Annotated in this window: 106 protein-coding genes and 3 pseudogenes (1 of these 109 running past the window's edge); 56 read left to right on the top strand and 53 right to left on the bottom strand. The window is 74.8% G+C overall.

Annotated features, from left to right (window positions below; all coding sequences use genetic code 11):
• From D5H75_RS00530 to D5H75_RS00520, 3 genes are all read right to left on the bottom strand, one after another.
• A protein-coding gene (locus D5H75_RS00530) for a VWA domain-containing protein (RefSeq protein ID WP_119924320.1) crosses the window boundary here: on the bottom strand, positions 1-716 show its 5' portion. The gene continues 232 nt to the left of window position 1, outside the view; 716 of the gene's 948 nt are visible here — the first part of the coding sequence; the start codon lies at positions 714-716; the stop codon falls past the left edge of the window.
• 253 nt (positions 717-969) lie between these two features.
• Positions 970-1,953 carry a DUF58 domain-containing protein gene (locus D5H75_RS00525; RefSeq protein WP_119924319.1) on the bottom strand — a complete coding sequence of 328 codons (984 nt, stop codon included), beginning with the start codon at positions 1,951-1,953 and terminating at the stop codon, positions 970-972.
• Positions 1,950-2,957, bottom strand: coding sequence for an AAA family ATPase (locus D5H75_RS00520; protein WP_119924318.1), 1,008 nt, complete (start codon positions 2,955-2,957; stop codon positions 1,950-1,952). The genes D5H75_RS00525 and D5H75_RS00520 overlap by 4 nt, the downstream gene beginning before the upstream one ends.
• 60 nt (positions 2,958-3,017) lie before the next feature.
• Between D5H75_RS00520 and D5H75_RS00515 the strand changes: the two genes are divergently transcribed.
• The 4 genes from D5H75_RS00515 (at position 3,018) to D5H75_RS00500 (ending at position 6,758) form a co-directional block, all read left to right on the top strand.
• Positions 3,018-3,830 (top strand): hypothetical protein, encoded by an 813-nt coding sequence (locus tag D5H75_RS00515; RefSeq protein WP_202637691.1) that lies wholly within the window; start codon positions 3,018-3,020, stop codon positions 3,828-3,830.
• A gap of 75 nt (positions 3,831-3,905) precedes the next feature.
• Positions 3,906-4,544: a LysE family translocator gene (locus D5H75_RS00510; RefSeq protein ID WP_119924317.1), complete on the top strand. Its 639-nt coding sequence runs from the start codon at positions 3,906-3,908 to the stop codon at positions 4,542-4,544.
• A 102-nt stretch (positions 4,545-4,646) separates the two neighbouring features.
• Complete coding sequence (locus D5H75_RS00505) at positions 4,647-5,984, top strand: MFS transporter (RefSeq protein ID WP_422673237.1); 1,338 nt, start codon at positions 4,647-4,649, stop codon at positions 5,982-5,984.
• Between the two features lie 147 nt (positions 5,985-6,131).
• Positions 6,132-6,758, top strand: coding sequence for a LysE family translocator (locus tag D5H75_RS00500; RefSeq protein ID WP_119924315.1), 627 nt, complete (start codon positions 6,132-6,134; stop codon positions 6,756-6,758).
• 99 nt (positions 6,759-6,857) lie between these two features.
• On the opposite strand, the gene D5H75_RS00495 is transcribed toward D5H75_RS00500, so the two are convergent.
• A complete protein-coding gene (locus tag D5H75_RS00495) occupies positions 6,858-7,841 on the bottom strand; it encodes a Gfo/Idh/MocA family protein (protein ID WP_119924314.1) in 984 nt (327 codons plus the stop codon).
• A gap of 113 nt (positions 7,842-7,954) precedes the next feature.
• On the opposite strand from D5H75_RS00495, the gene D5H75_RS00490 reads away from it, so the two are divergent.
• Together D5H75_RS00490 and D5H75_RS00485 are read left to right on the top strand one after the other, a co-directional pair.
• Positions 7,955-8,203, top strand: a complete 249-nt coding sequence (locus D5H75_RS00490; protein ID WP_202637690.1) for a hypothetical protein — start codon at positions 7,955-7,957, stop codon at positions 8,201-8,203.
• Between the two features lie 13 nt (positions 8,204-8,216).
• A complete protein-coding gene (locus D5H75_RS00485; RefSeq protein WP_119924312.1) occupies positions 8,217-8,627 on the top strand; it encodes a serine hydrolase in 411 nt (136 codons plus the stop codon).
• Between the two features lie 36 nt (positions 8,628-8,663).
• Here the strand turns inward: D5H75_RS00485 and D5H75_RS00480 are convergent, their stop codons facing one another.
• On the bottom strand, positions 8,664-9,482 hold the full coding sequence (locus D5H75_RS00480) for an NAD(P)H-binding protein (RefSeq protein WP_119924311.1): 819 nt from the start codon (positions 9,480-9,482) through the stop codon (positions 8,664-8,666).
• A 78-nt stretch (positions 9,483-9,560) separates the two neighbouring features.
• Here D5H75_RS00480 and D5H75_RS00475 point away from each other — a divergent pair, with 78 nt between their 5' ends.
• Complete coding sequence (locus D5H75_RS00475) at positions 9,561-10,073, top strand: TetR/AcrR family transcriptional regulator (RefSeq protein ID WP_119924310.1); 513 nt, start codon at positions 9,561-9,563, stop codon at positions 10,071-10,073.
• 89 nt (positions 10,074-10,162) lie between these two features.
• Here the strand turns inward: D5H75_RS00475 and D5H75_RS00470 are convergent, their stop codons facing one another.
• Complete coding sequence (locus D5H75_RS00470; protein WP_119924309.1) at positions 10,163-11,344, bottom strand: YbfB/YjiJ family MFS transporter; 1,182 nt, start codon at positions 11,342-11,344, stop codon at positions 10,163-10,165.
• 179 nt (positions 11,345-11,523) lie between these two features.
• On the opposite strand from D5H75_RS00470, the gene D5H75_RS43920 reads away from it, so the two are divergent.
• Complete coding sequence (locus D5H75_RS43920; RefSeq protein ID WP_119925136.1) at positions 11,524-12,120, top strand: TetR/AcrR family transcriptional regulator; 597 nt, start codon at positions 11,524-11,526, stop codon at positions 12,118-12,120.
• 184 nt (positions 12,121-12,304) lie between these two features.
• Here the strand turns inward: D5H75_RS43920 and D5H75_RS00460 are convergent, their stop codons facing one another.
• Positions 12,305-12,742 (bottom strand): hypothetical protein, encoded by a 438-nt coding sequence (locus tag D5H75_RS00460; protein WP_119924308.1) that lies wholly within the window; start codon positions 12,740-12,742, stop codon positions 12,305-12,307.
• Positions 12,743-12,893: 151 nt separating this feature from the next.
• Between D5H75_RS00460 and D5H75_RS00455 the strand changes: the two genes are divergently transcribed.
• The 5 genes from D5H75_RS00455 to D5H75_RS00435 all read left to right on the top strand — a co-directional run bounded on the left by D5H75_RS00455 (position 12,894) and on the right by D5H75_RS00435 (position 17,773).
• Positions 12,894-14,153, top strand: coding sequence for a sensor histidine kinase (locus D5H75_RS00455; protein ID WP_119924307.1), 1,260 nt, complete (start codon positions 12,894-12,896; stop codon positions 14,151-14,153).
• Positions 14,138-14,785 (top strand): response regulator transcription factor, encoded by a 648-nt coding sequence (locus D5H75_RS00450; RefSeq protein ID WP_119924306.1) that lies wholly within the window; start codon positions 14,138-14,140, stop codon positions 14,783-14,785. Before D5H75_RS00455 ends, D5H75_RS00450 begins: the two co-directional genes overlap by 16 nt.
• 112 nt (positions 14,786-14,897) lie before the next feature.
• Positions 14,898-15,737, top strand: coding sequence for an oxidoreductase (locus D5H75_RS00445; protein WP_119924305.1), 840 nt, complete (start codon positions 14,898-14,900; stop codon positions 15,735-15,737).
• Positions 15,727-16,341 (top strand): TetR/AcrR family transcriptional regulator, encoded by a 615-nt coding sequence (locus tag D5H75_RS00440; protein ID WP_119924304.1) that lies wholly within the window; start codon positions 15,727-15,729, stop codon positions 16,339-16,341. The genes D5H75_RS00445 and D5H75_RS00440 overlap by 11 nt, the downstream gene beginning before the upstream one ends.
• A 193-nt stretch (positions 16,342-16,534) precedes the next feature.
• Positions 16,535-17,773: a C39 family peptidase gene (locus tag D5H75_RS00435; protein ID WP_119924303.1), complete on the top strand. Its 1,239-nt coding sequence runs from the start codon at positions 16,535-16,537 to the stop codon at positions 17,771-17,773.
• A gap of 199 nt (positions 17,774-17,972) precedes the next feature.
• On the opposite strand, the gene D5H75_RS00430 is transcribed toward D5H75_RS00435, so the two are convergent.
• Complete coding sequence (locus tag D5H75_RS00430) at positions 17,973-18,869, bottom strand: MBL fold metallo-hydrolase (protein ID WP_119924302.1); 897 nt, start codon at positions 18,867-18,869, stop codon at positions 17,973-17,975.
• A 47-nt stretch (positions 18,870-18,916) separates the two neighbouring features.
• Between D5H75_RS00430 and D5H75_RS00425 the strand changes: the two genes are divergently transcribed.
• Positions 18,917-19,315 (top strand): winged helix-turn-helix transcriptional regulator, encoded by a 399-nt coding sequence (locus D5H75_RS00425; RefSeq protein ID WP_119924301.1) that lies wholly within the window; start codon positions 18,917-18,919, stop codon positions 19,313-19,315.
• A 317-nt stretch (positions 19,316-19,632) separates the two neighbouring features.
• Here D5H75_RS00425 and D5H75_RS00420 read toward each other — a convergent pair whose 3' ends face one another.
• The 4 genes from D5H75_RS00420 to D5H75_RS00405 are packed head-to-tail and all read right to left on the bottom strand — an operon-like array spanning position 19,633 to position 25,364.
• Complete coding sequence (locus D5H75_RS00420; RefSeq protein ID WP_119924300.1) at positions 19,633-21,636, bottom strand: ABC transporter ATP-binding protein; 2,004 nt, start codon at positions 21,634-21,636, stop codon at positions 19,633-19,635.
• Positions 21,637-21,652: 16 nt separating this feature from the next.
• The gene (locus D5H75_RS00415; protein WP_242453915.1) at positions 21,653-22,672 is read right to left on the bottom strand and encodes an ABC transporter permease; all 1,020 of its coding nucleotides are present in this window, start codon (positions 22,670-22,672) and stop codon (positions 21,653-21,655) included.
• Positions 22,669-23,628: an ABC transporter permease gene (locus D5H75_RS00410; protein ID WP_119924299.1), complete on the bottom strand. Its 960-nt coding sequence runs from the start codon at positions 23,626-23,628 to the stop codon at positions 22,669-22,671. The genes D5H75_RS00415 and D5H75_RS00410 overlap by 4 nt, the downstream gene beginning before the upstream one ends.
• Positions 23,629-23,630: 2 nt before the next feature.
• A complete protein-coding gene (locus tag D5H75_RS00405; RefSeq protein ID WP_119924298.1) occupies positions 23,631-25,364 on the bottom strand; it encodes a peptide ABC transporter substrate-binding protein in 1,734 nt (577 codons plus the stop codon).
• Between the two features lie 205 nt (positions 25,365-25,569).
• On the opposite strand from D5H75_RS00405, the gene D5H75_RS00400 reads away from it, so the two are divergent.
• On the top strand, positions 25,570-26,706 hold the full coding sequence (locus tag D5H75_RS00400; RefSeq protein WP_119924297.1) for an ROK family transcriptional regulator: 1,137 nt from the start codon (positions 25,570-25,572) through the stop codon (positions 26,704-26,706).
• Between the two features lie 39 nt (positions 26,707-26,745).
• Positions 26,746-28,197 (top strand): M81 family metallopeptidase, encoded by a 1,452-nt coding sequence (locus D5H75_RS00395; protein ID WP_119924296.1) that lies wholly within the window; start codon positions 26,746-26,748, stop codon positions 28,195-28,197.
• Here the strand turns inward: D5H75_RS00395 and D5H75_RS00390 are convergent.
• Complete coding sequence (locus D5H75_RS00390) at positions 28,187-28,900, bottom strand: TetR/AcrR family transcriptional regulator (RefSeq protein ID WP_119924295.1); 714 nt, start codon at positions 28,898-28,900, stop codon at positions 28,187-28,189. The genes D5H75_RS00395 and D5H75_RS00390 overlap by 11 nt on opposite strands.
• 80 nt (positions 28,901-28,980) lie before the next feature.
• On the opposite strand from D5H75_RS00390, the gene D5H75_RS00385 reads away from it, so the two are divergent.
• Complete coding sequence (locus tag D5H75_RS00385) at positions 28,981-29,874, top strand: alpha/beta hydrolase (protein WP_119924294.1); 894 nt, start codon at positions 28,981-28,983, stop codon at positions 29,872-29,874.
• 82 nt (positions 29,875-29,956) lie between these two features.
• Here D5H75_RS00385 and D5H75_RS00380 read toward each other — a convergent pair whose 3' ends face one another.
• From D5H75_RS00380 to D5H75_RS00365, 5 genes are all read right to left on the bottom strand, one after another.
• Positions 29,957-30,550: a TIGR03086 family metal-binding protein gene (locus D5H75_RS00380; protein ID WP_119924293.1), complete on the bottom strand. Its 594-nt coding sequence runs from the start codon at positions 30,548-30,550 to the stop codon at positions 29,957-29,959.
• Between the two features lie 28 nt (positions 30,551-30,578).
• On the bottom strand, positions 30,579-31,040 hold the full coding sequence (locus D5H75_RS00375; protein ID WP_119924292.1) for an SRPBCC family protein: 462 nt from the start codon (positions 31,038-31,040) through the stop codon (positions 30,579-30,581).
• Positions 31,037-31,372: an ArsR/SmtB family transcription factor gene (locus tag D5H75_RS00370; protein WP_202637688.1), complete on the bottom strand. Its 336-nt coding sequence runs from the start codon at positions 31,370-31,372 to the stop codon at positions 31,037-31,039. The genes D5H75_RS00375 and D5H75_RS00370 overlap by 4 nt, the downstream gene beginning before the upstream one ends.
• Positions 31,373-31,386: 14 nt before the next feature.
• A complete protein-coding gene (locus D5H75_RS41145; RefSeq protein WP_202637687.1) occupies positions 31,387-31,530 on the bottom strand; it encodes a hypothetical protein in 144 nt (47 codons plus the stop codon).
• Between the two features lie 338 nt (positions 31,531-31,868).
• Complete coding sequence (locus tag D5H75_RS00365) at positions 31,869-32,636, bottom strand: TSUP family transporter (RefSeq protein WP_119924290.1); 768 nt, start codon at positions 32,634-32,636, stop codon at positions 31,869-31,871.
• Between the two features lie 98 nt (positions 32,637-32,734).
• On the opposite strand from D5H75_RS00365, the gene D5H75_RS41140 reads away from it, so the two are divergent.
• The gene (locus D5H75_RS41140; RefSeq protein ID WP_242453984.1) at positions 32,735-34,009 is read left to right on the top strand and encodes a sensor histidine kinase; all 1,275 of its coding nucleotides are present in this window, start codon (positions 32,735-32,737) and stop codon (positions 34,007-34,009) included.
• A gap of 32 nt (positions 34,010-34,041) precedes the next feature.
• The gene (locus D5H75_RS41135; RefSeq protein WP_202637817.1) at positions 34,042-34,716 is read left to right on the top strand and encodes a response regulator transcription factor; all 675 of its coding nucleotides are present in this window, start codon (positions 34,042-34,044) and stop codon (positions 34,714-34,716) included.
• Here the strand turns inward: D5H75_RS41135 and D5H75_RS00355 are convergent.
• Entirely contained in the window at positions 34,683-35,675 is a 993-nt protein-coding gene (locus tag D5H75_RS00355; protein WP_202637686.1) for a LysR family transcriptional regulator, read from the bottom strand. The genes D5H75_RS41135 and D5H75_RS00355 overlap by 34 nt on opposite strands.
• Before the next feature lie 125 nt (positions 35,676-35,800).
• On the opposite strand from D5H75_RS00355, the gene D5H75_RS00350 reads away from it, so the two are divergent.
• The 3 genes from D5H75_RS00350 to D5H75_RS00340 all read left to right on the top strand — a co-directional run bounded on the left by D5H75_RS00350 (position 35,801) and on the right by D5H75_RS00340 (position 38,291).
• The gene (locus tag D5H75_RS00350) at positions 35,801-36,247 is read left to right on the top strand and encodes a carboxymuconolactone decarboxylase family protein (protein ID WP_119924289.1); all 447 of its coding nucleotides are present in this window, start codon (positions 35,801-35,803) and stop codon (positions 36,245-36,247) included.
• A gap of 75 nt (positions 36,248-36,322) precedes the next feature.
• Positions 36,323-37,795, top strand: coding sequence for an MFS transporter (locus D5H75_RS00345; RefSeq protein WP_206781942.1), 1,473 nt, complete (start codon positions 36,323-36,325; stop codon positions 37,793-37,795).
• A gap of 49 nt (positions 37,796-37,844) precedes the next feature.
• On the top strand, positions 37,845-38,291 hold the full coding sequence (locus tag D5H75_RS00340) for a universal stress protein (protein WP_119924288.1): 447 nt from the start codon (positions 37,845-37,847) through the stop codon (positions 38,289-38,291).
• A gap of 189 nt (positions 38,292-38,480) precedes the next feature.
• Here D5H75_RS00340 and D5H75_RS00335 read toward each other — a convergent pair whose 3' ends face one another.
• Positions 38,481-39,560 carry a Gfo/Idh/MocA family protein gene (locus D5H75_RS00335; protein WP_119924287.1) on the bottom strand — a complete coding sequence of 360 codons (1,080 nt, stop codon included), beginning with the start codon at positions 39,558-39,560 and terminating at the stop codon, positions 38,481-38,483.
• 90 nt (positions 39,561-39,650) lie between these two features.
• On the opposite strand from D5H75_RS00335, the gene D5H75_RS00330 reads away from it, so the two are divergent.
• Positions 39,651-40,250 (top strand): TetR/AcrR family transcriptional regulator, encoded by a 600-nt coding sequence (locus tag D5H75_RS00330; protein ID WP_202637684.1) that lies wholly within the window; start codon positions 39,651-39,653, stop codon positions 40,248-40,250.
• A gap of 197 nt (positions 40,251-40,447) precedes the next feature.
• On the opposite strand, the gene D5H75_RS00325 is transcribed toward D5H75_RS00330, so the two are convergent.
• Positions 40,448-40,753 carry a DUF1330 domain-containing protein gene (locus tag D5H75_RS00325; protein WP_119924286.1) on the bottom strand — a complete coding sequence of 102 codons (306 nt, stop codon included), beginning with the start codon at positions 40,751-40,753 and terminating at the stop codon, positions 40,448-40,450.
• Positions 40,754-40,976: 223 nt separating this feature from the next.
• On the opposite strand from D5H75_RS00325, the gene D5H75_RS00320 reads away from it, so the two are divergent.
• Both D5H75_RS00320 and D5H75_RS00315 read left to right on the top strand, forming a co-directional pair.
• Complete coding sequence (locus D5H75_RS00320; protein ID WP_119924285.1) at positions 40,977-41,879, top strand: LysR family transcriptional regulator; 903 nt, start codon at positions 40,977-40,979, stop codon at positions 41,877-41,879.
• A 464-nt stretch (positions 41,880-42,343) separates the two neighbouring features.
• The gene (locus tag D5H75_RS00315; protein WP_119924284.1) at positions 42,344-44,290 is read left to right on the top strand and encodes a hypothetical protein; all 1,947 of its coding nucleotides are present in this window, start codon (positions 42,344-42,346) and stop codon (positions 44,288-44,290) included.
• A 138-nt stretch (positions 44,291-44,428) separates the two neighbouring features.
• Here D5H75_RS00315 and D5H75_RS00310 read toward each other — a convergent pair whose 3' ends face one another.
• Positions 44,429-45,412 (bottom strand): SDR family NAD(P)-dependent oxidoreductase, encoded by a 984-nt coding sequence (locus D5H75_RS00310; RefSeq protein WP_119924283.1) that lies wholly within the window; start codon positions 45,410-45,412, stop codon positions 44,429-44,431.
• Positions 45,413-45,703: 291 nt separating this feature from the next.
• Here D5H75_RS00310 and D5H75_RS00305 point away from each other — a divergent pair, with 291 nt between their 5' ends.
• Positions 45,704-46,387: a lysophospholipid acyltransferase family protein gene (locus D5H75_RS00305; protein WP_119924282.1), complete on the top strand. Its 684-nt coding sequence runs from the start codon at positions 45,704-45,706 to the stop codon at positions 46,385-46,387.
• A 79-nt stretch (positions 46,388-46,466) separates the two neighbouring features.
• Here D5H75_RS00305 and D5H75_RS00300 read toward each other — a convergent pair whose 3' ends face one another.
• Positions 46,467-46,838: a VOC family protein gene (locus D5H75_RS00300; protein WP_202637683.1), complete on the bottom strand. Its 372-nt coding sequence runs from the start codon at positions 46,836-46,838 to the stop codon at positions 46,467-46,469.
• Positions 46,839-47,091: 253 nt separating this feature from the next.
• Between D5H75_RS00300 and D5H75_RS00295 the strand changes: the two genes are divergently transcribed.
• The 3 genes from D5H75_RS00295 to D5H75_RS00285 all read left to right on the top strand — a co-directional run bounded on the left by D5H75_RS00295 (position 47,092) and on the right by D5H75_RS00285 (position 49,725).
• The gene (locus D5H75_RS00295; RefSeq protein WP_202637682.1) at positions 47,092-48,165 is read left to right on the top strand and encodes a DUF4037 domain-containing protein; all 1,074 of its coding nucleotides are present in this window, start codon (positions 47,092-47,094) and stop codon (positions 48,163-48,165) included.
• 178 nt (positions 48,166-48,343) lie between these two features.
• Positions 48,344-49,117: a MerR family transcriptional regulator gene (locus D5H75_RS00290; RefSeq protein WP_119924281.1), complete on the top strand. Its 774-nt coding sequence runs from the start codon at positions 48,344-48,346 to the stop codon at positions 49,115-49,117.
• A complete protein-coding gene (locus D5H75_RS00285; protein ID WP_119924280.1) occupies positions 49,114-49,725 on the top strand; it encodes a GyrI-like domain-containing protein in 612 nt (203 codons plus the stop codon). The genes D5H75_RS00290 and D5H75_RS00285 overlap by 4 nt, the downstream gene beginning before the upstream one ends.
• Positions 49,726-49,777: 52 nt before the next feature.
• Here D5H75_RS00285 and D5H75_RS00280 read toward each other — a convergent pair whose 3' ends face one another.
• A complete protein-coding gene (locus D5H75_RS00280) occupies positions 49,778-50,188 on the bottom strand; it encodes an ASCH domain-containing protein (RefSeq protein ID WP_119924279.1) in 411 nt (136 codons plus the stop codon).
• A 67-nt stretch (positions 50,189-50,255) separates the two neighbouring features.
• On the opposite strand from D5H75_RS00280, the gene D5H75_RS00275 reads away from it, so the two are divergent.
• The 4 genes from D5H75_RS00275 (at position 50,256) to D5H75_RS00260 (ending at position 53,735) form a co-directional block, all read left to right on the top strand.
• The gene (locus D5H75_RS00275; protein ID WP_119924278.1) at positions 50,256-50,993 is read left to right on the top strand and encodes a GNAT family N-acetyltransferase; all 738 of its coding nucleotides are present in this window, start codon (positions 50,256-50,258) and stop codon (positions 50,991-50,993) included.
• A 119-nt stretch (positions 50,994-51,112) separates the two neighbouring features.
• Positions 51,113-51,928, top strand: a complete 816-nt coding sequence (locus D5H75_RS00270; RefSeq protein WP_202637681.1) for a hypothetical protein — start codon at positions 51,113-51,115, stop codon at positions 51,926-51,928.
• A gap of 29 nt (positions 51,929-51,957) precedes the next feature.
• The gene (locus D5H75_RS00265; protein WP_242453914.1) at positions 51,958-53,073 is read left to right on the top strand and encodes a sensor histidine kinase; all 1,116 of its coding nucleotides are present in this window, start codon (positions 51,958-51,960) and stop codon (positions 53,071-53,073) included.
• Positions 53,070-53,735: a response regulator gene (locus D5H75_RS00260; protein ID WP_119924276.1), complete on the top strand. Its 666-nt coding sequence runs from the start codon at positions 53,070-53,072 to the stop codon at positions 53,733-53,735. Before D5H75_RS00265 ends, D5H75_RS00260 begins: the two co-directional genes overlap by 4 nt.
• 227 nt (positions 53,736-53,962) lie before the next feature.
• Here the strand turns inward: D5H75_RS00260 and D5H75_RS00255 are convergent, their stop codons facing one another.
• Positions 53,963-55,033 carry a tyrosine-type recombinase/integrase gene (locus D5H75_RS00255; RefSeq protein ID WP_119924275.1) on the bottom strand — a complete coding sequence of 357 codons (1,071 nt, stop codon included), beginning with the start codon at positions 55,031-55,033 and terminating at the stop codon, positions 53,963-53,965.
• A gap of 330 nt (positions 55,034-55,363) precedes the next feature.
• Between D5H75_RS00255 and D5H75_RS00250 the strand changes: the two genes are divergently transcribed.
• Together D5H75_RS00250 and D5H75_RS00245 are read left to right on the top strand one after the other, a co-directional pair.
• On the top strand, positions 55,364-56,311 hold the full coding sequence (locus tag D5H75_RS00250; RefSeq protein ID WP_119924274.1) for an ABC transporter ATP-binding protein: 948 nt from the start codon (positions 55,364-55,366) through the stop codon (positions 56,309-56,311).
• 68 nt (positions 56,312-56,379) lie between these two features.
• Positions 56,380-57,177 (top strand): ABC-2 transporter permease, encoded by a 798-nt coding sequence (locus D5H75_RS00245; RefSeq protein ID WP_202637680.1) that lies wholly within the window; start codon positions 56,380-56,382, stop codon positions 57,175-57,177.
• Positions 57,178-57,213: 36 nt separating this feature from the next.
• On the opposite strand, the gene D5H75_RS00240 is transcribed toward D5H75_RS00245, so the two are convergent.
• From D5H75_RS00240 to D5H75_RS43910, 3 genes are all read right to left on the bottom strand, one after another.
• Positions 57,214-57,873, bottom strand: coding sequence for a response regulator (locus tag D5H75_RS00240; protein ID WP_119924272.1), 660 nt, complete (start codon positions 57,871-57,873; stop codon positions 57,214-57,216).
• Between the two features lie 22 nt (positions 57,874-57,895).
• Positions 57,896-59,494, bottom strand: coding sequence for a sensor histidine kinase (locus D5H75_RS43915; protein WP_202637679.1), 1,599 nt, complete (start codon positions 59,492-59,494; stop codon positions 57,896-57,898).
• Between the two features lie 103 nt (positions 59,495-59,597).
• Positions 59,598-60,239, bottom strand: a complete 642-nt coding sequence (locus D5H75_RS43910; RefSeq protein ID WP_119924270.1) for a PadR family transcriptional regulator — start codon at positions 60,237-60,239, stop codon at positions 59,598-59,600.
• A gap of 77 nt (positions 60,240-60,316) precedes the next feature.
• Between D5H75_RS43910 and D5H75_RS00225 the strand changes: the two genes are divergently transcribed.
• Complete coding sequence (locus D5H75_RS00225) at positions 60,317-61,078, top strand: alpha/beta fold hydrolase (RefSeq protein WP_119924269.1); 762 nt, start codon at positions 60,317-60,319, stop codon at positions 61,076-61,078.
• An 89-nt stretch (positions 61,079-61,167) separates the two neighbouring features.
• Here the strand turns inward: D5H75_RS00225 and D5H75_RS00220 are convergent, their stop codons facing one another.
• Positions 61,168-62,178 carry a MerR family transcriptional regulator gene (locus tag D5H75_RS00220; protein WP_119924268.1) on the bottom strand — a complete coding sequence of 337 codons (1,011 nt, stop codon included), beginning with the start codon at positions 62,176-62,178 and terminating at the stop codon, positions 61,168-61,170.
• A gap of 93 nt (positions 62,179-62,271) precedes the next feature.
• Positions 62,272-62,904 carry a HEAT repeat domain-containing protein gene (locus D5H75_RS00215; RefSeq protein ID WP_242453913.1) on the bottom strand — a complete coding sequence of 211 codons (633 nt, stop codon included), beginning with the start codon at positions 62,902-62,904 and terminating at the stop codon, positions 62,272-62,274.
• Positions 62,905-63,126: 222 nt separating this feature from the next.
• Here D5H75_RS00215 and argG point away from each other — a divergent pair, with 222 nt between their 5' ends.
• Complete coding sequence (gene argG, locus D5H75_RS00210) at positions 63,127-64,569, top strand: argininosuccinate synthase (RefSeq protein ID WP_119924266.1); 1,443 nt, start codon at positions 63,127-63,129, stop codon at positions 64,567-64,569.
• 123 nt (positions 64,570-64,692) lie between these two features.
• Here argG and D5H75_RS00205 read toward each other — a convergent pair whose 3' ends face one another.
• Both D5H75_RS00205 and D5H75_RS00195 read right to left on the bottom strand, forming a co-directional pair.
• Complete coding sequence (locus tag D5H75_RS00205; protein ID WP_119924265.1) at positions 64,693-64,920, bottom strand: hypothetical protein; 228 nt, start codon at positions 64,918-64,920, stop codon at positions 64,693-64,695.
• A gap of 380 nt (positions 64,921-65,300) precedes the next feature.
• Positions 65,301-65,660, bottom strand: coding sequence for a hypothetical protein (locus tag D5H75_RS00195; RefSeq protein ID WP_147425022.1), 360 nt, complete (start codon positions 65,658-65,660; stop codon positions 65,301-65,303).
• A 237-nt stretch (positions 65,661-65,897) separates the two neighbouring features.
• On the opposite strand from D5H75_RS00195, the gene D5H75_RS00190 reads away from it, so the two are divergent.
• On the top strand, positions 65,898-66,671 hold the full coding sequence (locus tag D5H75_RS00190) for a TSUP family transporter (protein WP_340137741.1): 774 nt from the start codon (positions 65,898-65,900) through the stop codon (positions 66,669-66,671).
• A gap of 250 nt (positions 66,672-66,921) precedes the next feature.
• Here D5H75_RS00190 and D5H75_RS00185 read toward each other — a convergent pair.
• Positions 66,922-67,893, bottom strand: a pseudogene (locus D5H75_RS00185) (helix-turn-helix transcriptional regulator).
• Here D5H75_RS00185 and D5H75_RS00180 point away from each other — a divergent pair.
• Together D5H75_RS00180 and D5H75_RS00175 are read left to right on the top strand one after the other, a co-directional pair.
• Positions 67,864-68,811 carry an MDR family NADP-dependent oxidoreductase gene (locus D5H75_RS00180; protein WP_242453912.1) on the top strand — a complete coding sequence of 316 codons (948 nt, stop codon included), beginning with the start codon at positions 67,864-67,866 and terminating at the stop codon, positions 68,809-68,811. The pseudogene D5H75_RS00185 and the gene D5H75_RS00180 overlap by 30 nt on opposite strands.
• Positions 68,808-69,860: a winged helix DNA-binding domain-containing protein gene (locus tag D5H75_RS00175; protein WP_119924261.1), complete on the top strand. Its 1,053-nt coding sequence runs from the start codon at positions 68,808-68,810 to the stop codon at positions 69,858-69,860. Before D5H75_RS00180 ends, D5H75_RS00175 begins: the two co-directional genes overlap by 4 nt.
• 184 nt (positions 69,861-70,044) lie before the next feature.
• Here D5H75_RS00175 and D5H75_RS00170 read toward each other — a convergent pair whose 3' ends face one another.
• Together D5H75_RS00170 and D5H75_RS00165 are read right to left on the bottom strand one after the other, a co-directional pair.
• Positions 70,045-71,223, bottom strand: coding sequence for a serine hydrolase domain-containing protein (locus D5H75_RS00170; RefSeq protein WP_119924260.1), 1,179 nt, complete (start codon positions 71,221-71,223; stop codon positions 70,045-70,047).
• Between the two features lie 38 nt (positions 71,224-71,261).
• Positions 71,262-72,407 carry a serine hydrolase domain-containing protein gene (locus tag D5H75_RS00165; RefSeq protein ID WP_119924259.1) on the bottom strand — a complete coding sequence of 382 codons (1,146 nt, stop codon included), beginning with the start codon at positions 72,405-72,407 and terminating at the stop codon, positions 71,262-71,264.
• 151 nt (positions 72,408-72,558) lie between these two features.
• On the opposite strand from D5H75_RS00165, the gene D5H75_RS00160 reads away from it, so the two are divergent.
• Positions 72,559-75,711: an ATP-binding protein gene (locus tag D5H75_RS00160; RefSeq protein ID WP_119925128.1), complete on the top strand. Its 3,153-nt coding sequence runs from the start codon at positions 72,559-72,561 to the stop codon at positions 75,709-75,711.
• Positions 75,712-75,718: 7 nt separating this feature from the next.
• Here the strand turns inward: D5H75_RS00160 and D5H75_RS00155 are convergent, their stop codons facing one another.
• From D5H75_RS00155 to D5H75_RS00145, 3 genes are all read right to left on the bottom strand, one after another.
• Positions 75,719-77,182, bottom strand: coding sequence for an MFS transporter (locus tag D5H75_RS00155; RefSeq protein ID WP_119924258.1), 1,464 nt, complete (start codon positions 77,180-77,182; stop codon positions 75,719-75,721).
• 91 nt (positions 77,183-77,273) lie between these two features.
• On the bottom strand, positions 77,274-77,717 hold the full coding sequence (locus tag D5H75_RS00150; protein WP_202637677.1) for an Rrf2 family transcriptional regulator: 444 nt from the start codon (positions 77,715-77,717) through the stop codon (positions 77,274-77,276).
• Positions 77,718-77,902: 185 nt separating this feature from the next.
• A complete protein-coding gene (locus D5H75_RS00145) occupies positions 77,903-78,184 on the bottom strand; it encodes an alpha/beta fold hydrolase (RefSeq protein ID WP_202637676.1) in 282 nt (93 codons plus the stop codon).
• A 146-nt stretch (positions 78,185-78,330) separates the two neighbouring features.
• Between D5H75_RS00145 and D5H75_RS00140 the strand changes: the two genes are divergently transcribed.
• Entirely contained in the window at positions 78,331-78,540 is a 210-nt protein-coding gene (locus D5H75_RS00140) for a hypothetical protein (RefSeq protein ID WP_202637675.1), read from the top strand.
• A gap of 241 nt (positions 78,541-78,781) precedes the next feature.
• Positions 78,782-79,354 (top strand): hypothetical protein, encoded by a 573-nt coding sequence (locus D5H75_RS00135; protein WP_202637674.1) that lies wholly within the window; start codon positions 78,782-78,784, stop codon positions 79,352-79,354.
• 113 nt (positions 79,355-79,467) lie between these two features.
• Here D5H75_RS00135 and D5H75_RS00130 read toward each other — a convergent pair whose 3' ends face one another.
• On the bottom strand, positions 79,468-80,061 hold the full coding sequence (locus D5H75_RS00130) for a TetR/AcrR family transcriptional regulator (protein WP_119925126.1): 594 nt from the start codon (positions 80,059-80,061) through the stop codon (positions 79,468-79,470).
• A gap of 105 nt (positions 80,062-80,166) precedes the next feature.
• Between D5H75_RS00130 and D5H75_RS00125 the strand changes: the two genes are divergently transcribed.
• On the top strand, positions 80,167-81,690 hold the full coding sequence (locus tag D5H75_RS00125; protein ID WP_119924256.1) for an MFS transporter: 1,524 nt from the start codon (positions 80,167-80,169) through the stop codon (positions 81,688-81,690).
• 226 nt (positions 81,691-81,916) lie between these two features.
• Here the strand turns inward: D5H75_RS00125 and D5H75_RS00120 are convergent, their stop codons facing one another.
• On the bottom strand, positions 81,917-82,531 hold the full coding sequence (locus D5H75_RS00120; protein ID WP_242453911.1) for a TetR/AcrR family transcriptional regulator: 615 nt from the start codon (positions 82,529-82,531) through the stop codon (positions 81,917-81,919).
• A gap of 26 nt (positions 82,532-82,557) precedes the next feature.
• Between D5H75_RS00120 and D5H75_RS00115 the strand changes: the two genes are divergently transcribed.
• Positions 82,558-83,874 (top strand): M14 family zinc carboxypeptidase, encoded by a 1,317-nt coding sequence (locus D5H75_RS00115; RefSeq protein ID WP_202637673.1) that lies wholly within the window; start codon positions 82,558-82,560, stop codon positions 83,872-83,874.
• Positions 83,875-84,017: 143 nt separating this feature from the next.
• Here D5H75_RS00115 and D5H75_RS00110 read toward each other — a convergent pair whose 3' ends face one another.
• Positions 84,018-84,830, bottom strand: a complete 813-nt coding sequence (locus D5H75_RS00110; RefSeq protein WP_119924253.1) for a helix-turn-helix transcriptional regulator — start codon at positions 84,828-84,830, stop codon at positions 84,018-84,020.
• 82 nt (positions 84,831-84,912) lie between these two features.
• Between D5H75_RS00110 and ilvD the strand changes: the two genes are divergently transcribed.
• Positions 84,913-86,760, top strand: coding sequence for a dihydroxy-acid dehydratase (ilvD, locus tag D5H75_RS00105; RefSeq protein WP_119924252.1), 1,848 nt, complete (start codon positions 84,913-84,915; stop codon positions 86,758-86,760).
• A 61-nt stretch (positions 86,761-86,821) separates the two neighbouring features.
• Here ilvD and D5H75_RS00100 read toward each other — a convergent pair whose 3' ends face one another.
• From D5H75_RS00100 to D5H75_RS00090, 3 genes are all read right to left on the bottom strand, one after another.
• Positions 86,822-87,619, bottom strand: coding sequence for an endonuclease/exonuclease/phosphatase family protein (locus tag D5H75_RS00100; RefSeq protein WP_119924251.1), 798 nt, complete (start codon positions 87,617-87,619; stop codon positions 86,822-86,824).
• 219 nt (positions 87,620-87,838) lie between these two features.
• A complete protein-coding gene (locus D5H75_RS00095; RefSeq protein WP_242453910.1) occupies positions 87,839-89,680 on the bottom strand; it encodes an ABC transporter permease in 1,842 nt (613 codons plus the stop codon).
• Positions 89,681-89,685: 5 nt separating this feature from the next.
• Positions 89,686-90,423 (bottom strand): ABC transporter ATP-binding protein, encoded by a 738-nt coding sequence (locus tag D5H75_RS00090; RefSeq protein ID WP_202637672.1) that lies wholly within the window; start codon positions 90,421-90,423, stop codon positions 89,686-89,688.
• Positions 90,424-90,686: 263 nt separating this feature from the next.
• Here D5H75_RS00090 and D5H75_RS00085 point away from each other — a divergent pair, with 263 nt between their 5' ends.
• The 3 genes and pseudogenes from D5H75_RS00085 to D5H75_RS44490 all read left to right on the top strand — a co-directional run bounded on the left by D5H75_RS00085 (position 90,687) and on the right by D5H75_RS44490 (position 92,430).
• The gene (locus D5H75_RS00085) at positions 90,687-91,340 is read left to right on the top strand and encodes a response regulator transcription factor (protein ID WP_119924249.1); all 654 of its coding nucleotides are present in this window, start codon (positions 90,687-90,689) and stop codon (positions 91,338-91,340) included.
• Positions 91,301-92,179 (top strand): annotated as a pseudogene (locus tag D5H75_RS00080) (histidine kinase dimerization/phospho-acceptor domain-containing protein); the annotation flags it as partial. The gene D5H75_RS00085 and the pseudogene D5H75_RS00080, both read left to right, overlap by 40 nt.
• 92 nt (positions 92,180-92,271) lie before the next feature.
• The gene (locus D5H75_RS44490; RefSeq protein WP_340137748.1) at positions 92,272-92,430 is read left to right on the top strand and encodes an ATP-binding protein; all 159 of its coding nucleotides are present in this window, start codon (positions 92,272-92,274) and stop codon (positions 92,428-92,430) included.
• A 103-nt stretch (positions 92,431-92,533) separates the two neighbouring features.
• On the opposite strand, the gene D5H75_RS00075 is transcribed toward D5H75_RS44490, so the two are convergent.
• From D5H75_RS00075 to D5H75_RS00070, 3 genes are read right to left on the bottom strand one after another with little or no spacing between them, the layout of a single operon-like run.
• A complete protein-coding gene (locus D5H75_RS00075) occupies positions 92,534-95,092 on the bottom strand; it encodes a class III lanthionine synthetase LanKC N-terminal domain-containing protein (RefSeq protein WP_119924248.1) in 2,559 nt (852 codons plus the stop codon).
• 40 nt (positions 95,093-95,132) lie between these two features.
• Entirely contained in the window at positions 95,133-95,300 is a 168-nt protein-coding gene (locus D5H75_RS41130) for a hypothetical protein (RefSeq protein ID WP_202637671.1), read from the bottom strand.
• Positions 95,285-96,214 (bottom strand): helix-turn-helix domain-containing protein, encoded by a 930-nt coding sequence (locus D5H75_RS00070; RefSeq protein ID WP_119924247.1) that lies wholly within the window; start codon positions 96,212-96,214, stop codon positions 95,285-95,287. The genes D5H75_RS41130 and D5H75_RS00070 overlap by 16 nt, the downstream gene beginning before the upstream one ends.
• A gap of 176 nt (positions 96,215-96,390) precedes the next feature.
• Here D5H75_RS00070 and D5H75_RS00065 point away from each other — a divergent pair, with 176 nt between their 5' ends.
• The 3 genes from D5H75_RS00065 (at position 96,391) to D5H75_RS00055 (ending at position 103,491) form a co-directional block, all read left to right on the top strand.
• Positions 96,391-98,253: an ATP-binding cassette domain-containing protein gene (locus D5H75_RS00065; RefSeq protein WP_119924246.1), complete on the top strand. Its 1,863-nt coding sequence runs from the start codon at positions 96,391-96,393 to the stop codon at positions 98,251-98,253.
• Between the two features lie 183 nt (positions 98,254-98,436).
• Positions 98,437-98,961 carry a hypothetical protein gene (locus tag D5H75_RS00060; protein ID WP_147425021.1) on the top strand — a complete coding sequence of 175 codons (525 nt, stop codon included), beginning with the start codon at positions 98,437-98,439 and terminating at the stop codon, positions 98,959-98,961.
• A 96-nt stretch (positions 98,962-99,057) separates the two neighbouring features.
• Positions 99,058-103,491, top strand: a complete 4,434-nt coding sequence (locus D5H75_RS00055) for a P-loop NTPase family protein (protein ID WP_119924244.1) — start codon at positions 99,058-99,060, stop codon at positions 103,489-103,491.
• 67 nt (positions 103,492-103,558) lie between these two features.
• Here D5H75_RS00055 and D5H75_RS00050 read toward each other — a convergent pair whose 3' ends face one another.
• Complete coding sequence (locus tag D5H75_RS00050; RefSeq protein WP_119924243.1) at positions 103,559-104,101, bottom strand: TetR/AcrR family transcriptional regulator; 543 nt, start codon at positions 104,099-104,101, stop codon at positions 103,559-103,561.
• 231 nt (positions 104,102-104,332) lie between these two features.
• Here D5H75_RS00050 and D5H75_RS00045 point away from each other — a divergent pair, with 231 nt between their 5' ends.
• Entirely contained in the window at positions 104,333-105,217 is an 885-nt protein-coding gene (locus D5H75_RS00045; RefSeq protein WP_119924242.1) for an NmrA/HSCARG family protein, read from the top strand.
• A gap of 138 nt (positions 105,218-105,355) precedes the next feature.
• On the opposite strand, the gene D5H75_RS00040 is transcribed toward D5H75_RS00045, so the two are convergent.
• Together D5H75_RS00040 and D5H75_RS00035 are read right to left on the bottom strand one after the other, a co-directional pair.
• Positions 105,356-105,889: a hypothetical protein gene (locus tag D5H75_RS00040; protein ID WP_119924241.1), complete on the bottom strand. Its 534-nt coding sequence runs from the start codon at positions 105,887-105,889 to the stop codon at positions 105,356-105,358.
• 234 nt (positions 105,890-106,123) lie between these two features.
• Positions 106,124-106,681 carry a TetR/AcrR family transcriptional regulator gene (locus tag D5H75_RS00035; RefSeq protein WP_119924240.1) on the bottom strand — a complete coding sequence of 186 codons (558 nt, stop codon included), beginning with the start codon at positions 106,679-106,681 and terminating at the stop codon, positions 106,124-106,126.
• Positions 106,682-106,773: 92 nt separating this feature from the next.
• On the opposite strand from D5H75_RS00035, the gene D5H75_RS00030 reads away from it, so the two are divergent.
• Together D5H75_RS00030 and D5H75_RS00025 are read left to right on the top strand one after the other, a co-directional pair.
• Positions 106,774-108,021 (top strand): MFS transporter, encoded by a 1,248-nt coding sequence (locus tag D5H75_RS00030; protein WP_202637670.1) that lies wholly within the window; start codon positions 106,774-106,776, stop codon positions 108,019-108,021.
• Between the two features lie 46 nt (positions 108,022-108,067).
• The gene (locus tag D5H75_RS00025) at positions 108,068-108,457 is read left to right on the top strand and encodes a nuclear transport factor 2 family protein (RefSeq protein ID WP_119924238.1); all 390 of its coding nucleotides are present in this window, start codon (positions 108,068-108,070) and stop codon (positions 108,455-108,457) included.
• Between the two features lie 278 nt (positions 108,458-108,735).
• Here D5H75_RS00025 and D5H75_RS00020 read toward each other — a convergent pair whose 3' ends face one another.
• The 3 genes and pseudogenes from D5H75_RS00020 to D5H75_RS00010 all read right to left on the bottom strand — a co-directional run bounded on the left by D5H75_RS00020 (position 108,736) and on the right by D5H75_RS00010 (position 110,734).
• Positions 108,736-109,155, bottom strand: a complete 420-nt coding sequence (locus D5H75_RS00020) for a nuclear transport factor 2 family protein (RefSeq protein WP_119924237.1) — start codon at positions 109,153-109,155, stop codon at positions 108,736-108,738.
• 138 nt (positions 109,156-109,293) lie between these two features.
• Complete coding sequence (locus D5H75_RS00015; protein WP_119924236.1) at positions 109,294-110,013, bottom strand: hypothetical protein; 720 nt, start codon at positions 110,011-110,013, stop codon at positions 109,294-109,296.
• A 111-nt stretch (positions 110,014-110,124) separates the two neighbouring features.
• Positions 110,125-110,734 (bottom strand): annotated as a pseudogene (locus D5H75_RS00010) (GlxA family transcriptional regulator).
• A gap of 72 nt (positions 110,735-110,806) precedes the next feature.
• Here D5H75_RS00010 and D5H75_RS00005 point away from each other — a divergent pair.
• Entirely contained in the window at positions 110,807-111,088 is a 282-nt protein-coding gene (locus D5H75_RS00005; protein WP_242453907.1) for an alpha/beta fold hydrolase, read from the top strand.
• Positions 111,089-111,143: the final 55 nt, after the last annotated feature.

Here is a 111,143-nt window from a genome sequence, read left to right as displayed (position 1 = left end):
ACCCGCTGCCCGTTGACCAGGACCCAGCCGTCGGGGGTGCCGTAGGCGATGGTGGAGACCGGGACCTTGGAGCCGCGGGCGCTCTCGGAGGCCTCCTCCAGGCTGCGGCCGGAGGTGTTGTCGCCGTCGGACAGCAGCACGATCGCCGCCGGCGGGGGGTTGCTGGCGGCCTGCTGGTCGAAGGAGCGGATGGCGTCCAGGGAGGAGAAGACCGCCTCGCCGATCGCGGTGCCGGGCCGGGCCTGGAGGTTCTCGATGGCGTTGATCACGGCGAGGTGATCGGTGGTGGGCGAGGCCACCACGGCGGTCTGCCGGGCGAAGGACACCAGTCCCACGTTGAAGCGCTCGGGCAGGTCGCGCACGAACTTCTTGGCCGCCTGCTTGGCCGCCGTCATGCGGTTGGGGGTGACGTCCTGCGCCTCCATGGACAGCGAGATGTCCACCGCCACCATGATCGTCGCGCGGTCGCGGGGCACCTTGACGGCGTTCGCCGGCCGGGCGGCGGCGATCACCAGCAGCCCCATCATGATCAGGAACAGCGCGGCCGCGATGTGCCGCCGCCATCCCGGCCGCCGCGGCGCGACCAGGTTCAGCAGCGCCAGGTTCGTGAACCGCACGGCGTAGGACCGCCGCGCGAACTGGAGCACCACGTAGACCGCCGCCAGCAGCACCAGCAGCGCGAACAGCCACAACCATCCCGGCGCCAGGAACGTCATCGCGCCACCCCCCTCACAACCCGTCCCCGCCCGGCCGCTCCCGCACGCGCCCCGTCCCGTACGGCCGGAGCCCGCCTCCCGGCCGTTCCGCGCGGGCCGGTGGTTCCCGGTGTTCCCGGTGCCGCCGGGACCCCGCGCCAGTCCGGTACGGCGCGGCGCGGGCGCGCCCGCCGTACGGGCGCGGCCGACCCGGCACGCGCCGCGGGGTGCGCCGGGCCGCCGGGCCGGGGCCGCACGCCGGCGGCGGGGCGGGTCATCGGCGGGCTCCGCGGGCGGGGTGGAAGTGCAGGGCGCGGGCGGAGCGGCGCTGGGCCAGGACGAAGCGGGCGATGTCGAAGACCCAGTCGCGGTCGGTCCGCAGGACCAGGTGGGGGACGCCGATGCGGCGCAGGGCCGCCTCGGTGCCGGCTCGCTGGGCGGCGGCCGCCTCGCGGTAGGCCGCGCGGACGCGTCGGGACAGGTAGACCTCCCGGGTGCCGCCGGTCTCGGGGTCGGTGAGCGTGACCAAGCCTACGTCGGGGAGTTCGAGTTCGCGCGGGTCGAGGACCTCGACGGCCAGGACGTGGTGGCGGGCGGCCAGGCGGCGCAGGGGCGGTGCCCAGGCGGCGCCCTCGGGGCTGGACGGGTCGAGGAAGTCAGAGATGATCACGCGCATGCCGCGTTTGCGGTGGGATCGGGCCAGGCGGGTCAGCGCCTCGGGCAGGTCGATCGCGTCGGGAGGGGCGGGCGGTGAGGCGGGCGCGTCGATGATGGAGTGCAGCAGGCCGTGGAGGGCGACGCGGCCCGGCCTGGCGGGCCAGCGGTGCAGTTCGCCGCCGTGCAGGACGTAGGCGCCCAGGCGGTCGCCGACGCGGCCGGACAGGAAGCCGACGGCGGCCAGCCCGGCGACGGCCAGGTCGCGCTTCTCCATGGTGGTGGTGCCGAAGTCCATGCTGGCCGACAGGTCGACCAGGGCCCAGGTCTCCAGTTCGCGGTCGGCGATCTGGTCGCGGACGTGGGGGACGGTGGTGCGGGCGGTGACGTACCAGTCCATGCGGCGGACCTCGTCCTCGCCGGGGACGTAGACGCGGGTCTCGCCGGGTTCGCTGCCGGGGCCGGGCAGCAGGCCCTGGTGGGCGCCGTGCAGGATGCCGTCCAGGCGCCGGGTGACGGTCAGCTCCAGGCGGCGCAGGGCCTGCTCGGGGGAGAGCCGCGCCGCCGGGGGCGGCGCGGGCTCGGGCGCGCGTCGCCGTCTCACCGGCCGGGCCGTCCCTGGTTCCAGACGACCAGCGGGGGCGGCACCGTGGCGACGATGCGGTCGACGACGTCCTCGGGGTTCACCCCGTCGGCGATGGCGTCGAAGGTGAGCATGAGGCGGTGGGCCATGACGTCGCGGGCGACGTCGCGCACGTCGTCGGGGAGCAGGTAGTCGCGGCCGCGCAGCAGTGCCAGGCCGCGGCCCGCGGCGGCCAGGCCCAGGGTGGCGCGGGGGCTGGCGCCGATCTCGATGACGTCCTCCAGGTCGGCCAGGCCGTACTGGCGGGGCTCGCGGGTGGCCACGACGAGGCGGACGATGTAGTCGGCGACGAGCTGGTGCACCGAGACGGCCAGGGCGGCCTCCTGCAGCGCCAGGAGCTTGCCGGGGTCGAGCACCTGGGAGGGGACGGGCGGGCTGACGCTCATGCGCTGGAGGATCTCCAGCTCCTCGTGGGCCGAGGGGTGCGAGACCTTGATCTTCATGAGGAAGCGGTCGCGCTGGACCTCGGGCAGCGGGTAGACGCCCTCGGACTCGATCGGGTTCTGAGTGGCCAGGACGATGAACGGCCTGGGCAGCGGGTGGGTCTTGCCGGCCAGGGAGACCTGGCGCTCGGCCATGACCTCCAGCAGCGCGGACTGGACCTTGGCGGGGGCGCGGTTGATCTCGTCGGCGAGGACGAAGTTGACGAACACCGGGCCGAGCTCGACGTCGAACCGCTCGGTGGAGGGATGGTAGACGCGGGTGCCGACGATGTCGCTGGGGACCAGGTCGGGGGTGAACTGGATGCGGGCGAACGATCCGCCCACCACCTGGGCCAGCGTCGACACGGCCAGGGTCTTGGCGACGCCGGGCACGCCTTCGAGCAGGCAGTGCCCGCGGGCCAGCAGCGCCACGAGGGCGCGCTCGACCATGTGCTCCTGCCCGACGATGACACGCCGGACCTCCGACAGCGTCTGCTGAAGCAACTGGGCGTCGCCTGGGGACTGCTCTTCTGCGACCGTCACCCCTGCATTCCATCAAACCGGAGGGCGGTGACGCACTCTCCGTGTGCTTACATGATTTTCATGTCCACTCCGCTTCAGTACGGGGACCCGCCGGCGCTGGGGCCGTTCCGCGTGCAGGGGCGGCTGTGGGCGGGCGAGGCAGGCGTGGTCTACGCCGGGCGCGCGGCCGACGGCGCGCCGGTGAGCCTGGCGCTGCTGACGCACGGCGCGGCGCGTGATCCGGCCGCGCACGAGCGGTTCGTGGCCGCGATCACCTCGGGGGCGGGCCTGGAGCAGGCGCCGCCGGTGGTGGCGGCCGACGTGGAGGGACCGGCCCCGTGGGTGGCGGCCCCGCCGTACGCCGACGGGCGGCCGGCCGCGGCGGTGTTCCTGGACCCGGTGATGGTGCGGGGGGCGTTGCGGGGGCGGCTGACGGGGCCGGACATGCGTCCGTACTGGATCGGGGACCGCGCCCCGGCGCTCCCGCCGCCGCCGCTGCCGCGCAGGCTGCGGCCGCTGACCCAGACGCGCCGGGCGGTGATCGTGGCGGCGGTCGTGACGGCGCTGGTGTTCCTGCTGGTGATGGTGTTGTTCTGGCTGCTGTTCACGCGCGATGACGAGACGGAGATCCCGCCGCGCCCGGCGCCGCAGACGCAGTTCACGCCGACGGAGCCGCCGCGGCCCAGTCCTCCTCCGCCGACGACGTCCTCGCCGAGCCCGCGCCCGTCGGAGACGCAGAGCGCCAGCCCCGACCCGAGTGAGAGCGGTGAGGGCACGGGCGATCCGATCCGGCACCGGCCCGAGCCGTCCGCCGCGCCCCCGGCGGGCCCGGTCGAGGGGGCGCCTGAGGGCGCGTCCGCGGGGGTACGGCCGGCGGCCGGCGTCGCGCCGTGACGGGGTCCGGCGTGGACCGGGGTTGACCGGGGTCAAGGCGTTGCCATGGATGATCGCGGCGGGCAGGGTGGAAGGATGCATTTCCTCGCCTTCGCCGGTGCCGCGTTCCTGATCGCGATGACCCCCGGCGTCAGTTCCGTCGTCATCGTCAGGGAGACGCTGCGGGGCGGTCGCCGCGCGGGTCTGGCCGCCACGCTGGGCAACGAGACGGGGGTGCTGGCCTGGGCGCTGGCGGCCGCGTTCGGCCTGACGGCGCTGCTGGCCGCCTCCCAGCTCGCCTACGACGTCCTGCGGGTGGGCGGGGCGCTGGTCCTGCTCGCGATGGGCGCCCAGGCGCTGTGGCAGGCCCGCCGTCCCGGTGTCGCGCCGCTGGGAGCGGCGGGCGCGGCGGAGGGGCCGCCGGAGGGGCGGGTCCGGGCGGGCCGCGCCTATCTGCACGGGCTGGCCACGATCGCGGCCAACCCCAAGGCGGCGGTGTTCGCGCTGTCGTTCCTGCCGCAGTTCGTCCCGGCGGGCGCGGACGTCCCGCTCACGCTGGCGGCGTTCGCCCTGATCTGGGTGGCCGTGGACACGCTCTGGTACGGCGCGGTCGTGTGGTTCGCCGGCGGCGCGCGGCACCTGCTGTCCCGCCCGTCGGTCAAGCGCCGCCTGGAGCAGGTCTCCGGCGCCGTCCTGGTCGCCTTCGGCGTGCGCCTCATCACCGAGACCCGCTGACCCGTCGCGGGCGGCGGTGCCGGGCGACGGCGGGTCGCGGGCGGCGGTGCCGTACCGGGACCGCGGCGTACCGGGACCGCGGCAGGCTGGAGGCGCGGCGTACTGGGAACGGAGTCCATCGTGGGGAGTGAACCGCGCGGCATGACGGGGGAGGACCGCAAGGTCCTCGCCGGCACCCTGGCCGGGACCACCATCGAGTGGTACGACTTCTTCATCTACGCCCAGGCCGCCGGGCTGGTGTTCGGCCCGCTCTTCCTGGCCCCGCTGAACGAGCGGGCCCCCGGCCTGGCGACGCTGGTCTCGCTGGCCACGATCGGTGTCAGCTTCCTGTTCCGCCCGCTCGGCGCGGTCCTGGCCGGCCGGTTCGGGGATCGGCTGGGCCGCAAGCGCATGCTGGTGCTGACCCTGGTCCTCATGGGGGCGGCCACCACCGCGATCGGCCTGCTGCCCACGTACGGATCGATCGGGGTGGCCGCCCCGATCGCCCTCGTCCTGCTGCGCGTGGCGCAGGGCTTCTCGGCCGGCGGGGAGTGGGGCGGCGCGGCCCTGCTGGCGGTGGAGCACGCGCCCCGCGACCGGCGCGGCTGGTGGGGCGCCTTCCCCCAGATCGGCGTGCCGATCGGCCTCATCCTGGCGACCGGGGTCCTGTGGGTGATGAGCACGGTGACCACGCCGGAGGGGTTCCGGGCGTGGGGCTGGCGGGTGCCGTTCCTGCTCTCCCTGGTCCTGATCGTCATCGGCTACCTGGTGCGGCGGGCCGTCGAGGAGAGCCCGGTGTTCGAGGAGCTGCGGCGGCGCGCCAGGACGTCCTCGGCGCCGCTGCGCGACCTGTTCCGGCACCACAGCCGGAACGTGCTGCTCACCGCGCTGATCTTCGTGGCCAACAACGCCGCGGGGTATCTGCTCATCGCCTACTTCATCGGGTACGGCACCACGACGCTGGGCCTGCCCAGGTCGTCGGTCCTGCTCGCCACGGTCGCCGGGTCGGCGGGCTGGCTGGTCTTCACCCTGTACGGCGGGGCGCTGTCGGACCGGATCGGCCGGGTCCGCACCTTCCAGCTCGGCTACGCGCTGGTGTTCGTCTGGATGATCCCGCTCTTCCTGCTGATGGAGACCCGCGACATCCGGCTCTTCACGGTGGCGGTCGTGGTCCTGTCCGTCGGCCTGGGCCTGTCGTACGGGCCCATGTCGGCCCTGTACGCCGAGATGTTCCCCGGGCCGGTCCGCTATTCGGGTGCGGCCATCGGCTACGCGCTCGGGGCGATCCTGGGCGGCGCCTTCGCCCCCACGATCGCCCAGGCCCTGGTGCAGGGCACGGGGTCGGCCCTGTCCGTCGGCGCCTACATCATGGCGCTCTGCGTGATCTCCCTGGCGGCCGTCACGGCCGTCAAGGAGCCGAAGGGCGCCGACCTGGGCCTCCCCGGGCCCCCGCGGGCCTGACCACCCCCCTCCCCGCGCGCGGTCGCCGCGCCGGCCGTACCGCCCCCGCCGCCTGGACGGTCCTCGCCCGGAAGGCCCGGAGGCCGGGCGCGCCGGGGCGGGCCGTGGCTGTTGCCGCGCCGGTCGCGGGACGCCCATGATGGACGGGTGCTGGAGACCCTGCCCTTGTTCATCGGGGCCACCGTCCTGATCTCGATGGCGCCCGGGCCGAGCACGGTCGTGATCATGCGGCAGTCGATGAGGTCGGGCCGCCGGGCCGGGGTGGCGGCGGTGCTGGGCAATGAGGCGGGATGGCTGTCGTGGTCGGTGGCCGCGGCGCTGGGGCTGTCCGCGTTGCTGGCGGTGTCGCAACTGGCCTATGACGTGCTGCGGCTCGCCGGCGCGGCCTTCCTCATCTGGCTCGGAGTGAGGGCGCTGTGGTCGGCTCGCCGGGGCGGGCCGGGGCCGGCCGAGGCGGCGGAGCGGGCGCCGGATTCGTGGGGGCGAAACTTCCGGCTGGGACTGCTCACCAATCTGGCCAACCCGAAGGCGGGCCTGTTCGCGATGTCGTTCCTGCCGCAGTTCGTGCCGCCGGGGGCGCCGGTGCTCGGCACGCTCCTGCTGCTCGCCGTGGTGTCGGCGGTGATCGACCTGGCCTGGTATCTGGGGATCGTGTGGCTGGTCGGGGCGGCGCGTCGGTTCTTCGGGCGGCCGCGGGTCTGGCGGCGGCTGGAGCGGGTGTCCGGGGTCGTGCTGGTCGCCTTGGGCATCCGTCTGGCGGTGGAGGCGCGCTGACCGGCCGGGCCCGGAGGCCGGGCTCGCCGCCCTGCCCTGGCGGGAGCCGTACGGCGGGGCGCGGCGGGGCGGAGGGCGCCGGGGTGGAGGGCGCCGGGGTCAGCGGGGCCAGGCGATGAGGTAGGCGGCGTCGACGAGTTCGGCGGCGGCCACCAGGCGGGCGGCGGCGTCGCCGGTCTCGCCGTCGTGGGGGGCGTCGAGGAAGGCGTGGAGGGCGAGGGCGGGCGTGGGGGGCGGGCCGTCGTGCTCGACGCGGGCGGGGCCGTCGGCGGGGGAGAGAGTGAGGCGTCCGCCGTCCAGGACGGCGGTGCCGGTGGCGCCGGTGACGGTCAGGCGCAGCCCGGCGGGGGCGGTGGCCCAGCCGGCGCTGACGGTGACGGGCAGGCCGGCGTCGGTGGTCAGCAGGGCGGTGCCGTGGTCGTCGGTCTCGGGGACGGCGTTCGAGCCGATGGCCGCGCCCAGGGTGGTCAGGCGGGCGGCGCCGGGGATGAGCCAGGGCAGCAGGTCCATCAGGTGGATGCCGTCGTCGCCGAACCCGCCGGGGCCCGCCTGGGCGCGGTCGAGCATCCAGGACTGCTCGCCGGTGAACCAGCCGCGCACGGCCCCGTCGTGGGCGTAGCGGGCGTGGACGCCGCTGAGGGCGCCCAGCGCGCCGCCGGCCAGGAGGGCGCGCAGGCGCCGTACGCCGGGGTGCAGGCGCAGGAAGAACCCGGTGGCCAGGGGGTGCCCGGCCAGGCGGGCGGCCAGGGCGCGGGTCTCGGGGGCGTCGCGGCCCAGGGGCTTCTCGACGTACAGCGGCAGGCCGGTGGGGCGGGCCGCCTCGATGAGCCCGGCGTGGTCGGCGGTGCGGGAGCAGATCAGGACCAGGTCGGCGCCGTCGAGCGCGTCGCCGGGGTCGGCGGCGGCGCGGGCACCGGTGTCGTAGGCCAGGCGGCGGGCGCGGCCGTCGTCGGGATCGTAGACGGCGGACAGGTGGGCGTCCGGGCGTTCGCGCAGGACGCCGAGGTAGTCGCGGATGTGGATGTGGGCCGCCCCGAGCAGGGCGACCCGGCGGCCGTTCCCCGTGGGTCCTTCGTTCCCCATGGGTCCTTTCGTGCCCGTCCGCCGCCCGGCCACGCACCGGTCAACCAAGGTTGACGCGCGGGCGGGCGGTGATCTAAATTGACTCCCGGAGCGGGTCAACCTACGTTGACCCCATGACGGATGACATGACCGGGGGAGATCTGATGTCGCTGGTGGCGACGGCGGAGGGCGACGACCCGCTGCGCGCGCTGCGGGCCTCGGCGGAACTGCGCCGGGGCGTCGAACGCCTGGAGGCGGTCCAGGTGCGGCGGGCCCGGGCGCGCGGCATGTCCTGGGTGCTGATCGCCGAGGCGCTCGGGGTCACCAAGCAGGCGGTGCACAAGAAGTACGGCGGCCGCCGCCTGTTCGGCGGCGAGCGGTGACCGGCGGCGAGCGGTGACCGGCGCGGGCGCCGGCGCCGGCGCCCGCGCGGCGGGGCTCGCCGCCCGGCTGGCGCGCGGCGGGACCGGCGCGGTGGTCGCGGTCGTGACCGGCGGCCCGGACGACGGCGCGGTGGAGATCGCCGGCGCGGGCCGTATCGCGGGGCCGGGCTCGCCGGAGCCGGGGCCGGGCACGCTGTTCGAGATCGGGTCGGTGACCAAGGTGTTCACGGGCCCGGCGCTGGCGGCGGCGGTCGTGCGCGGGGAGGCGTCGCTGGAGGAGCCGGTGCGCGACCTGCTGCCCGCCGGGACGCCCCTGCCGTCCTTCCGGGGCCGGGAGATCGCCCTCGGGCGGCTCGACCGCGCCCGCTCCCCGGGCCGCGCGATGCCGGCCTTCCTCGCGGACCTGGCCGCGGCCCGCGCCTGAGCGCCAGGACGGCCTCCGGCGCCTGCGGGCCGGGGGCTATCCGGCGACCGCGCCGGTCCGCGCGAGGAACTCCCGCAGCGAGCGCGGCGGGCGGCCCAGGATGCCGGCCACGGTCGTCGTCGTGTCCGCCCAGCGCCCGTCCCCGATCTGGGCCATGAGCGCGGCCAGGTCGCGCGCCGTGCCGGCGGGCATGCCGCGCCTCTCCAGGTGCGCGGCGGCTTCCGCGACCGGCAGGTCCACATACCGCACCGGCCGGCCGAGCGCCCGGGTGAGCTCGGCGGCGACCTCGTCGTGGGTGGGCGCCTGCGGCCCGGTGAGCTCGTAGGTGGCGTCGGCCCCGACGGGGCGCGTGAGCAGCGCGGCCGCCACCGCCGCGACGTCACGCGCGTCGATGTAGCCGACCCGGCCCTTGCCGTACGAGCCGAACATCCGCCCCTCCTCGTCGACCTCGCCGGCGAAATTCTGCATGTAGCCGACCGGCGCCAGGATCGACCACGGCACCCCGGACGCCTTGAGATGGGCGTCGGCCCGCGCGTGCATGTCGAACCCGAGCAGGCCGCCCGGCGTCGCGCCGCGCACGGAGACGGTCACCACCTGCGCCACGCCGGCGGCCGCCGCCCGGTCGATGACCGCCTGGTGCGCGCGCACGAAACCCGGCCACAGCCCGCGGTTGAGGAAGAGCCGGTCACCCGGCCCGACCGGGATGCTCTCCGGCCGCTCCAGATCGCCGACCACATAGTCGCATCCCAGCTCCTCGCCCTGTTCCGCGCGCCGGACCACGGCCCGGGCCGCGCCGCCCAGCTCCTCGATCAGCGCGCGCCCGATCGAGCCCGTCGCACCCGTCACGATGATCATCACGCCACCTCCTAAGCGGAATATCGGCTTCCGGTTCTATACTAAGCGGAAGATCGTTGTCCACTTGAGGGGAGTCCGATGCGTGCCGATGCCCGCCGCAACCGGGACAGGATTCTGGAGGCGGCGCGTGACGCGGTGGCCGAGCGCGGCACGGACGCGCCGATGGAGCTGATCGCCCGCCGGGCCGGCGTCGGCGTCGGCACGCTCTACCGGCGCTTCCCCGACCGCGGCGTGCTGCTGGCCGCCCTGGCGGAGCAGTACGTCCACGAGCTCATCGACGCGCTCGACCACGCCGTGGCGGACGAGCCCGACGCGTGGGCGGCCATCCGCGCCTTCGTCGTCCACACCGTGCGCAAGAGCCGCGGCACCGTCGCGGCCGCGCTGGCCGGGACCTCCGTGCCGGAGGCGAGGCAGACGCTGGCGCGGCGGCTCGACGAGCTGGTACGGCAGGCGCAGGCGGACGGCGCGATGCGCCCGGACGTCGGCACCGGCGACCTCATGGACCTGCTCAACGTGTTCGCCTGCCACCCCGGCGTCATCCCCGAGCGCTTCCTCCCCCTCATGCTCGACGGCCTGGACCGGCGGCGTTAGCCCCCGGCGCGGCGGGCGATCGGGACGAGGACACCGCCCGTCAGGCGCGCCGCCATCGGCGTCGCCGCGGCCCGCCCGGCTCCTCCCGCTCACCCATGGCCACCACGGCGACGGCCTGTGTCACAGGCCCGGTCGCGCGTGCCCGGCCGGCGGCGGGCGGCGGTGGCGGCGATCGCCGCGGCGGCGGCGCACAGGATCGCGGTCCAGGCCAGCGTGGCGTCGGTCGAGGTGTGATCGGCCAGGACGCCGGCGATCCACGGGCCGGCGGTCTGGCCCACCGCGAACACGGTGGTGAAGGCCGCCAGCGTGGCCGTCCAGCCGGCGGGCGGGGTGCCGGCCCTGACCAGCGCGGTGACGGCGGCGGGCACGCCCATGAACGTCGCGCCGTAGACGATCGCCGACGCCAGGACCACGGGCGGGGCCGGGGACGCCAGGGCCAGCGCCGCCCCGCCGGCGAGCAGGGCCAGCAGCGCGGCGAGCGCGCGGCCGCCGCGCCAGCGGGTGATGGGGCGGCTCCACAGCGCCGGCGCCGCCACGACCGCCGCGCCCAGGGCCGTCCAGGTGAGCGTCACCTGGGCGAGCGGGGCGTGGCGCTCGGCGAGGTAGGCGGACAGGAACGTGATGTAGGTGATGTATCCGGCCGCGAACAGCAGGTAGGCCAGGACCACCCGCCACAGGGGGAGCAGCCGCGCCCGTCCGGTGGCGGCGGCCGGTTCCTCCCCGCCGGGGCCCGCGGCCGTCCAGCTCACCAGGGTCGCCAGGCCGGCGGCGAGCCCCAGGCCCAGCCAGGCGGCGCGCCAGTGCGCGCCCAGCGCCGGGACGGCCGCGCCGCTGAGGACGATGCCCAGCCCGGTGCCGGCGAAGTAGACGACGATGGGGGCGCCGGAGGAGGCGCGGGCGGAGATCCGGGACGCGATCACGCCGCCGGTGATGAAGACCACCGCCCCCGTCACGCCCGCCGCCGCCCTGGCCGCCAGCAGCGCCGGGTAGTGGCCGCTGACCGCGGTCGCCGCCAGCGCCACCGCGGTCAGCGCCATGCCCCAGCGGAAGGCCGCCGCGCCGCCCACCCGCCGGACCAGGGCGGCGGTCACCAGCGCGCCGGCCAGGTAGCCGAGCCCGTTGGCGGCGCTCATCACCCCGGCCTGGGTCAGGCTCCAATGCAGGTCCTCGCGCATCGCGGGCAGGAGCAGGCCGAAGGCGAAGCGGGCCAGGCCCAGCGCCGAGGCGGTCCCCGCGGCCAGCCGTACGGCCTGCCACAGCGGCGGTCTCATCGTCCCCGCGCCGGCGCCGCCGGGACCCGGCCACCCCCGGGCCGGCGCGCGGCGGCGGCCCTCCCGCGGCGATCGCGTGCGCGACCAAGGATCATGGTGACCTCACCCCATGGGATCGAACCGATCGGTACGGCCTGCGACCGTAGCAGTTGATCGAACCGATCGGTACCATCTGGGGTGTGCCCGTGACCAAGGGAACGACGATCGACCCCGAACGCACCCGCGCCGCCATCCTCCAGGCGGCCACCCCGCTGCTGTACCAGCGCGGGCTCGACGGCATCGGCGTCGCCGAGCTGTGCGCGCGGATCGGCGTGTCCAAGGAGACGCTCTACCGGCACTTCGGCACCAAGGACGGCCTCGTCGCGGCCATGCTGGAGGCGCGCGGCCGCCGGGTGCGCGACCGGCTCGCCGCGGCCGTGGCGGCGGCCGGGGAAGACCCCGCCGACCAGTTGGCCGCGATCTTCGACGCCCTGCGCGAATGGCACGAGGAGCCGGCGTTCCGCGGCTGCGCCGTGGTGAACGCGGCCACCCAGCACCACGACCCCGCCGTGCGCGACATCGCCGCGCGGCACCTGGACCGCTACCTCCGCCTGCTCACCGGCATCGCCGCCCGCGCCGGAGCCGCCGACCCCGCCGTCCTCGCCCGCCAGTTGCTCATCCTGGTCGAGGGCGCCACCGTCGTCGCCGCCCACCACCCCGCGCCCGGCGCCGCAGGCCAGGCCCGCGACGCCGCCCTCACCCTGCTGGCCGCCGCCACCGCCCCACCCGCCCCCTGACATCACCCACCACCCCACCACCCCACCACCCCACCACCCCACCACCCCGCCGCCCCGCCCCAGCCCCACCACCCCGCCGCCCCGCCCCAGCCCCGCCGCCCCGCCGGCGTACGGCGGGCGGCTCCGGCGCGGCCCGGGACGAGGCCGGGGTGGCGGAACGGGCGCCGCCGTACCCAGCCCGGATTCAGCGGCGCTTGGGGAAGGCGGCGCGCAGCGCGGGGCCACGGGTGAGGAACGCGACCCGGATGATGGGCAGCATGCAGACGACCTGCGTCACGGCGTACCACGGCGGGCAGATCCCCGGGATCAGGTCGACGCCGATGATCGCGATGGGCATGATCACGGCGAGGGCGTTCACGCGCTCGAAGGCCCGCCGGGATCCCCGGGAGGCGGAGACCGTCAGCCGATACAGCAGCACGGCCACCAGGGGCAGCAGGACCGCCCGGACCCACATGAACGTGTTCACCAGATGACCGGCGCTCGCCACCACGATGACCGCCAGGAGGGCGAGGGAGCTGAGCGCCCCGTAGATCTTGACGCTGTTCTTCGCCGTGCCGAAGGCCCGCTGGAGGCGGGGGCCGCCGAGGCGCGCCCCGGGCGTGGTGTGCTCGTTGGATTCCATGCTCAGCGACGCTACGGAGCCGCGCCCCTGGCCGGTATCGGTCCAGGCCCACGGCTGGGTGGGGCCAGACCCACTCCTCGGCGGCCGGGGCGGTTTCACGTTCCCGCGCGGTGCACAGTGGAAGCACCGAACCGAGGACAGAGGACGAAACATGCGGTGGTTGGGGGTCTGGGCGGGGCGCGTCGGCGCGGCGTTCGCGCGGTCGTGCGTGGTGGCGCTCGTCACCATGCCGGTCCCGGCCGTGTGGGCCGTGGCCGTGGCGTGGGCGGTCTGGTGGGGCGCGGGGAACCCGTGGTCGTGGGCGGGGCCGTTCGTGCTGGTGTGCGTGGGCACCCTCGGGCTGTCCCGGCCGGTCTGCCGGCTGGTCCGTTCGCTGGTGGCGAGGTGGACGGGCACCCTCATCCCGGACGGGTACCGGGAGGCCGGGCCGGTGGTGCGGATGTCCACGGGGTACTGGTGGAACGGCTTCTCCTACGAGCGCAGCCGCCGCGACGCCGTCCTGGACCAGAGACTGCGGATTCGGTGGAAGGACCCCGCCGTCTGGCGTGATGTGCGGTTCAGCGTGATCGTGCCGTTCGCCGCCGGTGTGGCGGCGGCCGTCCCCCCGGCCGGGCTGGCCGCGGCGGTCCTCGGCCTGGCCCAGGGGACGCTCGCCGGGCGCCTGGCCGGCGTGCTCGGCCTGGTCGTGGCCATCGTCACGGCCCCGTACGCCTGGCGGCCGCTCGTGCCCGTGGCCGTCCGCTTCCTGCGCCCCTCGCGCGCGATGGCGATGACCCGGCGGGTGGAGGAGCTGACCGCCCAGCGCGCGGACGCGACGATCGCGCAGGCCGCCGAGATCCGCCGGATCGAACGGGACCTGCACGACGGGGCCCAGGCCCGCCTGGTCGCGCTCGGGCTCGCGCTGGCGACCGCCGAGAGACTGATGGAGACCGACCCCGCCCAGGCGAAGGCGCTGATGCGCGAGGCGCGGGGCGGCGCCGCCGCCTCACTGGCCGAGCTTCGCGAACTGGTCAAGGGGATCAGCCCCCCGGTGCTGAACGAGCGGGGGCTCGTCGACGCCGTCCGCGCCCTGGCCCTGGACGTTCCCCTCGACGTGGCCGTCAGCGCCGATGACGGCCTGCGCCTGGACCCGCCGATCGAGGCCGCCGTCTACTTCGGCGTCGCCGAGCTGCTGACCAACGCGGTCAGACACGCCCGGGCGTCCCGGGCGCGCGTCTCCCTGTCCAGGGACGGCGCCGCTCTCGTCGTCGAGGTCGAGGACGACGGGCGGGGCGGCGCCACGGTGCGCGGCGACGGCGGACTCGCCGGCCTGCGCCGGCGCCTGGCGGTCTTCGACGGCACCCTGCGGATCAGCAGCCCGCCGGGCGGCCCGACCCGTTTCAGAATGGCACTGCCATGCGACTCGTTGTAGCCGAAGACCTCTACCTCCTGCGCGACGGGATGGTCCGCCTGATCGAGGCGTACGGGCACCAGGTGGTGGCCACGGCCGCCACCGGCCCCGAGACGCTGGAGGCGCTGCGCAGATGGCGCCCGGACGTGTCGGTCATCGACGTCCGCATGCCGCCCGGCCAGTCCGACGAGGGCCTGCGCGCGGCTCTCGCCGCCCGTGCCGAGATGCCCGGCCTGCCGGTCCTCATCCTCTCCCAGCACGTGGAGCAGTTGTACGCCCGGGAGCTCCTGGCCGACGGCTACGGCGGCGTCGGCTACCTGCTGAAGGACAGCGTGTTCGACGCCGACCAGTTCATCGGCGCCCTGGAGCGCGTCGCGGCCGGCGGGACCGCCATGGACCCGGCCGTCATCGCCAAGCTGCTGTCCGGCGGATCCCCGGGCCGCGGGCTCGAGCGGCTCACCGAGCGCGAGCACGCCGTGCTGGCCCTCATGGCCGAGGGGCTGTCCAACCAGGCCATCGCCCGCCGCCTCTTCCTCAGCGACGGCGCCATCAGCAAGTACACCACCTCCCTGTTCGGCAAGCTCGGCATCGTCGACGACCAGGACACCAACCGCCGTGTCCGCGCCGTCCTGGCCTATCTGAACAGGTCCTAGCCGGATCGGCGCCACCACCTCACAAGGAGAGGCCGGCTTCGGCCGGGGCCGCGTGAGGGAAGCCTTCCACCGCGAGTAAACTGAACGTACAGTTCACTTGATGGGAGGGTCCATGAGGGTCTGGTTCATCACGGGTGCGTCGCGCGGGTTCGGTCTGGAGATCGCCCGCAAGGCTCTGGCCGAGGGAGACGCGGTGATCGCCACCGCGCGCGACGCCGCACAGGTCAGGGCGCGGCTCGCCGGCGCCGGCGACCGGTTGCTGGCCGTGGACCTGGACGTCACGGACGAGGCCGCCGCCCGGCGGGCCGTGGCCGCCGGGGTGGAGGCGTTCGGCCGGATCGACGTGCTGGTCAACAACGCCGGCCGGGGACTGCTGGGAGCGGTGGAGGAGGCCTCCGACGCCGAGGTCCGCGCGGTCTACGACGTCAACGTGTTCGGCCTGCTCGCCGTGACGCGCGCCGTACTGCCGGTGATGCGCCGCCAGCGGTCCGGGCGGGTCCTGAACATCACCTCGGTGGGCGGGTTCACCACCGGCCAGGGGTGGGGGGTCTACGGTTCGACGAAGTTCGCGGTGGAGGGACTGAGCGAGGCGATGCGCGCCGAGCTCGCCCCGCTCGGCATCGACGTGATCATCATCGAGCCCGGCGTCTTCCGCACCGACTTCCTCGACGACTCCTCCCTGCACACGACCGCGCAGGTGATCGAGGACTACGCGCGGACCGCCGGTCAGACCCGGGTCTGGCGGGCCGAGAACAACCACGCCCAGGCCGGAGACCCGGTGAAGGCCGCCGCCGCGATCGTCTCCATCGCCGGGGCCGGCGATCCGCCGCTCCGGCTCCAGCTCGGCGCCGACTGCGTCGCCCGCGTCGAGGACAAACTCCGGCAGGTCAAGACCGAGCTCGACCAGTGGCGCGAGGTGGCTCTGGCGACGGCCTACGACGATGCCGGCTGACCAGGACCTCACCCCCCGCAGCCGCCGGGTGCGCGAGGCGGTGCTGCGCGCCGCCACCGAGCTGCTGGCCGAGGGCGGGCTGCCGGCGGCGACGGTCGACGCCGTCAGCGCCCGCTCCGGCGTGAGCAAGGCGACCATCTACAAGCACTGGTCCAACCGCATCTGCGTCGCCATCGACGCGTTCGCCCTGCACATGGCCGAGGCGACCCCGGTGCCCGACACCGGCTCGGCGCGCGAGGACCTGACCCTGCAGGTGCACAACGTCGCCGCGTTCTACGGCGGTCCGGTCGGCCGGGTCTACGCCCAGCTACTGGCGGCCACCGTCACCGATCCCGAGGCCGCCGAACTCCTGCGGCGGCGCTTCCTGGAGGGCCGGCGCGAGCTGATCCGCCAGATGTGGCGGCGCGGAGTGGAACGCGGCGAGCTGCGCACCGACATCGACGTGGAGGTCGCCCAGGACGTCCTGTTCGGGGCCATCATCTTCCGCCTCGTCAGCGGCCACGCCCCCCTCACCCCCGCCGAGGCGGAGGCCATGGCCGAGGCCGCCCTCACCGGCCTGCTCGCGCGGCCGGCCGGCGAGCCGGAAGGCCCCGCCCGGCGGTAGCCGCCGGGCTGGGCCCCGGGGGACGGATCGGCCGCGGCCCAGCGTGAAGATCGGCGCGAGGCGTCCCAGCCGCTGCCGACGTTGAGGTTGAACGGGTTCCCTTGATCCCCGGGGCCGAGGGAATACGTAATGTCGCCGATGCGCGGGCGCCGTACCCGGGATAGGGTCCGGGCGACGAAGCCGAGGTGATCTCATGCGCATGCTCACCGTTCTGCTGTCCGCGCTGGCCGTGGCCGTGGCTCCGGCGGTCGCCGCCGCGGAGGTGGCCGAGCCGCCACCAGCCCAGTCCCACGTCGTCTACCAGCGGGCCGCCTTCCGGGCGGGCACGGCCGAGGGCGTCGCGGCGGGGCGCGCGCTGTCGTTCAGGTCGCCCGCGGGCACGATGGAGTACACCGACGCGCTGGGGACGAAGACCTGGGAGTACGCCCGGTGGACCGGGCCGGAGCAGGCCGTCGGGTTCCCGGCCACGGAGCTCATCGCCTCCTGGACCGCGGACACCCCGCCCGGCACCTGGATCCAGGTGGAGATGCGCGGGACCAGCCCCGACACCAAGTGGTACGTCCTGGGCCGCTGGGCGTACGGCGACGCCGACATCCGCCGCACCTCCGTCTCAGGCCAGCGCGACGCCGACGGCACGGTGTCGGTGGACACCTTCGTCGCGGCCGGCGGCAGGCCCATCGACTCCTACCGCCTGCGCGTGACCCTCCACCGGCTGCCGGGGACCGCGCGCGGGCCGGTCGTGCGCAGCCTCGGCGCGATGGCGTCGGCCGTGCCCGACCGCGCGGACGTGCCGGCGAGCCCGGCGGGCGGGGCCTGGGGCATCGAGCTTCCGGTGCCGCGCCGCTCGCAGAACGTGCACGAGGGGCACTACCCGGAGTGGGACGGCGGCGGCGAGGCCTGGTGCAGCCCGACCTCGACGACCATGGTCATGGGCCGCTGGCATCGCCTGCCCACCAGGAAGGACACCGCCTGGGTCGATCCCGCCGACCCCGATCCGGAGGTGGACCACGCCGCCCGGCACACCTACGACTACGACTACGAGGGCGCGGGCAACTGGCCGTTCAACACCGCCTACGCCGGTCACCACGGGCTGGACGGCTTCGTGACAAGGCTCCGCTCGCTCACCGAGCTGGAACGCATGATCAGGTACGGCATCCCGGTCATCACCTCCCAGTCGTTCAAGGCCGAGGAACTCCCCGGGGCCGGATACAGCACCAACGGCCACCTCATGGTGATCATCGGCTTCACCCGCACCGGTGACGTGATCGCCAACGACCCCGCGTCGAAGGACAACGAGGCCGTCCGCCGCGTCTACCCGCGCGCCGCGTTCGAGCGCGTCTGGCAGCGCAGCACCGGCGGTATCTCCTACATCATCCGGCCGCCCCACCACCCACTCCCGCCCTCCGCGCCCGGCCTGCCCGCCAACTGGTGAACTCGCGTACGGCTCCCGCCGCCTCCCGGGCACGCGCTCGCGGCCCGGGCACCGGCCGGCGGTCGGCGGGAGCCGTACCGGATGAGGGCCGATGAGGGGGACGAGCCCCGCCCGGCGCGGCCGGGCTCCGTCCCCGGCTGCCCGCGGGACGCGGGCCTGCCACGGGCCCGGCCGGTCCTGGGCGGATCGGCCCCAAGGCTCAGGGAGCAGGCGCGGTGTCGGAGAAGCCGGCCCAGCGGCGCGGCGCGAAGGCGGAGCCGTTCCGTTCGACCTCCAGGGCGCGGGCGCCGCCGAAGTGCGCGGGGATCACGAGCGCGGTGTGGTCGGCCGCCCATTCCAGGACCTGGCGGCGTGTCCGTGCCGCCCCGGCGGGGTCGTGGCAGAAGCAACTGGACACCTCGGGCGCCAGCAACTGCACGGGCGCGTGCAGCAGGTCGCCGACGAAGACCGCGCGGTCGCCGCCCGAGGTGAGGGTCAGGACGCCGTGTCCGGGCGTGTGTCCCGGGGCGAGGGTGAGCTCCAGGTTCTCGTCGATGACGTGGCGCTCGTCCCAGATGAGCGCCTGCCCGGCGCGCAGGATCGGCTCGATCGACTCGGCGTAGACGGTGGCGCTGCGCCCGGGCTCCTCGGTGAGGGTGCCGGGGTGGAAGAAGTCCAGGTCGGGACGGGAGAACAGGTACCGGGCGTTGGGGAAGGCCGGGACCCGCCCGCCTCCCGCGTCCCGGCGCGTGTTGCCTCCCACGTGGTCGGCGTGCAGGTGAGTGCAGATGACCAGGTCCACGTCGGTCGGTGCCACGCCGGCGGCCGACAGCGCCGCCGGGAGGGAGGCGCCGGGCGGCGCGCCGGGGCGGCCGGCGCCGGCGGCCAGGCCGGTGTCGATGATGATGGTGCGGCCGCCGCTGCGCAGCAGCCACGATTGCACGGCCGCCCGCACGCGGCCCGCGTCGGCGTCCCAGTGCGCCGGGCTGAGCCAGGACCTGTTCGCCTCCCACAGGCCCGGGTCGCCCCCGGGGAAGTACCGGGCGGGGGACAGGGACCAGTCGTCCAGGTGGGGGACCATCGTCACCGCGACGTCGCCCAACTCGATCGTGTGCATATCCTGATCCTCGACCGCGCTGCCGGCCGCAGGAAGAAGGCACATTCTTGTCCACTGATCCCGCCGCGCCCCGCGCCGGCCCGGTCGTCACGGTCGAGGCGTACGAGAACTGCCCGGTCACCGGGCTGCTGCGCCGGATCGGCGACAAGTGGAGCCCGGCGGTCATCCGGCTGCTCGCCGTACGCGGCCACGGCTTCAACGAACTGGACCGGGCGATCGAAGGCATCAGCCGGCGGATGCTGACCCGCACCCTGCGCGGCCTGGAAGAGGCGGGCCTCGTCGCCCGCGCCACATCAGGTCCCCCCTGGGCGGGCACGGAGTACTCACTGACCGAGGCGGGGCGCTCCCTCCGGGAACAGCTTCTCGCGCTCGGGCTCTGGGCGGACGCGCACCGGTCCAGCCTGGTACGGCCGGCCGGGCCACGCGGGCCGCGCGGCTCCGCCTGACGGTCCCCGCAGAGGCCGCCATGACCTGGCTGGACCTCGGGGATCGGACCCTGACGGCGCGGCCGCCCGCATCGACCAGGCGACGAAGACCGGCCGGGCCTCGACGACGGAGTAGCAGACAGCGTCGGCTCCGGAGGAGCGCGCGGCGGACCGCCGCCGGATGCGGCCTCGGACTGCGCCCGTACGGCGGCGCTTCCGCGAGGAACGCGGAGACCAAGACGGCCGCGGGCGCCACGACGTCTGGGATCATCTATTGATCTACATTGTAAAGGCAGGGGTTTGTTTCTGGAAATCTCTCACCTAACAAACCTCCACGACTAAGCGACAGCGGGTCGCTCCTGGCGGAGGGGGAAGTGACAGGCGACCTGGTGGGTGTCGCCCTGGAGGGTGGGTTCGGTGGCGCAGATGTCCTGGGCCAGGGGGCAGCGGGTGCGGAAGCGGCAGCCGGTGGGCGGGTCGAGGGCGCTGGGGAGTTCGCCCTCGATGGCCGTGCCGCGGGTGGGCGTGTGGCCGGGGTCGGGTGTGGGGACGGCGTCGAGGAGGGCCCGGGTGTAAGGGTGGCGCGGGGTGCGGACCACCTCGTGGGCCGGTCCGGTCTCCACGAGCTTGCCCAGGTACATCACGCCGACGCGGTCGGCCATGTAGTCCACGACGGACAGGTCGTGGCTGATGAACACGTACGACAGGCCCAGGTCGCGCTGCAGGTCGCGCATGAGGTTGAGGACCTGGGCCTGGACGGAGACGTCCAGCGCGCTGACGGGTTCGTCGGCCACGATCAGCCGGGGCCGCAGGGCCAGCGCGCGGGCCAGGCCGATGCGCTGGAGCTGGCCGCCGGAGAACTCGTGGGGGTAGCGCTCCAGGGCGCGCCGCGGCAGCCCGACCTGGTCCAGCAGTTCGGCGGCGCGGGCCCGGCGGGCGGCGGCGTCGCCGACGCGCTGGATCTCCAGGGGTTCGGTGAGGATGGCGTCGACGCGCATGCGGGGGTTCATGGCGGCGTAGCTGTCCTGGAACATGAGCTGCACCTGGCGGTGCATGCGGCGGCGGGCGCGCGGGTCCAGGGCGGCGGTGTCGGCGCCGTCCAGGACGATCCGGCCGGCGGTGGGGGTTTCGAGGCCGGCGACCAGGCGGCCGACGGTGGACTTGCCGCAGCCGGACTCGCCCACGATGCCCAGGGTCTCGCCGGGGCCGACGTCGAAGGACACCCCCGCCACGGCGCTGACGCGGGCGGCGGTCTTGCCCAGGCCCCCGGTGTCGTACTCCTTGACCAGGTCGCGTACGGCCAGCACGGGTTCGGCGGGGTCGCGCGCGAGGCGTGGGCGGCCGGCGGCGGCGGTGAGGGGGACGGGTTCGGCGACCGGGTGCAGGCACGCGTGCTCGTGGCCGGGCCCTGCGGGGGTGAGGGTGACGTCGGTGGTGCGGCAGTCGTCGGCGGCGAAGGCGCAGCGGGGGGCGAAGCGGCAGCCGGTGAGGGGGCGGGACAGGTCCGGGGGCATGCCGGGGATGCTGTAGAGGCGGCCGTCGGCGGCCGATTCGGGCAGGGCGCGCATGAGCGCCTCGGTGTAGCGGTGGCGGGGGGAGGCGAACAGATCGGCGGTGGTGGCGGTCTCCACGACGCGGCCGCCGTACATGACGGCGACGCGGTCGGCGCGGCCGGCGATGACGCCGAGGTCGTGGGTGACCAGGATGACGGCCATCTTGAACTCTTCACGCAGGTCGTCGATGAGGTCGAGGATCTGGCGCTGGGTGGTGACGTCCAGGGCGGTGGTGGGCTCGTCGGCGATGAGCAGGCGCGGGGAGCGGATGAGGGCCATGGCGATGACCACGCGCTGGCGCATGCCACCGGAGAGCTGGTGGGGGTAGTCGTCCACGATCTTGTCGGGGCGGGGCATGCCGACGCGGCGCAGGATCTCCACGGCGCGTTCGCGGGCCTCGGCCCTGCCGGCGCCCTGGTGGACGCGCAGGGGCTCGGCGACCTGGGCGCCGATGCGCATGGTGGGGTTGAGGGAGGTGAGGGGGTCCTGGAAGACCATGCCCATCTCGGCGCCGCGGACGCGGCGTAGCCGCTTGGGGTCCAGGTCGCGCAGGTCGCGGCCGTCGAAGAGGATCTGGCCGCCGACGACCTGGCCGCCGGCGGGGAGCAGTCCCATGACCGACAGGACGGTCATGGTCTTGCCGCTGCCGGACTCGCCGACGATGCCGAGGGTCTCGCCCTGGTCGACGTGCAGGTCGACACGGTCGAGGGCGTGGACGGCGTCGCGTCGCAGGCGGATGTCGGTGCTGAGACCGCGCAGCCGCAGCAGCGGCTCGTGGGTTGTGCTCATGGTGCGTTCGCTCCTGCTAGCGCCGCCGGAGGCGGACCTCGAAGACGTCTCGCAGTCCGTCGCCGATGAAGTTGAAGGCGAGGACGATGAGGATGATGGCGATGCCCGGTGGATAGAGCAGCCACCAGTGGCCGCTGAAGGCGTCGGACAGGCCGTCGGAGAGCATGCCGCCCCAGTTGGCGGCGGGCGGGGGGACTCCCAGGCCGAGGAAGGACAGGTAGGCCACGTACAGGATCGCGTCGGCGACCTGGAAGGTGGCGTTGACGATGACGGTGCCGATGGCGTTGGGGATGATGTGGGTGCGTACGGCGCGGCCGCCGGTGCCGCCCATGCCGCGCATGGCCAGGACGTATTCGCGGGTGCGCAGGCTGAGGGCTTCGCCGCGGACCAGGCGGGCGGGGCCGAGCCAGGCGAAGGCGCCGATGATGATGATCAGCATGGGCACGGTGGGGGTGACGATCGAGGCCATGAGCATGAACAGGAACAGGGCCGGGATCGACATCATGGCGTCGACCAGGCGCATCATGACCGCGTCGGCCCAGCGGCCGGCGAATCCGGCGACGGCGCCCCAGACGGTGCCGACGACGGTGGCGAGGAGGCCGGCGGCGAGGCCGACGACGATGGAGGTCTGGCCGCCGAGCATGAGGCGGCCGAGCTGGTCGTAGCCGACGCCGTCGGTGCCCAGGGGGTGGCCGGGGGTGCCGGGGGGCAGGTGGACCTTGGTGAGGTCGGTGTGGACCTGGTCGGTGTGGTAGAGGAGCGGGCCGAGGAAGCTGAAGGCGGCCAGGAGGACGAAGAGGGCGACGCCGGCCAGGGCGAGGCGGTTCTCGCAGAAGACCTCGAGTCCGTTGCGCCACATGCCGCGGACGGGTGCCTCGTCCGGTACGGCGGCGCCGGGCGCGGAAGGGCCCGGGGTGGGGGTGCCGGGCGTGACGGGGTCGTGGCCGGGGCCGGGGTCGTGGCCGGGCGGGCTGGGGGCGGGGGTGTCCGGGATGGGATCGCCGGAGGTGGGGGTGCCGGGTGGGGGGATGGTCATGAGCGGCCCGCCTTGAGTCGGACGCGCGGGTCGGCCGCGGCGTAGAGCACGTCGGCGATCAGCGCGCCGGCCACGGTGGCGACCGAGATCAGCAGGGTGACGCCGAGGAGGATCGGGTAGTCGCGCTTGAGCGCGGCCTGCCAGAAGAGCAGGCCCATGCCGGGGTAGTTGAACAGTCGTTCGACGACCAGGGCGCCGCTGAACAGCGCGGGCAGGTACATGCCGAGCAGGGTGATGACGGGGAACAGGCCGTTGCGCAGGGTGTGCCCGATGATGACGCGGGTTTCGGACAGGCCCTTGCTGCGGGCGGTTCGGACGTAGTTCTCGTTGAGGTTGTCGACCATCGAGGAGCGGATGTACCGGGAGTAGACGGCGACGGTGAGGATCGTCAGGGACAGGATGGGCAGGACCAGGCCGGCGGGGTCGGCGAGCACGTCGGCGAGGGTGAAGCCCTGGGGGGCTTCGGGGGGCAGGACCGGCCACACCTGGGAGAACAGGATGATCATGAGGAGGCCGAGGAAGAAGATGGGGGTGGCGTAGGCGAGCAGGGCCAGGGCGTTGATGGTGTAGTCGGGCCAGCGGTTGCGCCGTACGGCCTGGACGACGCCGAGGGGGACGGCGATCAGGACGGCCAGCAGGGTGGAGGCCAGGGACAGCAGCATGGTCTTGGGCAGGCGCTGGAGGATGGCCTCGCCGACGGACTGGTTGAGCTGGAAGGAGTAGCCGAGGTCGCCCTGGGCCAGCCGCCGCAGGTACAGCGCGTACTGTTCCCACAGCGGCCGGTCGTAGCCCATCTCGTGGTTGAAGGCGGCGATCTGCTGGAGGGTGGCCTCCTTGCCGAGGATGGCGCGGGCGGCGCCGCCGGGGAGCAGGTGCAGGATCACGAAGGTGATCAGTGTCACCAGGATGACGATGACCAGGGCCTGGCCCAGGCGGGTGAGGAGGTAGCGGGTCACCGTCAGCTCTTCCAGGACCAGTCTTGGAAGTACATCAGGTTCATGGGGTCCTGGGGCTCGACGCCCTGCAGGCCGGACTTGTAGGCCGAGATCTGGTAGACGGGGTTGGGCATCCACAGGACCGGCAGGTCCTTGGCGAGGAAGTCGTTGTACTCGCGCAGGGCGTCGGCGTCGGCGGAGAACTGGGCCTTGTCGATGAGCTGGTCGGCCTGGGGGTTGCTGTAGCTGCCGAGGTTGACGGGGGCGTCGGTCTGGAAGAGGCGCTCGCCGGAGGCGAAGGCGGGGTAGTACCAGCTTCCCTGGGAGCCGAAGAAGGACATGTCCCAGTCGCACTTGGACTCATCCGGCTTGCAGGCGGGGGTGACGGCGACGGAGTCGGGGACTTCCTTGATGGTGAGCTGGATGCCGAGCTTGGCCATCTGGGACTTGATCTCGGCGAACATCCTGGTGGTGGCGCTGAAGCCGGACTGGCTGGTGACGGTGAACTTCAGCGGGGTGCCCTGGGGGATGCCGGGGCCGCATTTGGCGGGGTCCTGGCAGGTGGTCTGGCCGTCGGGGGTGACCTTCCAGCCGTGGGATTCCAGGAGCTGGCGGGCCTTGGCGGGGTCGAAGGGGTAGGCGCAGCCCTGGCCGCCGGGGGTGCCGGGCTTGGCGGGGACGGGGCCGCAGGTGGGGGAGGCCATGCCGGCCCAGATGACCTTGCTGATGGTGGGCTGGTCGATGAGCATCTGCAGGGTCTGGCGCAGGTAGGGCTGCTTGAACAGGGGCCCGGTGGCGGGGTTGTTGAAGTTGAGCTGCAGGTAGGTGATGGACCATCCGTGCCAGGGGGCGATGGTGTAGCCCTTGGACTGCAGGTAGCCCTTCTGGGACAGGTTGGCGGGGGGCACGTAGCCGTAGTCGATCTGGCCGGCGCGCAGCACGTTGAACTCGGCGTCGTCGCCGGTGAACGGCCGGAGCACGATCTTGTTCAGGTTGGGCTTGTCGGTGCCGGAGTAGGTGGGCTGCTTGGTGAGGACGACCTCGCCGCCGGGGGCGTAGCTGTGGAGTTTCCAGGGGCCGCTGCCGGTCTTCCACAGCGGGTTGGTGGCGTAGGTCTTGGGGTCCTTGGCGGCGGTGAAGAGGGTGTCGAAGGTGGTCTTGGGGTCGCCCTTGTCCCAGGCGTGCTGGGGGAGGGGGACGACGCGGTTGAGCTGGTTCCCGACGAACCAGGCGGTGTTGTAGGCCTTCTTGGTGGTGAGGGAGAAGGTCTTGGGGTCCTTGACGGTGAAGGTCTCGATGTTGTCGGGGAAGCCGCCGGGCTTGTAGGAGGCCCACTTGTCCTTGTTGGCGGTGACCAGGTCCCACCAGAACTTGATGTCCTTGGTGGTGATGGGGGTGCCGTCGGACCAGGTGTTGTCCTTGAGGGTGATGGTCAGGGTGCGGCCGCCGTCGCTGACGGCGGGGGGCTGGGCCAGGGAGCGGTCGGTGTCGATGTTGTCGGGGCGTGAGCCGTCGAGCTTGTAGGCGTAGAGCTTGCGGTACAGGGCGGTGGTGAAGATCTCGTTCTCGCCCTGGGTGAAGCCGGGGGCCGAGATCGGCAGGATCCAGGTGGGCGTGCGGAAGGCGACGGTGGCGGTGTCCTTGCCCTGGGCGCCGCCCGTGCCGCCGCCGCCGTTGCCTCCGCTGCCGCCGCCGCAGGCGGTCAGGCCGAGCCCGAGGGCCACCGCGACGCTCACGATGCGCGTTCTCGTCCCCATGGTTCTCCTCGTCAAGACGTGGGTGTGCCCTCCGGGGGCCGTTCAGTTCGGAGAACGTATAGAGGGAGCAAGTGCGAAGTCAATGCGAGAAACTACCTTTTTTCGGAGTACTTATTTCGGCTAGGGTCCCGGCTGGAGACTTCCTCCGGTGCTGTCGTCGTGCTCGATGATGGGTACCTGCCGTGTTCATCTAGTGAGGAGAGGCATGTCCGAGCCCGCCAATCTGCGCGAGCAGACGCTGAGCCTGCTGGCCAGCGGCAAGGCGACCTCCCGCGCGGATCTGGTGGAGGCCCTGCAGGTCGCGCCCTCGACCGTCTCCAGCGTGGTGCGCCGCCTGCTGGAGGAGGGCGTCATCCTGGAGGAGGGCGTGGGCGCCTCCACCGGCGGCCGCCGCCCCAAGATCCTGCGCCCCCGGGAGGCCGGCGGCGTGCTCGCGGTGGCCGAGCTGGGCGGGCGCCACCTGCGCGCCGGCCTGGTCTGGCCCTCGGGCCATCTCCTGGCCGCCGGCGAGGCCCCCATCGACATCGCCGCCGGCCCCGGCCCCGTCTTCGACGAGCTCGGCGCCGCCGTCGACCGGCTGCGCGCCGCCCACGCGCCCGGGCAGCGGCTGCTGGCCGTCGGCGTGGCCCTGCCCGGGCCGGTGGAGTACCCCCACGGCCGCCTCGTCGGCCCGGCCCGCATGCCCGGCTGGAGCGGCCACGACGCCCAGAGTGACCTGCGCGAGCGCTTCGGGGTGCCGGCGGTGGTCGACAACGACGCCAAGGCCGCCGCCGTCGGCGAGTACGCCACGCGCGGCGGGACCGGCGACATGATCTACGTCAAGGCCGGCACCGGCATCGGGGGCTGCCTGGTCAGCGGCGGGCAGGTCCACCGCGGCGGGCGCGGCCTGAGCGGCGACCTGACCCACGTGCGGGTGGCCGACAGCGGCGAGCGCGCCTGTAGCTGCGGCAGCCGCGGGTGCCTGGAGACGGTCGCCAGCGGCGCCGCGCTCGCCCGCGAGCTGGCCGAGCACGGGCTGCCCGTGACCCGCACCCGCGACGTCATCGCCGCCACCGTCGACGCCGACCCGGCCGCGGTGGCCCTGGTCCGCCAGGCGGGCCGCTCGCTCGGGGTGGCGCTGTCGAGCCTGGTCAACTTCCTCAACCCCGACGCCGTCGTCCTCGGCGGCGCCCTGTCGAGCCTGGACGTCTACGTGGCGGCGGTCAAGAGCATGCTGTACGAGCGCTGCCTGCCGCCCCTGACCCAGGCCCTGTCCATCGAGGCGAGCCTCGCCGGCGCGGACGCGGCCCTGACCGGGCTGGCCCGCCTGCTGCGCGAGACCGTCGACCTGCGCCCCTCCTAGCCGAACCTGCGCCCCTCCTAGCCGAAAGCGTCCACGCCTGTGTCCCGTCCCCTGCGCGTCGCCATCGGCGGCGTCCACATCGAGTCCAGCACCTTCTCCCCCCACCGCAGCGGCGCCGCCGACTTCGAGGTCACCCGCGGCCAGGCCCTGCTCGACCGGTACGGCTGGCGCGGCGAGCCGTGGGCGGCCGGCGTGGAGTGGGTGCCCCTCGTGCACGCCCGCGCCCTGCCCGGCGGGGCCGTCGAGCCCGCCGCCTACGAGGCGTGGAAGGAGGAGATCGTGCGCGGCCTGGCCGAGGCCCCCGTGGACGGGATGCTGCTGGACATCCACGGCGCCATGAGCGTGGCCGGCCGCCAGGACGCCGAGGGCGACCTGATCGCCGCCATCCGCGCCGTCATCGGCTCCGGCCCGCTCGTGTCGGCCGCGATGGACCTGCACGGCAACGTCTCCCCGGCCCTGTTCGACGGCTGCGACCTGCTCACCTGCTACCGCACCGCGCCGCACGTGGACGTGTGGGAGACCCGCGAGCGCGCCGCCCGCAACCTGGTGGAGGCGTTGCGCCGGGGAGGGCGGCCGCACAAGGCGCTGGTGCACGTGCCGATCCTGCTGCCCGGGGAGATGACCAGCACCCGGGTCGAGCCCGCCCGGGGCCTGTACGCGCGGATCCCGGAGGTGGAGGCCCGGCCGGGCGTGATCGACGCGGCGATCTGGATCGGGTTCGCCTGGGCGGACGAGCCGCGCTGCCGGGGCGCCGTGGTGGTGACCGGGACCGACGCCCGGGCGGCCGAGGAGGGCGCGCGGGAGCTGGGGCGGGCGTTCTGGGACGCGCGGGACGAGTTCGCCTTCGTCGCTCCGGCCGGGACGATGGACGAGTGCCTGGACGCGGCGCTGAAGGACGACGCGGCCCGGCCGTACTTCATCAGCGACTCGGGGGACAACCCGGGGGCGGGCGGGGCCGACGACGTCACCTACGCGCTGGAGCGCATGCTGGCCCGGCCCGAGATCCGCGACGGGCGGGTCCGCGCGGTCTACGCCTCCCTGTTCGATCCCGAGGCCGTGGCCGGTCTGGAGGGGCTGGCGGTGGGGGCGCCGGTGCGGGTCCGCGCCGGGGGCCGGCTGGACGCGCGCCCGCCGGGCCCGCTCCTGCTGGAGGGGACGCTGGAGGCGCTGGCCGACGACCCCGACGGCGGCCGGGTGGCGAGCGTGCGCGTGGGCGGGCTGAGCGTGTTCCTGACCTCGCGCCGCATGCAGTACCGCCTGCTGGAGTCCTACCGGCGCCTGGGCGTGGACGTGGCCGGCGCGGGGATCGTCACCGTCAAGATCGGCTATCTGGAGCCGGAGCTGTTCGACGCCGCGGCCGGCTGGATGCTGGCGCTCACCCCCGGCGGGGTCGACCAGGACCTGCACCGCCTGCCGTACCGCCACCTGGAGCGCCCGATCTTCCCCCTGGACCCCGGCGCGGACTTCGACCCCCGCCCCCTCACCGGCTGACCCCCGCCCCCGGCCGGCCGTGATCTTGTGATCCCGTCCCGGCGCCGGCTCCTTCCGTTGCCCGGCGGGGGGTCAGGCGCGGATCATCACAGCGAGACGGGACGGCGGCGGCCGTGTGTTCGAGGTAGGTGGTCAGCATCGTGCGGAGTTCGGTGTGGAAGGCGGGATAGTCGGGTTCGGGGTGGTCGCCGATATAGCGGTGCGTGAGTGACTCGATGGTGGTGATGACGAACCATGCGGTCAGCCTCGGGATGTCCAGCATTGCCGCGAGATGGCCGACCGCGGTGTCGTGGAGGGCGTGGAGTTCGGCCAGGAGCGCCGGTGGGCGGGGTGACTCTTCGAAGATGACGCGGTGGAGCCTGGGGTCGCCGCGGTGGGCGTCGATCGCGGCGGCGATGAAGAGGTCGAGTTTCGCCTCGAGCGTGTCGGGGAGCGGGCGTTCGAGGATCTTCCCGATCGCGGCGGTTCCGTCGTCGATGTGCCTGCGGACGAGCTGGATCAAGATGGCGTCCTTGTTCGGGAAGTACTGGTAGAGCGAGCCGATCGACAGGTTCGCGGCCTCGGCGATGCGGTTGGTGGTGCCGGCGGCGTACCCGTGCTCGACGAAGACGCGAGCAGCCGCCTGCAGGATTCGCTCGACGGTGTCGGCTGACCGCTGCTGACGTGGGGTTTTACGCGGCCGCAGCCGTTTGGGGTCGGCCATCGGAGGGGCTCCAAAAGCGAGTAGAAACGCGAGTAATCACTCATTATCGTCGGGCGTACTCGTCTTCCCAAGGAGCAGACATGAGCGAGTATCTGCGCTTCTTCCCCGAGTTGCCGCCCGCGCGGGGCCGGCACACCGAGGAGTGGTGGTCCTGGCGCGGGATGGAGATCCATATCGAGCGGGTGACCGCGCCGGAGGCGAGCGCGAAGCTGATCGCGCTGCACGGCGCCGGCGGCTATGGCGGCATGCTGCTGCCCTACACCCACCTGATCGGCGCCACGGACGCGGTGGAGGTCGTCGCCCCGGATCTGCCCGGCTACGGGACGACCCGGCTCAACGGGCAGCGCGTAGGCTACGACGACTGGGTCGATTGCGCCGCGGACCTCATCGTCAAGGAGCGGGACGGTCGGCCGATCTTCCTGATCGGAGCGAGCATGGGCGGCCTGCTCGCCTACAGCGCCGCGGCCCGCTCCGGCGCGGACGGCCTGATCGTGACGTGCCTGCTCGACATCCGCCGCCCGCGGGTGCGTACCGCCACGGCCCGGCTCCCGCTGCTCGGCAGACTGCCATTCCAGCTGCTCAGGCCCCTGGACGGCCTGCACCTCCCGATCAGATGGGTGGCGAGGATGTCAGCCATGTCCAACACCCCCGAGCTCAACCGGGTCGTCGCGGCCGACCGGCGCGGTGGCGGCAATCACGTCTCCCTGCGCTTCTTGCGTACGTTCATGACCTCCAGGCCGGAGGTGGAGCCCGAGGATTTCACCGCCTGCCCCGTCCTGATGGTCCATCCCGGCGCCGACCGCTGGACCCCGATCGAGCTCAGCCTGCCGTTCTACGAGCGGTTGTCCGTTCCCAAGCGGCTGGTCCGCCTGGAGAACGCGGGCCACATGCCGATCGAACAGCCCGGCCTCACCCAGATGGTCACCGCGATCCAAGAATTCGTCGCCAACGTGACAGAGCGCGTCACGAGCTGACGACGGGCGGGGGCCGGCGGTCTGCGCCCGGACGCGTTCTTGATGGGCCACGTCCGGTGGCGGCGGGGCCGAGGCGGGTGGGTCAGGGGTGGCGGCCGATGAAGCACAGGAAGGCGGTCTGCGCGTCGGCGCCTTCGGGCAGGGGGGTGCTCGGGGCGAACGCGCCTGTGGCCAGGAGGGCCGCGTGGTGCTGGATCAGCGCCCGGTGGGTGCGGGCGACGGCGGCGGGGTCCAGTGCCTCGTCGCCGCCGGTGGCGCGCGCCAGGTCCCAGGTGTGTCCCAGCAGTTCCAGGGAGCCGATCACGTCGGCGGCCTGCTCCACCGGGACCGGCCCGAGCGGGCCGCCGGGCAGTCGCCGGGAGGCCGTCGCCGGGTCGCGGAGTACGGCCAGCATGTCGTCACGCCAGGCGGTGAACGCCGTGGCCAGGTCGGCGCCGGGTGCCACGGCCGGGGCGTCGGCCATGGGGGAGACCGCGACGCCGTGTGCGGGGCGGGGCGGGGTCCGGTGGACCATGGCCAGGATGCCGCGGTGGCCGTTGATGACGTGCGCGACCACGTCACGGGCCGTCCAGCCCGGGCAGGGGCTCGGGGCGTCCCACAGGGGGGCGGGGGTGGCCCTGATCCGGGCCAGGAAGCCCTCGGCGAGGTGGGCGTAGCGATCTGCGATATCGGACATGTTGGACTCCCGGTGTTCGGAGTGGGGGTCATCGGGGTTCGAGGTCCCGGAGGACCTCGCCGAGGCGGCGCGTGAGGATGGAGCGCCAGCCGCCGCCCATGATCGTGCGGGCGCGCCGCTGGAGAGGGTTGTCGGGGTCGAGGCCCTCGTGGGTGAGGAAGAGCCGGGTGCCGCGGCCCTCGGGGCGCAGGGTCCAGGTGATGGTCCAGTCGGCGCCGCAGGGCTGGTCGGAATCGGCGTCGCGCCAGCCGATGCGGAGCATGCGTTCGGGCTCGAAGGCCAGCACCTCGGCCTGGACGGTGCCGGAGAAGCCGGTGCCCGGCATGGCGGTGGCCCGCATCGTGTAGCGGTGGCCGACCTCCAGGCGGAAGTCCGCGGGCATCAGCCAGCGGGCGATCAGCTCGGGCTCGGTCAGCGCGCGCCACACCCTGGCCGGCGGGTGTGGCAGGAACTGGTCGACGCGGACGGTGGTCAGATCGTCTCCGGTCACGACTCGTCCTCGTCCAGCGAATCGAGGAGCTCGCGCAGCCCGGTGAGCTTCTCGCGCCAGAACCGTTCGAAGGGGTTCAGCCACTCCTGCACCTCGTACAGGGCGGCGCCCTCCAGCCGGTAGAGCCGCTGCCGTCCGGCCCGGGTCTCGCTGACCAGCCCGGCCTCCCGCAGCACCCGCAGGTGCTCGGAGAAGCTCGGGCGGGCCATGGCGAAGTGTGCGGCGAGTTCGTTGACCGGTTGCGGCCCGGCGTCCCGCAGCAGCCGCAGAACCTCCCGGCGCACCGGGCTGGCCAGCGCCGCGAACACCCGCTCCGCAGAGCTCGTCTCCATGGCTGCCATGGGGGTCAGAAGCCCGCGGGGCCGCTGCCGTACGGCCTGGTGCGGGCGCCCGGGCGGCCCCAGGGCGAGAGCGCGGCGGCGCGGAGGTGCTCCGCCCGGTCGTGGCCGGGAACGGGCGCCGTGAAGGTCTGGGCGTGCGTGAGGTTCACACGCCCACTATAGGTAGGAAATTCCCTACCTGTCACGCCCTCCCGCCGCCGCCCCTTTCAAGGGTGCCGGTGATCAGCGGGCGGCGCCTTGCGCGAGCCGCGTGGACACGTAGCAGCCGATCCCTGGCTGCTCGGCGTGGCGCACTTCGCGTGCGGGAACTCGCGGAAGCCGGGCTTCTCGTACGGCGGCAGGGCCGCGGTCGAGATCGGGCGGCGGCACCGGCCGTCGCCGTCAGTCCTCTCCTACGGCGCCCGCTCCTCCGGCGCGGGGGCCCGCACCGCGCGCGGTCCCGCCGTACGGCGGCGCGCGCGGGGCGCGGGCCTTGCGGGGACGCGGGTCAGGCGAACTGGTCGACGCCGAGCTTGACGACGAGGGCGGCCACGACGCAGAGCAGGACGGCGCGGACGAATCCGGCGCCGCGGCGCAGCGCCATGCGGGCGCCGAGCTGGGCGCCGGCGACGCTGCAGGCGGCCATGGCCAGGCCGATGCCCCACAGGACGTGGCCCTGGACGGCGAAGACGGCCAGGGCGCCGAGGTTGGTGCTGGTGTTGAGGACCTTGGCCATGGCCGAGCCGTGCACGAAGTCCATGCCGAGCAGGGTGGTGAACGCGATGACCAGGAACAGGCCGGTGCCGGGCCCCAGGATGCCGTCGTAGAAGGCGACGGCGCCGCCGGTGACGGCGATGGCGGCCAGGACGCGGCCGCGGGTGCGCAGCCCGGGGCGGGCGGCGGTGCCGAGGGCGGGCCGGGCCACGACCAGGACGGCGACGATGAGCAGGGCGGCCATGACGACCGGGCGCAGCACGGCGGAGGAGACGGCGGCGGCCGAGGCCGCGCCCAGCCCGGCGCACAGGAGGGCGAGCGCGGCGGCGGGCAGGGCCACCGGCAGGTCCAGGCGGGTGCGGCGGGCGTAGGCGACGGCGGCGCTGGAGGTGCCGGCGACGGAGGCGACCTTGTTGGTGGCCAGCGCGGCGGCCACCGGCATGTCGGGGGCGGCCAGCAGCAGCGCGGGCAGTTGCACCAGGCCCCCGCCGCCGACGACCGCGTCCACCCATCCGGCCGCTGCGGCGGCGATGAGCAGCAGCACGACCTCCTCGGCCCCCACGATGGCCGCACCCCCGAACCCGTCCCCGACAATTCCGGATGGGAAGGATATAGCCGCCCAAACAGCGCCGGTGGGCGGGGGTTACGGTGGCGGGCGTGATGGTGCTGTTGCGGCGGTGGGCGTTCCTGATCCTGGGCGGGGCGCTGCTGATGCCGTACATGATGGCCGGGGCGGTCGCCGGCCAGCTCGCGGGGATCGCCGGGCCGGTGGGCGACCCGCTGCTGGCGGCCCAGCCGCTGGTGTTCGTGGCCGTCCTGCCGGTGGTGGCGCTGACCGGGCTGGTGCTGCCGGTGCGCGTGATCGAGCTGACCGCCGCGCGGGTGCTGCTCGGCGTGGCCGTGCCGGCCCCGGCGCGCGAGGCGCGGTCGTGGACCGAGCGGGTGAGCGTGGCGACCTGGTTCACGCTGCACCTGGGGCTGGGCGGGGTGGTCGCCGGGATCACCCTGGCGCTGCCGCCGTTCGCGGTGTGGCTGATGCTGCTGCCGGTGATGGGCGCGCGGTGGCGGCTGGACTGGGTTCCCGACTGGATGGAGTCCTGGGGTCCGCTGGTGGGGCCGCTGGTGCTGGCGCTGACGGTGCTGGCCGCGGCCGGGGCGGGCGCGGCGCTGGCGCGGCTGGCGCCGCCGCTGCTGGGCCCCTCCCCGGCCGAGCGGCTGGCCGAGCTGGAACGGCGGGCCGAACGGCTCGCCGAGCGCAACCGGCTGGCGCGCGAGCTGCACGACTCGGTCGGGCACGCGCTGAGCGTGGTGACGCTCCAGGCGGGGGCGGCCGGGCGGGTGCTGGACGCCGACCCCGCCTTCGCCCGCCGCGCGCTGGGCGCCATCGAGGACAGCGCCCGCGCGGCGCTGGAGGACCTGGACCACGTGCTGGGCCTGCTCCGCGAGGACGCCCCCGCCGGCCCCGCCGCCCGGGCCGACCGGGCCGGGGGCGCGGCGGACGGCGCGGACGGGGCGGACGGGGCGGGGGAGGGGCGGGAGCCGCGCGGGACGCTGGCCGACCTGGAGGGACTGCTGGAGCGGACGCGGCTGGCCGGGGTGCCGGTGGAGGCGGACGTGCGGGGGGACCTGGCGGCGCTGCCGGCGGCGATCTCGCGCGAGGCGTACCGGATCGTGCAGGAGGGGCTGACCAACGCGCTGCGGCACGCCGGGGCGGTGCCCGTTACGCTGCGGCTTGCGGCCGGGCCGGACCGGCTGGAGGTCGAGCTGGCCAACGAGGTCGGGCCGCGGGCGCGCGCCGCGCGGGCCGGCCGGGGCGGAAGGGGGTTGCGCGGGATGCGCGAGCGGGTGGCGGTGTTCCGGGGCGAGATGAGCGCCGGGGAGCGGGACGGGCGGTGGCGCGTGCGCGTGTGCCTGCCGTACGGCGGCGCCCGGTGAGCGCGGCGCCGGGCGGGCCGGTGGACGGGCCGGTGGACGGGCCGGCGGGCGGCGGGGCGCCGGTGCGGGTGCTGATCGCCGACGATGAGGACCTGGTGCGGGCGGGGCTGCGCGCGATCGTGGACGCCGAGCCGGACCTGTGCGTGGTCGCCGAGGCCGCCGACGGGGCCGAGGCGGTCTCGCAGGTCAACCGGCACCGCCCGGACGTGGTGCTGATGGACGTGCGCATGCCCGCCGTGGACGGGATCGCCGCCACGCGCCGCATCCTGGCCGCCGCGCCGCCGGGGGCCGCGCCCAAGATCGTGGTCGTGACGACGTTCGAGAACGACGACTACGTCTATGAGGCGCTGCGGGCGGGCGCGGCGGGGTTCCTGCTCAAGCGGGCGCGGCCGGAGGAGTTCGTGCAGGCGGTGCGGCTGGTGGCGCGGGGCGACTCGCTGCTGTACCCGGCGGCGATCCGCGACCTGGCCGCCGCGCGGGGCGCGGCCCCGGGGGCGCGGCTGCCGGAGCTGACCGCGCGCGAGGCCGAGGTGCTGCGGCTGATGGCGGGCGGGCTGTCCAACGCCGAGATCGCCGGGGAGCTGCACCTGGGGGTGGAGACGGTCAAGACGCATGTGGGCAACCTGCTGGCCAAGCTGTCGGCCCGGGACCGCACCCAGGCCGTGATCGCCGCCTACGAGTCCGGGTTCGTCACCCCCGGCGGCTGACCCGTCCCGGTCCCGCTCGCCGCCGGGCGGCCGGGCTGCCCCGGGGGCGTGCCGGTGGGGTCGGGACCGCCCGGCGGCGGGTCGCACGTGCGCACGGCCGTGCCGATGAAGGACCGGGCCCGGGGGGAGACGCCCGCCGTGCGCCAGACCAGGGCGTACTCGAACGGCGCGACGTCGTGGAAGGGGACGTAGACCAGGTTGGGGCGGGGGTAGTAGCGGGCGCCCTGGGCGGCGGAGATGGTGACGCCCTCGCCGGCCGCGACCAGGGCGAGCAGTTCCTGCCAGTACCGGGTCGTGGTCGAGTGGGGGATGGGCCGCCCGGACGGGGTGCGGCCGGGCATGTGATGCGCCCGGAAGTAGCCGGGCATGTCGCCGGTGACCAGCAGGTTCTCGCCCGCCAGATCCTCGATCGACACCGACGCGCGGCCGGCCAGGCGGTGGGAGGCGGAGACGGCGAGCACGGTCGCGTCGCGCAGGAGCACCGGTCCCACGGTCAGGTCGGGCTCCTCGACGGGCAGTTCGACGACCTGCAGGTCGAGCTCGCCCCGGCGCAGCGGGCCGTACCGGTCGGACAGGTGGACCTCGCGGATCCGCACCTGGCAGCGGGGGTGGGAGGCGCGGAACGCCTCGACCACGCCCATGACCCGCTCGCTGGCCGCGGGGCTGGAGAAGCCCACGCGCAGCACGCCGCCGCCCCCCTGCGCGCTGTCGGCGGCGGTGGCCAGGGCGTCCAGGACGCCCAGGTAGTGGGGCCGCAGGTCCTCGCGCAGCCGGCCGCCGAGCGGGGTCAGCGCCACCTTGCGGCTGGTGCGCTCGAACAGCGGGCCGCCGACCCGGCGTTCCAGGGCCTGGGTCATCTGGCTGACCCGGGCGCGCGAGACGTGCAGCCGGTCGGCCGCGCGGCCGAAATGCAGTTCCTCGGCCAGCGTCAGAAACGTCTCCAGTTCCTGCCAGTTCACCGGCGCCTCCCATCGGTAAGGGCACCTTACCCAACGGTGAGAACTTCGCCATTGTTCGTGGCGATCTGTCGGATTCACACTGTCTCCGGCGGACGACTACCGGCGGCGAGGGGCGGAACGACACGATGACCAGGCAGCGCATCGAACTGGCGGCGGTGTCGCCCCGGGCCGTTGACCTGCTCATCGAGTTGGAGGACGTGCTGCGGCGCGAGGGGCTGAGCGACGACCGGCTGCGCGAACTGGCGCGCATCCGGGTCGCCCAGCTCAACGGCTGCGCGTACTTCCTGGCCCGGCGCTCAGCGGAGGCGATCCGCCTGGGTGAGGGCCAGGACCGGCTCAACGAGCTCGCCGGCTGGCGCGACTCGCGCCGGTTCACCGAGACCGAACGGGCCGCCCTGGCCCTCACCGAGGTGATGACCCGGCTCCCCGCCGACGGCGTGCCCGACGAGGTGTACGGCGCGGCGGAGAACCTGCTCGGTCCTTACAACCTCGCGAACCTGATCATGGCCGTGTCCGTCGCGAACGCGCTCGACCGCATGTGCCTGACCGCGAGGATCTCCCCTCCCCAGTAGGCCTCCCCAGGCCCTACCCCCCTCCACGGGGCGGCTTCGCGCTGCCCCGATATCGACACAAGAGGAAACATCATGATGTCCCGTGAACCTCGGGAAGAAGCCTCCGACCCACGCCGATGGCTGGCGCTCACCCTCCTGGTGGCGGCCTTCTTCATGGTCATCGTCGACTCCCAGATCGTCATGCTCGCCCTGCCCTCCATCGAGAGCGAGCTCGGGTTCTCCCCGGGCGGCGTCCAGTGGGTGATGAGCGTCTACCTGCTGACCTTCGGCGGGCTGCTGATGTTCGGCGGCCGCACCGCCGACCTGCTCGGCGGGCGCCGGATGTTCCTGTTCGGCACCGCGCTGTTCGGCGTCGCCTCGGTGCTGTGCGGCCTGGCCTGGAGCGATGAGGTGCTCATCGCCGCCCGCGCCGTGCAGGGCGCCGCCGCCGCGATCATGACCCCCACCGCGATGGCCGTGCTCATGCACACCTTCCCCGAGGGGCCCGAACGCAACAAGGCGCTGGGCATCTGGACCGGCATCGGCGCCTTCGGCGCCACCGCCGCCCTGCTCATCGGCGGGCCGATCACCGACGGCCTCGGCTGGCAGTGGATCTTCTACATCAACGTCCCGGTGGTCGCCGCCGTCCTGCTGTTCGGCCCGCGCCTGCTGAAGCGGACGCCCGTCCAGCCGGGCCGCCGCCGCTTCGACCCCGCCGGCGCGCTGACCATCACCGCCGCCATCGCGCTGCTGGTCTACGCGGTCTCCGAGGCCCCGCTCGCCGGCTGGGGCAGCGGCCAGACCATCGGCATGCTGATCGCCGCCGCCGTCCTGCTCGTGATCTTCACGGTGATCGAGAACAGGTCCGCGGCGCCGCTGGTCCCGCTGCGGATCTTCCGCTCGCCCACCGTGGTCGGCGGCAACATCCTGATGATCATCGTCGCCATGGCCGTGTACGGCGGGGCGCTCATCACCTCGCTCTACGCCCAGCAGGTGCTCGGCTACAGCGCGGTCAAGTTCGGCCTCAGCACGGCCGTCTACGCGGTCATGTCGATCATCGGCGCGAACGTCAGCGCCCGCCTGGCCGCCCGGGTCGGCTACAAGCCCATCGCCATCGTCGGCATGGCGCTGCTGTCCGGCGGACTGCTGCTGCTGACCCAGATCGACCCCGACGGCGGCTACTGGAGCGACCTGTTCTTCGGCCTGGTCATCTTCGGCTCCGGCATCGGCAGCACCAACGTGGCCGCCTCCATCGCCTCGCTGACCGGCGCCCGGCCCGAAGAGTCCGGCCTGGCCTCCGGCATCAACAACGCCGTCTTCCAGATCGGCGCCGCGCTCGGCATCGCCATCGCCTCCTCGGTCGCCTTCGCCTACACCACCGGCACCGGCGCCGCCGGCCTCAACGACGGCTTCCAGGCCGGCTTCTGGGCCACCGCGATCTTCGCGCTGACCGGCCTGGCCACCGCGCTGCTCCTGCTGCTGCACCGCAAGCCCGCCACCCCGGCCGGGCCCACCGGCACGGCGGCCGACGCGCCCGCCGGCAAGCAGCGGGTGGCCGTGCACCACTGACCGGCCGCCCCGGCATCCCCCTCACCCCTCCGCGAACAGGAGAACACCCATGACCATCCTCATCGCCTACGACGGATCGCCCGACGCCAAGAGCGCGATCGAGTTCGCCGCCCGCCACCTGGCGGCCGGGCCCGCCGTCGTGGTCACCGTGTGGGAGCCCCTGCTGGTGCAGCTCACCCGGCACACGCTCGCCGGCTTCACGCCCATCCCCGACCAGGGCCAGGAGTGGAGGGAACTGGCCGAGCGGCAGGCCGCGGAGGGCGCCGGCCTGGCCCGCGCGGCGGGCCTGCGGGAGGTGACCCACCGGGCCGTCGCCGACCACGACTCCATCTGGCGCACCCTCGTGGACGTGGCCGACGAACTCGACGCCTCGCTGATCGTGACCGGGTCGCGCGGCCTGGCCGAGGTGCGCTCGGTGCTGCTGGGCAGCGTGTCCAACCACGTGCTGCACCACGCCCACCGCCCCGTGCTGATCGTCCCCCCGCCCAAGAGCTAGGCCCTCGCTCCCGGTGGCGGGCCGGCCCCCGGCCCGCCACCGCGCGGCGCCCGCGGGAAGACCGGACGGGCGCCTCGCCCTTCCCGGCGGGGCGGGACGCGGGTCACGCCCCGTCACCGGGCCCGGTGTGAAGACCCCGGCGCCGCAGGGCCGGGGTCTTGGCGCGGCGGCCGCCGGCGCCGGGGCCGGTCACGAGACCTTGTGGGCGATCCCCTCGGCCGCGGACCGTTCGATGGCGGCCAGGAGCCGGTGGTGGCGCAGGGCGGTCTCGAAACTGGGGTGTGGCTGCCGGCCTTCGGCGATGGCCCGGGCGACCTCCTGGTAGAGGGCCGCGATGTTGGCCGGCGGGCCGGACCGGACGCCGGCGGGGACGGCGTGATAGGTGCCGGGCACGGCCAGGACCTCGTCCCCGATCCTGATGTCCCACTCGCCCCAGTGGATGAACGTCCCGCGCTGGGCCGGGGTGGCGGTCAAGGTCGCCTCGCTGCCGACCAGCTTGAGCAGGAACCCGTCCCGCAGGGGCCCGTCGCCGCCGTGCACGGTCACGGACGCGGTGGCGCCCCCGGCCAGCAGCCCGTGCAGCAGCACGTGGCTGGGGGTGGCGTTGGGCACCGTGCGCTCCGTCCCGGCGACCAGCACGCGCTCGTGCGCGCGGGGCAGCCGGGCGGAGACCTCGACCAGCGGGCCCGCGACCCGTTCCAGCGCGGCCAGGAAGTGACCGGCCATGATGGTCAGGATGTTGGTCCCCTCCGCGGGGTCGAGCCCGAACACCAGGTCCGGCCGGATCCGGCTGCCGCCCCAGGGCGCGCCCTCCGCCACGAGCGCGACCGATTCGAGCGTGCCGATCCGCCCCGCGGCCAGGAGGTCGGCGGCGAAGCGGGCGCTCGGCGCGTGGTGCCCCTGGAGGACGACCGCGTGGGCGACGCCCGCGGCGGTGGCGGCCTCGGTCAGCTCGCGCGCCTGGCCGGCGTCGACACCCAGCGGCCACTCGGACACCACGTGCTTGCCGGCCTCGAGCGCGGCCCTGATCACAGCGGCATGCCCGGACGCCTTCACCGAGACGACGACCAGGTCGACCTCGGGGTGCGCCGCGAGCTCGGCCGCGTCGGCGAAGGCGTGCCGTACGCCATGGGCGGCGGCCACGCGGTCCGCGCTGGCTTGGCTGGTGGTCGCGACCGCGCTCACCTCGAACTCCTCCAGCGCGGCGAGCGCGGGCAGGTGCGAGCCGTCCGCCCAGCCGCTGGCCCCGACAACTCCGACTCGGATCATGCGTCACCCCTTAGTTATGTACCTTGCGGTATGAAATTAGGGCGGCGCGGCGCTCCCGCGCAAGAGGTAACGTACCGATAGGTAAAAAACTTGGAGAGCCCGGAGGACGGCATGCCCGGCGGACGCCCGCGCTCGTTCGACGCAGACACCGCGCTCGACCGCGCCCTGGAGGTGTTCTGGCGTCACGGCTACGAGGGGACCTCGCTGACCGACCTGACCGCCGCGATGGGCATCAACAAGCCCAGCCTCTACGCCGCCTTCGGCAACAAGGAGGAACTGTTCGCCAAGGTCCTGGCCCGCTACCTCGACGGCCCCGGCGCCTACAGCGCCGAGGCCCTGGACGCGCCCACCTGCCGTGAGGTCCTCGAGCGGCTGGTCCACGGAGCCGTGGACCTGACCGCGGGCCAGAACACCCCCCACGGCTGCCTGTGCGTCACCAGCGTGCACGCCCGCGGACCCGACGCGCACGCCGTACGCCAGGACGCGGTCGCGGCGCGCAAGGCCGGTGAGGCGGCGCTGCGCAGGCGGCTGGAGCAGGCCGCCGACCTGCCCTCCCGCTACGAACCGGCCGCCCTGGCCGCACTCGTCCACACGATCTGCGACGGCATCGCCGTCCAGGCGGCGGCAGGCCGCGGCCACGACGAGCTGCGCCAGATCGGCGACCTGGCCCTGCGCGCCCTGCTGGACTGAAAGCCCGCGGTCCACCGCCGCGGCGCGGTCCCGGGCCCCGGGCCCCGGCGTTCCGGCCGGGCCGGCCGGGCCGTCGCGCCGGCCGCGGGCATGGGACGGAGGCGGGGCGGGCCAGGCGGGGCCGGTCCACAGGGTCAGGGCGTCCGGGCCGAGGGAGTCGCGCGGTCACCCGTTCGGCGATGGCCGGGCCCTGCCGGTCAGCCGAGGCCTTCGATGATGCGGAAGTCGCGCCGGAAGCCGTCGGGGAGGGCCGCCAGCGCCTTCTGGTACGCCTCGCTCTCGTATGCCGCGACGGCCTGTTCAAAGCTGTCGAACTCGATCAGGACGACGCGCTCCGGGATTCCGGCCTCGTGGGCGACGACTCGACCGCCGTCGGAGGGGAGGAGGGACAGGCTGCGCCCGCCCGCGGCCTGGACGGCCAGCCGGGCCAGCCCGTCGTAGACGGCCAGCCTCTCAGGGTCGGAGATGACGGGGTAGACGCTGACCCAGTAACCCTTGGCCATGGAAACCTCCTGTGTTCGGCCGGACACGTCCGACGTCGCATGGACACTCGAATCGATCGATCCCGGCGACCGGCACTGCGACCGGCACTGCGACCGGCGCCGTGGCCGGCACTTCGGCCGGTCGATCGCCATATCCGCAGGTTAGGGCCCGATGTCCGGCCGGGGGAAAGACCAATACGGGCTAGACTCAGAACGGATCGTTATCAATCGGCCGGGAGGGCACGTGGCGCCGGACACGGTGAGCCTGCGGTACTTCCTGGTGCTGGCGCAGGAGTTGAACTTCACCCGCGCCGCCGCCCGGATCGGTATCGCGCAGCCCGCGCTCAGCGCCCGGATGCGCCGGCTGGAGGCGGAACTCGGCACGGCCCTGCTGGTCCGCGACACGCGGAGCGTCGTCTTGACCCCGGCCGGGGCGGCTTTGGCGGAGTCCGCCCCGCCCGCGCTGGCGGCGCTGGACCGGGCCTGGGCCGCCGCCCGGAGCGCGGCGGCCGGTGAGCTCGGCACGCTGCGCCTCGGATACAGCCTCAGCGCCGGGGCCGAGACGGCGCCGGCCCTGGTGGACAGGCTGACGCGCGGCACCAGCGGACTCGAGGTCGGCGCGGTCCCGATGGCGACCCCGGAGATCACCCCCGCGGTCGCCGACGGCCGCATCGATGCCGGGATCACCCGCGGTGAACAGCCGGGCCGCGGCGTGCGCCGGTTCCCGCTGCGGCGTGAGCGCGTCGGGGTCCAGCTGGCGCAGCACCATCCGCTGGCCGGACACGCCGAGATCGAGATCGCCGACGCGGCCGCGTATCCGCTGCGGCTCCCGGACCGTGCGGCCAACCCCGTGATCCACGATCAGCTTTCCGCGCTGTTCCGGGACACCCGGCCCCACCCCCGATTCCGCACGCCCGCGGTCTCTTTCGACCTGTCTCAGCGCGACCTGCGCGACGGGGTCACCCTCGCCCCGGCCGGGGAGACCGCGGTCTCGGCGTCACCGGCCGGCATCACCTGGCGGCCGCTGCGGGACGCGCCCAGCCTGACGTTCCACCTGGTCCTCCCACGCGAGCCGTCGCCACTGCACCGCCGCGTCCGCGCCGTCGCCGCAACCCTGGCGCACGAGCTGCGCTGGCTGCCGGACTGACGCCCGAGGCGGCCACGAGACGGCCACGAGCCGGCCGAGCACGCCTCCGTCTGACCGGGGGCCCGGGCGAGGCCGGCGTCCTGTGCCCCTCGGCCCGCCACACGCCTGCGCGTGCGGCCGCCGTACGGCCCGGCTCCGGGACGGGCGTTCACAGACGTGCCGCGACGCGGATCAGGCCGGCGACCGCGCGAGGGCGGCTGTGCGCGGGCCCGGCCGCCGACGACGGGGTCGTGCCGTGGCGACCTGGCATTCCTCGCCGGAGCGATGGCCGTCTCATTCCCTTCGGCTTACCCATCAGCGCGCTGCCCGGCAGTACGATTTTGCCTGGTGGCGGCGGGTTTCGCGGAGCATGGCCGGTCCATGTCCCGCATGCCGGACCGAGCTGCCGGCCGACGGCGGAGGCGTTCGTGCCGCCAGGGGCCGGGAGTCCTTCGCATGATGGGAACGGTTCAGGAGGCAGTCCCGTGGCCGAGCCGCCGGAGCTGGTGTACAGCTGGGTCGTCGACGTCAGCGACGACCCCAGGGTGAAGTCGATGGACCGGCCCGGGCTGGCGTGGTTCCGCGACGTCGTGTACCTGTTCTACCGGCAGGCGGGATCGGATGAGCTGCGCTACTGCACCTCGGCCGACGGCATGCTCTGGTCGGCGTCGCAGTCGCTGACCGCCAAGACCGGCCTGACGGGCATCGACACCCCTGTGCCCGTGGTCGTGGGCGATCGGCTCGCCGTGATCGTCCGGGGCACGCCCAGGCAGGAGACGCACTCGATGTGGCTGTCCTCCACCCTGGACGGGGACACCTGGACCGAGGGGTCCCGGGTTCCGGCTCTGACGTCCCACCAGCCGGCGCCCGTGGTGTTCCTGGAGGAGCTGTACCTGTTCTATCGGGGTGCCTCCGCCGCCGGCACCGTGTACGTCCTCGTCGGTGACGGTGAGCGATGGCTGCGTCCCGAGCAGAACCTCACCGCCCTCGACGAGCGCTGCCGCACCAAGACGACCCCGTTTCCGGTGGTCTTCGAGGATCGCCTGCACGTGCTGGCCCACCGTCCGTCCGACGACCGCCCCTGGCACCTCAGCGCGGGGAACGGGTGGGACTGGTCGGACTTCGGGCTGCTCGGTGAGGGGCCCTCCCTGATGCCGCCGACCGCGGCGGTGCACGGCTCCGCGCTGTACGCGTTCGTGACGGACGGCCAGGGGGAGGGCCGCGAGCGGCTGGCGGTCGCCGTGCGCAGGCGGCCGGACGGCCCCTGGTCGGCTCCGGTCAGGTTGCCGCAACCACTGACCGGGCCCGCCGTCCCGATGGTGCTGCCCGACCGCCTGGCGGTGGTGGCCCACAGTCTCAGCCAGCAGGCCTACATGATCGTCGGGACGACCGACGGGACCACCTGGCGGTACGAGATCGGCCCGAGCGTCGTCTCCGACGCCGCGTCGCCACCGGCCGTCCTGCCCCGCGGGTACCATGCGACGCTGGCCCACCAGGACGCGGGCCATGCGATCCATACCAGGGACGTGCTCGCCCCCGACCCCTGGGGCTTCCCGGCCCGGGACGTGCCGGGTGCGCTGGGCCGGATCCGGGAGACGGGGGAATACCGGGTCACCCTGTTCGACAACTTCGTCAGCAGCCTGCCGAACCACCTGCAGTCGATGGTGCGCTACCGCGATCGTTACGTCCTGTCACGGTCCGCCTCCGCCGGGGAGCCCGGCTGGGTGCACCTCACCCCGTTGGACCTGGAAGGTCCGCTGCCCTACTCCTTCCCGCTGCCGGAGAACGACCTCGACCACCCCGGCGGCTGTCAGGTGCTCGGCGACTACCTGGTCCTGGCCGCAGAGAACGCCGACCGGGGCGTCGTGCTCTGCTACGACCTGCGGCCGACCGCCTCGGGCGCCCTGCCGATCCAGGTGGGCGCACCGATCAGGGCCCCGAAGCGGGCCGGGGCCGCCGGGCTGACCACGATCGGGACGGGCGCGGACCGGCGCTATCTGCTCGGCGTCTACGACGACGGCGAGGTCACGTTCCTGGAGTCCACCCGCGCGCCGCTGTGGTCTCCCGACTGCCGGTTCACCGAGCGGTTCCGGGCACGCACCGGCTCACCCGGCCCGGACAGCATGGCACTGCTGACCGACACCTCCGGAGCGGTCCACCTGCTGTCGCTCACCTCGACCGGGAGCGTGGGGAGTTACGCCGACGTCCTCTACCGCTACGACGTCGACCTGGACGCCCGTACCCTCACCAAGAAGCAGGAGTACCCCAAGACGACCGTCAGCGGCGGCACCACCGCCTGGCTGCACTTCCGCTTCGGGGCCGGCGTCTACCTGGCGGCCCCCGACCGGATCGAACTGCTCTGCTCCCAGCGCAACCCCTCGCACTTCTACCGGCACGACCAGCTCAGCTTCAACGTGTTCCCCCCGAAGTGAGCGTCCGGCACCGAACGACCCTAAGCCGCGCTCCCGGGCGAGGGGCGGGCCCGGACCGCGGGTCCGCGGCGGACGCCGGCGGGACCGAGCCCAGGTCCTGCGCCGAGCGCCGCGTCGCGGGAGGCGCCGGCGTGCGGGTCACTCCTCGCGGCGGGGCAGGTCGGGGAACACGGCCGCCAGGGTCGGGCTGCCGGGCCGGTACAGGTCCAGCGGGTCGGCGCGCATCGCCGCGTCGAGCGCGCGGGCGTCCTCGCCGACCAGGATGCGCCACGTGCCGGCGCGCACGCCATCGAGGATGACGGCCGCGGCGTCGGCGGCCGACAGCGGCGCGCTGTCGCGAAACCACTCACCCATGCTCTTGACCGCGTCCCGGACCTGCTCATCGCTCAGCCGTTCGGCGGGAACGCCCGCGGCGGCGGCGGCGAGCACGCGGGCCTGCGCGAGCTCCTCGGCGGTCATGTCCTCAGGATCGGAGTAGCCGTGGATCCGGCGGGAGTTGATCACGATCTCCGTGCCGACGTGCCCCGGCATCACCAGCGCGACCCGTACGTGCGGCGCGTTGATCCGCAGGTCCGTCAGCATCGCCTCGGAGAAGCCCTTCACGGCGAACTTGGCCGCGCTGTAGGCGCTCATCGGCACCCCGGGGCCGGCCGCCCAGAACCCGTGGACGCTGCTGGTGTTGACCAGGCACCCCTCGTCACTGGCGATCAGGAGCGGCATGAACGCGCGCGTGCAGTGGTACACCCCGCCCCAGCAGACGCCGAACGTGCGCTCCCACTCGGCTCGCGGGCTGGTGACGAAGCTGCCGCCGCCGCCGATGCCGGCGTTGTTGAACAGCAGGTTGATGTGGCCGGTCCGGTGCCGCTCGACCACCTCGTCGCGGAACCTCGTCACCTGGGCCTCGTCCGCCACGTCGCAGCGGTGGACGGTGACCCGCACGTCGGCGCCGGAGGCGGCGCGGGTGGCCCGGGCGGCGCGCTCGGCGGTGACGGCCAGCCCGGCCTCGTCGAGGTCGCACGCGGCGACCGAACAGCCTTCGGCGGCCAGCCGGACGACCAGTTCGCGTCCCATCCCGGCGCCGCCTCCGGTGACGACGGCCAGCCTTCCCGTGAACGATCTCATCGCTCGACCCCTCTGCCGCTGACCACCCTCGCACGTTCCGGGGCGGCCATCAACGCCCGGCCCGCCTGACGGCCCCCGCCGCGTCGCCGCCCCGCGCCGGCCGCCCGGCGGTCCGGGCGGCGGTCCGGGTGGCCCCCGCCCCGGGGGTACGGCGGGCGGGAGCCGTACGGCTCGCGGGGCTTTGTCCGGGAGGCACAAGATTGCGGGGGTGATGTTGTGGCGTCCGGCGGGACCGGGCGGGGCGCGGGGAGGGCAGGGTGGGGAGGTCTCTTTCCTGAAAGGAACCCCCGGGTGTTGTTCTGGCTGCTCAAGCACGTCCTGCTCGGCCCCGTGCTGCGGGTGCTGTACCGGCCGCGGGTGGTGGGCCGCGAGAACGTGCCGGCGACCGGCCCGGTGATCGTGGCGCCGAACCATCCGGCGTTCGCCGACTCCTTCTTCGTGCCGCTGACCACGCCGCGGCCGATCGTGTTCCTGGGCAAGAACGAGTACTTCACCACGCCGGGGCTGCGCGGGCGGCTGATGAACGCGTTCTTCCGGGGCGTGGGGACGATCCCGGTGGACCGCACCGGCGGGCGGGCGGCGGCGGCCGCGCTGGACACGGCCGCGCGGGTGCTGGGGGAGGGGCGGGTCTTCGGGATCTACCCCGAGGGCACCCGCTCGCCGGACGGGCGGATCTACCGGGGCAGGACGGGGGTGGCGCGGCTGGCGCTGCGCACCGGGGCGCCCGTGGTGCCGTGCGCGGTGCGCGGCACCGACCGGGTGAGCTGGCGGGGCGGGCTGCCGCGTTTCCCCCGGGTCGAGATCACCTTCGGCAAGCCGATGACGTTCACGGGTGAGCAGGACCACCAGACGCTGCGCGCGGTGACCGACGAGATCATGGCCGAGCTGACCCGCCTGTCGGGCCTGCCGTACGTCGACTCCTACAGTCCCGGCCCGGCCCGCCGCCAGGGGAAGGGGGAGGCGGGCGCGGACTGAGTCGGGGGACGGCTGAGCGCCCCGGGCACGGCCCGGGGCGCTCAGCCGCGGAGGCCGGCCCCAGCGGGCCGGCCCCGGGTCAGCTCTTGAGGCAGATGTCGAACGGGTGGCCGGCGGGGTCGAGCAGGACGCGCCACCGGTCGCCGCCGGGCTGGAACTCCGCCACGCTCGCGCCGAGCTCGACGCAGCGCTCCTGGGCCTTGTCCAGGTCGTCGACGTAGAAGTCGAGGTGGAAGCGCTTGGGGGAGGAGGGGTCGGGCCAGCGGGGCGGCTGGTAGTCCTCGACGCGGCCGAAGCCGAGGCTGACGCCGTCCGGGCTGGTGATCATGGCGTACTCGTCCTGGCTGTGGGTCACCTCCCAGCCCAGGACCTGGGCGTAGAAGCGGGCGAGCGCGGCGGGATCGCCGCAGTCCAGGGACACCATGGCGAGCGTGGCGACACCGTTGGTCATGGGAGGCCTTTCCTTGTATCGCGGAATCGGGGCCCCGCGGATCGGGGCGCTGAGAGCGATCCTGGCAGCCATACCTGACACCTCACGTCAGGTATATGTCCGATTTAACCTGATCTACGTTGTAAAGGTCGAGCTTGAGGGAGTTAACCCTCACTGACCCTCAAAACCACAAGCACCTGCGGAAAAGCCCGGGCCAGGGCCCCGCCGGAAAACCGGCTGAAACGGACACAACACGTAAGGCACAGTGGCCAGCATGATGACTGGGTTCATGCCGGGCCTCGAACTGTCACGCCGCTTCTACGCCGAGGCCGTACGGCCCGCCCTCGACACCGCCTACCCGGGCCTGCCCCACGCGGCCGCGCTGGTCGGGGCCGGGTCGGAGGTCCTGGGGTTCGACACCCCCCGGTCCGCCGACCGCGAGTGGGGCCCCCGCCTGCACCTGTTCCTGACCCCCGCCGACCGGGTACGGCTCGCGCCGCGCCTGACCGCCGCGCTGACCGGCCTGCTGCCCGCCGACTTCCGCGGCTACCCGACCCGCGTCGCCCGCGCCGGCGACGCGGCGCCCCGCCTTCAGGTGGTGGTCACCGACGTGGGGCGCTGGTTCGGCGCGGAGCTGGGGTTCGACCCGCGCCGCGAGCCCGGCCTGCTGGACTGGCTGGCCACCCCGTGGCAGCGGCTGGCCGGATGCGTCGGCGGCGAGGTGTTCCACGACGACCTGGGGGAGCTGACCGCGGTCCGCGAGCGGCTGGCCTGGTACCCCCGCGAGCTGTGGTCCTATGTGCTGGCCTGCCAGTGGCAGCGGGTCGCGCGGGAGGAGGGGTTCATGGCCCGCAGCGGCGAGGCCGGGGACGAGCTCGGCTCGGCGGTGGTGGCCGGGCGGCTCGCCCGCGACCTGATGCGGTTGTGCCTGCTGGCCCGCCGCCGCTACCCGCCGTACGCCAAATGGCTGGGCAGCGCGTTCCGCCGGGTGCCGGGCACGGCCGAGATCGGCCAGGGGCTGGCGCGGGTGCTGGCCGCCCCGTCCTGGCGGGAGCGGGAGGAGCACCTGTGCGCGGTGTACCGGCGGGTGGCCGGGCTGCACAACCGGCTCGGGCTGACCGAGCCGCTGGATCCCGAGCCGCGCGCGCTCGCCGGCCGGCCGTTCCGCGTGCTGGGCGCCGAGCGGTTCAGCCAGGCCCTGCTGTCCCGGGTCACCGACGCGCGGATCCGGGGGCTGCCGCCGGTGGGGTGCGTGGACCAGTTCGCCGACAGCGCCGACGTGCTGGAGCATCCGGCCCGTGCCCGCGCCGCCGCGCGCGCCCTGCTCGGCCTCCCCTCCGCCGCCTGAGCCGCGCCGCCCCTGCCCGCCGTGCCCGCCGTACGGCTCGCGCCGGGGGCGCGGCCTGGCCGGGGCCGCGGGGGAGCGGCGGGCACGGGCGCGGCCGGGGGCCTGGACCGCGGGTTGGACCGGGGGTTGGGATGGGGGCTGGGCCGGGGGGTTGGACTCTCCCATGGTGGGAGCGTCCATGCTTGAGCGCGTGGATGAGGAACTCGTGTCGATCGGGCGGTTCGCCCGGTTGTGCCGGTTGAGCGTCAAGCAGTTGCGGCACTACGACGAGCTGGGGCTGCTGCCGCCGGCCCGGGTGGACCCCGACAGCGGCTACCGGTACTACCGGCGCGGGCAGGCCCGCGAGGCGCTGGCGATCGGGCTGCTGCGGTCGCTGGAGGTGCCGCTGGCGGCGATCGGCGAGGTGCTGGCGGGCCGGCCCGGCGAGCTGGAGAAGGTCCGCGCGCGCATGGAGGAGGACCTGGCCCGCCGCCGCCGCTCCCTGGCGGCGCTGGACCGGGTGCTGGCCGAGGGGCTGCCCGCCCCGGAGGTGCGGCTGGTGCGGGAGACGGCGCTGCGGGCGCTGGTCGAGCGGGACGCCGTGCCGCCGGCGCGGATCGGGGCCGGGGCCGCCGCCTGCGCGGGCCGGCTGGCGGCGCGGATGGCCGGGACGGCGCCGCTGGTCGGGGTGTTCCCGCTGGATCTGGGGGACCTGGTGCCGGTCATGCTGGCGGCCCCGGCCGGGGATCTGCCGGCCGAGGAGGTGCTGCCGGGCGGGCTGTTCGCCACGGCGGTGCACAGCGGGCCGTACGACCAGGTGCCGCTGACCGCGCACGCGGTGCTGGCCTGGTGCGGCGACCACGGGCTGACCCCGCGCGGGCAGATGCGCGAGGTGTACGTGTCCGATCCGGCGACGACCCCGGCCGAGCGGCTCACCACGCACGTGATGATCCAAGTGGAGGAGGAGACATGAGCGAGGCGGCCATGGCCAGCGGGCCGACGCCGGGCCCGGCGGCCGGGGCGGGGGACTGGTATCGCGCGGCGGACGTCCCGGAGGTGGTGGAGTTCGGCCCGGTGAGCGGGCTGGCGGTGACCGGGCAGGGTGAGCCTGGCGGGGTCGTGTACGGCGAGTGCCTGGGCGCGCTGTACGCGGTGGCGGGGGCGCTGGCGGGGCGGGCGGGGTTCGCGCTGCCGCCGCTGGAGGGCCGGTGGTGGGCCGAGGACTCCCGGCCTGCGCTGGAGGTGCCGCGTGAGCTGTGGCGCTGGCATCTGTTCCTGCGGATGCCGGACGGCCTCGCGGCGGGGGCGGCCGATGGGGCGCGGGAGGAGGCGCGCGGCTCGGGGGCGGCGGTGGACCGGGTGCAGTGGGTGACGTTCGCCGAGGGGCGGTGCGTGCAGATGACGCATCGCGGGTCCTTCGCCGAGGAGCACCGGTCGCTGGCGCTGATGGACGCGGCGATGCGGGACCTGGGGCTGGTGCCGAACGGGCTCCACCATGAGATCTACCTGTCGGGGGTGGATCCGCGGGCGGATCCGGCGGCGCTGCGCACGATCCTGCGCCAGCCCGTCCGCCCGGCCTGACCCCGCCCCGCCTGACCCCGCCCCGCCGGGACGCGGGCGGGGCGGGGCGGGGTCAGAGGAGGCGGAAGTGTTCGATGACGACCTCGGTGGTGTCGTCCGGGGTCCAGGCGGGGTCGCCGAGGTGGGCGCGGATGTCGGGGAGGTAGGCGGACCAGAAGTCCTCGTGGGCGGCGCGCCAGGCGGCCGCGTCGGCGAAGCCCTCTCCTTCGGCGCGGGCGATCTCGTCGCCGACCTCGCCCAGGGGCAGGAGTTCGACGCGGGTGATCTGGATGGTGCCCAGGCGGGTGCCGGCGGTGTCGCACAGGGCGTGGCGGGTCCCGGTGCGGGGGAGGGGCTCGGCGTCCATGTCGTAGAAGACGCGCAGGCTGGAGGTGGCGCGTTTGGCGCCGGAGGCGACGGCGGCGGCGAGGCGGTCGCGCATGGGGCCCGGGGCGCCGAGGTCGAACACCGGAAGGTCGTCCATTCCGGACACCCTAAACCTCGGCGGGGGGTGCGGGAGTGCCGGGCGGGAGCGATGGCACACTGGCGGAATGCGTGAATTGTCCTACCTGGGGGAGGTGCGCGCCGCGTGCGGCGACGACATCCTGGTCATGTGGGTCGCGCAGGGCATGCGCCCGGGGGTGCGCGCCTTCGCCCACGGCGACGCCGTCGCGGTCGCCTGCCCCGATGTCTCGTGCCGGGACCGGCTGGCCGTGCGCGGCCCGGTCCGGGACGCCGCGCCGCTGGTCCGGCACGCGCTGACCGAGATGGGCCCGACCTATCGCCCGATCGGCGAGGCGGGCCTGATCCGCGCCCTGCCCGAGCGGGTGCCGGGACTGCGCTTCGCCGCCCAGTTCTCCCTCATGCGCACCGCCGCCGCCCCGCCCCGCCAGGCCGCTGAGCACGACGTGCGCTGGCTGGAGCCGGCCGAGGAGGTGCGCGTCAAGGAACTGCTGGCGCAGGCGTTCCCCGCCTCCTACGCCCGCCCCGGCGTGAGCGGCGTGCGCCGGTGGGCCGGGGCCGAGGACGGCCAGGGGCGGCTGGCGGCGGTGACCGCCGACGCCTGGAGCGCGCCCGGCACGGGGTTCATCGCCGGCGTCGCCACCGCGCCCCGCGCCCGCGGCCGGGGGTACGCCGCCGCGGTGTTCGGGTTCGTCCTGGCCGACCTGGTGGCCGCCCACGGCCGCGCCGCCCTGCTGGTCGACGACGACAACCCCCGCGCCATCGCCCTGTACGCCCGCCTGGGCCTGTCCCGCCATCCCGTGGCCGCCGCCAAGCTCGCGCCCTGACCGCGCGGCCGCCGTACCTGGCCGGGCCCGGCGCGGTGGCGCGGATGTCACCAAAGAGACGTCCGGCCGCGACCTGCGGCCGATGCGGCCGGACGGCCCGGCGGCCGAGGCTGGGACCCATGACATCCACCGTTTCGGCCGCCGTGCCCGGCGGCCCCCGCGCGACCCCGGCCGGACCGGCCGGCTGGTTCCCCGGGCGCCTGATCGGGGGAGCCGCCCTCGTGGCGGCGCCCCTGGTGTGGTCCGCCGGGCTGCTCCTGCGCCACCTGGCCGCCCGCCCGGACCTGTTCACCCCCGCCCAGCGGGCCGGGTTCGCCGCGCAGCCGTTCGCCGCGCCCGCCCAGCTCGCCGCCTACGCCGCCGACCCGGCCCTGGTCACGGCCGGATATGCGTGCTTCGCCGCCGGGGCGATCCTGCTCTGCCCGGCCCTGCTCGCCCTGGCCGGCCTGACCCGCGCGCGGGGCTCCCGGATCGCCGCGCTGGGGGGCGTGCTCGCCACGGTGGGCCTGTTCTCCCGGCTGTACTGGGCGGGGGTGGACCACACCGCCTTCCACCTGGTGGACCGGCTGGGCCTGGAGCAGGCCACGCGGCTCGTCATGGACGGGTACGTGGAGATCTCCTACGGGCCATGGCGGGTCCCCATCACCGCCGCGTTCGGCCTGTACCTGGGCTGGCTCCTGCTGGGGGTGGCCGCGGCGCGGGCGGGGGTGTTCGGGACGGGGCGGCTGCTGCTGTTCCTGTGGTCGGGGACGCTGTGGACCGGGGTGCTGAAGGAGAGCGGCCCGTTCGACGGGGTGGCCTCCTCCGCCGCCCTGGGCCTGGTGCTCGTGCCGCTGGGCGTCGCCGTCCTGCGCGGCGCCATCCCCGCGGCACCCGCCGCGCCGGGTGCCGCGCGGCCCGCCGTACGGCGGTGGCGCCGGGTCCTGAGCTGGTGAGGCGGGCGGGGCGGCCTATGCTGGCGCGGGTGCGGGGATCATGGGAGCGGCTGGGGCCGTGGGCGCCCGCGGCCGCGGCGCTGGGCGCGGGGGTGCTGCCGGGGCTGTGGCCCGGGCACGGTCTGCTGGCGCCCGGCGGGGTGCCGGGTCTTCTCCTGGCCGTGGCGTTCGGCGTGGCCGGGGCGGCCGCGGCCCGCCTGGCGCCCGTCCGCCTCTGGCCGCTGCTGGCGCTGACGGCCACCGACGCGCTCTGGCGCGGGCCCGGGCCGCTGCTGGCCGTGACCTCCTACCTGGCGGCCGCCGCCTTCCCCCGCCCCGCCCGCCTGGCCGCCTACGCCGCGGCGGCGAGCGTGCTGGCCGCGCTGCCCCGCCCGGGGGTGGAGCTGGCCTCGGCGCTGGGCGGCGCGCCCCTGCTGGTCTGGCTGCCGCTGGCGCTGGGGCTGTGGGCCGGTGCCCGCCGTCAGGTGGTGGCGGGGCTGCGCGAGCGCGCCGAGCGGCTGGAACGGGAGCAGGCCGCCCTGGCCGGGCGGGCGCGTGCCCAGGAGCGCGCCCGCATCGCCCGGGACATGCACGACGTGCTCGCCCACCGGGTCTCCCTGATGGTGCTGCGCGCCGGCGCGCTGGAGATCAACGCGGCGGATCCGGCCACGGCGGCCGAGGCGGAGCTGATCCGCGCCACCGGCAAGGAGGCCCTCACCCAGCTCCGCGCCGTCCTGGAGGTGCTGGGCCCCCGGGACGGGGAGCCGCACCGGCCCCAGCCCACCCTGGCCGACCTGGAGGACCTGCTCGAGCAGTCCCGCGCCGCCGGGGTCCGCCTCGAGCGCCGGGACGAAGGCCCGGGCGGGGATCTGCCGGTGATGGTGCAGCACGCCGCCTACCGGGTGGTCCAGGAGGCGCTGACCAACATCCACAAGCACGCCGGGCCGGTCCGCGCGCGGGTGGCGCTGCGCCGGCTGCCGGCCGCCCTGGAGGTCACGGTCACCAACGCCCCGCCACCGCCCGGCCGTCCCGGTCCCGGGGCTGGGTTCGGGGCCGGGACGGGGCTGGTGGGGCTGCGCGAGCGGGTGGCCCTGCTCGGCGGCGAGTTCGCCGCCGGTCCCATGCCCGGCGGGGGGTTCACGGTCCAGGCCAGGTTCCCGGCATGATCTCCGTGCTCATCGCCGACGACGAGGCGCTGGTGCGGGCCGGGCTGCGCATGATCCTGCGGGCGGCAGGCGACATCGAGGTGGCCGCCGAGGCCGGGGACGGCGCCCAGGCCGTGGCCGCCGTCGCGCGCCACCGGCCGCACGTGGTGCTCATGGACGTGCGCATGCCCCGGATGGACGGCGTGGCCGCGCTCGCGCGGATCAACCGCGCCCCGGACCCGCCGCCGGTCCTCATGCTCACCACCTTCGGCCTCGACGAGCACGTCCACGCCGCGCTGCGCGAGCGCGCCGCCGGGTATCTGCTGAAGGACACCGCCCCGCGTGAGCTGATCTCCGCCGTCCGCGCGGTCGCCGGCGGCGGCGCCGTCCTGGCCCCGACGGTGACGCGGCGCGTGATCGACGCCTTCGCCGCCGGCGGGCCGCCCGGCGACCCCGCGGCGGGCCGCCGCCTGGCCGCCCTCACCGCGCGCGAGCTCCAGGTCGTGCGGGCGGTGGCCCGCGGGCTGGCCAACGCCGACATCGCCCGCGAGCTGCGCATGACCCAGACCGCCGTCAAGGCCCACGTGAGCCGCTCGCTGGCCAAGCTCGGCCTCACCAACCGGGTCCAGGTCGCCCTCCTGGTCCGCGACGCCGGCCCCCTGCCCCCGTCGCCCGAGCCCTGACCGGGCCCCCGGGCGCTCCGGACCGTGCGCGGACGATGCTGGCGCGAGCCGTACGGCGGAGGCCAACGCGTGCGGACGCGACGGCCGCGCCGCCCCGGTCCCGGCCGGCACGGCCTGCGGCGGCCGTTCCCGGGATCGCGGGCGCGCACCCCACCTGGTCGTACCCCACCTGGTCGCACCCCACCTGGTCGCACCCCACCTGGTCGCATCCCGGGCCGGGGCGGGGGTCAGGGGCGGGGGAGGCGCAGGAGGGGGTGGGCGTTCATGGCGGCCTCCAGCTCGCCGGGGAGCTGGTCGCGGTAGTGGCCCAGGGTCGACAGGTCCTGGTGGCCCAGCACGCGGCGGACGGCGTCCATGTCGGTGTGGTCGGCCAGCAGGTGCGTGGCCACGGTGTGGCGCAGACCGTGCGGGGTGACCTCGCGCCGGTTGGCGGGGTCGACGTGGCGCTGGACGCGGTCGATGACGGCCTGCACGTCCTGCCGGGCCAGGCGGCGGCCCCGCCACGACAGCAGCAGCGCCTTGCCGCCGGCCCCGTCGCCGTTGGCCAGCAGCTCGCGGCGTGAGGTCTGCAGGTACAGGTCGAGCACCTGGGCGACGCCGGCGGGCAGGGGGACGTCGCGGGTGCGGCCGCCCTTGCCGAAGATCCGCCAGTAGCGCACGCCGCGGTCGGTGTGGAAGTCCTCGACGTTGGCGCGGGTGAGCTCGGAGACCCGTGCGCCGACGGTGGTCAGCAGCAGCACCACCAGCGCGTCGCGCAGCTCGGTCCGCTGGTCGCGGCGGCGGCGCCGGCCGCCGGGGCCGGGCTGGTCGGAGGGGGGAGAGGTGGCCAGGTGCTCGGCCGCCTCGATCACGCCGCGCGCCTGCTCCATCGTCAGGGCCCGCCGCTCGGGCCGCAGCCCGCCGCGCTGGCGGGGCACCACCACGGCGGTGGTCATGGGGTTGACCTGCACCCATCCGGCCAGCGTCGCGTGCTTGAACATGGCCGAGACCGAGCGGCGGAACCGCGCCTGCGAGGCCGCGCTCTGCACGGGCCGCCCGGCGGGGGCGGGGGCGGCCTCGCGCCGCCGTTCGTCCGGTTTGCGGGCGAAGGCCAGCAGCACCGCGTCGACGTCCTCCCCGGTCAGGTCGTCCAGCACCCGGCCGGGCCCGGCGAAGGCGGCGAAGGTGGCCATGTCGCGCGCGTAGACCTCGGCGGTGCTGGCCGCGATCGCCCCGGTCAGCACCCGGGCGCGCAGCAGCTCGACGTAGCGGGCGACGGCGTCGGCGACGGTGATGCGGTTCAGCTCGGCGGGACGCATGCCCGAAGGCTACCGATCACCCCCGACAGTTCCCGGCGCCCCGGGCGATGAGCGCCCGCGCACCGGAGGGGAAAGGAACCAGGGCGGTGGTCAGGGCGGTCAGGGCCGCGGTCGGCGGTCTTCGGCCAGTGCGACTCCGACCGCGTCGCCGAACCCCTCCGGCCCGCCGTCGCCCCCTCACCACGCGACAGGAACGGACGCCCTGTATGTCGGGAGGTGTCGGAGTTTGGCCGAAAGGTAGAGGAGGCCGGTGCCGATGGGGGGAGGCCGGCCCCGGCCGCCCGTCATTACCGTCCGTAGCGATGACGGAACGGACGCCCCGGAGGCTTCGTGATCACCCTTGACGCTCTGACCAAACGCTACGGCGGCAAGACCGCCGTCGACGCGCTCACCGTGACCATCGAACCCGGCAAGGTCACCGGGTTCCTCGGCCCCAACGGCGCGGGCAAGTCGACGACCATCCGCATGATCCTCGGACTGGACACCCCCACCTCCGGCACCGCGCTGATCGGCGGCAGGCGCTACACCGACCTGCGCCACCCCGTACGCCGGGTCGGGGCGCTGCTGGAGGCCAGGGCGGTGCACCCGGGACGCAGCGCGCGCGCCCACCTGCGCGCGATGGCCCGCACCCACGGGATCGGCGACAAACGGGTCGAGGAGATGCTCGCCCTGGTCGGACTGACCGAGGCGGCCGGCAAACGGGCGGGCGCGTACTCGCTGGGGATGGGCCAGCGGCTGGGCATCGCCGGCGCGCTGCTCGGCGACCCCGAGATCCTGATCCTGGACGAGCCGGTCAACGGGCTCGACCCCGACGGGGTCCGCTGGGTCCGCGAGCTGATGCGGGCCCTGGCCGCCGAAGGGCGCACGGTGTTCGTCTCCAGCCACCTGATGAGCGAGATGCAGCAGACCGCCGACCACCTCGTGATCATCGGCAGGGGCCGGCTGCTGGCCGACGCCCCGATCGACACGCTGATCGCCGGCAGCGCCCGCCGGGTCAAGGTGGGCAGCCCCGAGACCGGCCGGCTGGACGCGCTGGCCGCCCGCCTGTCCGCCGCCGGCGTCACGGTGCGCCGCGAGGGCGACGGCACCCTGATCACCGAGGGCGTGACCGCGGCCACGATCGGCGACCTGGCCTTCAACCTGGGCCTGCGCCTGCACGAACTGTGGCCGATGGACGCCTCGCTGGAAGAGGCCTACCTCGGCCTGACCGAGGACAGCCTGGAGTACGGCAGGCGCGCGCACGCCGGCCACGACGCGAAGGCCGAGGGCGGGCGATGACGGGACAGACAAGGACAGGACAGACAGGACAAGCAGGCCAGGCAGGGCGGACGAGGAGCGGGCAGGCGATGACGGTGAGGACCCCGCGGCGGCTCGGCCCGCCCAGGCCGGGCGACGGCGGACTGACGGGCGCGGTCAGATCCGAATGGGTGAAGTTCTGGTCGGTGCAGTCCACCTGGTGGACCCTCGCCTCCGGCGTCGCCCTCATGATCGGCGGCGTCACCATCGCCGCCGTCTCCACCCGCTCCCAGCACGCCCAGGGCGTCCCCGAGGCGTTCACCACCTCGGCCCCCTTCGTGGCCGCCCAGGCCATCGGATACCTGGTCCAGTGGTGCGTGGCCGTGCTCGGCGTGCTCACCATCACCTCCGAGTACTCCACCGGCACCATCCGCTCCACCCTGGTCTGGGTCCCCGACCGCGGCCGCGTGCTCCTGGCCAAGATCCTCGTGCTCGCCCCGGTCATGCTGGTGTTCGGCCTGGTGCTCGGCGCCGGCGCCCTCGGGCTGAGCATCGTCGGCCTGGGGGAGTACGGCGACTCCTACTCCACCGACGACGCCTACGACACCGTCCTGGGCATCGCCCTCTACCTGCCGCTGCTGGCGGTGTTCGCGCTCGGCCTGGGCGTGCTGATGCGCGGCGCGGCCGGCGCGATCGCGGTGCTCTTCGTCATCCTGCTGATCTTCCCCATCATGCTGCCCGCCGTGAACCTGGCCCAGGTCGCCGAATACCTGCCCGGAGACGCGGGCGCGGCCATGATGAACGGCGGCGGCCACGGCCGCCCGCTGTCGGGACTCATCGTCCTGGGCTGGACCCTGCTGTCGGCCCTGGCCGCCCACCTGTGGCTCAAACGCCGCGACATCACCTGACCCCCACCGGCAACCCGGCCACCCGGCCGGCCGGGGCTAACGCTCGGGGTCGACCAGGCCCGCCTCATAGGCCAGGATCGCCGCCTGGACCCGGTTCCGCACCCCGAGCCGCTGGAAGATCCCCCGCACGTACGTCTTGACCGTCCCCTCCACCACGTAGAGCCGCCTGGCGATCTCCGCGTTCGCCAGGCCGGCGCCCACGAGCGCGAGCACCTGCCGCTCGCGCTCGCTGAGCCCTGCCACCCGCTCCCGCGCCGCCATGCCCCGCGCCAGCCGCTCCGGCCCCAGCCGCGTGATCAGCCGCGCGACGATCGCCGGGGACAGGTACGCCGCCCCACCGGCCACCGCGTGCACCGCCGACAGCAGCTCCTGCGGATCCCCCGACTTCAGCAGGAACCCCGCCGCCCCCGACGACAACGCCCGGGCCACGTAGTCGTCCTGGGAGAAGGTGGTCAGCATCATCACCCTGGTCGGCACCGCCAGGCGGTGCAGTTCCCCGGCCACCCGCAGCCCGTCCAGCCCCGGCATCTGGATGTCCAGCAGGACCACGTCCGGGACATGGGACCGCACCACCTCCACCGCCTGCCGCCCGTCCTCGGCCTCGGCCACCACCTCGATCCGCGGATCCGACGCCAAGATCCCCCGCACCCCGGCACGCACCAGATACTCGTCATCGGCGATCACCACACGGGCCACGCTGCCGGCACCCCCTCAGCTCTCAGTCGGCGGGCGGGTAGGCGTCCTTGGCCACCAGCGCGCCCCCGCCGAAACACAACCGGTAGACCGCGGGCCGCACGAACAGATCCCCGGTCGACACGTAATAGGCACAGCTCGCCCCCGCCGGCGGCGGACCCTCCGCGATCGGGCTCGGACTGTCATCGAAGAAGTTCACCGGCAACCGCGCGGCCACCTGCGCCCGCGGCTGCCCCACCACCAGGCTCTGGAACACCTCCGGCCGCAGCACCGACGACTGCGTCTGATACAGGTAGCCCGCGGCCCCCATCCCCAGCAGCACCGCCACCCCCAGCGGCAGGCCGAAGGCCAGCACGAACCCCCCGCGCGCCCGCCGCAGCACCCGCCCGCTCCGCCCCGCCACCGCCCCCGGCGGCGCCGGCGCGGGCGCCAGCGGCCCCGGCCCGGCACGGTGCGGCAGCCGCGCGGCCACCTCGAACCCGCCCTCACGCGGCCCATACCGTACGGAGCCGCCGAGCAGCCGCGCCCGCTCGCCCAGCCCCGCCAGCCCATGACCCCCGCCCCGGCCCGCCCCGCCCGCGTCCAGGGCGTACGGGTCCGGGGCGTACGGCTCGCCGCCCGGAGCCGGGCCGTTGGTCACGCGGACCTCGGTCTCATCCTCGCCATAGGTCACCCGCACCCGCACCGGCGCGCCCGGGGCGTGCTTGGCCGCGTTCGTCACCGACTCCTGAACCACGCGGAAGGCCGCCCGCCGCACCATGTGGGGGACCCCCGCGCCCTCACCCGCGACCGTGAGCCGCACGTCCAGACCGGACTCGGCGGCGCGCCGCACCACCTCCTCGACCGTCTGGGAGACCGCGGACTCCTCCTGCTCCCCGGCGCGCAGCAACCCGATGATGTCCTGCAGGCTCTGGGTGGCCGCGCTCGCCGCGGCCCGCAGATGCGCGGCCACCGCGCGGTGACGCTCGTCCAGCTCCGCCGAGACCTGCAGGTTGCCGGCCATGAGCGCGATCAGGCTCAGCTCGTGGCCCAGGCCGTCGTGCATGTCCCGGGCGATCCGCGCGCGCTCCAGCAGCCGGGCGCGCTCGGCCACCAGTCGCTGCTCACGCTCGAGCCGGTCGGCCCGCTCCCACCCGGCCAGCAGCAGCTCCCGGCGCTGCACCAGATACCGGCCCATCAACCACGGCACGACCGTGACCAGCGGCAGGACCAGCGCGTCATAGGCGAGCGTCCGCTCCGGCCGGCCGAACGGCAGCCCCGCCAGGACCGCCAGCGCCACCACCCCGCTCATCCAGCCCAGCGCACGCGCCGCGCCGGGCACCCGCCGGCCGGCGAGGAAGCCCATCACCGCCACCGCCGGCGTGTAGCGGTCGACCGGGCTGAGCGGATCCAGCCCGCTCAGCGCCGCGCACACGGCCAGCGCGGGCAACGGCAGACGGCGCCGCATCCCCACCGCCCCGGCCAGCGCCCCCAGGGGGAACACCAGGTCCGGCCACAGCCGCCCGCCGACGCCGGCGTCGGCCGCCCAGATCACCGGCGGCAACGCCAAAAGCGCCCACAGCGCCCCATCGTGGAGCAAACGCCCGGCCGCCGACCCACCGCGCAGCAGTCGCCATCCGTCCACGGCCCGACGCTATCGACCCGCGGCCACCCCCGCCAACGGCTCCACCCGCCGAAGGAGACCCGGTTTCACCGGATTCCGGCCCACCCCATACCGGGCACGCCACCTATTCCGGGCGGGCGGCAGCCCCGCCCGCCCCCTCCGCCCCGCCGCCCGGCGGGACGGCCGGAGGGACGGCCGGAGGGACGGCCGGCGGGACGACCTCGCCGGCCTCGCGCGCCGCGGCGTCCAGCTCGGCCAGGGTCGCCCGCAGCCACCGCGTCTCCGCCCGGCTGGTCGCCCGCGCGATCGCCAGCAGCCCCGACCGGAACGGGTCGTCGAACTCCTCCGCCCGCCGCGGCCGCCCGTCCTCGGCGTAGAAGAAGCTGCTCGGCCGCGCCAGGAACTCCGCCCGCCGCCGCAGCACCGCCGCCTGCCGTACCGGATCGGCCAGGTGACGCAGGAACGCCAGCAGCGTGAACCACCGGTTCTCATCACTGATGTCCAGCTCCCCCGGGTCGGCCAGGCGCCGCATCAGCTCCGCGCGGCCCGCGTCGGTCAGGCGCAGCACGTGCCGCGGCGCGGCGGCGTGCCCGGGCTCGGTCCGCCGCGTCAGCCAGCCCGCCGTCTCCATCCGCTTGATCGCCGGGTAGAGCGTGCCGTCGGCGATGGGCCGCACGTGCCCGGTCAGCGCGGCCACCCGGCGGCGCAGGTCGTAGCCGTGCAGGGGCCGCTCGTGCAGGAATCCCAGGATCGCCAGCTCCAGCATCCGCCCACCCGCCCCTATATCGGATCCGATGTATATTGCCTCCGCAATACTAGCCCGGCCGCGGCGAAGGAGAGGCCATGAAGGACACACCGATCAGCATCGCCGGGGGAGCCCGCATGCGCTGGATCGAACTGCCCGGACACGACCCCGCCCGCGTCTACGTCCACGGCCTGGGCGCCATGTCCGCCCCCTACTACACCCACATCGCCACCCACCCCCGCCTGGCCGGCCACCGCTCCCTGCTCATCGACCTGCTCGGCTTCGGCCTGTCCGACCGCCCCACCGCCTTCGCCTACACCCTGGAAGACCACGCCGACGCCCTCGCCGAAGCCCTCACCGCCGCCCACGCCACCGGCGCCCAGATGATCGCCCACAGCATGGGCGGCGCCATCGCCATCGTCGCCGCCCACCGCCACCCCGGCCTCATCACCCGCCTGGTCCTGGCCGACGCCAACCTCGACCCCGTCCCCGGCCCGCCCCGCCCCGGAAGCAGCCGCATCGCCGCCTACACCGAAGAACAGTTCCTGTCCCACGGCCACCGCGAGACCGCCGCCCACGTCGGCCCCCACTGGTGGTCCACCATGCGCCTGGCCGGACCCGAAGCCCTCTACCGCAGCGCCGTCCACCTCGCCCGCGCCACCACCCCCACCATGCGCCAGATGCTCCTGGACCTCGACATCCCCCGCACCTTCCTCCACCCCGCCACCGACACCGTCTCCGGCGCCGACACCCTGCGAGCCGCCGGCGTCCGCCTCGTCCCCATCCCCGCCGCCGGCCACAACCTCATGCTCGACAACCCCGCCGCCTTCGTCGAGGCCACCGCCGCCGCCCTCACCTGACCACGCCACGCCGTACGGCCCCGGCGCCCGCCGCACGCGCCGCGCCCGCCGTACGGCCCCGGCGGCGGGGACCACACCGGGGGAGCGCCTCACCCCCCGGCGCGCAGCCGCAGGACATAGGCCGCCGTGAGCGCCACCGCGCGATCCTCGTCCCGCGACAGATCCGCCAAAACCCGCTCCGCCGCCTCACCCGGGACCTCCGCCAGCGCCTGCGCCACCCGCCGCCGGCCCGCCACGCCGCCCGCGCCGGCGGCCAGGCGGCCGGCCAGCCCGGCGGTGATCCGCTCCGCCACCCCCGGATCACCCGCCAGCACGCCCAGCGCGTCGGCCGCGTCGGTGTCGTTCATCCCCTCCACGACCATGTCGATCAGCACCGGCACCGCCTCGGCCACCCCGCGCGCCCCCAGCACCAGCGCCGCCCGCCCCCGCACCCGCGCATCGGCATGGGCCAGGGCCCCCCGCAGCAGCGCGGCCGTCTCCGCCCCCGGGATCTCGGCGATGGCCCGCACCGCGCGCTCGCGCACCTCGGCCTCCGGCGCCTCCAGCCCCCGCGCCAGCAGCCCGAGCCCGGCCCCGTCCGAACGCGCCAGAGCCCACCGCAGGGCCCCGGCCACATGCGGATCCGCCTCACCCAGCGCCGCCTCGGCCAGCGCCTCCGCCGGAACCCCCGCCGGCACCTCCGCCGCCGAGGACAGCACCGCACGCTGCCGCCGCCCGGCGCTGTCCGACCCCAGCGCCTGCAGCAGCTCGACGGCCTTGAGCACCTCCTCCCAGCCCGCCGGCTCCGCCGCGCCGATCCGCCGCAGCCGCGCCAGCAACTCCATCTCGGCCGCGATGCGCTCCCGCGTCCGCGCGATCAGATCCGCGACCAGCTCCGCGGGCGCGAAACCCGGATCATCCAGCGCCCGCGCCACCTCACGCAGCGACAACCCCAGCGACCGCAGGCTCTCGACATGGAAGATCCGCCGGATGTCCTCCTCGGAGTACTCCCGGTAGCCCGCCCCGGTACGGCCCGTCGGCCGCACCAGGCCCAGCGACTCGTAATGCCGCAGCATCCGGGCACTGACCCCCGAACGCCGCGCCACCTCACCGATCAGCACGCGAACAGCGACCGATCAGCATCCGACCAGCATCGATCGGCATCCGACCAACCCCCCGATCGCCCGGGGCCGGCATCGAACGGCACCGGCCCCTCACCCCTCCCGGCCCATCCCGCCCAGCGCCACGACCCGCTTGGCCTCCTCCATCGCGAACTCGAACCCCGCCTCCGGATCCCGCAGCAACCGCTCGGTGGCGGCCGCGTGCTGCCGCACCTGCGCGTCAGGCCCCTCCATCGCCGCCCGCAGCACCGGCACGATCACCTCACCCAGCGCCACCAGCGCCCGGCTCAGGCTCAGCCGCGTCTCAGGCCCCCCGCGCCCGAACTGCGTCGCCAGCACCTCCGCCAGCCCCGGCTCCTCACCCTCGGGCACGAACGCCACCGCCGTCCGCCACGCGCTCCGCGCCACCTCGTCATCGGCGGCGTCGGTCAGCAGCGCCCGCGTGATCGCCGGCCACACCCGCCGATCCCCGACCTTGGACAACGTGTGCAACGCCTGACTGCGCGCCTGCGCCCGCTCCGAAGCCAGCTCGGCGATCAACGCCGGAACCGTCAGCGCCGCCGGATGGCGGATGAGCGCCCACGTCAGCATGTCCCGCACGAAGAACTCCGGCTCGACCGCGCACCGCTCGATCAGCGCGCCCACCAGCCGCGGATCCGGGTCCGTCCCGGCCGCCATCGCCGCCCGCAGCCGCACCGACACCTCCGCGCTCTCCAGCCCCCGCAAGGCCCCCGACAGATCCCTCTCAGCACCCGGCAACGCCACCGGAACCACCTCCTGGCCCCAGTCAAGACCTTGCCACAGTGTCAAGGTCAAACCCCCCACCGGCCCAGCCACCACCCCGCGCCCCGCGGGGTGGGGAGCGCGGCCGGTCCGGCGACGGGGGAGGGGACGCCACGCCGACCCCGGGGATTGCATGTCCATGCAGAGCGATGTATAACTTATCTTGTGTCCAAGGTGCTCTCCTCACTCCCAGTCGGTGAACGTGTCGGCATCGCCTTCTCCGGCGGCCTCGACACCTCGGTCGCGGTCGCGTGGATGCGCGAGAAAGGCGCCATCCCGTGCGCCTACACCGCCGACCTCGGCCAATACGACGAACCCGACATCGCCTCGGTCCCCGGCCGCGCCACCGCCTACGGCGCCGAGGTCGCCCGCCTGGTCGACTGCCGCGCCGCCCTCGTCGAGGAGGGCCTGGCCGCCCTCGCCTGCGGCGCCTTCCACATCCGCTCCGGCGGCCGCGCCTACTTCAACACCACCCCCCTCGGCCGCGCCGTGACCGGCACCCTCCTCGTCCGCGCCATGCTCGAAGACGACGTCCAGATCTGGGGCGACGGCTCCACCTTCAAGGGCAACGACATCGAGCGCTTCTACCGGTACGGCCTGCTCGCCAACCCCTCCCTGCGCATCTACAAGCCCTGGCTCGACGCCGGCTTCGTCGGCGAACTCGGCGGCCGCACCGAGATGTCCCAGTGGCTCATCGCCCACGGCCTGCCGTACCGCGACAGCACCGAGAAGGCCTACTCCACCGACGCCAACATCTGGGGCGCCACCCACGAGGCCAAATCCCTGGAACACCTCGACACCGGCATCGAGATCGTCGAACCCATCATGGGCGTCCGCTTCTGGGACCCCGAGGTCGAGATCCTCCCCGAAGACGTCACCATCGGCTTCGAACGCGGCCGCCCCGTGACCATCAACGGCAAGGAGTTCGCCACCCCCGTCGACCTCGTCCTGGAGGCCAACGCCATCGGCGGCCGCCACGGCCTGGGCATGTCCGACCAGATCGAGAACCGCATCATCGAGGCCAAGAGCCGCGGCATCTACGAGGCCCCCGGCATGGCCCTGCTCCACGCCGCCTACGAACGCCTCGTCAACGCCATCCACAACGAGGACACCCTCGCCGCCTACCACACCGAGGGCCGCCGCCTGGGCCGCCTGCTCTACGAGGGCCGCTGGCTGGAGCCCCAGTCCCTCATGCTCCGCGAATCCCTCCAGCGCTGGGTCGGCACCGCCGTCACCGGCGAGGTCACCCTGCGCCTGCGCCGCGGCGAGGACTACTCCATCCTCGACACCACCGGCCCGGCCTTCAGCTACCACCCCGACAAGCTCTCCATGGAGCGCACCGAGGACTCCGCCTTCGGCCCCGTCGACCGCATCGGCCAGCTCACCATGCGCAACCTCGACATCGCCGACTCCCGCGCCAAGCTGGAGCAGTACGCCGGGCTCGGCATGCTCGGCGGCGACCACCCCAGCCTCGTCGCCGCCCCCGCCGCCGGCCTCCTCGGCGCCCTCCCCGAAGGCGGCGCCGAAGCCATCGCCTCCCGCGGCCAGGCCCCCGCCGCCGACGACGAACTCCTCGACTACGCCGCCATGGAATCCGGCACCGACTGACCCCGCCCCAGGAGAGCACCCCACCCGCCGCTCGTGCCGTACGGCGCCCGCCCGCCGTACGGCACGAGCCGGGGGAGAGGCGACCGGCTCGCGACGCGCACCCGTCCACGGGCGGGCGGCCGGTCAGGCACCGAAGACGACCTCGGCCCGGTCCCGGTACTCGCACACCTCCCAGCACAGCGGCGCGATCCGCTCGGGCGCCGCCGCCGGGGCGCCGTCCGGTCCACCCCCGCCGACCCACACGTTGAGCACCACACACGCGGCGTACACCCCGCTGCCCGCCAGTTCCCTGTTCAGGTTGATCACCCAGTTGCGCAGGGCCTCCCACGCCGCGTCGGCGTTGCCGAACACCGGGCACTTGGGGGCTGGTCGCGTGGATTCGGGGATGGGCTCTGACCTGCGGAGATAGGGGAGAGGGGCGGCTGGAATGCGCGCGGTCCCCGGCCCTGCGGGCGGCGGGGCCGGCCGCAGGGCCAGGGGAGGGGAGTGCTTCGTTGAGGCACGCGCGGACGAGGAGCGGGCCCGGACCCAAACCCCTGTGTGCGCGCTGACCAGCCGCGATCGCCAGAGCACCGCGCCGAGGATCGGGCGCGGCCTGACGGGGGACGGCGGGTGAAGAGGCGGGACAGCCGAGAAATCTGCCCGCTATCGGTCGAATCGGATGAACATCCTAAAACCAGACAGAATCCACCTTCTGTCTGGTTTCACTCGTTCTTCGCAGGTCCGAGCGGTCAAGCCCGGTCGCGGAGGAGCGCGAGAACCTCGTCGAGCTTTCCGCCCGTCTCCGCGAATCGAGCCTCCACGCGTGACTCCGACTCGCCGAGCAGCCCATCCAGCTTGCCGTCGAGCCGATCCGGCTTGCCGCCCAGGCGATCCACCTTGGCGTCAAGCCGGTCGAGCCGGGCGGTGAGCGTTCTCTGGTCGTCTCGCAGCAGGTCGAGCTTGAGCTGCGTGAGCTCGTCGATGGCGTCCAGGCGCTGATGGACCAGGCCGAATCGCTCGGCGACGTCGCGTTCCCGCACGCGCGCCCGAAGATCTTCCCGATCGGATTCCCAGCCGGCCGACGGACCCGCGCCGGTGAGTTCGGACATCATCCTCCTCAAACCCGGGGCCGGCGACCGCCTCATCGTACGCATCCGGTCCCGGCGTTCCCGGTCCAGAGAGCGATTCACCCCGATATAGCCCCCTCTCCAGATGCTCCGGGAATGTTCGATAAGGAGCATTATGTCAAGTAGGCCGGGTTGGCGGGCTCCCCCAACGGCGGCACAACGGCGGGCCAACGCGGCAGTGTCACCGTGATCCGCGGGGCGGGGATCACGACGGGGGACGTGAAGGTGCCGACCGAGCTCATCGTGATGTTGCTTGTCGTGGCGCTGGTGGCGGGGTGGGTGGACGCGGTCGTCGGCGGCGGCGGGCTGGTGCAGTTGCCCGCCCTGCTGCTGGCGATGCCCTCGGCCCCGCCCACCGCGGTGCTGGCGACCGACAAGCTGTCGTCGATCGCCGGGACCACGGCGTCGGCGGCCGCCTTCGCGCGGCGGCTGCGGGTGGACGCGCGCCTGGCGGTGCCGGCGGGACTGCTGGCGATCGCCCTGTCGGCGGCCGGGGCGGTCGCGGCGTCGCGGGTGCCGGCGTCGGCGTTCCGCCCGCTGGTGATGGCCACCCTGCTGGCGGTGGCGCTGCTGGTCGTGCTGCGCCCGCGTCTCGGGCTGCGCAAGCGGCCGCTCCCCCGGTCCGCGGCGGCCACGGTGTCGGCGGTCGTGCTCGCCGGGGTGGTGCTGCCGTTCTACAACGGGCTGGCGGGGCCGGGCACGGGGGCTCTCATCCTCATGGTGCTGACCGGCCTGCGCGGCCTGGACTTCCTCACCTCGTCCGCCACCGCGAAGATCATCAATGTCGGCGCCAACCTGGGGGCGCTGATCACGTACGCGCTCCACGGCGAGGTCTTCTGGCTGCTGGGCCTGGGCATGGCCGTCTGCAACACGCTCGGCGCCCGCCTGGGCACCCGTACGGCACTGCGCCGCGGGGCCGGTTTCATCAGGGCGACCCTGCTGTGCGTGATCGCCGCCCTGACCGTCAAGCTGAGCGTCGACTACCTCGCCTGAGCCCCGCGCCCGCCCTCCCCTCTCCCCCGCCCCGCCCTCCCCTCTCCCCCGCCCCGCCGTACGGCGGCGCCCGCCCGCCCGGCGGCCCACCCCTGCGCTCCCCTCCCCCGGGCCGACGCGCCGTCCGATCCCCTCTGCGGCGCAGATCGGCGGCGATTAATGCACTGATGTCCGGTTTTGGGGCATCGGGCGCCACGCCGGTGGTCTGCCGGGGCACCTTCCAGTCCCGCCATGCCGCACGAGTGGCGGATCAACCCACGCCCGGGGGCGCGTCCGGGAGTGCGGGACCGGCAGGGCCTGCCGATCTGCCGGCGGCGCGGAGGAAACGAGCGCCCCAGTCCCTCAGGTGATCGGCGAATTCCGGTGGCTGGAGCACCTCGAATTCGGCCCCGAGATTGCCCAGCGCTTGCGTGGGCCAGTCCAGGCTGGTGGAGACCATCGTCAGCCGGCAGCGATGGGGGCCGGCCGGTTCGATCTCGCCCCATTGGCCGACTATCGGTCGCACCCGCTCCGCGGCTGCGTGGACCAGCACGACGACGGTGTGAGCGGTCGGGGCCCGGGTCGCGGTGCGGACGAACGCGGCGGCGTCCCCGCCGGGCAGTGGCCGGGGCAGGAAGGGCGCGCCGGTGTTGCGTGGCCGGGCCAGCCGATCGAGGCGGAAGCTGCGCCAGTCGTGTCTGGTCAGGTCGTAGGCCACCAGATACTACCGGCCCCCGAGCGCGACGAGGCGGTGGGGTTCGGCCTCGCGTTCTGTCTGGGCGCCGGCGCGGGTGGTGTAGTGGAAGCGCAGCCGTTCCTGGTCCCGGCACGCCTGGGCGATCATCGTCAGCACCTCCGCCGGGATGACCGGCCCGGAGGAGGCCACGGAGACGGTCATCGCGCGCAGGGCGTTCACTCTGGCGCGCAGCCGGGGCGGCAGGACCCGCACCACCTTGGTCAGCGCGCGCACCGCTGCCTCGTCGAGCCCGGCGATGCCGCTCTGCGCCGCGTCTCCCATGCCGACGGCCAGCGCGACGCCTTCCTCGTCGTCCAGGAGCAGCGGGGGCAGCACGGCCCCGGGCTGCAATTGATAGCCGCCGTCGGTGCCTCGGGAGGCGTGGACCGGGTATCCCAGCTCGCGCAGGCGGTCGACGTCCCGGCGCAGCGTGCGTTCCGACACCCCGAGACGTGCGGCCAGGTCCACGCCGGGCCAGTGGCGGTGTGTCTGCAGCAACGACAGCAGCGTGAGGGTCCGATCGAGGGCGAGGTCGTGGTCCGTACCGACTACCTGGGCCTGGCCGCCACCTACCTTGAACTGATGCGTGCCGATTGCCACCTGCCGATCCCGGCCTGGCGGCCCGGTCAGCGGGTGGGCGTCATGGCGATCGGCACCGTGCTGAGCTCGGCCAGTCCCGACCTGCGGGAGGGTGACCTGGTGCAGTCGATGACGGGCTGGAGCACGCATTCGGCGGGACCGGCCGCCTCGTACGTCAAGCTGGATCCGGACGCCTATCCCGACCCCAGTTACTATCTGGGCCAGGGCCCGACCGCCTACTACGGCATGGCCGATGTGGCCAAGGTCGGCGAGGGGGATGTGGTGTTCGTCTCCGGTGCGGCCGGCGGTGTCGGCTCACTGGCCGGGCAGATCGCCCGCAACCTGGGCGCCGCGAAAGTGATCGGCAGTGCGGGCAGCCAGGCGAAGGCCGACTACCTCGTGAACGAGCTCGGCTTCGACGCCGCCTTCGACTATCACCGCGACCCGGTCGCCGCGCTGAGGGAGCTGGCCCCGGAGGGCGTCACCGTCTTCTTCGACACCGTGGGCGGCGCGCTGTACGACGCCGCGCTCGAAGCCGCCGCGCCGGGTGCCAGGTTCGCCCTGTGCGGCTCGCTGTCCACGCAGCTCGGCGGTGCCGCGGATCGTTTCCCCGAGCCCGATCGGGAGGCCGCGCTGGCCCGGGGGGTCGAGCTGATGCCGTTCTCTTGTCACCACACCCCCGATCAGGTGGCCGCCTGGCATCGCCACTTCCGCGCCGCGCTCGGCCAGGGGCGCTTCGTCTACCCGCGCACGGTGGTCGGGACCGGCATCGACGGTGTGCCTGGTGCGTTCCTGGCCATGCTGCGTGGCGACTACCGGGGTAACGTGTCGGTACGGCTGGCATGACCGTTCTGTCCCGCCGGATGCTCAACCGGGCTCTGCTCCAGCGGCAGTTCTTGCTGGAGCGGACCGGTCTGGCGGCTCTGGAGGTGGTCGGTCACCTGGTCGGTATGCAGGCGCAGGAGCCGAACTGGCCCTATGTCGGCCTGTGGAGCCGGATCCGCGGCTTCACCCACGCCGATCTCACCGTCCTTCTCGTCCAGGGGCGGGTGGTGCGTTCCGGTTTCCTGCGCGGCACGATGCATCTCACCGCGGCCGATGACTTTCGTCGGCTGCGGCCGGTGCTGCAGCCCGTGCTGGACCGCATCGCCGGCTCGGCTCATTTCCGGCGTGACAACGCCGGGCTCGACGCCGAGACCCTGGTCGCCGAGGGGCGCGGCCTCCTGCGTGCCGGGCCGCTGCCCCGGAGGGACCTCGCCAGGCGCCTCGCGGCCCTCCATCCGGGGTGCGATGGCCGGGTCCTGGCCGGTGAGGTCGAGCTGCGCAGCCCGCTCATCCACGATCCGGCCACCGCGTCCTGGGGCGGCTGGGGCACCCGCGCGGGGGTCACCGTCACGGCCGCCGCGACCGACGCCGTTCGGCCTGGCGCGCTCCGTGAGCTGATTCTGCGTTACCTGGCCGCGTTCGGTCCTGCCACGGTGGCGGACGTCCAGGCGTGGTGCGGGTTGACCCGGCTTGATCAGGTCATCTCGGAGATGGGTGCCGATCTGCGCCGTTACACCGGTCCTGACGGCCAGCGCCTGTTCGATCTGCCCGACGCCCCGCTTCCCGGTCCTGATACCCCCGCCCCGGTGCGGCTGCTGCCCGCCTACGACAACGTTCTGCTGGGTCACGCCGATCGCGGCCGCCTCATCGCCGAGGCGGACCGTAAGGGGGTCTTCCCCGGGCGGGCCAGAGTTCTGCCGACGTTGCTCGTCGACGGTCATGTCCGGGGCACCTGGTCCTTTGCTGGGGGCGAGGTACGGCTGGCGCTGTTCGGGCCTTTGCCGGCGGCCGAACGGCAGGAGGTCGACCACGAGATCGGTCGGTTGCTGCCGTTCCTGTCGCACCGCTGACCAGGGAGAGCGGTGCGTGGCCCGACCGTGCTGGGTTCCGGGCCGCTGGGTGGGGGGTGGGTGGTCAGGAGTGCTGCCCCGGCCGCTCCCCCGGTGCGCGGGTGGCGGGTCTGCGGCCGGGGGTGGGGTGGTTCGCGGGGGTCATCCGGCCTCGCCCTCGCGAGGCCGGATGGGGGGTGGGTGGTCAGGGGGTGCCGGTGGGGCACATCTCGGCTTCCATCTGCTTGGTGAGGGTGCTGATGGGGTTGCCCCAGTCTCCGTTGAGGTTGGTGACGACCAGGTGTTCTCCGTCGCGGCTGCCCATGGCGTACGTCCAGGAGCCGTGGATGCGGCCGCCGTTGCCCCAGACGGTGACGCCGCAGGAGAGTTTCTGGGCGAAGACGCCGAGGCCGTAGGCGGTGTTGTCGATCCAGGGGACGCCCTGGGTGGAGACGGTGGTGAACATCTGCTGGTGCTGGGCGGGTGGCAGCAGGCGGCCGCTGAGCAGGGCGCGGTAGAAGGTGTGGAGGTCGCCGGTGGTGGAGATGATGCCGCCGGCGGCTCCGGCCCAGGAGGGGTTCATGTCGGTGAGGTCGTAGGTCTTGGCGGCGGGGTCGCCCAGCGGGAGTTTGATGTAGTGCCGTGCGTGGGGGCGGGGCAGCGTGGTGTGTTCGCCGGGAAGGTGGGTCTGGGTCAGGCCGAGGGGGCGGATGAGGCGCCGGGTGATCTCCTGGGCGTAGGAGCGGCCGGTGACCTTTTCGATGATCATGCCGGCGAGGGTGTAGTTGGTGTTGGAGTAGCCCCAGCCCTTGCCGGGGGCGAAGGAGGGCGGGTTGCGCATGGCGATCTTGACCAGGTCGCCGGGGCGGTAGCTGTCGTAGCGGCTCTGGAGGAAGGCGGGGGTCCACTGCTTGACCGCCATGTCGGCGTCGGAGGTGTAGGGGAAGATGCCGCTGGTCTGGTTGAGGAGCTGCCGGATGGTGATCTTGGTGCCGTCGTGGCCGTTGCCGCGGACGACGCCGGGCAGCCATTCGTCCACGGTGTCGTCGAGGCTGAGCCGGCGTTCGGCGGCCAGTTGCAGCAGCACGACCGCGATGAAGGTCTTGGTGGTGCTGCCGGCGCGGAAGTGGTCCTGCTGGCGGCGCTTGCGGCCGGTGGTGGTGTCGGCCACGCCCGCCGTGCCGAACCAGGACCCGCGGGCGTCGCGGACGTGGGCGATGGCGCCGGGCATGCCGTCGGCCACGGCCTGGTCGAGGACGCGCTGGAGCGGGGCGTGGCCGGGGCGGGGGCCGGCCTGGCGGTCGGCGTTCGCGGCGGGGGCGTTGAGGGTCAGGGCGGCGGCCGTGGCCAGCAGGCCGGCGGTGGCGCGGAGGGTTCGGGTCATGGGTGGTCGCCTTTCTCGGTGTGGGAGGTACGGGGTGCTCAGGCGCGCACGGTGATGCCGAACTCGGCTTCGATGAGGTTGAACATGAGGTCCCAGGTCTTCCACTCGGTGTTGGTGTGGACGGCGATGGCGTGGCGGCCGTCGGGGGTGCCGACCGTGAAGACGTAGGAGCCCCAGAAGCTGCCGCCCAGGCCGCGCAGGATCGCGCCGCCGGTGGCCTGCGGGTCGAGTTCGAACACGCCCAGTCCGTAGCGGGAGCGCGGGATCCAGTGGCCGCCTTCGGTGGAGACGGTGGTCCACATCTGGCGGTGCTGTGCGGGGGGCAGGAGGGCGCCGGTGGTCAGGGCGGTGAAGAAGCGGAGCATGTCGGTGGTGGTGGAGACGACGTTGCCGGCGGCGTGGCCCAGGGAGGAGTTGAACTCGGTGACGTCCAGGGGCGGCAGGCCGGGCTCTTCCAGGAGCGATTGCCAGTTCTCGGGGGTGACCGAGGCCGGGTCGGTGCCGTCCTTGAGGAACTGGTGGGAGTAGCCGCGCGGGTGCGGGGTGGGGTATCCGGTCTCGGTGGTGGGGCGTACGTGGGTGTGGGTCAGGCCGAGGGGCTGGATGACGCGGCGGTGGACCTCGTCGGCGTAGCTGTTGCCGGTGATCTTCTCGATGATGGCGCCGGCGATGTAGAAGCCGCCGTTGGCGTACTCGAAGCGTTCGCCGGGGGCGCCGACGGGAGGCTGGGAGACGGCCACGCGCAGGAGTTCGTCGGTGGTGAAGGTGTCGAAGCGGTGCTTGTCGAATCCGGAGCGGGTGGCGTAGCGGTGGCCGATCTCGGGGGCCAGGCCGGTGGGGAACAGGCCGCTGGTGTTGCTGAGCAGGTGCCTGATGGTGATGGTGTCGCCGTCGTAGCCGTTGACGTCGAGTACGCCGGGCAGGTGGGCGTTGACGGTGTCGTCGAGGCGGAGGTGGCCTTCGGCCTCCAGGGCCAGGAGGGTGGCGGCGGTGAAGGCCTTGCCGCTGCTGCCTGCGTGGAAGTGTTCGCCGGGCACGCGGGGGGCTCCGGTGTGGAGGTCGGCCACGCCGGCGGTGGTGAACCAGGTGTGGTCGCCGTCCTTGATCTCGGCGGCGATGCCGGGGATGCCGATCTCGGCCAGGGATCGGTGGAGTACCTGCCGCACGTCGTCCTTGGTTGTCATCGCGGTGCCTTCCGGGTCGTGGTTGCGATGTCGTCCACGGTGCCGGGCGGTTCTGACAGGCGTCTTACATCTCGCTTCCAGGTGTCGTGGGCGTGCTTACACGCTTGTGGCGGGGCCGGTGGGGGTGTGCTTGATCGGTAGCCTGGGGCGCGTGCGGATCGAGGTGCTGGGGCCGGTGCTGGCGTTCGCCGACGATGGCGCGCCGATCGACCTGGGTGGCGCGCGGGTGCGGGCGCTGCTGGCCCGGCTGGCGCTGGCGGGGGGCGCGGTGGTGCCGGTCGGCGCGCTGCTGGAGGCCCTGTGGGGCGGGGGTGCGGCGGGGGGCACCGTCAACGCCTTGCACGCGCTGGTGCATCGGCTGCGCAGGGCCCTGGGTGGTGCCGGGGTGGTGGAGAGTGCGGCCGGGGGGTACCGCCTGGGCGTGCGTGGCGAGCAGGTGGACGCGGTCCGCTTCGAGGAGCTGGCCCGGCGGGGCGCCCGGGAGCTGGGCGCGGGTGAGGTGGGGCGGGCGGCCCGGTTGCTGGAGGAGGCGCTGGGGCTGTGGCGGGGGGACGCGCTGGCCGATGTGCGTGACCTTCCGTTCGCCGGTACGGCGGGGGCGCGGCTGGAGGAGTTGCGCGCCGGGGCGGTGGAGGACCGTTTCGAGGCGGAGCTGCGGCTCGGCCGGCACGGGGAGATCCTGGCCGATGTGGAGGCGGCGGCCGCGGCCCATCCGCTGCGGGAGCGGCTGGCGGGGCTGCGGATGCGGGCGTTGTGCGCGGCGGGGCGGCGGTCGGAGGCGCTGGCCGTGTTCGAGGGGGTGCGCGCGAGGCTGGCCGAGGAGCTGGGGGTGGACCCGTCGGAGGGGTTGCGGCGGACGCATCTGGCGGTGCTGCGGGGTGAGCTGGACGGGCCCGGGGTGGAGCGGGTGCGGGCGGAGGCGGTGCGGGGGCGGCTGCCGGCCGCGTTGACCAGTTTCGTCGGCAGGGAGGATGAGCTGCGGCTGCTGGCCGGATTGCTGGAGTCGCGGCGGCTGGTCACGGTGGTGGGGCCGGGCGGGGTGGGCAAGACGCGGCTGGCGGTGCGGGCGGCGGGCCTGCATCGGGCGCATCGGCGGGGGCGGGTCTGGCTCGTCCCTCTGGCCTCGGTGACCTCGGCGGAGGCCCTGGTGGGGGCGGTGCTGGGCGTGCTGGACGTGGCGGCGGGGCAGCCGCCGGGGACGCCGCTGGAGCGGGTGGCCGACCTGCTCGCCGGGGATGAGGGCGTGCTGGTGCTGGACAACTGCGAGCAGATCTGCGGGGCGGTGGCGGAGTTCGCCGGGGATCTGCTGGAGCGTCATCCGGATCTGATCATCCTGGCGACGAGCCGGGAGCCGCTGGGGGTCATGGGTGAGGCGTTGTGCCGTCTGGGGCCGCTCGGTCTCCCCCCGGCGCACGCGGACGCCGGGCGGGCCGGGGCGTCGGAGGCGGTGCGGCTGTTCCTGGACCGGGCGGCGGCCGTACAGCCGGGGTTCGCCCTGGATGGGGCGACGGTGGGGCCGGTGGTGGACATCGTGCGCCGGTTGGACGGGCTGCCGCTGGCGCTGGAGCTGGCGGCGGCGCGGTTGCGGTCGATGAGCGCGGGGCAGGTCGCCCGGCGGCTGGATGATCGTTTCCGGCTGCTCAGCGGGGGCAACCGGGCCGCGCAGCCGCGCCAGCGGACGTTGCACGCGGTGATCGGGTGGAGCTGGGATCTGCTCACGGCGCACGAGCGCGCGCTGGCCGCCCGGATGTCGGTGTTCCCGGGGTGGACGGGGAGCGCGGCGATCGAGGCGGTCTGCGCGGACGCGGAGGGCGGGCTGTCCGCGGATGATGTCGCCTGTCTGCTGGGTTCGCTGGTGGACAAGTCCATCGTGGAGCGGGCCGGTGACGCGTACCGGATGCTGGAGTCCATCCGGGCGTATGCGGCGGGTGAGCTGCGGCGGGCCGGTGAGGACGGGGCGGTGCTGCGGGGTCTTGTCGGGTACTTCGCCGGGCTGGCCGAGGAGCATGAGCCGTTGCTGCGCTCGGGTGAGCAGGCGCGGTCGTTGCGGGTGTTCCAGGCCGAGTACGACAATCTGGTGTTCGCGTTGGACGCCGCGGTCGAGGGGGGTGACGCCGGGGCGGCCGCGCGGATTCTGGGGCCGTTGTACTGGTACTGGGTGATGCTGCGGTACGACGCTCGTGCCGAGGACTACATCGCCAGGGTCGCCGGGTTCGGCGACGCGCTGCCGGAGGCGGCGCGGGCGGCGTTCGGCGCTCTTGGTCTGCTGGGGGCCGAGGGCGGGCCGCTGGGTGATCCGGGGCGGTTGCGGGCGGTGGTCGAGGAGTGCGCGCGGGCGGGTGCGCTGCGCCGTTATCCGATGCTGCTGGTGAGCGTGGTGGTGATGGCGGCGTTGGTGGGGCTGGACGATCTGCTCGCGCGGGAGATCGCCCGGGTGCGGGGCGGCTCGGATCGGTGGGCGATCGCCTGCACCTTCATGATCGAGGCGATGGTGTGCCGGGAGCGGGGTGACCGGGAGGGGTCCGGGGCCGCGATGACGACGGCGTTGCGCCTGTTCGAGGAGCTGGGTGATCGGTGGTGGGCGGCCAAGGCGCTGTACGGCCTGGCGCAGGTTCACGCCGTCGCCGGGGAGCACGCTCAGGCGGTGGCGGCTTATGAGCGGAGTCTGGCGATGGCCACCGATCTCGGTTCGCAGGATGAGGTTTCCACGCGGCTGGGGTTGGCGGCCGAGCGGATGCGTGGCGGGGATCTGGCGGGGGCCTGGCGGGAGATCGAGACGGCTGAGCGGGCGGCCTGGCAGCGTGGTCACGTGATGCTGGAGGTGGAGGTGCTGGGGGTCCGGGCGGAGTGGTATCGCCGTTCGGGGGAGGTGGAGCGTGCCGGGCGGGAGCTCGACCGGTGGGAGGCGCTCTTGCGCAGGCGGAGGGTGTGGGCGGAGACCAGCGGGTCCAGGCTGGTCCCCGCCCGGGTGGCCACGCTGCTCGCGGCGGGTGAGGCCGTGCGCGCCCGGGAGTTGCTGCCGCGTGCGGTGGAGGCGGCTCAGGCGGTCATGGAGGTTCCGCTGGTGGCGCAGCTTCTGGCCCGGTTGCTGGTGCTGGAGGGGGACCTCGCGGGTGCGGCGACGGCGCTGGGCCTGAGTGAGGCCATCCGGGGCGCGTTCGATCATGGGGACGCCGAGCTGTGTGCCTTCGCCGGGGAGCTGGCCGGATCGCTGGGCCGGGCCGGCTATGAGGCCGCCTATCGGCGGGGGGCCGCCCTGGCGCCGCAGGAGGCCGCCGCTGTGCTGGCCGAGTTGTGCGGATGAGTCGTTCTCACCGGGGTGGCGGCGGGATCGACGGGCCGGATGGGACCGGGCCGGATGGGGCCGGGGTGGGGGCGGTGCGCAGCCGGAGCGCGGCGATCAGCGCGAGGGCGGCGATCGCGGCCATGGCCAGGAAGGCGTCGGAGTAGGCGGCGCCGTCGTGCGGGGCGTGGAGGGGGTTGAGGGCTCCGGCGCCGGTGTGCTGCCGCGCGGTGACCAGGGCACCGAGGAGGGCGGGGCCGGTGCCGGCGCCGAGGAACTGGGCTCCTTGCAGGATTCCGAGTCCGGCGCCGGCCTGGTGGGGCGGGAGGGCGCCGGCGGCGGCGCTGATGATGGGGGTCAGCACGAAGAAGACGCCGACGCTGAGCCCGAGGATGCCCAGTCCGGCGGGGATGACCGAGTCTCCGCCGGCGAAGGTGGACAGGACCAGGGAGGACAGGCCCACCGCGGCCAGGCCGGACAGGACGAGCAGCCGGGTGGGGACGCGGTCGGCGAGGCGGCCGATCAGCGGTGAGAGCACGGTGACGGCGACTCCGGCGGGGATCATCACCAGGGCGCCGGCGCCGGGCTGGAGGCCGTTGACGTCGACCACGAGGAGCGGGACGAGCACCATCGCGCCCAGGTTGACGGCCATGGCCAGGAACGCGACGGCGACGGCGGCGCGGTAGGCCGGGGTGGTGAACAGGGTGGGCGGGACGAACGGGTCGGTGAGGCGGAGCGTGCGCCGCGCGAACAGGGCGAACGCCGCGGCGGCCGCCAGGAGGGCGGCCCAGGAGGAGGGGGCTGTGAGGCCGGTGACCTGGGCCTGGGTGATGCCGTACAGGGTGAGGCCGGCGCCGAGCCCGAGCAGGATGCCGCCGGGGAGGTCGAGGCGGCCGGTGCCGGCCGGGCGGTCGCCGGGGAGCACGCGCCATGCCGCGGGGAGCAGGGCCAGTGCGACGATGAGCATCATCCAGAACAGGGCGGGCCAGCCGAGGGCCTGGCCGATGCCGCCGCCGATGGCAGGTCCGGCGGCGGTGCCGATGCCGGTGGCAGCGGAGACGACGCCGATGCCCATGCCCCGCTGGTGGTCGGGCATCAGCCGGGTGACGGCGATGATCGACAGTACGGGCAGTCCGGCGGCGCCCACTCCCATCACGATGCGCCCGAGCACGAGGGGCGGGAGTGCGGGCGCGAGCGCGCAGATCAGGCTTCCGGCGGCGTAGGCGGCCAAGGCGAAGCCGAACAGGTGGCGCAGGCTGAGGCGGTCGGAGACGCGGCCGTAGAACGGGATGCCGACCGAGAACATGAGCAGGAATCCGGTGACGACCCAGGCGAGTTCGGCCTCGGAGGCGCCGAATCGTTCCCCGATGGCGGGGAGCATCAGGTTGGCCATGTCGCTGGCGATGACCGTGGCGAGCATGGCCGGTGTCAGTACGGCCAGCAGGGCTGTGGCCGAACGGGTGTGCCCTGTTCGGGTGGGCGGGGGTGTCATGCGGGGTCCTCCACGCGGCAATACTGCCACCGAATTGGTTACAGATAGGGGTAAGAGAAACGGCGGAGAGTCCCTCTCCGCCGTCGCCCGGCTAGCGGCGCCGCGCCGCCGGGTCGCGCTCTTTGTCCAGCACCTGCTGGACCAGGTCGGCGATGGTGGTCCGGGCCAGCCGTTCGCGCATGGCCTCTTCCGCCCCGCGGAACTCCGCCTCGAGCAGGTCGCGCATGTGGCGGCCGACCTCGCAGGCGTCGCTGGGCGGATGGGGGTGCCGGGACAGGATCGGCCCGTCCTCCACGGCGGCGTGCGCGTCGTAGAGCGTGATCTGGCGGGCGGGGCGGGCGAGCGACCAGCCGCCCCCGCGGCCTTCGGCCGCCCACACCAGGCCCGCGTCCCGCAGGCCGCCGAGGATGCGCCGCACGAGCACGGGGTTGCTCGCCAGGCTCTCGGCGATCTCGGCCGAGGTCAGCGAGCGATCCCAGCGGCCCAGCATCGTGAGCGCGTGGATCGCGACCGCGCTCCTGCTGCTGAGGCTCACCGCTCTCCCCCTCCGGACGCCATCCCCGATACTGCAACCAACCTAGTTCCAGTAAGGCGCTTCCGTCAATCCCGCCTCCGCCGCGGGACCTCGCGATCGGGACCGCGGCGCCGGCGGGCGGCCGGCGGGGCCCGGGCACGCCTGGCCGCGCCGGGGGTGATCAGGGGCCCGGCCGGTGGAGCCGGTCATGCGAGCGCTCCGCGGATCCAGTCGGCGGCGGTGGCCAGCCAGTCGGGGCGGGCGTTGCCGAGCAGGTGGTCGCCGTGGGGCAGGGACAGGTAGCGCCCGCGCGGCGCCAGGCGGGCGAGCGGCTCGCCGTTGGTCACGCCCGGGATGACGTCCTGGCCGCCGTCGACGACCAGCAGCGGGCAGGTGATCCGCGGGGCGAGGGCGGACAGGTCCACCCGCCCGGCGAAGCGGCAGGCCGCCTCCTGGCCGCCGGCCCGCTGGATGAGGAGATCGCGCACGGGAGGCGGCAGGTCGTCCCAGCGCAGCCGGAAGGGGCCGCTGACGGTGACGGCGGCCGCGACCCGGCTCTCCCGGGCGGCGCTCTCGGCGGCGTAGTAGCCGCTTCAGCCTGCTGCCCGCGGATCTGCCCCTGCCGCCGCATCCGGTGATCCGCTCGGTCCCGCTGGTCGGCCCCACCCCGCTGTACGCCTGGTCGCTGCTGTGGCGCGGCACCGGCGGCCATCCCCTGCTGGACGCCTTGACCGGCGCCTTCGTGGCCGGGGCCGAGCGCATCCGGTGGCTGGAACACGATCCCGCCCGCGACTGGCTGCCCGAGCGCCACGATACGGGCCCCGGCGCGCCCGCCCCCTCATAGGCCCCGGGCGGCCACCGGCGGCGGCGCATCCCGCGCATCCCTGCGCATCCTCGCCGAACGCCGCGGCTCACCGCCCTGGCCTTCGAGTACGGCGTCACGGAGTACGGCGTCACGGAGTAGGGCTTCGTCGGCTGGTTTACGCTCCGGCGCTATGACCGGTCCGACTGGAGGCACCCCCCGCCGATCGCGCAGGCGGACATCGAGATCCCCATCGGCGGCACGTTCCGGCCTCGCCGGCCCGATGCCCCGCAGGCGCTCGCCGGGCCGGGTCCTGGCCGTCGCGCTGCTCGTCGTGACGGCCGGGTACCTGGCCTGGCGGGTCGCCGTCCTCGCGGGCCTGGAGGCCCACTTCGGCAGCGGCCTCGACGAGCGGCGCTTCGACCGGCTGCAGCAGGAGTACGGCCGCCGCGAGGACGCCTTCGCCCGGGCCGACGCCCGGATGCGGAAACTGATCGCGGAACACCCCCGCGCCGAGCGCATCGGCTGGAGCCGGTACCGGACCTGCGTGCGCGAGCCCGGCCGCCCCTCCGACACGTGCACGACGACGCCCCCGCGTGACCAGAAGGTGTACGACGCCCTCGGGGGCGTCAGCGTGATCCTCTACCAGCCCAAGGACGAGGGCCGCACGTTCTACCGCTTCCACCACGAGGACCCCCCGCGCTACACGATCATGCACGCCCCCGAGGACACCGCGGAGGAGGCCGAGGAGTACGCGGACGCCCACGGCTTCCGCTCCGCCCGCCCCCTCGGGCCCGGCTGGACGATCCTCGGCCCGATCGACGACATCGGCCGCGAGGAGAAGCAGTTCCCGTAGGAGGACCCGCGGAACCCTTCGCCGGGAAGCGGCAGGCATGAGGGAGAGCTTTCGAAGACCTCCTTCACCGCCTGGAAGGGCGCCGGCGGGGCGGCGTGCGCTCGCCGGGCCGTTCACGCCTCGGCCGGCTCGTCCCCGCGGGGGTGGAGGCCGTCGAGCATGACGGCCAGGAGCCGATCACGATGCGCGGGGGTGCGCTCCGCCGCCCAGGCGACCGAGGCGATCAGGGAGAAGAGGGCGGACGCGTCGACATCGGACCGGATCGTCCCCGCCCGCTGGGCTCGGGCCAGGAGCTGGGCCCCGGCGTCCTTGACGGCCTGGCAGGTGGCGTGGAGTTCGGACGCGGGGTCGGCGAGGCTGTCGAGGAGGGCGTCGACCAGGCCGCGGTAGGCCATGGCGTGCTCGACCGCGGCCGTCAGCCAGGCGGCCAGGGCCTGCCGCGGGGACGGGGAGGCGAGCAGCTCGTCCGAGCGGGCCTTGAGGCCGCGCAGGCTTTCGCCCAGCAACGCCTCCAGCAGTGCCTGGCGGGTCGGGAAGTGCCGGTAGAGGGTCACGTTGCCGACGCCGGCGGTGCGCGCGATGTCGTTCAAGGAGGCGCCGACCCCGTGCTCGGCGAAAGCCGTACGGGCGGTGGCCAGGAGCCGCTCGTAGTTGCGTCGCGCGTCCTTGCGCCCCGCGGGCCGGGCCTGCGCCGATCGATCCGCCACGGAAACCCCCCACACACGTTTGCCAAAACGAGGAACCTCCTCATATCTTAGCCCACCGGAAACCGAGGACCTTCCTCGCTTTTGGGTACCGTTCTGAGGAGTGCCATGACCGAACAGAGCACGCACACGGCCGGAGCCGGATCCGGGCCCGCCGGGCCCGGAGCGGCCGCCCGGCGGCAGCGCCGTCCCGGCCTGGTGCTCGCCATCGTGCTGATCTGCCAGACGATGTTCATCCTGGACACCAACGTGGTGAACATCGCCCTGCCCGACATCCAGCGCGACCTCGGCTTCTCCGCGGCCGGCCTGTCCTGGGTGCTCAACGCCTACATGCTGGCCTTCGGCGGCCTGCTGCTGCTCGGCGGCCGCGTGGGCGACATCGCCGGCCAGCGGCGGGCGCTCATCGCCGGGGTCGTCGTCTTCACCGCCGCCTCGCTGGCGGGGGGCCTGGCCACGTCCCCCGGCATGCTGCTGGCGGCCCGCGCCGGCCAGGGGATCGGCGCCGCCGTCGCCGCGCCGACCGTGCTCGCCCTCATCACCGTGGGCTTTCCCGACCCCGCGCGCAGGGCGCGGGCGCTGGGGGCCTACGCGGCGGTCTCCGGCTCCGGCGCCGCGATCGGCCTCATCGCCGGCGGCGTGCTCACCGACTGGATCTCCTGGCGGTGGGTGCTGTTCATCAACGTGCCGATCGGCGTCGTCCTGCTGGTCCTGGCCCCGCTGTTCATCACCGAGACCGACCGCCAGCCGGGCCGCTTCGACCTGGCCGGCTCGCTGACCTCCACGCTCGGCATGACCGCCCTCGTCTACGGCTTCATCCGCGCCGCCGAGCAGGGCTTCGGCGACATGATCACGCTCGGCGCGCTCGGCCTGGCCGTCGTCCTGCTGGCCCTGTTCGTGGCCGTGGAGTCGCGGGCCCGGCAGCCGATCGTCCCGCTGCGGCTGTTCGCCGACCGCGGCCGCGCCGGCGGCTACGTCGTGCTGCTGTTCGTGCTGGCCGCGGGCAACGGCATGTTCTTCTTCCTCACCCAGTTCCTGCAGCGGGCCCGCGACTACAGCCCGCTGCAGGCGGGGTTCGCCTTCGTGCCGCTGGCCCTGGTGATCCTGGTCTCCTCCGGCGTGGCGGCCCGGCTGCTGCCCCGCTGGGGGGCCAGGACGCTGATCGCCGCCGGCGCCGCGGCGATCAGCCTGGCCCTCCTGTGGATGACGCGGCTGACGCCCCAGGCCGACTACGTCACGGCGCTGCTCGGCCCCATGATGATCGCCGGCCTCGGCATGGGCGCCGTGCTCGTGGGCGCCACCACCGCCGTGTCCTCCGGGATCCGGGCCGGAGACGCCGGCGCCGCCTCGGGCCTGCTCAACGCCGTGCAGCAGATCGGCGGCGCGCTGGGGCTGGCCATCCTCGTCACGGTCTTCGGCGCGGCCACCCGCGCCTCGGGCGGGCCGGACCGCCAGGTCCTCACCGACGGGGTGACCGCGGCCTTCACCGTCGCGGCCGTGTTCACCGCCGGCGCCATCCTCCTGGCCCTGATCATGAAGAACCGGCCGGCCCCCGCAGCCGGACCCGCCCCCACAGCCCCCACAGCCCCGGCAGCCCCCGCAGCCGGATCCGCCGCCGAGGAGCTCACCCGATGACGCGGGACGCGGCCCCTTCCGCGCCGGCGGGCAGGCGCGGAAGGGGCGGAAGGGGCGGAAGGAGCCGGGCCCGGCGGGCCTTCTCCGCTCCGCCCGCCTGACCCCGCCCCCGGGGGAGCGGCCGTCCCGCCCGGGGCGCGCCCGCTCTCCGGGCGGGGCCCGCTCCCCCGCGGCGCCGCCCGCCGGGCCGGAGGCGCCGCAGCGCCCCTCGCCGCCCGGGCGGGGGTCAGGGCGGGCCGAGGACGCCGGGGGTGATGAGGGCGCGGGCGGTGGCGGCGAAGTACTCCTCGGGGGCGGCGCCGGCGTGGCCGAGGAGGACGGCCTGGCTGAGGCCGATCAGCAGGGCCCGCAGCGCGGTGGCCAGGCGCGCGGCCTGGCGCGGCGTGAGGGCGGTCCCGTCGTGGCCCCGGGCGGCCAGCAGCGCGGCCAGGCGTTCCTCGTGGGCGCGGACCGAGGCGGCCAGCCGCGGCTGCAGGCCGGGGTCGCGCAGGGCCAGGTCCTGCAGGCTGATCTCGAAGGACAGCTCGCGCAGCGCGCCGGGGTCGTCGCACAGGCGGCGGTAGTGGCGGGCGAACGTCTCCACCGCCTCGGTCAGGCCCGCGCCGGCCGGCACCGCCCGCTCGACGCCCTCGTAGTGCGGGCCGAGGTGGTCGCCGACCAGGGCGAGGAGCAGGCCGTTCTTGCTGCCGAACAGGGAGTAGACGGCGCCGGTGGTCAGCCCGGCCCGCTCGGCGATCTCCTCGAGCCTGGCCCGGTGACCGTCGCGGGCGACGATCAGGCGCGCGGCGGCCAGCAGGGCCCGCCGGTTGCGCTCCTTGGCCTCGGCCCTTGTCATTCTCATAATCTGATTATTACCGTAATCTCATTATGAATGTCGCCGAGTACATGAGCCGCGTCCCCGCCCGGGCCGCCTATCCCCCCGTCGACGCGCTCCAGGCCGGGCTGCGGGAGCTGGCCGACGCCCACCCTGGCCTGGTACGGCCGCGCCGCATCGGGACCTCGCGGCTGGGCGAGCCGCTGCACGCCGTCACCGTCGGCGAGGGACCGGCCGACGCCGTGGTCATCGCCGGGCCCCACCCCAACGAGCCGGTCGGGGCCGTGACCGCCCTCGCGCTGATCAGCCTGCTGTGCCGGGACGCCGGGCTCCGCGCGCGGGCGGGCCTGCGCTGGCACGTCGTGGCGTGCGCGGATCCGGACGGGGCCCGGCTCAACGAGGGCTGGTACGGCAGGCCGGGCGACCGCCGCGCCTACGCCGAGCACTTCTACCGCCCCGACCTGGCCGACCAGGTCGAATGGACGTTCCCGCTGACCGCGGGGGACTACCGCTTCGACCGCCCGCTGCCGGAGACGCGGGCGCTGATGCGCCTGATGGACCAGGTGCGCCCGGCGCTGGTCTGCTCACTGCACAACGGCGAGTACCAGGGCGCGTTCTTCTACCTCAACCGCCGGGACGAGACGCTGGCGCGGCGGCTGGCCGCCCTGCCCGGCCTGGAAGGACTCCCGCCGCACCACGGCGAGCCGGAGCTGCCCGGCGCCGAACCGATCGTCCCCGCGGTGTACCTGACCCCGCCCGGGTCGCGGGTGGGCCCGCTGTTCGGCACGGGCGGCAGCAGCGCCGACCACGCGGCCGCGTTCGGCGCGCTCCACCTGGTCACCGAGGTGCCGATGTGGGCCGACGGGCGCGTGGCCGACCAGAGCCCGGCCGGCCGCCCCTACGCGCGGGTCCTGGCCGAGGGCGCCGCGGGGTGGCGCGAACTCGTCGAGGTGATCCAGGAGGCCATGGGCGCCGTCGCCGGCGACCTGCGGGTGCGCTCGCCGTTCCGCCGCTCGGCGGAGAAGACGCTGGAGAACGTCCTGCGGCTCGGCGAGCTGGAACAGGCCGCGCCCGGCCCGGACCGGCCGGCCACCGTCGCCGAGGAGTTCGGCGCCCGCCAGATGCTGCACTCGATGCGGCTGCGCCTGCTCGGCACGCTCCTGCGCATGCTCGCCGCCGAGATCGCCGCGGGCAACCCGACCCCGGCCATCCGCGCCCAGCGGCACCTGCTGGCCGAGCGCTTCGAGCAGTGGTACGCCCAGGCCGAGGCGGACTCCCCCGGCCCCCCGGTCGAGCCGCGCCGCCCGGCCGCCGTCCAGCTCGGCGCCATGCTGACCGCCGCCCTCCACCTGGCCGGGCGGGCGGGCTGAGAAGGCCTCCGGGGGCGGGGGCCACCAGGACGAATCCCCCGGTCTCCGCGCGCCCCGGCCGGGCAGGGCGCCGCTGCGCGCGGTGGCCGGGGGCCGGGGCCGGGGCGACGGGGGGCCGGGGCCGGGGCGACGGCGGCCCCGGCTCACTCCGGCCGCGGCGGGCCGGCGGCCGGGGTGTAAATCACCACATGCAGGTCGGGCTGGTCGGCGAGGGCCAGGCGGTGCTGCTCATAGCGGAGGACACCCGCCGTGGGATGGTGGAAGCGCCGCTCCCGGGAGGTGAACCCCTCGATGTGATGGTCCCGCCAGGCGGCGTGGAACACCTCGCTGGTGGCGAGGAGACGCTGGATGATCGGAGACCGGGCCAGGTCGCCGAGGCGCGGCCCGGCCTCGGCGCGGAACTCGGCCAGGAAGCGGCGGCTGGTGGTCTCCCAGTCGGGCAGCAGGTCGCGCACGTACGGATCGGTGAACACCAGCCACAACAGGTTGCGCTCGCCCGGGTCCACCGTGGCCACGTTCGGGTAGAGGGCGGCGTAGGCGGTGTTCCAGCCGGTGATCGTCCAGTCGGGGGCGATGGCGTAGGCGGGGCAGCCGTCCAGCGCGTCCAGCAGCCGCCGCAGATGGCCGGGCACGGCGCGCCCGGCGGGTTCGGCCTCCGCGGGCAGCGGAGCGTACCCGGCCAGGGACAGCACGTAGGAGCGCTCGGCGGGACTCAGGCGCAGCGTGCGGGCCAGGGCGTCCAGGACCTGGCGGGAGGGCTGGATGTCGCGGCCCTGCTCCAGCCAGGTGTACCAGGTGGCGCTGACCCCCGAGAGGGTGGCCACCTCCTCGCGGCGCAGGCCGCCCCGGCGGCGCGGCCCCGCCGGGGGCAGCCCGACCGCGGTCGGGTCCAGGTGCGCGCGCCGGGCGCGCAGGAAGCCGCCCAGTTCCCTGCGCCGCTCGGCCGCCGTGCTCACCGGGCCAGGATAGTGCTGGTGGTGCGACTACTAGCACTACGGGCGTCTTCGCCGCCCGCGCGCCCGCCACCACCATGGCCGCATGCCACAGCTGAGATCACGTACGGTCACCCACGGGCGGAACATGGCCGGCGCCCGCGCCCTGATGCGCGCCTCCGGTGTCCCGGCGGCCGACATCGGCGTCAAGCCGGTCGTCGCGGTGGCCAACAGCTTCACCGAGTTCGTGCCGGGGCACACGCATCTGCAGCCGGTGGGCCGCATCGTCTGCCAGGCGGTCAACGCCGCGGGCGGGATCGCGCGCGAGTTCAACACGATCGCCGTGGACGACGGCATCGCCATGGGGCACGGCGGGATGTTGTACTCGCTGCCGTCGCGCGAGCTGATCGCCGACTCCATCGAATACATGGTGCAGGCGCACTGCGCCGACGCCCTGGTGTGCGTCTCCAACTGCGACAAGATCACCCCCGGGATGCTGATGGCCGCGCTGCGGCTGAACATCCCGGCCGTGTTCGTCTCCGGCGGCCCCATGGAGGGCGGCCGGGCGGTCATGGCCGACGGCACCGTCCGCACCGGGCTCACCCTGGTCACCGCCATGTCGGAGGCCGCCAACCCCGCCGTGGCCGACGACGACCTGGCCCGCATCGAGGAGGCCGCCTGCCCGACCTGCGGATCCTGCTCGGGCATGTTCACCGCCAACTCCATGAACTGCCTGCTGGAGGCGCTCGGCCTGGCCCTGCCCGGCAACGGCACCACGCTGGCCACCCACACCGCCCGCCGCGCCCTGTACGAGCAGGCCGGCCGTACCGTGGTGGAACTGGCCGCGCGCCACTACGGCGAGGACGACGCCGGCGTGCTGCCCCGCGCGATCGCCTCCCGCGCCGCCTTCGACAACGCCATGGCCCTGGACCTGGCGATGGGCGGCTCCACCAACACGGTGCTGCATCTGCTGGCCGCCGCCCGCGAGGCCGGTCTGGACTACACGCTGGCCAACATCGAGGCGCGCTCGCGCGCGGTGCCGTTCCTGTGCCAGGTCGCCCCCAACGGCCACCACCTGATGGAGGACGTGCACCGCGCCGGCGGCATCCCCGCCATCCTGGGCGAGCTGCACCGCGCCGGGCTGCTCCATGAGGGCGTGCGCGCGGTGCACGCCGACTCGCTCGGCGCGTGGCTGGCCGCCTGGGACGTCCGCGGCGCCGCCCCCTCCAGGGAGGCGGTCGAGCTGTTCCACGCCGCGCCCGGGGGCCGCCGCTCCCCCGCGGCGTTCTCCCAGTCGGCCCGCTGGGACTCGCTCGACCTGGACGCCGCGGCGGGCTGCGTCCGCGACGTCGCGCACGCGTACTCGGCCGACGCGGGACTGGCGGTGCTGCGCGGCAACCTCGCCCCGGACGGCGCCGTGATCAAGTCCGCCGGGGTTCCCGAGGGCCTGCGCGTCTTCACCGGCCGCGCGGTGGTCACCGAGTCGCAGGAGGAGGCGGTCGAGGCGGTCCTGTCCGGGCGGCTGTCGCCCGGCGAGGTGCTCGTCATCCGGTACGAGGGGCCGCGCGGCGGGCCCGGCATGCAGGAGATGCTGTACCCGACCGCCTATCTCAAGGGCCGGGGCCTGGCCTCCTCGTGCGCGGTGGTCACCGACGGCCGCTTCTCCGGCGCCAGCTCCGGGCTGTCGGTCGGTCATGTCTCACCCGAGGCGGCGGCCGGGGGCACCCTGGCCCTCGTCCAGGACGGCGACACCATCACCATCGACCTGCCCGCCCGGCTCGTTCACCTGGACGTCTCCGCGGCCGAGCTCGCCGCGCGGCGCCGCGCCCTGGAGGGGGGCACCGGCTACCGGCCCCGGCGTCGCGACCGCCCGGTGTCCACCGCGCTGCGCGCGTACGCGGCCCTGGCCCGCTCGGCCGCCGAGGGCGCCGTCCGTGAGATCGCCGGTCCGTGACGGGCCGGAGGCCAGGCGGCGGGCCCGGCCGGACCTCAGATGCGGCGGGCTCGGCCGGGTCTCAGATGTCGAGGATGAGGGCGCGGTGGTCGGAGACCTCGGGGGTGGCGGCGATCTCGAAGTTCCGGACCGCGGCGGGGTCGGAGACCAGCAGGTAGCCGGCGTGCCGTACCGGCTTGGTGTAGCGGGAGGTCCGGGTGTCGGCGTCCTGGACGAGGTCGGTCAGGCCGAGCTTGCCCAGGATCTGGAACGTCTCACTGTCGGGGAGCACGTTGAAGTCGCCGCACACGATCGTGAGGTCGCCGTTCTCGCGTACGCTCTCGACCAGGCCGGCGAGCCGTTCGGCCTGGGCGCGGCGCTCGGGGGTGTCGCCCTTGCCGCGCGCGTCGCGCAGGCCGTGCAGGTTGACGACGGTGACGAACCGCCGCGCCTGGCGGTCGAAGACGCGTACGGCCAGCGCGGCGCGGGGGCGGCCGTCGGCGGGCCATTCGCCGTGGTGCTCGACGTAGCCGCCGTGGACGAACGCCGACCGCGTGCCGACGACGGGGTACCGCTCGGCGACGAAGGTGGCCAGCCCGAAGTCCTGGCGCCGGATCCCGCGTTCGCGGTCCAGCACCGGGCCCGAGTCGTTCACCGTGAACAGCCCCAGGTGGCCCGGCAGCCGCGCGCTGACGTCGGCGAGCAGGTCGGCGCGCTGCGGCAGTGACCGCTCGGCGTCGTCGAAGCGGGTCCAGCCCCCGCCCCCCGGGGTGCGCGTCACCTCCTGCAGGCACAGGACGTCGGCGGGGGCGCTGTCGAGCCAGGACGCGAGTTCGTCGAACATCGCGCCGCCCCAGGTGTTCAGGGAGATGATTCGCACGGGCAAGAACCCTAGATCATGCCCGGTCCCCGGCGGCGGGCGGCTCCCCGGGCCCGCGGCGCCTCCGGGCCCGGGGACCGGGGAGCTGCGGCACACCGGCCCCGCCGCTGCCGGCGTACCGCGGAGCACAACCCGCCCGTGTCAGCGCCGAGGTCAGATTCCCCGATTTCCGAGCTCCCCGATTTCCGAGCAGAGCGGATACCGGATGCGGGGCGGGGGTCACAGTGTGGTGGTGAGGGGGCGGCGGGCGCCGAGGCCGGCGGGGACCGTGGTGAGGGCCGCGACCGCCAGCACGGTGGCCCCCACCAGGACGAGCAGGCGGCCGGGCCCGGGAAGGGGGGCGCTGCCGCCGTCGCCGCCGGTGACCACGGTGATGGCGGTGAACAGCGCCCAGCCTCCCGGGAAGACGCCCAGCACGGCGCCGGCGAGCGCCGGCAGCACCTGCGCGGCGGCCAGGGCCAGGGTCATCTCCCGCGGGGTGGCGCCCAGGGCGCGCGCCAGCGCCGACGCGTGCCGGTTGTCGAGCACCATCGCCCAGGTGAGGACGAGGGCGTTGACCGCCGCCAGGCAGAGCAGGATGACCGTCCAGACCAGGAGCACGTGCCGCAGCACCCCCGCCTGGGCCGCGGTGTACGCCTCGGCGCCCGGCCGTCCGTCGAGGAACGCGTGGAGCACCAGCAGGACGTAGAGCCCGCTGACCGTGACCGCGACGCCCGCCACGCCCAGCACGGCCCGTCCCGGCCGGCGGGCGGCCAGCCGCAGGGCGAGCAGCAGCGGAACCGGCAGCCGCGCCGAGAACGCGATCAGCCCGCCGGTCCGGCGGGGCGGGCGCGGTGCGTCGGCCAGCGCGCTGACGGTGCTGGAGCGGGCGCCGCGCACGGCCGGGACGGTGGCCGCCACCGCCGCGACGCCCAGGGCCGCCGCGGTCACCAGGGCGACCGTGGACCAGCCGGGCGGCGCGGCCCCGGCGGCGCCCACCAGGCCCGCGCTCGGCTCGGTGAGCAGCGGCGCGGTCAGCGTCCCGATCACCAGCCCGGCGGCGGACGCCACGACGGCCGGCAGCAGGTACCCGGCCAGGAGCACGGCGGCGACCAGGCCCGGGGTGGCCCCGACCGCCTTCAGCAGCCCGATGCGCCGGGACTGGTCGGCCAGGCGGCCCCCGACCAGCACCGACAGGCCGGCCACCGCGAGCAGGCCGAGCAGCCAGGCGCCGGTCATCAGCAGGATCTGGGAGTCACGGGCCAGCTCGGTGGCGTCGGCGAGGATGCCCTGCCAGGTCTGCAACGACACCGCCCCATCCGCGCCACCCGGGCCGCCGTGGCTTCCCGGGCCGCCGTGGCGGTCGGCGAACGCCTGGGCCTGGTCCGGATGGGCCAGCTTCAGGTTCATCACGTAGGACAGGGATCCCGGATCCGGGGCCAGGGCGCGCACGTCCGCCCGGGTGAGCCAGGCCAGCCCGGGATCGCGCAGCAACGTCGCCGGCAGGTCCCGCCCGGCGGGGACGGCCCCGTGGACGCAGCCGGCCGCGACGACGCACGAGGCCCTGGGATGGGGCGGCGAGGCGGCCGTCACCGCGACCCCGGCGACCGTGAACGGCCTGCCGTTCAGGCTGACCGTGTCCCCGGCCCCCACCTTCAGCCAGGCGGCGAAGGCCGCCTCGAGCACCACGCCGCCCTCCCCGATCCAGCGGCCGTGCCTGACCCGGGGCTGGTCGACCGCCGCGATCGTGGCGTCGCGCCCTTGGATCTGCACGTCCGCCGCGCGGCCGGACGCCTCGACCCTGCCCGCCAGGACGGGGTACGGCCCGCTGTGCCCGGTGACGCCGGAGACGCCGGCCAGACGCTCCAGACCGGCCGGCCGCCCGGACACGGCGACCACATCGGGTCCCCGGGTCGCCGCCCGGGTGCTCTGGTACGGCTCGGCCGCCGCGTCACGCAGGACGAGCCCGAGCGTCAGCGTGGTGGTGGCCGCCACGATAGTGAGCATCAGCAGCGCGGTCTCGGCGCGGCGCCGCCGCAGGTCACGCAGGGCAAGGCGGATCACGAGCAGGACACGGCCCATCGCGGTCAGCCCTCCGCCCCGGCGAGCCGCCCGCAGGCGGGGCCGGCCGGGCCGGACTCGCCCGCGAGCACGCCGTCGCGCATGGAGAACGCCCGGTCCGCCGCGGCCGCGACCCGCGGGTCGTGCGTCACGATGACCAGCGTCTGCCCGGCGTCGCGCAGTTCCGCGAACAGCCGCAGCACGTCCGCGGTGGCGGCGCTGTCCAGGTTCCCGGTCGGCTCGTCGGCCAGGACGGCCAGCGGCTCGTTGCTCAGCGCCCGGGCGACCGCGACCCGCTGCCGCTGGCCGCCCGACAACGCCGAGGGCAGGTGCCGCGCCCGGCCGGCCAGGCCGAGCCGGTCCAGCAGGTCCAGCGCGCGCCGCCGGGCGGAGCGGGGCGAGCGCCCGGCCAGCAGCGCCGGCAGCTCGACGTTCTCCACGGCGGTGAGCTCCTCCAGCAGGTGGAAGGACTGGAAGACGTAGGCGACCTCGGTCCGCCGCACCCGCGCCAGGGCCTTCTCGCCCAGGTCGTCGATGCGGCGGCCGTTCAGGCGGACCTCGCCGCCCGAGGGCCGGTCCAGCCCGCCGAGCAGGTGCAGCAGCGTGGACTTCCCGCAGCCGCTCGGCCCCGTGATCGCCACCGTCTCCCCCGCGCCGACGTCGAGGTCGACCCCGTCGACGGCGCGCACCAGTCCCTCCCCCGTGCCGTACTCCTTCCGCTGCCCGCGGGCGCTCAGGACGGGCGGGGGCGCGGCAAGACTCACGATCCGCTCCTTCGATCGGTCCGGTTCCTTCGATCGGTCCGGTTCCTTCCCGGGGATTCCGGGCCGGGACGGCCCGGCCCCCGCGCGGGCGCCGAGGGCGGCGGCGCGAGCGCGGAGCCGGCCGCGGGCAGGACGCGGCCGGCCATCACGGCGGCCGCGCACAGGGTTCTGGTCATGGCCGCCAGCGTGGCCGCACCGGGGTTGCGCGGCCGTGAACGAGCCCGTTAACGCCGCCGCAACCCCGGTTCCGATAGGAACGTCGGATGCGGATTCTGGTGGCCGAGGACGAACGCGATCTGGCCGATCTCGTGGCGGTGGGACTGCGCCGCCACGCCATGGCCGTCGACGTGGTGTACGACGGGGCCGCCGCGGTGGAGCGGCTGGCGGTGCACGACTACGACGTTCTCGTGCTGGACCGGGACCTGCCCGAGATCCACGGCGACCGGGTGTGCGCCGAGGTGGTGGCGCGCGGGAGCCGTACCCGGATCCTCATGCTGACGGCGGCGGCCTCGGTGCCCGAGCGCGTGGCCGGCCTCGGGATGGGGGCCGACGACTACCTGCCCAAGCCGTTCGACTACGCCGAGCTGGTCGCCCGGGTGCAGGCGCTGGGGCGGCGCAGCCAGGCGCGGGTGCCGCCGGTCCTCACGCGCCACGGGATCGTGCTCGACCGGCACCGGATGCAGGCCTCGCGGGACGGGCGGCACCTGCACCTGTCGCTCAAGGAGTTCGCCGTCCTGGAGGTGCTGATGAGGGCGGACGGCGCGGTCGTCAGCGCCGAACGGCTGCTCGAAGAGGCGTGGGACGAGAACGCCGACCCCTTCACCACCGTGGTGCGGGTCCTGATCAGCCGCCTGCGCGCCAAACTGGGAGACCCGCCGTGCATCCAGACCGTCCCCGGCGCGGGATACCTGCTGTGACGACGTTCCGCGTACGGCTCACGCTGATCTACTCCGGGCTGTTCCTGCTGACCTCGACCGTGCTGCTGGTCACGGTCAACCTCCTGTTGCGCCAGGCGCTGAAGACGCGGATCGCCGCGCCGCCCGGCGGCGCGGCCGCGGGCCGGCCGCCACGGCCGCCGCAGGCCGAGCCGCCCGAGCTGCCCGAGCTGCCCGAGCTGGTCAACGGGGTGATCGGCTACCAGTGGCAGGTCACGGCGTTCCTGGTGGGGATCTTGACGCTGGTCTCGCTGGTCGTCGGATGGCTGGTCGCCGGGCGGATCCTGCGGCCCGTCCACCGGATCACCGCCACCGCGCAGCGGCTGTCCCTGTCGACCCTGCACGAACGGATCGCGCTCGCCGGCCCCAAGGACGAGCTGCGGGAGCTGGCCGACACCTTCGACGCGATGCTCGACCGGCTCGAACGCTCCGTCGAGGGCCAGCGGCGCTTCATCGCCAACGCCTCCCACGAGCTGCGGACCCCGCTGGCCGTCCAGCGGGCCGCGATCGAGATCGGGCTCCCCGAGGACGTCGGCCAGATCCGCGGCACCCTCCTGCTCCACAACCGCCGCGCCGAGAACCTCATCGACGCCCTGCTGGTCCTGGCCCAGGCCGACCACGGCCTGGACACCCGGAGCCCGGTCGCCCTGGACCAGGTGGTGCGGCGCGCCCTGGCCGAGACCGGCGCCGATCGCGTCCGCGTGCGCGGGCGGGCCGAGCCGTTCACCGTCGATGGGGACCCCGTCCTGCTGCACCGGCTCGTCGCCAACCTCCTCGACAACGCCGTCCGCTACAACCACCCCGGCGGGACCGTCGAGGTCACCCTCGCCGGCGGGGTCCTGACGGTCCGCAACACCGGCCCCCACGTGCCCCCCCCGAACGCCTCGGCGACCTCTTCGAGCCCTTCCGGCGCCTGCACACCACCCGCGGGCAGGGCGCCGGGCTCGGCCTGTCGATCGTGGCGGCGATCGCCAGGGCCCACGGGGCCGCCGTGCGCGCCCACCCCAACCCCGGAGGCGGCCTGGAACTCCGCGTGACCTTCCCCGCGCCCGCCGCGCCGCCCCCCGCCTGACGGTGACCACCCGTCCGGCGCCGCGTGACGCCGTACGGCGGGCGGCGGGCGGCGGCGCGTGACGCCGTACGGCCGGGCGGGCCCCGGGGCGGTCAGGGGGCGGTCAGGGGATGGGGGGCAGGAGGGCGGGGCCGGCGGCGTCGCGCAGCCGGCGCAGGAACGTCAGGACGCCGGTCAGGCCCTGGGCCCAGGAGGTGCCTCCCTCCCCGGGCAGGCCGTTGACGAAGTCGGGGTGGTCGGGGGTGCCGCCGCTGCGCAGCAGGAGATGGGTGACGACCTCGCGGGCGCCGTCGAGGTACCGCTGATCGCCGGTGTCCAGGGCCAGGTCGAGCAGGAGATGCCCCACGCCGACGGCGCCGCAGCAGGGGCCGACGACGACGAGCCGGGGCACCCAGTCCAGGCACACCTGCGCGCAGCGGGCGGCCAGTTCCGCGCAGCGGGCGTCGCCGAGGACGCGGCCGGCGCGGTGCAGGACCTGCCCGGCGCCGGTCTGCCCCTGGCACCAGGAAGCGGCCAGCGGCGTGGCGGCCGGCGCGGCGGCCCTGGCCAGCAGCGGCTCGGTCCGGCCGATCAGCTCGCGGACCTTGGCCTCGGTGAAGCGGGCCGCGTCCGCGTCCCCGGTGCGGACGGTGTAGTCCAGCAGGAAGCCGACGACGCCGGCCAGGCCGTGCGCGTACCCCGCGGCGGTGTCGAACCCGGCCGTGTCCGGGTAGCGCTCGCTGGAGTACGGCGAGCGCAGCCCTCCGGCCTGGATCAGCTCCAGGCAGCGGCCGGCCACGCGCAGATGCTCCTCGCCCAGGCCGCGGGCGTGGAAGTACAGGTGCCCCAGCCCCACCCCGGCGGCGCCGATCACGACGTCCGGGCCCTCCGGCTCCCAGCCGGGGCCGGGGATCCGCGGCTCCGCGCGCAGCCCGGCGACGTGGAGGGCGAGGTCGACGCCGGTGCGGCCGGCGTACAGCCCGTGGGGCAGGGCGGTGCGCTCGGCCGTGGCCCGGGCGTGCTCCAGCAGCGCGGGCAGCAGCCCGGCGACCGCCGCGTCGTCGCGGTGCCGGAGCAGTTCGAGGGCGGCACCGGCCGACCCGCTGTAGAGGCTGGCGTCGTGCTCGGCGGGTGAGTCGGTGCGTCCCTCGATCACGCTGGTCGTCTGGGCGACCAGATCACCAAGGACGCCGGCGGTGAGCGCGGCGACCAGGTCCTCGTCCACCGGCGGGAGCGCGGCCAGCGGCGCGGTGGCCGGGTGCCGGTGGGCCTGGCCGCGCGCCAGGGCGCCGGCGGCGGCTCGCGCGCGGCCGGCGTCGCCGCTGAGCAGGTCGGCGATCGCGCCCATCACGCCGCCGGGGGCCGGGCCGTGGGCGCGGCGGATCTGCTGCAGGGCGCGCCGCCGCGGCAGGTCGTGGTCGTCGTCGGACTCGACGGGCTGCTGGAAGCTGGCCGCGTACCACAGGGTCATGCCCAGGCCGTGCAGGTCGTCGTGGTCCAGCGGTTCCAGGCCGGCGCGCTGGCGGGCGGGCATGTAGCCGAAGGTGCCACCCTTCATGTGGATCCCGTCGCCGGAGGCGAACCCGAAGTCGATGATGTACGGCCGGTCGCCGTCCACGACGATGTTCTTCGGGGACAGGTCGTACATGACGATGCCGCGGCGGTGCAGGTCGAGCAGGATGACCGCCAGGGACCGGCCGAGCTCCTCCAGGGTGCGCCCGCGGGCGGGCAGGCCGGCGGCGGCGGCCTCGGCGGAGGTCAGGTAGCGGCCGTTCTCCAGGAGGTCCTCTTCCAGGTTGCGCCGGCCGACGTCGGTGATGACCAGGAACTCGTCCTCGCCGTGACGGAAGTGGTCCAAGAAGCGCGGCACGCCCTCCAGGTCGCCCAGCCGGGACAGGACGCGGCGCTCGTTGCGGAGCCGGAACCGGGTGTCCAGGCCGTGGTCGTCCTCCAGGACGAAGGCCCGGGCCTGCTTGACGATGACGATCGAGCCGTCCCGCTCGTCCACGGCGCGGAAGATGTTGCCGCGGGCCGATTCGTGGACGCCTTCCACCAGGCGGTAACGGCCGCCGAGGACGGCGTGCTCGACCGACTCGGCGTTCTCGCCCGTGAAGGGGTCGGTGGCCCACGGCGGCTGCCGGTAGGTCAGCGTCGCCTCGCCGTCGAAGGTCTGGCCGCCGGGACCCCGCAGCCGGGTGGCGACCTGGCCTCGCGCGTCGGCGTTCCAGGAGCCGACGAACGGGCCGTACCGGTAGTAGACGGGGGCGTCGTCGCTGACGCGCCGGTCGCTCAGCACCCGGGGCGCCTTGCGGCCGCGCAGGAGATCGGCCAGCCGCAGGCCGATCTCGCGGACGCGGTCCTGGGGCGGGTAGACGGTGCAGGCCTTGCCGACCGCGGCGGGAGTGCGCAGCCCGTCGTTCAGGGCCTCCAGCAGGACCCGCGTGCGGGCGAGCTTGAAGGGGCAGCCCAGGTCCAGCAGGACGGGGACGATGAGCTCGGCGAACTCGGCGAACTCGGGGGCACGGGAGGAGATGTGGAACTTCCATCCGTGCTCGGGCAGATCGAACGCCGGGACGTCCACCATCAACCACAGCGAGTTGGTGCGGATGACGTGCGGCCGTCCCTCGGCGAGCTTGCGCACCGTCCGTTCGATCTGCCCTTGTGCGTCGTGCGCGTCAGTCATCGAGGACCTGTCGGCGACGGGCGACGGGCGGCGGGTCCGCTCACACCCGCGTCGATCGGCCGCAGACGCTCGACCCGCCCGAGCAGGTGCACGTGGGGACGCAACCGGTCCGCAGGTGCAGCCCGGCGTAGCGGTTGTCGAAGGCGATCGTGGGCTCCAGCGTCGCGGCGCCGGCGACCCGCGGCTCCAGCGTCAGCAGTTCGGACATGGCGTTCCTCTCCTGTGCTCCGCAAGCGGCAGGGACCTGCCACCGCCATGGTCAGCCACCCGCGCGACCCAGTCTTGGACAAAACCGAAATACTCCACGTGCTGTCGAATCCGCCTATCAGCCTGGGAGAACCACGACGGCCGCCGCCCCATCAGCGCCGTGCAGTCGCGGATCAGGTGCGCCTGGTCGTAGAACCCGCACTCGGTGGCCACCTGCGCGCCCGGCCGGCCGCCCACCAGCAGCCGCAGCGCCCGCTGCAGGCGCAGCAGCCGCCCGGACGCCTTGGGCGACATCCCCACCCGCTCCCGGAAACGCAGCTCCAGCGACCGCTCGCTCACCCCGGTCCGCGCCACCAGGTCGCCCACCGAGATCCGCCCGGCCTCGCGCGCGAGCAGCCACCAGGCGCAGGCCACCGGGTCCGGCTCGCGCGGCCCCATCCGCTTCCGCAGGAACCGGTCGGCCAGCGCGAACGCCTCCGGCCAGGACGACGCCCCGCGCAGCGCCCGCACCAGCCGCGCGCCGAAGTCGCCGCCCACCTCGCGCAGCTCCACCGCGGCGTTGACGACCTCGTTCATCGGCAGCCGCAGGATCGCGTGGGCGGCCCACGGCGTCATGTGGATCCCCAGGCCGCGCATCGGCCCGTCCACGCCGATCCGCAGGGGCCGGTTCCGCAGCCCGAAGAAGGGCGCCTCGAACGGGACCGCGCCGTCCCCGACGTACACCGGGCCGCCGTCGAGCCCGATCACCACCTGGGCCAGGCCGCAGGGGTAGAGGGCGTGGCCGCGCGATCCGTTCCGGGGAGCCGAGGAATAGCCGATCTTGTACCAGTGCGCGTCGGACACCTGGTGAGCCGCGCCCTCGCCCAGCGGTGGCCACGGGGACTCCAGGGGGATGCCGGACCCGGGGTCGCTCACGCGAGCATGATCGTTCTTGTGCGGATGATCTGTCCAGGTCCCCCCGCCCGATCGGCCCAGGCCCACCCGCCCGGTCCGCCGGGGTCGCGGCGGTCGCGGCGAGCCCGGCGGTCGCGGCTTCGCCGATGAGGGGCGATCACTTCAAACCCACGGGTGTCTCCCCGCACACTCGGCATATGCCGGACGAACCGCTCGAACTCAGCGAGATCTCCATCTCCGACTGGTACGCCCACGCCGACACCATGGCCCAGGTCGGCTTCCTGACGATGGCCCGCCGGCTCCCCTCCCTGGTCGGCCAGGCGCTGCGCATCGCCTGGTCGGCCAGCCGCCGCGACACCCTGGCCATGGTCGGCCTCAACCTGCTCGGCGGGTTCTTCACCGCGTTCGGCCTGCTGGCCACCACCGGCGTCCTGACGGCCCTGTTCAGCCAGGGCCCCACCCCCGACCGCGTGATGGCCGCCCTGCCCAGCCTCGCCCTGGTCGCCGCCGCCGCCGCGCTGCGCGCCCTGGTCCTGGCCGGCGCCGGCTGGGCCCAGGCCCGCCTGACCCCCCAGATCTCCCGCGTCACCGAGCAGCGGCTGTACGGCCTGACCAGCCGGGTCGACCTGGCCGCCTACGACGACCCGGACTTCCACGACGCGCTGGAACGGGCGAACAACCGCGGCGCCGTCGTGGCCGACGCCGTCGTCAGCGAGGCCATCGACGTGCTCACCGCGGCCGTGGGCATCCTGGCCACGGCCGGCGTCCTGGGCGTGCTGCACCCGGTCCTGCTGCCGCTGCTGCTCCTGGCCGTCCTGCCCGGCGCCTGGGCCGCCGTCCGCGGCGCCCGCATGCGCTACACCACCGAGCGCAGCCTCATCCCCGCGCGCCGCCGCAAGTGGATCGTCGCCGACCTGCTCTCGGAACGGGCCGCGGCCGCCGAGGTCCGCGCGTTCACCATGCGCGCCTTCCTGCTGCGGGTGTACGACTCCGTCGCGCGGGCCGAGCAGGACGTCATGCTCGGCCTGGCCCGGCGCGAGACCGCCACCAAGCTCTGGGGCCAGGCGCTCGGCGGCCTGGGCACCGGCCTGGTCTACCTCGCCCTGGGGCTCCTGCTCGCGGCCGGCGCCATCCCGCTGGCGGTGGCCGGCACCGCCGTCCTGGCCATCAGGACCGGGCAGCAGTCCCTGACCAACCTCCTGTTCGCCACCAACCGCCTCTACGAGCAGGGCCTGTACTTCACCGACTTCCTCGGCTTCTGCGAGGACGCCGAACGCCGGCTGCCCGACCTGGCCGCCCCCGACGCCCCCGCGGGCTTCGAGCGCATCGTCGCCCAGGACGTGGTCTTCACCTACCCCGGCGCCGCCACCCCCGCGCTGCGCGGGGTGTCCGTGGAGATCAAGCGGGGCGAGGTCATCGCCCTGGTCGGCGAGAACGGCTCGGGCAAGACCACCCTGGCCAAGATCCTCGCCGGCCTGTACACCCCCGGCGGCGGCGTGGTCCGCTGGGACGACACCGACCTGGCGCACGTCAACCCCGAGCACCTGCGCACCCGCACCGCCGTCATCGCCCAGGACCACACCCGCTGGCCCCTGACCGCCCGCTCCAACATCACCATGGGCACCGAACGCGGCGAACCCGCCCTGCTCGCCGCGGCCGCCGTCGCCGGCGCCGACGAGGTCGTCGCCCGCCTGCCCCTGGGCTACCGCACCCTGCTCGACCGCCGCTTCAAGGACGGGCACGAACTGTCCGGCGGCCAATGGCAGCGCATCGCCGTGGCCCGCGGCTTCCACCGCGAGTGCGACCTGCTGATCTGCGACGAGCCCACCGCCGCCCTGGACGCGCGCGCCGAGCACGCCCTCTTCGAGCGCGTCCGCGCCCACGCCGAGGGCCGCACCGTCATCCTCATCACCCACCGCCTGGCCAGCGTCCGCTACGCCGACCGCATCTACGTCCTGGACCACGGCCGCGTCGTCGAGCACGGCACCCACGAGGCCCTCATGCGCAACGACGGCCTGTACGCCGACCTCTACACCCTCCAGGCCAGCGCCTACCGATGACCCCGGTGCACGCCGGGGGCCGACGTCCCCTCCCGCACGGCGCGCGGGAGGGGACCGCGCGTGCGCCGTACGGCTCACGCCGGGGCGGACCCCGGGCGGCCCCTCCCCCGCCGCGCGGCGGGCCGGATGCCGGATGGGGCGTACGGGTGGCCCCCGGGGAGCGGATTTGACATGCTCGGGATCATGTCGGACCCGATATCGCTGGCGGTGCTGGGCGGGGCGGCGCTGACCGAGGGCATCCGGTTCCTGTACGACCAGGCGGGGGCCGCCCTGGAACGACGGCGGGAACGCCGCAGGACACCCGACATCGTCTCGGAGCCGGACGAGCTCCCCGAACCCGACGAGGCGCGGGTGGCCGCGCTGGAGGCGCAGATCCGGGCCCTGCGCGGCGACCTCGAAGGACGCGCCGCGGCCGGCGACGACGCCGACCTGCGGCGCCGGGCCGACGCGCTGCGGGTCGTGCTGGAGGCGGTCTACGGCACGCGCCTGGTGTTCGCCGGGGAGGACCGCGCCGAGGTGGTCAGCGCCGTGGACGTGGAGGAGGTCCGCGGATACGTCGCGGCGATCCGCGGGGAACCGGGGACGACCGGGCGGCTGGAGGCCCGCATGCGCGTGGGACGCGTGGACGCCGGCGGCGAGGCCGTCGGCGTGGACCTGCGCCGCCCCGGCCACCCGCCCCCGCCGGGCCGCCCGAATGAGCCGAGCTGAACTGAGCTGAACTGAACTGAGATGAGCTGAGCTGAGATGAGCCGCGACGGGCGGAGACGGGCTTTGCCGGGCTGAGATGGGCTGAGATGGGCTGAGATGGATCCGGAAGGGCGCTTCGATGAGCTGGTGCGCGAGCGCACCGGTCCCGACTTCGTCGAGCGCGAGTGGCTCTACGAGGCCGTCGAACGCGCCGGCGCGCAGTACGTCCTGGTCACCGGCGAGCCCGGCGCGGGCAAGACGAGCCTGATGGCCGGCCTCGCCCGCAGGCGCCCCGGCTGGCTCCGCTACTTCGTCCGGCGCGACAGCCTCTCCCGGCCCGAGGAGACCGGGCTGACCGCGTTCCTGCTCACGATCGGCCACCAGCTCGCCCGCCGGCGGCCCGAACTGTTCGAGCCCGCCCGCCTGGAACTGCTGGTACGGCAGCGCATCGGCCCCGTGGAGCCCGGGGGCCGCGTCGTCGGCGTCCAGGTGGAGCACCTGTCGATCTCCCCCTTCCACGCCACCGCCGTGCTCCGCGTCGAGCAGGACGTCGGCGCGAACGCCGGCACGGTGATCGGCGTGGCCGCGCGGTCGATGAGCGTCGACCCCCGGGTGGAGCGGCCGGAGATCCTGGCCCACCTCGGCCTGATCGACCCGGCCCTGCTGCTCCTGGAGGACGACCCGGGCGAGCGGATCGTGCTGCTCGTCGACGGCGTGGACGAACTGGCCCGTTCACCCGGCGGCGGGGAACTGCTCGACTGGCTCACCGCCGGTCCCGACCTGCCGTCCAACGTCCGCGTGATCCTGACCTCCCGCGAGCACGAGGCGCTGGAACGGCTGCGCCTGGGCCGCCCGGGCCGCGTCGCCGAGATCCGCATCGACCCGGCCGCCCGCCAGGTCGCCGACGACCTGGCGGCCTACGCCCGGCGCACCCTGATGACGCCCCGGATCCTCGGCCTGGCACGCGACCACGGGCACGAGCCCGGCGACCTCGTGCGCGGCCTCGTCCGCCGCGCGGCCGGGAACTTCCAGTACCTGGCGGCCTGGCGGCGCGGCCTGGGCGACGCGCTCGACCGGGGCGACGCGGCCACCGCCGGCCGGCTGCTGCGCTTTGCCGACCTGCCCGCCGGCCTGGACGCGCTGTACGGGGTGTTCATGACCTCGGTGCGGGCGGACCTGGAGCGCATGGGCCGGCTCGCGCCGGGCGGCCCGGGCTCCCCCGGCCCGCGGGCCTGGCACGACGTCGGCCGCCCCCTCCTGGGCGTGCTGACCGTCGCCCGCGAGCCGCTCCCGGCCGGGCGGCTCATCGCGCTGGCCGGCGTGACCACCTCGCGCGAGGCCGCCGGCGACGTGCTGCGCCGCCTGCGCTGGCTGCTGGACGCGCGGGACGGGCGGGTGTCGCTGTTCCACGGCTCGCTCGCCGAGTACCTGGCGCGCGGCGACCCGGCGGACCCGGCAGGGCCCTCGTGGGCGGTCGACGTGCCGCACTGGCACGGCCGCATCGCGCGCCACTACCGCGGCACCGCCGCGACCTGGGACCAGGTGGACTGGGCGGCCGTCGACCGGTACGGCCTGGCCCACCTGGCCTGGCACGTGATCGGCAGCGGCGACGGCGACCCGGTCGAACTGGTCTGCCCGGGGCTGCGGCAGGCGATCCGGGCCGCCTTCGGCACCGACCGGCACCTGCTGCGCGTCGCCGAGGCCGCCGTCGCCCACGTCATCGACCGCCGCCCCGGCGCCGCGGCGCTGCCCGACCTGCTGTTCCTGGGGGTGGTGCGGCGGCGGCTGCTGCGGTCGGCGCTCACCCTGGCCCCGCAGGTCCTGGCGCTGATGACCCGCCTGGGCCGGGAAGCGCAGGCGCTGGAGCTGCTGCGCGCCCTGCCCCCCTCCGAGCAGCGGTTCGAAGGGCTGCGGGCCGCGCTGCCGTACCTGCCGGAGGGGCAGGCCGGCGAGAAGATCCTTGAGCTGCTCGTGGAGACCGCGCTCGTCACCGGGAAGCCGGCGCACTACTACACCGCCGCCCGGCTGCTCGCCCCCCGCGACCTGGACCGGGCCGTGCGCCTGTGGGAGCGCGGGCGGGCACGCGACCGGGACCACCGCGCCCCCCGCGCGCCGTGCGCGGTCTACCGTGCGGCCGCCGAGGCCGCGGACCCGGCCCGGGCGCTCGCGCACATCGCCCGGATGGAGTCGGGGCGCTGCGCCGCCTACCTGGACCTGGCCGGGCGCCTCCCGCCGGGCCAGGTGCCGGATCCGCTCACGCGGGCCGAGCACTGCCTGCCGTCGGCGCCGCCGGCCGAGCGGGTCGGGGCACGGGGCCGGCTGGCGGCCCTGTGGCGGGCGCACGACCCGGAGCGGGCGCGCGGCCACGCGCACGCGGCGCTGGCCGAGGCCCGCGACCGCCTCGCCGGCGCGCCCGGCGACCCCGGGGCCGGGGACCGCGTCGTCGAGGAACTGGCGGCCGGCATGGCCGAGGCCGCGGACGCCCTGGCCCCGCACTTCCGCGAGCAGGCCCGCGCCCTGACCGGCCTGCTGGAGGGCCTGCGCGTCAGCGGGCTGTGGGACGACGCCCAGATCCGCGCCGTCGCGCTCCTGCTGGACTGGGGCGAGCACGACCGCGCCCACGCCCTGATCGCGCGGATCCTGGCCTGGAACGACACCCTCTGGACCACCTCCAAGATCGCCAAGGTGCTGGCCGGGCACGACCCCGGCCTGGCCCGCCGCCTGATGGAGCGGGCCTCGGCCCGCTCCGGCGCGCCCTCCCCGCTCGACGGGCTGATCGGGCGGCTCTTCGGCGACGGCGACCGGCGCACCATGGCCCTCCACCTGGCGGCCGGCGAACCCGACCGCGCCGAGCGGGAGGCCCGCCGGATCCGCGCCCTCACCTGGTCGCCCGCCACCCACGACCGCTACTCCACCCTGGCCGAGATCGCCCACATCCAGCTCGACCTGGGCCGAGAGGACCGGGCCCGGGCGCTGCTGGAGGAGGCCCTGCGCCACGCCGAGACTCCCCCGCCCCTGGCCGACGAGGAGGGCAGCCCGCCGTTCCGCCCCGCCGAACCCGGCCGCCCCGCCGTCCGGGCCGACCGGCGCGACCAGCTCATGGACCTGGGATACGTGTTCAACGTCGACCAGGGATGGCAGGCCCGCCGCCGCACCCGCCTGTTCACCGACCCCGCCGACGTGGTCCGCGCCGTCCTGCCCGGGCCCGCCTCCCTCGGTCACCCGTACGGCCTGGCCCGCACCCTGCGGATCCTGGCCGAGGCGATCGCCCCGGCCGACCATGACCAGGCGCTGGCCACCGTGCGCGCGCTGACCGACCAGGGCGAGGCGGCGATCGGGTACGCCGCGCTCGTGGCCGACGCCGGCCGCCGCGGCGACCGGGCCCGCGAGGACGAACGCCGGCGGGACCTGGAGGAGGCCGTCGCCCGGATCGTCCCCTACACCTGGATCGGCGACTCCCAGGACGACCGCGCCCTGGCGTACCTGCGGCCGGACCACCGGGCCCGCTTCGAGACGGCGACGCGGATCATGCCCTGGGACGCCGACGCCGGCCTGCGCCTCATCCAGCGGACCGGCGCGCCGTACCTGATGTACGCCTACCGGTTCTCGTTCGGCTGCTGGGCCTCGGCGGCGCACACCACCGACGTCTGCCAGGGGCGCCCGGCGCACCCGGCGTTCGCGGCGATGCACGCGATGATCCTGCGCCGCCCGCCGGAGCAGGCCGGGCACGACCCGCTGATCCTGGCCGTCGCCATGGCCCGCGCGGCCAACAACGAGCGCCTGATCCGCGCCTTCGCCCCGGGCGCGGCGGCACCCGGCCCCCCGGCGCCGGGTTCCGCGGCCCCGGGCTCCGGGACGGCGGGTTTCAGGACGCCGGGTTTCAGGACGGCCGGTTCCGGGACGGCCGGTTCCGGGGCTGCGGGGGACGTGCCGATGGAGGACGTCCCGGACGAGGTGTGCGCCGCGCTGGCGTCCCTGGTGCCGCCCGGCGCGGGGGCGGCGCTCGGCCCGGGCTTCCCCGGCCGGGTCCGCGCCCTGCTGGACGGCCCCCGCCTGCCGGCCGCCGCCGCGCTGTGCGCCTACGCCGCCGCCGTCCTGCCCGCCGGCGACCCCGCGCTGCGCGACCTGTGCCGCCAGGTGCTCGACGCCGCCCGCCAGGCGCCGGGCACCGCCGCGATCGCCGTACGGCTGAGCCTGGCCGCCTCGCCCCCGCTGGCCGACCTGGTGGACGTCCCGGCGCTGGCCGGGGAGATCCTCGCGCTGCCCGAGGGCCTGGGGGACGAGTACGGCGAGCTGCGCAGGGCGCTGTTCCCGATCCTGCTGGAGCGGGATCCGCCCGCCGCGCTGCGGCTGCTGTCCGGCGCCTTCGACGAGAGCTGGGCGATGGCCATGGCCATGCTGGAGAGCGTCCCCGCCGCGACGGCCCGCGCCCTGGGCCCGGGCGCGGCCACCACCTTGCGCGAGGCCGTCGCGCGCGGACTGCGCTGCACCCAGCCCCCGGGCTCCCCACCCCCCGCCGAGACCGACGGCGTCCGCCTCCCGCCCCCGTGACCCCGCCCGGCCGCCACCGCCCCGCGCCGCCGCGGCCGCGCGGGACGAGACCGCCGGCACCGGCCGCTCAGGGGCGTGGGGTCAGACCGTGGAAGATCAGATCGAGCAGGGCGGCCGCCTGCCCCGCCGCGTCCGGCTCCGTCTCGGTGGCCAGCGCGATGGCGTTCACCAGCTTGAACATCTGCTCAACCGATACACCCGCCCGGACGTCGCCCGCTTCCTGCGCCCGCGCCAGCAGCGCCCGTGCCGCCCCGAACACCGCCGCGCGGCACGACGAGCCGTCCTGACCGAGCGCCGCCAGCAGCGATGCGGCCAGCCCGCGCTCCGTGCTGCCCTGCGCGATCACCGCGCCCAGCCACTCCTTCAGCGCCGCGCCCGGCGACGGCGCGGACATCAGGTCTTCGGCCTGGCGGCACAGAGCGTCGATGTGGTCGCGGAAGACCGCCTCCAGCAGCGCCTGCCGGGTGGGGAAGTGCCGGTAGAGCGTGGCGTTGCCGACGCCCGCCCGCTGTGCGATCTCGTCCAGCGGCGCATCGGCCCCCAGCTCGGCGAAGGCGTCCCGAGCACAGGCCACCAGTCGGTCGTGGTTGCGCCGGGCGTCGGCCCGCATGTCGCCTCCAGGAATTGCGTAAACGGGGACTGTCCCCGTATCGTACCCGACATAACCGGGGAGAGTCCCCGTTTAGAGGGGGTGGTCGCGCCGCGCCTTGCCCGGCGGCTCGCCCACGCCCTGGCCCGGCGGCCGTGGCAGCGCCGCCCGGTCGACGACCTGGGCTTCGGCCGTGCCCCTCACCCGCGCATTTCCTGACCGCGTTCTCGACACCCGCCACCGGGAGGAAACATGATGACCATTCTCGTGACCGGCGCCACCGGCACCCAGGGCAGCGCCACGGCCCGCGGTCTGCTGGCCGCCGGGCATCGGGTCCGCGCCCTCGTCCGCGACCCCGCCGGCCCCGCCGCCCGGGCGCTCGCCGCCGCCGGGGCCGAGCCGGTCCGCGGCGACATGGGCGACCGCGCCTCGCTCGACGCGGCCACCCGCGGCGTCGACGGCGTCTTCAGCGTCCAGCCGACCCTCGGTTACCCCGGCGTGCCGCCCGGCTTCACCCTCGACGACGAGCTCCGCTACGGCCGCAACGTCGCCGACGCCGCCGCGGCGGCCGGCGTCCGCAGCTTCGTGTACGCCTCCGTCGGCGCGGCCGACGCCCCGCACGGCATCACGCGCTGGCAGACCAAGCACACGTTGGAGCGGTACGCCCGCGACCTGGGCCTGCCGCTGACCGCGCTGCGGCCGGTCCGGTTCATGGAGAACCAGGTCCATCCGCAGATGGGCGTGCGCGACGGCGTCCTGGCCGACGTTTTCCTGCCGCACGTGCCGGTCCAGCTCATCGCGGCGGCCGACATCGGCGCGTTCGCCACGCTGGCCTTCACCCGCCCGTCCGAGTACGCCGGCCGGACGATAGAGCTGGCCGGAGACGAGCTGACCATGCCGCAGATCGCCCGGGCCATGGAACGGGCGCTGGGACGACCCATCACCTACCGGCACATCCCGCGCGAGGAACTGCTCGGCCGCGACGCCGACGCCGTGGCCGGCTACGACTTCGCCAACCACGGCGGCGGCTGGCACGCCGACATCGCCGTGCTGCGCAAGGAGCACCCGGCCCTGATGGACTTCGCCACCTGGCTCGACCGCGAGGGCGCCGCCGCCTTCACCACCGCCCGCGCCTGACCGGCCCAGACGCACGACCGCGCGGAAGACCGATCACACCGCGATGGATTCCGCAAGATCACGACGATCGTGAGTCCCCGCCCGGGCGCCGCAGTCGCGCCCGTCCGGGGCTCATGACACGTTTCTCGGCGGCACGCCTCACAGGGCCGGCAGGGTGAGGAGCGCGCCGATCAGGGCGCTCAGCAGCAGGGTCCCGCCCATGATCGGGCCGGCCGCCCGGCTGGTGGTCGTGGCGCCGCCGCGAAGGCGCGGAACCACGGCCACGAGCGCGATCGCCTGGACGACGCCGACCACGGCGACCCCGGCGTCGCCCAGCAGCAGCGCCAGCGGCCAGAAGTGCGCGGCCACCACCAGCGCCACCCACCACGCCATCCACCGGCCGGCCCCGCGCCGCGCCAGTGCCAGGCACCCGCCCCCGGCGGCGACCACCTCGGCCGCGACCAGGGCGCCGAACCAGCCGTAGTCGCCCTCCAGCGCGCTGGGCCGGTCCCAGTTCATCGCGGTCAGCACCCCGAAGCCCACCGCCACCACGACGCCGAGCACCGATCCGGCCCCGAGCCAGACCCGCCGGCGCGGGGGCGGATCCTCCTGCGCCCACCCGAACCACACGAACGCCATCAGCCCGAACCACGCCGTCGTGAAGCACTGGTCCCGCAGGAACTCCGTCAACATCGGCCCTCATCCCTCACCGGGAGCCCCGGCGGCACCCCGGCGGCGCCGTACCGATCACACCTCCTGCAACCTACGGCACATACGCCCCGTTCAGGGAGATGGATCCGAAGAGGCCCCGGACCGCTGGAGCCACGGCGAGCCGCCACGCGGCCCGGCGAAGAGGGTCCCTCCCCAACGCGGGCGAGCCGGAGGCGGGGCGGTCCAGGCCGCTTCGGGTCCAGCGCGGCGGGCCGGTCACACCTCGGGTTCCCGGGGCAGCGCGCGGGCGGCGCGGGCGATGGCCTGGCGCAGGTCGTCCAGGTCGTGCCCGGGGCCGAGGATCATGCGGCGGAGCTGGGGCATGGCCAGGCTCCAGCCGATCATCCCCATGACCAGGAACAGCCGGTCCCGCTCGGCGTCGTCGCCGCCGCCGGCGGCGCGGAGCTTGTCCTGATAGTGCTGGGTGCGGGCTTCCTCCGCCGGGACGGGCAGGTCGCCGAGCTCCAGGGCTTCCCACAGCAGCAGCCGAAGCGCCTCGGGGTGGGCGCGGTGGTAGTCGAACAGCCGCTCGGCGTAGGCGGGCAGGTCCTCCTCGCGGGGCGGAACGGCCCGGGCCAGTTCGGCCATCAGATGTTCCAGCACGGCGGCGAACAGGGCGTTCTTGTCGCCGAAGTAGTCATAGATGGCGCGCTTGTTGGCTTTGGCCGCGGCGGCGATGCGGTCCACGCGCGCACCGGCCACGCCGTGCGCGGCGAACTCCGCGGTCGCCGCCGCCAGGATGCGTTCCTTGGTCGCCGTGGAGTCGTAGGCCATGCCCCCAGGGTAACGAACCGGTTCGTTTGACCGCGCCGCACATCGCCGTCTACATTTCGAACCAACCAGTTCGTTCGATGAAGGAGGGCTCGGTGCCCATCACCGGCTCGTTGCGGGCCTCCCCCGCAGGGACCCCGCCTCCCCGGGCGCGCGCCACCGCGACGCGTCCGCTGTTGTTCGTGGTGATGGCGGTGTGCTGCGGCGCCACCGTCGCCAACGTCTACCTGGCCCAGCCGCTGCTGGACCTGTTCGCCCGCGACCTGGGGGTGCCCGCCGCGTCAGCGGGCATCGTGGTGACCTGCGCCCAGTTCGGCTACGCCGCCGGGATCTCACTGCTGGTGCCCCTGGGGGACGTGCGGCGACGCCGCCCGCTGCTGGCGGTGCTGCTGGCCGCGACCGTCGCGGCGCTGCTGCTGGCGGCGGCCGCCCCCGGGCTGTCGGCGCTGGCCGCCACCGCCGCCCTGGTCGGCGCGGTGACGGTGATCCCGCAGGTGCTGGTGCCGCTGGCCGCCGAACTCGCCCCGCCGGCGCGGCGCGCGGCCGTGGTGGCCAACGTCCAGATCGGGGTGATGACCGGCATGATCGGCTCCCGCGTCGTCGGCGGGGTCGTCGGGCAGGCACTGGGCTGGCGCGCGGCCTACCTGCTGGCCGCCGGGCTGACCGCCCTGGCGGGCCTGGCCACGGTGTGCCTGCTGCCGCGCGAGGCCGCCCGCACCGGCCGGATCGGCTACGGGCGGCTGCTGGCCTCGCTGCCGGGACTACTGCGCGACCACCCAGCGCTGCGCCAGTCCTGTCTGCTGCACGGCGCGCTGTTCGGGGCCTTCAACGCCACCTGGACCACCCTGGTCCTGGCCCTGACCCACGCCCCCTACCACTTCAGCAGCGCCCAGGCCGGGCTGTTCGGGCTGCTCGGGCTGGCCGGGGCGGCGGCAGCCCCCGGGGCGGGCCGCGTCATCGACCGCCACGGCCCCTCGCCGATCATGGCCGCCGCCGCCGTGCTGATGCTGGGATCGGCCGGCGCCTACGCCCTGGGCCGTACCTGGCTCCCTGTGATGATCGCCGCGATCGTGCTGGTGAACGTCGCGGTGCAGTGGAGTCAGACCGCCAACCAGGCCCGCGTGCTCACCCACCTGCCCCAGGCCCGCAGCCGTGCCAACACCGTCTACATGGTCGCCGTCTTCCTCAGCGGCGCGGTGTGCGCCGCCCTGGCCGCCGCCTGCTACGGCGCCTACGGCTGGCCCGGGGTGTGCGCGCTCCAGGCGCTGCTGGCCGGGGCCGCGCTGCTGGTCCTGCCCGCCATCCGCCGCCACGACCGGCGCCACCGGCCCCAACCGGCCTGACCCCGCTCACCCTCCTCTCACAACCAGGCAAAGAACAGGAGTCCTCATGACCTTCCCCGCGATGCCCGCCTCGGTGACGCGGTTCTTCACCGCCTCCCAGTCCGGCGACATCGACGCCTGGGCCGGCGCCTTCGCCGCCGACGGCGTCTTCCACGATCCGGTCGGCCGGCCGCCTCTCGTCGGCCGCGCCGCCATCCGCGCCTTCATCGCCTCGGTCGTGCCCGGCTTCCACCCCTTCCTGGGCCTGACCCCGTACGAGGCGCACACCGTCGGCGACCAGGTGGCCGTCGCCTGGCGCGGCGCGGCGATCAGCACGACCGGCAAGCCGGTCAACTGGTCGGGGATCAACACCTACGAACTCGACGGCACCGGACTGATCAGGGAAGCCAGGGCCTACTTCAACAGCGCCGTCTTCCAGGCCCAGCTCACCCCTTGACCACACACCACCACCCCGGCGGCGCGGGCCGGGACCCCTTTCGGGTCCCGCCCCGCGCCAGGCCCGTCCCCGCCGGCTCCACGGGGCAGGCCGGTGGGACCCGCGTCTCAGCCGCCTGACCGGCGCGGACCCCGGCGAGCTCCCGCCGCCACGACGAGCCGCCGCCCGGCCGGAGCCGCGGGCGCGCGCGCCGTACGTCACGGACCTGGGTGTGACGCGGGAGCACCCGGGACGGCGGCTCGCCGTGGCCCCAGGAGTCCGGCGCCGGATACGGGCGGTCAGGTCATCACGCGCCAGGTCTGCTCCTCCACCAGGTCGCGGCTCCGCCAGCCCTCGGGGGTGCGGAGCAGGCGGTGGTGGTACCAGCCGCCGCCGTGGATCACACCGCCCGGGCCCCGGGTCTCCCGCGAGGGGGCGAGGGTGTCCCGGAAGGCCGCGACGACCCTGGCCTCGTCGCCGGTGACCTCGACCATCGTCTGGCCGATCAGGTGCTGGCGGCCCGGCCACGCCGGCAGGACCTTCGCGAGCCAGGCCACCACCTCCTCGCGCCCGCCCCGCGGACCGCCCGAGGAGGTGTAGTCGATCGTGGCGTCCGGCGTGAAGACCTCGCGCAGCAGGTCCCACCGCCCGGTGTCCACGGCGTAGGCGTACCGCGCCAGCAACTCCCCGATCTCGGCCCGGTCCTGTGCTTCACCCATGCCCGACAGCCAAGCAAACGCTTGCCCCAGACGCCAGCCCCGGCGGCGGAACCGCCCCCGGCGAGCGCGAAGGCACGGAACTCCCCCATCGCTCCGTCCCGGGCGGCGCCTCGGCGGTCGAGCCGTCGCCCGCCCTCGTCATCGCGCCCAGGACGGGCAGAACGCCACGTGCAATTGTTCCCAGTCGCGGGAGCCAGGAGCCGCCCAGTCGTAGATGGCCCGGCACGTGTGATAGTTGCATCCGACCCGTTGGTAGAAGCCCGTCGCGGCGGCGGGCGGCCCGTCCTTCGTGACGGCGAATATCGCCTTCGCCCCTTCCCGGAAGCCCGCGGTCCCGCCCGTCAGCAGCAGCGTCTCGGCGTGGACGTGCTTGCGGAGGACGAACCCGCGCGCCTCCTTCGGGTCGCCGGGAACGACGCGGCCGGCGTCGAGGCCGGGAAGGTCGCGCTCGGGCACACTGGCGGTGCGCAGCTCGCGAGCGGCGTTCCCCGCGTTGAGATGCTCCCGGATCCGCTTCCAGCGGGAAGGGCGCAACTGCATCGCGCGGGGGACCAGCACGAGGTCCAGCGGCCGCTCGCCTTCCGAATCGAAACCAGGTACGGCCGGAGCCGCACGCATCGGCAGGTAGACCAGCGAGCGCGGCGAGCGCGCCGCGAGCAGCCACAGGGTGCCGACGCGCCGGCCGTCCGCCCGGTCCACATACAGCTCGTAATGGCCACGAGCCTGGTAAAGGGCCCCGTTCTTCAACGGCCTGGCAGGCCGGATCACGCGGTACTCCGCGCCCGCCAGCCGCACCCGCTGTACGGCGATCTTCACCCTCAGGCCGTCCCGGGTCAGGGGCGCCCTGGAAGCGGCCATGCCGGCACCTTCCTGTGGTCGATCCGGTCGGTCATCCCGGTGACACGCGGCTCTCGCGCGGCGCCTTGCCGATCCACCCTACCGATCCACCTTGCCACGGCCGGCGCGGCGTCAGGGCCGGCCGAAGGTTCGCCGGTAGGCGCTGGGCGTGGTGCCGAGATGCGCCCGGAAACGCGGCGCAGGTTGACCGCCGAGACGAGCCCGACCCGGGTGGCGATGGCCTCCACCGGCAGGTCCGTCTGCTCCAGCAGGATCCGGGCCGCGTCCAGGCGCTTGCCGAGCAGCCACTGCCCCGGGGTGATGCCGAGCTGTTCGGCGAACCGCCGGGCGAGGGTCCGGCTGGACAGGCCGGCGCGTTCGGCGAGGTCGTCCGGATTTAGGCGCACCCCCGGGAAGGCGGCGGCGAACCGGGCGGCGCTGCGCCAGTGGGTGGTGGCACGGCGGCCGTCGAGCAGTCCGGCCTGGGCCAGGACGAACGCCCCCGTGCAGATCGCGACGGTCCTGGCCCCGCGCCGGTGGGCGGCCCGCAGCGCCTCGACGACGCGACCGGCGCCGGCTACGCGATGTTCGTCGAGGCGGGGCTGCCGGCGCTGCGGGAGGCGGACACCGTGATCGTCCCCGGCCGGCAGCCTCCCGACGAGCCCGTCTCGCCGGAGGCACAGGCCAGCTCGAAGGGCGATTGCGGCGGGGTGAGCAGGGCCACCACGCGGTGAAGCGACATGGCAAGAATGTACCGGGGGGTGTAATTCTTGACTCTCGCCCCGGGGTGTCCGGCCTCGGCCACGGTGGGCTCATGAGCGAGATCATCGATTCGGCGGTGCTGCGTACCGAGGTCCAGGTCGACGGCGAGCCGGCCAGCGTTCTGACGGTGGAGGGGGACGGCCCGGCCGTGCTCCTGCTGCACGGCACCTACTGGAGCCGGGTGTGGCTCCCCGTGATGGACCGTCTGGGCGCGGCGGGGCTGCGGCCCATCGCGGTCGACCTCCCCGGCCTCGGGCGCTCGGGAGAGGAACTCAGCCTGGAGACGGGCGCGGTCCCGGCCCTCGCGGACTGGGTGGCGCGCTTCACCGCCTAGGGCGTGTTTTGTGGATCGGTGGATGTGGATCTGGTGGTCGGGTTGTGATGGTCTG

This window comes from Bailinhaonella thermotolerans (genome assembly GCF_003594875.1).
GTDB classification, from domain to species: domain Bacteria; phylum Actinomycetota; class Actinomycetes; order Streptosporangiales; family Streptosporangiaceae; genus Bailinhaonella; species Bailinhaonella thermotolerans.
Note: the sequence above shows the minus strand (reverse complement) of the source record. Positions and strands in the feature narration are given on the sequence as shown.

What these genes read in the sequence shown, in the direction of transcription:
- D5H75_RS00515 (WP_202637691.1), top strand. Translation starts at nt 3,018, where the DNA reads ATGTCCACTCCGCTTCAGTACGGGGACCCGCCGGCGCTGGGGCCGTTC.
- D5H75_RS00335 (WP_119924287.1), bottom strand. Translation starts at nt 39,560, where the DNA reads ATGATCCGAGTCGGAGTTGTCGGGGCCAGCGGCTGGGCGGACGGCTCG.
- D5H75_RS00280 (WP_119924279.1), bottom strand. Translation starts at nt 50,188, where the DNA reads ATGGACGACCTTCCGGTGTTCGACCTCGGCGCCCCGGGCCCCATGCGC.
- D5H75_RS00115 (WP_202637673.1), top strand. Translation starts at nt 82,558, where the DNA reads ATGAATGTCGCCGAGTACATGAGCCGCGTCCCCGCCCGGGCCGCCTAT.
- D5H75_RS00445 (WP_119924305.1), top strand. Translation starts at nt 14,898, where the DNA reads ATGAGGGTCTGGTTCATCACGGGTGCGTCGCGCGGGTTCGGTCTGGAG.
- D5H75_RS00125 (WP_119924256.1), top strand. Translation starts at nt 80,167, where the DNA reads ATGACCGAACAGAGCACGCACACGGCCGGAGCCGGATCCGGGCCCGCC.
- D5H75_RS00435 (WP_119924303.1), top strand. Translation starts at nt 16,535, where the DNA reads ATGCGCATGCTCACCGTTCTGCTGTCCGCGCTGGCCGTGGCCGTGGCT.
- D5H75_RS43910 (WP_119924270.1), bottom strand. Translation starts at nt 60,239, where the DNA reads ATGCTGGAGCTGGCGATCCTGGGATTCCTGCACGAGCGGCCCCTGCAC.
- D5H75_RS00455 (WP_119924307.1), top strand. Translation starts at nt 12,894, where the DNA reads ATGCGGTGGTTGGGGGTCTGGGCGGGGCGCGTCGGCGCGGCGTTCGCG.
- D5H75_RS00385 (WP_119924294.1), top strand. Translation starts at nt 28,981, where the DNA reads ATGAGCGAGTATCTGCGCTTCTTCCCCGAGTTGCCGCCCGCGCGGGGC.
- D5H75_RS00170 (WP_119924260.1), bottom strand. Translation starts at nt 71,223, where the DNA reads ATGACCCGAACCCTCCGCGCCACCGCCGGCCTGCTGGCCACGGCCGCC.
- D5H75_RS00050 (WP_119924243.1), bottom strand. Translation starts at nt 104,101, where the DNA reads ATGCGGGCCGACGCCCGGCGCAACCACGACCGACTGGTGGCCTGTGCT.
- D5H75_RS00405 (WP_119924298.1), bottom strand. Translation starts at nt 25,364, where the DNA reads ATGGGGACGAGAACGCGCATCGTGAGCGTCGCGGTGGCCCTCGGGCTC.
- D5H75_RS00475 (WP_119924310.1), top strand. Translation starts at nt 9,561, where the DNA reads ATGCGTGCCGATGCCCGCCGCAACCGGGACAGGATTCTGGAGGCGGCG.
- D5H75_RS00470 (WP_119924309.1), bottom strand. Translation starts at nt 11,344, where the DNA reads ATGAGACCGCCGCTGTGGCAGGCCGTACGGCTGGCCGCGGGGACCGCC.
- D5H75_RS00065 (WP_119924246.1), top strand. Translation starts at nt 96,391, where the DNA reads ATGCCGGACGAACCGCTCGAACTCAGCGAGATCTCCATCTCCGACTGG.
- D5H75_RS00225 (WP_119924269.1), top strand. Translation starts at nt 60,317, where the DNA reads ATGAAGGACACACCGATCAGCATCGCCGGGGGAGCCCGCATGCGCTGG.
- D5H75_RS00460 (WP_119924308.1), bottom strand. Translation starts at nt 12,742, where the DNA reads ATGGAATCCAACGAGCACACCACGCCCGGGGCGCGCCTCGGCGGCCCC.
- D5H75_RS00495 (WP_119924314.1), bottom strand. Translation starts at nt 7,841, where the DNA reads ATGGGGAACGAAGGACCCACGGGGAACGGCCGCCGGGTCGCCCTGCTC.
- D5H75_RS00480 (WP_119924311.1), bottom strand. Translation starts at nt 9,482, where the DNA reads ATGATCATCGTGACGGGTGCGACGGGCTCGATCGGGCGCGCGCTGATC.
- D5H75_RS00430 (WP_119924302.1), bottom strand. Translation starts at nt 18,869, where the DNA reads ATGCACACGATCGAGTTGGGCGACGTCGCGGTGACGATGGTCCCCCAC.
- D5H75_RS00085 (WP_119924249.1), top strand. Translation starts at nt 90,687, where the DNA reads ATGCGGATTCTGGTGGCCGAGGACGAACGCGATCTGGCCGATCTCGTG.
- D5H75_RS41140 (WP_242453984.1), top strand. Translation starts at nt 32,735, where the DNA reads ATGGTGCTGTTGCGGCGGTGGGCGTTCCTGATCCTGGGCGGGGCGCTG.
- D5H75_RS00340 (WP_119924288.1), top strand. Translation starts at nt 37,845, where the DNA reads ATGACCATCCTCATCGCCTACGACGGATCGCCCGACGCCAAGAGCGCG.
- D5H75_RS00045 (WP_119924242.1), top strand. Translation starts at nt 104,333, where the DNA reads ATGATGACCATTCTCGTGACCGGCGCCACCGGCACCCAGGGCAGCGCC.
- D5H75_RS00270 (WP_202637681.1), top strand. Translation starts at nt 51,113, where the DNA reads ATGACATCCACCGTTTCGGCCGCCGTGCCCGGCGGCCCCCGCGCGACC.
- D5H75_RS00415 (WP_242453915.1), bottom strand. Translation starts at nt 22,672, where the DNA reads ATGACCATCCCCCCACCCGGCACCCCCACCTCCGGCGATCCCATCCCG.
- D5H75_RS00025 (WP_119924238.1), top strand. Translation starts at nt 108,068, where the DNA reads ATGACCTTCCCCGCGATGCCCGCCTCGGTGACGCGGTTCTTCACCGCC.
- D5H75_RS00440 (WP_119924304.1), top strand. Translation starts at nt 15,727, where the DNA reads ATGCCGGCTGACCAGGACCTCACCCCCCGCAGCCGCCGGGTGCGCGAG.
- D5H75_RS00275 (WP_119924278.1), top strand. Translation starts at nt 50,256, where the DNA reads ATGCGTGAATTGTCCTACCTGGGGGAGGTGCGCGCCGCGTGCGGCGAC.
- D5H75_RS00075 (WP_119924248.1), bottom strand. Translation starts at nt 95,092, where the DNA reads ATGACTGACGCGCACGACGCACAAGGGCAGATCGAACGGACGGTGCGC.
- D5H75_RS00245 (WP_202637680.1), top strand. Translation starts at nt 56,380, where the DNA reads ATGACGGTGAGGACCCCGCGGCGGCTCGGCCCGCCCAGGCCGGGCGAC.
- D5H75_RS00420 (WP_119924300.1), bottom strand. Translation starts at nt 21,636, where the DNA reads ATGAGCACAACCCACGAGCCGCTGCTGCGGCTGCGCGGTCTCAGCACC.
- D5H75_RS00285 (WP_119924280.1), top strand. Translation starts at nt 49,114, where the DNA reads ATGAGCGAGGCGGCCATGGCCAGCGGGCCGACGCCGGGCCCGGCGGCC.
- D5H75_RS00345 (WP_206781942.1), top strand. Translation starts at nt 36,323, where the DNA reads ATGTCCCGTGAACCTCGGGAAGAAGCCTCCGACCCACGCCGATGGCTG.
- D5H75_RS00290 (WP_119924281.1), top strand. Translation starts at nt 48,344, where the DNA reads ATGCTTGAGCGCGTGGATGAGGAACTCGTGTCGATCGGGCGGTTCGCC.
- D5H75_RS00390 (WP_119924295.1), bottom strand. Translation starts at nt 28,900, where the DNA reads ATGGCCGACCCCAAACGGCTGCGGCCGCGTAAAACCCCACGTCAGCAG.
- D5H75_RS00165 (WP_119924259.1), bottom strand. Translation starts at nt 72,407, where the DNA reads ATGACAACCAAGGACGACGTGCGGCAGGTACTCCACCGATCCCTGGCC.
- D5H75_RS00005 (WP_242453907.1), top strand. Translation starts at nt 110,807, where the DNA reads ATGAGCGAGATCATCGATTCGGCGGTGCTGCGTACCGAGGTCCAGGTC.
- D5H75_RS00380 (WP_119924293.1), bottom strand. Translation starts at nt 30,550, where the DNA reads ATGTCCGATATCGCAGATCGCTACGCCCACCTCGCCGAGGGCTTCCTG.
- D5H75_RS00035 (WP_119924240.1), bottom strand. Translation starts at nt 106,681, where the DNA reads ATGGCCTACGACTCCACGGCGACCAAGGAACGCATCCTGGCGGCGGCG.
- D5H75_RS00370 (WP_202637688.1), bottom strand. Translation starts at nt 31,372, where the DNA reads ATGGAGACGAGCTCTGCGGAGCGGGTGTTCGCGGCGCTGGCCAGCCCG.
- D5H75_RS00490 (WP_202637690.1), top strand. Translation starts at nt 7,955, where the DNA reads ATGACGGATGACATGACCGGGGGAGATCTGATGTCGCTGGTGGCGACG.
- D5H75_RS00060 (WP_147425021.1), top strand. Translation starts at nt 98,437, where the DNA reads ATGTCGGACCCGATATCGCTGGCGGTGCTGGGCGGGGCGGCGCTGACC.
- D5H75_RS00260 (WP_119924276.1), top strand. Translation starts at nt 53,070, where the DNA reads ATGATCTCCGTGCTCATCGCCGACGACGAGGCGCTGGTGCGGGCCGGG.
- D5H75_RS00175 (WP_119924261.1), top strand. Translation starts at nt 68,808, where the DNA reads ATGACCGTTCTGTCCCGCCGGATGCTCAACCGGGCTCTGCTCCAGCGG.
- D5H75_RS00325 (WP_119924286.1), bottom strand. Translation starts at nt 40,753, where the DNA reads ATGGCCAAGGGTTACTGGGTCAGCGTCTACCCCGTCATCTCCGACCCT.
- D5H75_RS00400 (WP_119924297.1), top strand. Translation starts at nt 25,570, where the DNA reads ATGTCCGAGCCCGCCAATCTGCGCGAGCAGACGCTGAGCCTGCTGGCC.
- ilvD (WP_119924252.1), top strand. Translation starts at nt 84,913, where the DNA reads ATGCCACAGCTGAGATCACGTACGGTCACCCACGGGCGGAACATGGCC.
- D5H75_RS00350 (WP_119924289.1), top strand. Translation starts at nt 35,801, where the DNA reads ATGACCAGGCAGCGCATCGAACTGGCGGCGGTGTCGCCCCGGGCCGTT.
- D5H75_RS41130 (WP_202637671.1), bottom strand. Translation starts at nt 95,300, where the DNA reads ATGTCCGAACTGCTGACGCTGGAGCCGCGGGTCGCCGGCGCCGCGACG.
- D5H75_RS00295 (WP_202637682.1), top strand. Translation starts at nt 47,092, where the DNA reads ATGATGACTGGGTTCATGCCGGGCCTCGAACTGTCACGCCGCTTCTAC.
- D5H75_RS00135 (WP_202637674.1), top strand. Translation starts at nt 78,782, where the DNA reads ATGCCCCGCAGGCGCTCGCCGGGCCGGGTCCTGGCCGTCGCGCTGCTC.
- D5H75_RS00300 (WP_202637683.1), bottom strand. Translation starts at nt 46,838, where the DNA reads ATGACCAACGGTGTCGCCACGCTCGCCATGGTGTCCCTGGACTGCGGC.
- D5H75_RS00155 (WP_119924258.1), bottom strand. Translation starts at nt 77,182, where the DNA reads ATGACACCCCCGCCCACCCGAACAGGGCACACCCGTTCGGCCACAGCC.
- D5H75_RS00310 (WP_119924283.1), bottom strand. Translation starts at nt 45,412, where the DNA reads ATGAGATCGTTCACGGGAAGGCTGGCCGTCGTCACCGGAGGCGGCGCC.
- D5H75_RS00120 (WP_242453911.1), bottom strand. Translation starts at nt 82,531, where the DNA reads ATGAGAATGACAAGGGCCGAGGCCAAGGAGCGCAACCGGCGGGCCCTG.
- D5H75_RS00450 (WP_119924306.1), top strand. Translation starts at nt 14,138, where the DNA reads ATGCGACTCGTTGTAGCCGAAGACCTCTACCTCCTGCGCGACGGGATG.
- D5H75_RS00040 (WP_119924241.1), bottom strand. Translation starts at nt 105,889, where the DNA reads ATGTTGACGGAGTTCCTGCGGGACCAGTGCTTCACGACGGCGTGGTTC.
- D5H75_RS00510 (WP_119924317.1), top strand. Translation starts at nt 3,906, where the DNA reads ATGCATTTCCTCGCCTTCGCCGGTGCCGCGTTCCTGATCGCGATGACC.
- D5H75_RS00255 (WP_119924275.1), bottom strand. Translation starts at nt 55,033, where the DNA reads ATGCGTCCCGCCGAGCTGAACCGCATCACCGTCGCCGACGCCGTCGCC.
- D5H75_RS00020 (WP_119924237.1), bottom strand. Translation starts at nt 109,155, where the DNA reads ATGGGTGAAGCACAGGACCGGGCCGAGATCGGGGAGTTGCTGGCGCGG.
- D5H75_RS00095 (WP_242453910.1), bottom strand. Translation starts at nt 89,680, where the DNA reads ATGGGCCGTGTCCTGCTCGTGATCCGCCTTGCCCTGCGTGACCTGCGG.
- D5H75_RS00055 (WP_119924244.1), top strand. Translation starts at nt 99,058, where the DNA reads ATGGATCCGGAAGGGCGCTTCGATGAGCTGGTGCGCGAGCGCACCGGT.
- D5H75_RS00195 (WP_147425022.1), bottom strand. Translation starts at nt 65,660, where the DNA reads ATGTCCGAACTCACCGGCGCGGGTCCGTCGGCCGGCTGGGAATCCGAT.
- D5H75_RS00015 (WP_119924236.1), bottom strand. Translation starts at nt 110,013, where the DNA reads ATGGCCGCTTCCAGGGCGCCCCTGACCCGGGACGGCCTGAGGGTGAAG.